Origin of the sequence: Bradyrhizobium australiense, from assembly GCF_013114825.1 — a bacterium.
Classification (GTDB): domain Bacteria; phylum Pseudomonadota; class Alphaproteobacteria; order Rhizobiales; family Xanthobacteraceae; genus Bradyrhizobium; species Bradyrhizobium australiense.
In genome coordinates this window covers 667493-782835 of record NZ_JAAVLX010000004.1, presented here as the reverse complement: position 1 = coordinate 782835, position 115343 = coordinate 667493, and the positions used below count along the sequence as shown (strand labels likewise).

100 protein-coding genes and 3 pseudogenes (2 of these 103 running past the window's edge) are annotated in these 115343 nt (G+C 60.5%); 56 read left to right on the top strand and 47 right to left on the bottom strand.

Features of this window, described 5'->3' with window-relative positions; translation table 11 throughout:
• The 8 genes from HCN58_RS15825 to HCN58_RS15790 all read left to right on the top strand — a co-directional run.
• Nucleotides 1-103 carry the 3' end of a helix-turn-helix domain-containing protein gene (locus tag HCN58_RS15825; RefSeq protein WP_171580267.1) on the top strand. It extends 128 nt beyond the left edge of the window, so only the last 103 of its 231 coding nucleotides appear in the window; the start codon falls outside the window, past its left edge; its stop codon occupies nt 101-103.
• Between the two features lie 712 nt (nt 104-815).
• A complete protein-coding gene (locus HCN58_RS15820; RefSeq protein WP_171580266.1) occupies nt 816-5075 on the top strand; it encodes an HTH domain-containing protein in 4260 nt (1419 codons plus the stop codon).
• Nucleotides 5056-7005 (top strand): hypothetical protein, encoded by a 1950-nt coding sequence (locus tag HCN58_RS15815; RefSeq protein ID WP_171580265.1) that lies wholly within the window; start codon nt 5056-5058, stop codon nt 7003-7005. The genes HCN58_RS15820 and HCN58_RS15815 overlap by 20 nt, the downstream gene beginning before the upstream one ends.
• A gap of 48 nt (nt 7006-7053) precedes the next feature.
• Nucleotides 7054-8871 (top strand): tetratricopeptide repeat protein, encoded by a 1818-nt coding sequence (locus HCN58_RS15810; protein ID WP_171580264.1) that lies wholly within the window; start codon nt 7054-7056, stop codon nt 8869-8871.
• Nucleotides 8872-8980: 109 nt separating this feature from the next.
• Entirely contained in the window at nt 8981-10054 is a 1074-nt protein-coding gene (locus tag HCN58_RS15805; protein ID WP_171580263.1) for a hypothetical protein, read from the top strand.
• A 172-nt stretch (nt 10055-10226) separates the two neighbouring features.
• A complete protein-coding gene (locus tag HCN58_RS15800) occupies nt 10227-12548 on the top strand; it encodes a hypothetical protein (protein WP_171580262.1) in 2322 nt (773 codons plus the stop codon).
• A 501-nt stretch (nt 12549-13049) separates the two neighbouring features.
• Nucleotides 13050-13685 (top strand): hypothetical protein, encoded by a 636-nt coding sequence (locus tag HCN58_RS15795; protein WP_171580261.1) that lies wholly within the window; start codon nt 13050-13052, stop codon nt 13683-13685.
• Nucleotides 13686-14481: 796 nt separating this feature from the next.
• Entirely contained in the window at nt 14482-14904 is a 423-nt protein-coding gene (locus tag HCN58_RS15790) for a cation efflux transmembrane domain-containing protein (protein WP_171580402.1), read from the top strand.
• A 665-nt stretch (nt 14905-15569) separates the two neighbouring features.
• Here the strand turns inward: HCN58_RS15790 and HCN58_RS15785 are convergent.
• The 5 genes from HCN58_RS15785 to HCN58_RS15765 all read right to left on the bottom strand — a co-directional run bounded on the left by HCN58_RS15785 (nt 15570) and on the right by HCN58_RS15765 (nt 20876).
• Nucleotides 15570-17111, bottom strand: a complete 1542-nt coding sequence (locus tag HCN58_RS15785) for a hypothetical protein (protein ID WP_171580260.1) — start codon at nt 17109-17111, stop codon at nt 15570-15572.
• A gap of 236 nt (nt 17112-17347) precedes the next feature.
• Nucleotides 17348-17857, bottom strand: coding sequence for a dienelactone hydrolase family protein (locus tag HCN58_RS37430; protein WP_171580259.1), 510 nt, complete (start codon nt 17855-17857; stop codon nt 17348-17350).
• A gap of 49 nt (nt 17858-17906) precedes the next feature.
• Nucleotides 17907-19061, bottom strand: coding sequence for a hypothetical protein (locus tag HCN58_RS15775; RefSeq protein WP_171580258.1), 1155 nt, complete (start codon nt 19059-19061; stop codon nt 17907-17909).
• A 16-nt stretch (nt 19062-19077) separates the two neighbouring features.
• Nucleotides 19078-19398, bottom strand: a complete 321-nt coding sequence (locus tag HCN58_RS15770) for a hypothetical protein (RefSeq protein WP_171580257.1) — start codon at nt 19396-19398, stop codon at nt 19078-19080.
• A gap of 350 nt (nt 19399-19748) precedes the next feature.
• The gene (locus tag HCN58_RS15765; RefSeq protein WP_171580256.1) at nt 19749-20876 is read right to left on the bottom strand and encodes a site-specific integrase; all 1128 of its coding nucleotides are present in this window, start codon (nt 20874-20876) and stop codon (nt 19749-19751) included.
• 135 nt (nt 20877-21011) lie between these two features.
• Here HCN58_RS15765 and dusA point away from each other — a divergent pair, with 135 nt between their 5' ends.
• Together dusA and HCN58_RS15755 are read left to right on the top strand one after the other, a co-directional pair.
• Nucleotides 21012-22007 (top strand): tRNA dihydrouridine(20/20a) synthase DusA, encoded by a 996-nt coding sequence (gene dusA / locus HCN58_RS15760; protein WP_283814575.1) that lies wholly within the window; start codon nt 21012-21014, stop codon nt 22005-22007.
• 394 nt (nt 22008-22401) lie between these two features.
• On the top strand, nt 22402-23016 hold the full coding sequence (locus tag HCN58_RS15755) for a hypothetical protein (RefSeq protein ID WP_171580255.1): 615 nt from the start codon (nt 22402-22404) through the stop codon (nt 23014-23016).
• A 149-nt stretch (nt 23017-23165) separates the two neighbouring features.
• Here HCN58_RS15755 and HCN58_RS15750 read toward each other — a convergent pair whose 3' ends face one another.
• From HCN58_RS15750 to HCN58_RS15725, 6 genes are all read right to left on the bottom strand, one after another.
• On the bottom strand, nt 23166-23435 hold the full coding sequence (locus HCN58_RS15750) for a hypothetical protein (protein ID WP_171580254.1): 270 nt from the start codon (nt 23433-23435) through the stop codon (nt 23166-23168).
• 15 nt (nt 23436-23450) lie between these two features.
• On the bottom strand, nt 23451-24521 hold the full coding sequence (locus HCN58_RS15745) for a maleylacetate reductase (RefSeq protein ID WP_171580253.1): 1071 nt from the start codon (nt 24519-24521) through the stop codon (nt 23451-23453).
• Nucleotides 24522-24586: 65 nt separating this feature from the next.
• Nucleotides 24587-25963, bottom strand: coding sequence for an MFS transporter (locus tag HCN58_RS15740; protein ID WP_171580252.1), 1377 nt, complete (start codon nt 25961-25963; stop codon nt 24587-24589).
• Nucleotides 25964-26009: 46 nt separating this feature from the next.
• A complete protein-coding gene (locus HCN58_RS15735; protein WP_171580251.1) occupies nt 26010-27035 on the bottom strand; it encodes an amidohydrolase family protein in 1026 nt (341 codons plus the stop codon).
• 27 nt (nt 27036-27062) lie between these two features.
• Complete coding sequence (locus HCN58_RS15730; RefSeq protein ID WP_171580250.1) at nt 27063-28295, bottom strand: acyl-CoA dehydrogenase family protein; 1233 nt, start codon at nt 28293-28295, stop codon at nt 27063-27065.
• A gap of 49 nt (nt 28296-28344) precedes the next feature.
• Entirely contained in the window at nt 28345-28863 is a 519-nt protein-coding gene (locus HCN58_RS15725) for a flavin reductase family protein (protein WP_171580249.1), read from the bottom strand.
• 176 nt (nt 28864-29039) lie between these two features.
• On the opposite strand from HCN58_RS15725, the gene HCN58_RS15720 reads away from it, so the two are divergent.
• Complete coding sequence (locus HCN58_RS15720) at nt 29040-29522, top strand: MarR family winged helix-turn-helix transcriptional regulator (RefSeq protein ID WP_171580248.1); 483 nt, start codon at nt 29040-29042, stop codon at nt 29520-29522.
• 119 nt (nt 29523-29641) lie between these two features.
• On the opposite strand, the gene HCN58_RS36740 is transcribed toward HCN58_RS15720, so the two are convergent.
• From HCN58_RS36740 to HCN58_RS15690, 7 genes are all read right to left on the bottom strand, one after another.
• Nucleotides 29642-29773, bottom strand: a complete 132-nt coding sequence (locus HCN58_RS36740) for a hypothetical protein (RefSeq protein WP_283814574.1) — start codon at nt 29771-29773, stop codon at nt 29642-29644.
• Between the two features lie 342 nt (nt 29774-30115).
• Nucleotides 30116-31570 (bottom strand): acetamidase/formamidase family protein, encoded by a 1455-nt coding sequence (locus HCN58_RS15715; protein ID WP_171580247.1) that lies wholly within the window; start codon nt 31568-31570, stop codon nt 30116-30118.
• Nucleotides 31571-32097: 527 nt separating this feature from the next.
• Nucleotides 32098-33636 carry an amidase gene (locus HCN58_RS15710; RefSeq protein WP_171580400.1) on the bottom strand — a complete coding sequence of 513 codons (1539 nt, stop codon included), beginning with the start codon at nt 33634-33636 and terminating at the stop codon, nt 32098-32100.
• Between the two features lie 619 nt (nt 33637-34255).
• Nucleotides 34256-34807 (bottom strand): TIGR02281 family clan AA aspartic protease, encoded by a 552-nt coding sequence (locus tag HCN58_RS15705; protein ID WP_171580246.1) that lies wholly within the window; start codon nt 34805-34807, stop codon nt 34256-34258.
• A gap of 28 nt (nt 34808-34835) precedes the next feature.
• Nucleotides 34836-35039, bottom strand: coding sequence for a DUF1289 domain-containing protein (locus tag HCN58_RS15700; protein WP_171580245.1), 204 nt, complete (start codon nt 35037-35039; stop codon nt 34836-34838).
• Between the two features lie 45 nt (nt 35040-35084).
• Nucleotides 35085-36689: a sensor histidine kinase gene (locus tag HCN58_RS15695; RefSeq protein WP_171580244.1), complete on the bottom strand. Its 1605-nt coding sequence runs from the start codon at nt 36687-36689 to the stop codon at nt 35085-35087.
• A 202-nt stretch (nt 36690-36891) separates the two neighbouring features.
• Nucleotides 36892-37839: an NAD(P)-dependent oxidoreductase gene (locus tag HCN58_RS15690; RefSeq protein ID WP_283814573.1), complete on the bottom strand. Its 948-nt coding sequence runs from the start codon at nt 37837-37839 to the stop codon at nt 36892-36894.
• Nucleotides 37840-37937: 98 nt separating this feature from the next.
• Between HCN58_RS15690 and HCN58_RS15685 the strand changes: the two genes are divergently transcribed.
• The 4 genes from HCN58_RS15685 to HCN58_RS15670 all read left to right on the top strand — a co-directional run bounded on the left by HCN58_RS15685 (nt 37938) and on the right by HCN58_RS15670 (nt 42211).
• Nucleotides 37938-38375: a VOC family protein gene (locus HCN58_RS15685; protein ID WP_171580242.1), complete on the top strand. Its 438-nt coding sequence runs from the start codon at nt 37938-37940 to the stop codon at nt 38373-38375.
• Between the two features lie 175 nt (nt 38376-38550).
• Complete coding sequence (locus tag HCN58_RS15680) at nt 38551-39684, top strand: Mrp/NBP35 family ATP-binding protein (protein ID WP_171580241.1); 1134 nt, start codon at nt 38551-38553, stop codon at nt 39682-39684.
• Nucleotides 39685-39864: 180 nt separating this feature from the next.
• Complete coding sequence (locus HCN58_RS15675; protein ID WP_171580240.1) at nt 39865-40953, top strand: TRAP transporter substrate-binding protein; 1089 nt, start codon at nt 39865-39867, stop codon at nt 40951-40953.
• 169 nt (nt 40954-41122) lie between these two features.
• Nucleotides 41123-42211, top strand: coding sequence for a TRAP transporter substrate-binding protein (locus tag HCN58_RS15670; RefSeq protein WP_171580239.1), 1089 nt, complete (start codon nt 41123-41125; stop codon nt 42209-42211).
• A gap of 77 nt (nt 42212-42288) precedes the next feature.
• Here the strand turns inward: HCN58_RS15670 and HCN58_RS15665 are convergent, their stop codons facing one another.
• From HCN58_RS15665 to moaA, 5 genes are all read right to left on the bottom strand, one after another.
• Entirely contained in the window at nt 42289-43944 is a 1656-nt protein-coding gene (locus tag HCN58_RS15665) for a TRAP transporter large permease (RefSeq protein WP_171580238.1), read from the bottom strand.
• A 28-nt stretch (nt 43945-43972) separates the two neighbouring features.
• Entirely contained in the window at nt 43973-44554 is a 582-nt protein-coding gene (locus tag HCN58_RS15660) for a TRAP transporter small permease subunit (RefSeq protein ID WP_171580237.1), read from the bottom strand.
• Nucleotides 44555-44795: 241 nt separating this feature from the next.
• Nucleotides 44796-46403: a TRAP transporter large permease gene (locus tag HCN58_RS15655; RefSeq protein ID WP_171580236.1), complete on the bottom strand. Its 1608-nt coding sequence runs from the start codon at nt 46401-46403 to the stop codon at nt 44796-44798.
• Nucleotides 46400-46939: a TRAP transporter small permease subunit gene (locus tag HCN58_RS15650; protein ID WP_171580235.1), complete on the bottom strand. Its 540-nt coding sequence runs from the start codon at nt 46937-46939 to the stop codon at nt 46400-46402. Before HCN58_RS15650 ends, HCN58_RS15655 begins: the two co-directional genes overlap by 4 nt.
• 246 nt (nt 46940-47185) lie before the next feature.
• Entirely contained in the window at nt 47186-48214 is a 1029-nt protein-coding gene (moaA, locus tag HCN58_RS15645) for a GTP 3',8-cyclase MoaA (protein ID WP_171580234.1), read from the bottom strand.
• Between the two features lie 127 nt (nt 48215-48341).
• Between moaA and HCN58_RS15640 the strand changes: the two genes are divergently transcribed.
• On the top strand, nt 48342-48644 hold the full coding sequence (locus HCN58_RS15640) for a hypothetical protein (RefSeq protein WP_171580233.1): 303 nt from the start codon (nt 48342-48344) through the stop codon (nt 48642-48644).
• A gap of 35 nt (nt 48645-48679) precedes the next feature.
• Here the strand turns inward: HCN58_RS15640 and HCN58_RS15635 are convergent, their stop codons facing one another.
• Nucleotides 48680-49372 carry an HAD family hydrolase gene (locus tag HCN58_RS15635; RefSeq protein WP_171580232.1) on the bottom strand — a complete coding sequence of 231 codons (693 nt, stop codon included), beginning with the start codon at nt 49370-49372 and terminating at the stop codon, nt 48680-48682.
• Nucleotides 49373-49441: 69 nt separating this feature from the next.
• On the opposite strand from HCN58_RS15635, the gene HCN58_RS15630 reads away from it, so the two are divergent.
• The 5 genes from HCN58_RS15630 to HCN58_RS15610 all read left to right on the top strand — a co-directional run bounded on the left by HCN58_RS15630 (nt 49442) and on the right by HCN58_RS15610 (nt 54135).
• Complete coding sequence (locus tag HCN58_RS15630) at nt 49442-50098, top strand: SDR family NAD(P)-dependent oxidoreductase (protein WP_235983628.1); 657 nt, start codon at nt 49442-49444, stop codon at nt 50096-50098.
• Between the two features lie 274 nt (nt 50099-50372).
• The gene (gene rpiA, locus HCN58_RS15625; protein WP_171580231.1) at nt 50373-51071 is read left to right on the top strand and encodes a ribose-5-phosphate isomerase RpiA; all 699 of its coding nucleotides are present in this window, start codon (nt 50373-50375) and stop codon (nt 51069-51071) included.
• A 24-nt stretch (nt 51072-51095) separates the two neighbouring features.
• The gene (locus HCN58_RS15620; RefSeq protein ID WP_171580230.1) at nt 51096-51635 is read left to right on the top strand and encodes a DUF2059 domain-containing protein; all 540 of its coding nucleotides are present in this window, start codon (nt 51096-51098) and stop codon (nt 51633-51635) included.
• Nucleotides 51636-51730: 95 nt separating this feature from the next.
• A complete protein-coding gene (gene gor / locus HCN58_RS15615) occupies nt 51731-53116 on the top strand; it encodes a glutathione-disulfide reductase (protein ID WP_171580229.1) in 1386 nt (461 codons plus the stop codon).
• A 167-nt stretch (nt 53117-53283) separates the two neighbouring features.
• Nucleotides 53284-54135, top strand: a complete 852-nt coding sequence (locus HCN58_RS15610) for a 3-hydroxybutyryl-CoA dehydrogenase (protein ID WP_171580228.1) — start codon at nt 53284-53286, stop codon at nt 54133-54135.
• A gap of 94 nt (nt 54136-54229) precedes the next feature.
• On the opposite strand, the gene HCN58_RS15605 is transcribed toward HCN58_RS15610, so the two are convergent.
• Complete coding sequence (locus tag HCN58_RS15605) at nt 54230-55306, bottom strand: flavodoxin family protein (protein WP_171580227.1); 1077 nt, start codon at nt 55304-55306, stop codon at nt 54230-54232.
• A gap of 75 nt (nt 55307-55381) precedes the next feature.
• Nucleotides 55382-55972, bottom strand: coding sequence for a cysteine hydrolase family protein (locus HCN58_RS15600; RefSeq protein ID WP_171580226.1), 591 nt, complete (start codon nt 55970-55972; stop codon nt 55382-55384).
• 194 nt (nt 55973-56166) lie between these two features.
• Between HCN58_RS15600 and HCN58_RS15595 the strand changes: the two genes are divergently transcribed.
• Nucleotides 56167-56379 (top strand): hypothetical protein, encoded by a 213-nt coding sequence (locus HCN58_RS15595; protein WP_171580225.1) that lies wholly within the window; start codon nt 56167-56169, stop codon nt 56377-56379.
• A 63-nt stretch (nt 56380-56442) separates the two neighbouring features.
• Here the strand turns inward: HCN58_RS15595 and HCN58_RS15590 are convergent, their stop codons facing one another.
• Complete coding sequence (locus HCN58_RS15590) at nt 56443-57249, bottom strand: helix-turn-helix domain-containing protein (protein ID WP_171580224.1); 807 nt, start codon at nt 57247-57249, stop codon at nt 56443-56445.
• A 203-nt stretch (nt 57250-57452) separates the two neighbouring features.
• Between HCN58_RS15590 and HCN58_RS15585 the strand changes: the two genes are divergently transcribed.
• Both HCN58_RS15585 and HCN58_RS15580 read left to right on the top strand, forming a co-directional pair.
• Complete coding sequence (locus HCN58_RS15585) at nt 57453-58442, top strand: Bug family tripartite tricarboxylate transporter substrate binding protein (RefSeq protein ID WP_235983626.1); 990 nt, start codon at nt 57453-57455, stop codon at nt 58440-58442.
• A complete protein-coding gene (locus HCN58_RS15580) occupies nt 58442-59353 on the top strand; it encodes an MBL fold metallo-hydrolase (protein ID WP_171580223.1) in 912 nt (303 codons plus the stop codon). Before HCN58_RS15585 ends, HCN58_RS15580 begins: the two co-directional genes overlap by 1 nt.
• Nucleotides 59354-59383: 30 nt before the next feature.
• Here HCN58_RS15580 and HCN58_RS15575 read toward each other — a convergent pair whose 3' ends face one another.
• A complete protein-coding gene (locus HCN58_RS15575; RefSeq protein ID WP_171580222.1) occupies nt 59384-60289 on the bottom strand; it encodes an alpha/beta hydrolase family protein in 906 nt (301 codons plus the stop codon).
• 170 nt (nt 60290-60459) lie between these two features.
• On the opposite strand from HCN58_RS15575, the gene HCN58_RS15570 reads away from it, so the two are divergent.
• Genes HCN58_RS15570 through HCN58_RS15560 form a run of 3 tightly spaced genes read left to right on the top strand, consistent with a single transcriptional unit; the run spans nt 60460 to nt 64000 of the window.
• Nucleotides 60460-61848 carry a class II 3-deoxy-7-phosphoheptulonate synthase gene (locus tag HCN58_RS15570; protein ID WP_171580221.1) on the top strand — a complete coding sequence of 463 codons (1389 nt, stop codon included), beginning with the start codon at nt 60460-60462 and terminating at the stop codon, nt 61846-61848.
• Between the two features lies 1 nt (nt 61849).
• A complete protein-coding gene (locus tag HCN58_RS15565; RefSeq protein ID WP_171580220.1) occupies nt 61850-62203 on the top strand; it encodes a diacylglycerol kinase in 354 nt (117 codons plus the stop codon).
• Between the two features lie 45 nt (nt 62204-62248).
• A complete protein-coding gene (locus tag HCN58_RS15560) occupies nt 62249-64000 on the top strand; it encodes an NAD+ synthase (RefSeq protein WP_171580219.1) in 1752 nt (583 codons plus the stop codon).
• A gap of 34 nt (nt 64001-64034) precedes the next feature.
• Here the strand turns inward: HCN58_RS15560 and HCN58_RS15555 are convergent.
• The 6 genes and pseudogenes from HCN58_RS15555 to HCN58_RS15530 form a co-directional block, all read right to left on the bottom strand.
• Nucleotides 64035-64314: pseudogene (locus tag HCN58_RS15555) on the bottom strand (GYD domain-containing protein).
• Nucleotides 64315-64361: 47 nt separating this feature from the next.
• Entirely contained in the window at nt 64362-64769 is a 408-nt protein-coding gene (locus tag HCN58_RS15550) for a cytochrome C oxidase subunit IV family protein (RefSeq protein ID WP_171580218.1), read from the bottom strand.
• Nucleotides 64770-64778: 9 nt separating this feature from the next.
• Nucleotides 64779-65501, bottom strand: coding sequence for a heme-copper oxidase subunit III family protein (locus tag HCN58_RS15545; protein WP_171580217.1), 723 nt, complete (start codon nt 65499-65501; stop codon nt 64779-64781).
• A 16-nt stretch (nt 65502-65517) separates the two neighbouring features.
• A complete protein-coding gene (locus HCN58_RS15540; RefSeq protein WP_171580216.1) occupies nt 65518-66222 on the bottom strand; it encodes a cytochrome c oxidase subunit 3 in 705 nt (234 codons plus the stop codon).
• The gene (locus HCN58_RS15535; RefSeq protein ID WP_171580215.1) at nt 66219-67994 is read right to left on the bottom strand and encodes a cbb3-type cytochrome c oxidase subunit I; all 1776 of its coding nucleotides are present in this window, start codon (nt 67992-67994) and stop codon (nt 66219-66221) included. The genes HCN58_RS15540 and HCN58_RS15535 overlap by 4 nt, the downstream gene beginning before the upstream one ends.
• A gap of 76 nt (nt 67995-68070) precedes the next feature.
• Nucleotides 68071-68904: a cytochrome c oxidase subunit II gene (locus HCN58_RS15530; RefSeq protein ID WP_171580214.1), complete on the bottom strand. Its 834-nt coding sequence runs from the start codon at nt 68902-68904 to the stop codon at nt 68071-68073.
• Between the two features lie 546 nt (nt 68905-69450).
• Between HCN58_RS15530 and HCN58_RS15525 the strand changes: the two genes are divergently transcribed.
• Entirely contained in the window at nt 69451-70365 is a 915-nt protein-coding gene (locus HCN58_RS15525) for a DUF2189 domain-containing protein (protein WP_171580213.1), read from the top strand.
• A 67-nt stretch (nt 70366-70432) separates the two neighbouring features.
• Here HCN58_RS15525 and HCN58_RS15520 read toward each other — a convergent pair whose 3' ends face one another.
• Together HCN58_RS15520 and HCN58_RS15515 are read right to left on the bottom strand one after the other, a co-directional pair.
• Nucleotides 70433-71605 carry a DUF2865 domain-containing protein gene (locus HCN58_RS15520; RefSeq protein ID WP_171580398.1) on the bottom strand — a complete coding sequence of 391 codons (1173 nt, stop codon included), beginning with the start codon at nt 71603-71605 and terminating at the stop codon, nt 70433-70435.
• A 168-nt stretch (nt 71606-71773) separates the two neighbouring features.
• Nucleotides 71774-72085 carry a hypothetical protein gene (locus HCN58_RS15515; RefSeq protein WP_171580212.1) on the bottom strand — a complete coding sequence of 104 codons (312 nt, stop codon included), beginning with the start codon at nt 72083-72085 and terminating at the stop codon, nt 71774-71776.
• 304 nt (nt 72086-72389) lie between these two features.
• Here HCN58_RS15515 and cysS point away from each other — a divergent pair, with 304 nt between their 5' ends.
• The 4 genes from cysS (at nt 72390) to HCN58_RS15495 (ending at nt 76481) form a co-directional block, all read left to right on the top strand.
• On the top strand, nt 72390-73805 hold the full coding sequence (cysS, locus tag HCN58_RS15510) for a cysteine--tRNA ligase (RefSeq protein WP_171580211.1): 1416 nt from the start codon (nt 72390-72392) through the stop codon (nt 73803-73805).
• A gap of 117 nt (nt 73806-73922) precedes the next feature.
• Nucleotides 73923-74435, top strand: a complete 513-nt coding sequence (locus HCN58_RS15505; protein WP_171580210.1) for a GNAT family N-acetyltransferase — start codon at nt 73923-73925, stop codon at nt 74433-74435.
• Nucleotides 74432-76030: a citramalate synthase gene (gene cimA, locus HCN58_RS15500; protein ID WP_171580209.1), complete on the top strand. Its 1599-nt coding sequence runs from the start codon at nt 74432-74434 to the stop codon at nt 76028-76030. Before HCN58_RS15505 ends, cimA begins: the two co-directional genes overlap by 4 nt.
• A 73-nt stretch (nt 76031-76103) precedes the next feature.
• Complete coding sequence (locus tag HCN58_RS15495; protein ID WP_171580208.1) at nt 76104-76481, top strand: VOC family protein; 378 nt, start codon at nt 76104-76106, stop codon at nt 76479-76481.
• A 12-nt stretch (nt 76482-76493) separates the two neighbouring features.
• Here HCN58_RS15495 and HCN58_RS15490 read toward each other — a convergent pair whose 3' ends face one another.
• Nucleotides 76494-77099 (bottom strand): LOG family protein, encoded by a 606-nt coding sequence (locus tag HCN58_RS15490; protein ID WP_171580207.1) that lies wholly within the window; start codon nt 77097-77099, stop codon nt 76494-76496.
• A 212-nt stretch (nt 77100-77311) separates the two neighbouring features.
• Between HCN58_RS15490 and HCN58_RS15485 the strand changes: the two genes are divergently transcribed.
• The 9 genes and pseudogenes from HCN58_RS15485 (at nt 77312) to HCN58_RS15445 (ending at nt 88839) form a co-directional block, all read left to right on the top strand.
• Nucleotides 77312-79300 (top strand): ABCB family ABC transporter ATP-binding protein/permease, encoded by a 1989-nt coding sequence (locus HCN58_RS15485; RefSeq protein ID WP_171580206.1) that lies wholly within the window; start codon nt 77312-77314, stop codon nt 79298-79300.
• A 56-nt stretch (nt 79301-79356) separates the two neighbouring features.
• On the top strand, nt 79357-80055 hold the full coding sequence (locus HCN58_RS15480) for a phosphatidylserine decarboxylase (protein ID WP_171580205.1): 699 nt from the start codon (nt 79357-79359) through the stop codon (nt 80053-80055).
• Nucleotides 80056-80131: 76 nt separating this feature from the next.
• Nucleotides 80132-81019 carry a CDP-alcohol phosphatidyltransferase family protein gene (locus HCN58_RS15475; protein WP_171580204.1) on the top strand — a complete coding sequence of 296 codons (888 nt, stop codon included), beginning with the start codon at nt 80132-80134 and terminating at the stop codon, nt 81017-81019.
• A 130-nt stretch (nt 81020-81149) separates the two neighbouring features.
• Nucleotides 81150-81869: an RraA family protein gene (locus HCN58_RS15470; protein WP_171580203.1), complete on the top strand. Its 720-nt coding sequence runs from the start codon at nt 81150-81152 to the stop codon at nt 81867-81869.
• Between the two features lie 39 nt (nt 81870-81908).
• Nucleotides 81909-82877: pseudogene (locus tag HCN58_RS15465) on the top strand (Bug family tripartite tricarboxylate transporter substrate binding protein).
• 191 nt (nt 82878-83068) lie between these two features.
• Complete coding sequence (locus HCN58_RS15460; protein WP_171580202.1) at nt 83069-83842, top strand: motility protein A; 774 nt, start codon at nt 83069-83071, stop codon at nt 83840-83842.
• Between the two features lie 33 nt (nt 83843-83875).
• The gene (locus HCN58_RS15455; RefSeq protein ID WP_171580201.1) at nt 83876-84703 is read left to right on the top strand and encodes an OmpA/MotB family protein; all 828 of its coding nucleotides are present in this window, start codon (nt 83876-83878) and stop codon (nt 84701-84703) included.
• 155 nt (nt 84704-84858) lie between these two features.
• Nucleotides 84859-86757 (top strand): potassium transporter Kup, encoded by a 1899-nt coding sequence (locus tag HCN58_RS15450; RefSeq protein ID WP_171580200.1) that lies wholly within the window; start codon nt 84859-84861, stop codon nt 86755-86757.
• A 156-nt stretch (nt 86758-86913) separates the two neighbouring features.
• Nucleotides 86914-88839: a potassium transporter Kup gene (locus tag HCN58_RS15445; RefSeq protein WP_171580199.1), complete on the top strand. Its 1926-nt coding sequence runs from the start codon at nt 86914-86916 to the stop codon at nt 88837-88839.
• A gap of 555 nt (nt 88840-89394) precedes the next feature.
• On the opposite strand, the gene HCN58_RS37085 is transcribed toward HCN58_RS15445, so the two are convergent.
• Entirely contained in the window at nt 89395-89820 is a 426-nt protein-coding gene (locus HCN58_RS37085; protein ID WP_311966817.1) for a protein-L-isoaspartate O-methyltransferase family protein, read from the bottom strand.
• Between the two features lie 593 nt (nt 89821-90413).
• Between HCN58_RS37085 and HCN58_RS15435 the strand changes: the two genes are divergently transcribed.
• Both HCN58_RS15435 and HCN58_RS15430 read left to right on the top strand, forming a co-directional pair.
• A complete protein-coding gene (locus tag HCN58_RS15435; protein WP_171580198.1) occupies nt 90414-91337 on the top strand; it encodes a complex I NDUFA9 subunit family protein in 924 nt (307 codons plus the stop codon).
• Nucleotides 91338-91354: 17 nt separating this feature from the next.
• Nucleotides 91355-91711, top strand: a complete 357-nt coding sequence (locus tag HCN58_RS15430) for a metallothionein (protein ID WP_235983625.1) — start codon at nt 91355-91357, stop codon at nt 91709-91711.
• A gap of 375 nt (nt 91712-92086) precedes the next feature.
• On the opposite strand, the gene HCN58_RS15425 is transcribed toward HCN58_RS15430, so the two are convergent.
• Nucleotides 92087-92512, bottom strand: a complete 426-nt coding sequence (locus HCN58_RS15425) for a YybH family protein (RefSeq protein WP_171580197.1) — start codon at nt 92510-92512, stop codon at nt 92087-92089.
• Nucleotides 92513-92771: 259 nt separating this feature from the next.
• Nucleotides 92772-92939, bottom strand: a complete 168-nt coding sequence (locus tag HCN58_RS15420) for a hypothetical protein (protein ID WP_171580196.1) — start codon at nt 92937-92939, stop codon at nt 92772-92774.
• A gap of 437 nt (nt 92940-93376) precedes the next feature.
• On the opposite strand from HCN58_RS15420, the gene HCN58_RS15415 reads away from it, so the two are divergent.
• On the top strand, nt 93377-93754 hold the full coding sequence (locus tag HCN58_RS15415; protein ID WP_171580195.1) for a PRC-barrel domain-containing protein: 378 nt from the start codon (nt 93377-93379) through the stop codon (nt 93752-93754).
• 27 nt (nt 93755-93781) lie between these two features.
• Here the strand turns inward: HCN58_RS15415 and HCN58_RS15410 are convergent.
• Nucleotides 93782-94001 (bottom strand): annotated as a pseudogene (locus HCN58_RS15410) (phytochelatin synthase family protein); the annotation flags it as partial.
• 625 nt (nt 94002-94626) lie between these two features.
• Between HCN58_RS15410 and HCN58_RS15405 the strand changes: the two are divergent.
• The 5 genes from HCN58_RS15405 to HCN58_RS15385 all read left to right on the top strand — a co-directional run bounded on the left by HCN58_RS15405 (nt 94627) and on the right by HCN58_RS15385 (nt 100115).
• Nucleotides 94627-95229, top strand: a complete 603-nt coding sequence (locus HCN58_RS15405; protein WP_235983624.1) for a hypothetical protein — start codon at nt 94627-94629, stop codon at nt 95227-95229.
• Nucleotides 95230-95929: 700 nt separating this feature from the next.
• Nucleotides 95930-96430, top strand: coding sequence for a hypothetical protein (locus tag HCN58_RS37425; RefSeq protein ID WP_210266035.1), 501 nt, complete (start codon nt 95930-95932; stop codon nt 96428-96430).
• Between the two features lie 79 nt (nt 96431-96509).
• Nucleotides 96510-97214 (top strand): hypothetical protein, encoded by a 705-nt coding sequence (locus HCN58_RS15395; RefSeq protein ID WP_171580194.1) that lies wholly within the window; start codon nt 96510-96512, stop codon nt 97212-97214.
• Nucleotides 97215-97770: 556 nt separating this feature from the next.
• The gene (locus tag HCN58_RS15390; protein WP_376701177.1) at nt 97771-98010 is read left to right on the top strand and encodes a hypothetical protein; all 240 of its coding nucleotides are present in this window, start codon (nt 97771-97773) and stop codon (nt 98008-98010) included.
• A 596-nt stretch (nt 98011-98606) separates the two neighbouring features.
• Complete coding sequence (locus HCN58_RS15385; RefSeq protein WP_171580193.1) at nt 98607-100115, top strand: amidohydrolase family protein; 1509 nt, start codon at nt 98607-98609, stop codon at nt 100113-100115.
• 102 nt (nt 100116-100217) lie between these two features.
• Here HCN58_RS15385 and HCN58_RS15380 read toward each other — a convergent pair whose 3' ends face one another.
• The 4 genes from HCN58_RS15380 to HCN58_RS15365 form a co-directional block, all read right to left on the bottom strand.
• Nucleotides 100218-101024: a substrate-binding periplasmic protein gene (locus tag HCN58_RS15380; RefSeq protein ID WP_171580192.1), complete on the bottom strand. Its 807-nt coding sequence runs from the start codon at nt 101022-101024 to the stop codon at nt 100218-100220.
• Nucleotides 101017-101457, bottom strand: a complete 441-nt coding sequence (locus HCN58_RS15375; protein ID WP_235983623.1) for a c-type cytochrome — start codon at nt 101455-101457, stop codon at nt 101017-101019. The genes HCN58_RS15380 and HCN58_RS15375 overlap by 8 nt, the downstream gene beginning before the upstream one ends.
• A gap of 7 nt (nt 101458-101464) precedes the next feature.
• Nucleotides 101465-103204, bottom strand: a complete 1740-nt coding sequence (locus HCN58_RS15370; RefSeq protein ID WP_171580191.1) for a pyrroloquinoline quinone-dependent dehydrogenase — start codon at nt 103202-103204, stop codon at nt 101465-101467.
• Between the two features lie 409 nt (nt 103205-103613).
• Nucleotides 103614-105005: an ABC transporter substrate-binding protein gene (locus HCN58_RS15365; protein ID WP_235983622.1), complete on the bottom strand. Its 1392-nt coding sequence runs from the start codon at nt 105003-105005 to the stop codon at nt 103614-103616.
• Nucleotides 105006-105234: 229 nt separating this feature from the next.
• On the opposite strand from HCN58_RS15365, the gene HCN58_RS15360 reads away from it, so the two are divergent.
• The 3 genes from HCN58_RS15360 (at nt 105235) to HCN58_RS15350 (ending at nt 110585) form a co-directional block, all read left to right on the top strand.
• Nucleotides 105235-107427: a PAS domain S-box protein gene (locus HCN58_RS15360; protein WP_171580190.1), complete on the top strand. Its 2193-nt coding sequence runs from the start codon at nt 105235-105237 to the stop codon at nt 107425-107427.
• Between the two features lie 309 nt (nt 107428-107736).
• Nucleotides 107737-109464 carry a cache domain-containing protein gene (locus tag HCN58_RS15355; RefSeq protein ID WP_171580189.1) on the top strand — a complete coding sequence of 576 codons (1728 nt, stop codon included), beginning with the start codon at nt 107737-107739 and terminating at the stop codon, nt 109462-109464.
• A gap of 98 nt (nt 109465-109562) precedes the next feature.
• On the top strand, nt 109563-110585 hold the full coding sequence (locus tag HCN58_RS15350; protein ID WP_171580188.1) for an ABC transporter substrate-binding protein: 1023 nt from the start codon (nt 109563-109565) through the stop codon (nt 110583-110585).
• A gap of 368 nt (nt 110586-110953) precedes the next feature.
• Here the strand turns inward: HCN58_RS15350 and HCN58_RS15345 are convergent, their stop codons facing one another.
• The gene (locus tag HCN58_RS15345; RefSeq protein WP_171580187.1) at nt 110954-111280 is read right to left on the bottom strand and encodes a hypothetical protein; all 327 of its coding nucleotides are present in this window, start codon (nt 111278-111280) and stop codon (nt 110954-110956) included.
• Between the two features lie 468 nt (nt 111281-111748).
• Here HCN58_RS15345 and HCN58_RS15340 point away from each other — a divergent pair, with 468 nt between their 5' ends.
• The 3 genes from HCN58_RS15340 (at nt 111749) to HCN58_RS15330 (ending at nt 114526) form a co-directional block, all read left to right on the top strand.
• On the top strand, nt 111749-112177 hold the full coding sequence (locus HCN58_RS15340; RefSeq protein WP_171580186.1) for a hypothetical protein: 429 nt from the start codon (nt 111749-111751) through the stop codon (nt 112175-112177).
• Nucleotides 112178-112425: 248 nt separating this feature from the next.
• Complete coding sequence (locus tag HCN58_RS15335) at nt 112426-113715, top strand: serine hydrolase domain-containing protein (protein WP_171580185.1); 1290 nt, start codon at nt 112426-112428, stop codon at nt 113713-113715.
• Nucleotides 113716-114046: 331 nt separating this feature from the next.
• Nucleotides 114047-114526 (top strand): Crp/Fnr family transcriptional regulator, encoded by a 480-nt coding sequence (locus tag HCN58_RS15330; protein ID WP_171580184.1) that lies wholly within the window; start codon nt 114047-114049, stop codon nt 114524-114526.
• Between the two features lie 85 nt (nt 114527-114611).
• On the opposite strand, the gene HCN58_RS15325 is transcribed toward HCN58_RS15330, so the two are convergent.
• Entirely contained in the window at nt 114612-115244 is a 633-nt protein-coding gene (locus HCN58_RS15325; RefSeq protein WP_171580183.1) for a L,D-transpeptidase, read from the bottom strand.
• A gap of 78 nt (nt 115245-115322) precedes the next feature.
• Here HCN58_RS15325 and HCN58_RS15320 point away from each other — a divergent pair, with 78 nt between their 5' ends.
• A protein-coding gene (locus HCN58_RS15320) for a GNAT family N-acetyltransferase (RefSeq protein ID WP_210265998.1) crosses the window boundary here: on the top strand, nt 115323-115343 show its 5' end (the start). The gene runs 510 nt beyond the window's last position; only the first 21 of its 531 coding nucleotides appear in the window; it begins with the start codon at nt 115323-115325; the stop codon falls past the right edge of the window.

Here is a 115343-nt window from a genome sequence, read left to right as displayed (position 1 = left end):
GGGCGAGCGGAATCCTACCGTAGTCACAGTGTGGCACCTCTCGAAGGCTCTCGGAGTTAAAATGCGGACCTTCTTTGAGGAAAAGGACAAGAAGGGACGATAAAGGACGGGGCTCCGTGGGAGAGGGCCAAGCATATACTTATCGCTCTGGTCTTCCTGGAGAGCTATCGCACGTGCTGTTTCGAACAATCTCAAAATTGTCAATGATTTTAGAAACTTAGGCCGAGGCTTTGCCCTACTATCGCGTACCAATTTTTACAAAAGTGCCCGTCGTTGTTGCATTTTTTACGATTCATTACACGCAGTTTGGTGCGTTGTTTTCGAAGGGTCCAAACATTGTCGGTGGCTCCATGCAGCATGGATGCAGCATGACTGACGTGGAGCTTCGAGGCTAAGGCGCTAAGTTGACGATCGAGGCTGGCCGGCGATTACAGAACGAAGGCTGATGGCAGGATCAGAATAACGTCGAGCTATTTTTCCGCAGAGCGCGTCACCGAGGTTCTTGATGGACTCATTTCAGTGAACTGCGTGAAAAGATGTGCCTATCGGCAGCCTGAAGCGCCGCGATATAAGTCGCACGTACGGAGCGGGCGGATTGCAAGTCGGCCCCACCCCATGTGAAGCGTTGGCCGCCGAGTTGCTTAATACGGCGGCAAGTGCAGCCCTCAGTTGCAATCGTTCTTGAAACGTTCTATCGTATATAGCTTTGGCTGATTCTGTTGTGGCGCATGACTGTTGATCTACAGAGGTCTCACTGACCCGCCTCGACGTTTAGCATTGGTCATGAACGACTATGCGGGTCGGAATCCAGGGACATGTCTGACGCTAACAACGAGCAACTCCGTCCACCTCAAAGCTGGGACAAATTCGAGGAGATTTGTGCCGACCTTTTTTCGCGCATCTGGAATGACACCCAACTCGTGCGCTACGGCAGCACGGGACAGAGACAAAACGGTGTCGACATCTACGGAAAAGAGAACGGTGCCGACTCCGGCGTGCAGTGCAAAGGGAAGCGCGATTGGCCGCCCACCAAACTCACGATTGCTGACATCGACGCCGAGATCGAGAAGGCCAAAAAATTCGATCCGCCTCTCAAGAGCTACATCATCGCGACGACGGCCGAGAACGACGTCTATGTAACAGACCATGTCAACACCGTTTCCACCAAACATGCGCAACAAGGACTGTTCCGTGTAACCGTCTTCGGATGGAAGGAGCTGGTCCGGCGCTTCTATGATTACCCTGAGCTGCTCGAGAAACATTTCGGCATCTACACGCTTCGTCAGATGCGGCGTGAAATGCCCGAGATCATTGCCCGCGCTGTCGAGGGGTTGCAAAGCGCAAACTTGGCTGCTGGTCCAGGCTCTGCGGAAATCCCAACCGGGCAGTCCAGCCTTCTCGATGACCGGCTCACCGAAGCGCTGGACCGCGATTTCGGTGCACGTTACGAGCGCGCTCTTCAGCGTTCCGTTTTTCCCGAGTTGCGCAAACGCGATGAACTCGCGCAACTCGCCACAGAGGTTCTTGATACTAAAGGCGTGTCGCCGAATTTGCGGCGAACGATCCTCTTCCGAGCAGCTCGGTCGGCTTCGATCCGTGGCAATCTCGACGAGGCTCGCCGCTTTCTGAGTGAGGGACAAAAGCTATCTGGATCGGAGTCCGATGAGTTGGCGCGCGCACGCGTGGCGGTCGCCGAGGGGCGGATCAATGAAGTCATCCAGATCTTGCGCGACAGAACCGACGCGGAATCACGCTCCGTTCTGTTCAGCATAATTGCGAACGAGCGAGATGAAGACGACGCCCTGACCTGGTTTGCGGAGAACAATCTCTCGCCGGCACATCTCACGGCGCTCGGAATTTTCAGCCTTAGCTTCATTTACCTGAAGCGCGAAGATTGGGATGGCGTGGAGCGGGTGCTCTCACAAACGACAGCCGAACAACTTGCCGCGCTTCCCTATCTATATTTTCTACGCGGCGCGATCCGCTTTGTGAAGTTGCTCCCTGTTCAGGAACGGTCGGCTGCTCTCGCTGGTCTGCCGATGGATGTGCGCAACGCAAGGCCGATTGTTGGCGACCACGAAGTATCTGCGGTGCTCGACACAGTCCTTGACGATTTGCGGAGAGCTTTGCCATCCGCGACTTCGTTGGGGTTGCGAGAGGCGCCACGAAACATTGAATCTTACATCATCTGGGGAGAATTGCTGCATCCGTCACGCAAGGAAAAGGCGCTTGGTCAATTGCGTCGCGACATGGACGACAACGCGTTGGCTGTCTCGCGTATCCAGTACGCGCTTGCTTATCTCAAGGATTATTCACCCGCCGCACTTGAAGCCTACTTGCAGCGTCGTGATGCTCTTGGGGGCCTTACGGATGACGAGCTGCGCGCAGCTTTCGTCATTAGCTTGCATAAAGACAATCCTTCCCACCTTGCAGCTCTGATTGCCGCCAAGCGGCAGCAGGCCGAGGCTACGTTTGGCAGAAGCGGTATTCTGTCGCTGGAGGTTCAAGCACTGGCCAAGAGTGGCGATGCGACTTCCGCCAGAATCATTCTCGAAGAAAACCTTGATCTGTTCGATGTGGGCCAGATAGCGGGCCTTCGTGCTGAGATTGCAAAGGCCGAAGGTGCCGACCCGGTCGCTGAACATTTGCGCCTCTATGAAAGTGAGAAAACCCCTGAAACGCTTCTTGCTCTAGTAAATGAACTTGTCCGGAAGAAGGATCATATAGGTATCGCCAAATATGCCGAGCTGTTGTTCAGCGAGACCAAAGACCCACGTGCCATCGGGCTGGCTGCTGAAGCGCTGATACGGGCTGGCGATGGCGACAACTTCGTTCGTCTTGTCGAGAGTCATCCTGCGAAGGATCGCGACGTTAGCTTCCTGCACTATTACGGCTGGCAGCTATTTCGATTGGGTCGTCTTCGCGAGGCAAAGGAGATTGCTGACCGGATCGAGAGAGACCATCCTGTCCATCGCGACCTGCAATTGGAGATCGCCATCGCGATCGAGACTGGTGAGTGGGAAATGCTGGCAGCTCCGCTTACAGCATCACTCGAACAGGCCAAGAGTCTTGACGGACTGACGCTGATCCGCGCGGCGCACCTTTCGCAGGCATCTGGTCAAGGACCCCTCATGGACCTTGTCGCCGCAGCAATCGCCAAGGGCGGTGATGATCCGCATGTCTTGCTGGGAGCTTACTTCCTGTTCGTCGAGCAAGGTCTCGAGGCAGGCCGCCCCGAGTCGCACGAGTGGTTCCAGAAGTCCCTCGCGCTTTCGGGTCCTGAGGGACCTATACAAAGGTTCGAAATCCAGGAACTCCTCGCGCAGCAGTCGGAATGGAATCAGCATACGCGTTACATTCAGGACAACGTCGTCCGCGGTGACCTTCCGCTTGCGGCGGCCGGCCCTGGCTTGCGCACCACGGTTGTTGATCTGGTATTGCGTAACCTTATTCGAAATGCGGCGCTCACGGATGGCCGTCGTCGCGTGACCGTTCCATTGTTCGCCGGCCGGCGTCTTCCGACGCCTGTTGGAACGCCAAGCTCGCTTGCGTTGGACATAACGACGCTCCTTGTTCTCGGTTGGCTCGGACTTCTGCCTGCTGTTTTTGAAGCATTCCCAAGCATCGTATTGCCCGCAGGTGTCCTGGCTGAGCTGTTTGAGGGGCGACGACGCATCCGCCGAGGTCAGCGAACACGGCTCCAAAAGGCAATCGAGGTCCGTGACGCGATAGCCAAGGGTCGACTGAAGGTACTGCGCACCCCGAGTCTTGCCCGCGACGCGCTTGGCGAAGAGGTCGGTGTCGAACTGAGCGCACTTATCCGGGAAGCGAATGCGGCCACGGGGGTTGTTATCCGGCCTGCGCCGGTCAATCGAGCCAACGTATCGGACCCAGGTGTCGTCGATATGAGCGCGCATAGCGATCATTTGTGCGACATGCACGGTCTCCTGAAGGCGATGGTCGACTTGAATGCCGTCGATGAAGAGAAAGAGACGTCGGCCAAACACTACTTCGACCTGCAAGACAAAGGCTGGGTGTCCTGTGCTGCGCCTAAGCCAGATCAGCCGATTTTCCTGGATGGATTGGCGTTGGTTTATCTACAGCACACGGGACTCCTCCAGCCTGTCCTGCGCACGTTCGCCAGCGTTTATATTCATGTATCGACTGAAGACGAAGCCAATATTCTCATCGATGACGATCAGAACGTCGCCACGATCTTTCAGATCATCGACGATATTCGATCGACGGTGCGACGCGCGAATGCGGCCGATCGTATCACGTTCGGCCTACGACGTGCCGATGCGAGTGACACTGAGTTCGACGGTGCGCAGTCAACGGTAAATCTGTTTTACAACTTCAAAGGTGCCGAAGTCGTCGTCGTCGACGACCGGGCGCTGAACAAGGAGAGTTTTGGCGTAGATGCGTCCGGCCACCGGGCGCATATGGCATCCACGCTCGATATCATCGAGGAGCTTCGTAAACGCGGCGCTCTCACCGACGATCGATATCGCACGGCTCGCTATCGTCTCCGCGAGGCGGGTGCCATGTTGGTTCCCGTCACTGCGACCGAGCTCGCCGCTGCGGCCAAGCGGAATCGCCAGAACGAGTCACCCGAATTCCGTGCCGTTCGGGATAGCTTTGATCTCGCGCGTCTGTCGGAGATCCCTCAATTTCCTGCCGAAATGCGCTGGTTCATGAGTTATGTGCAGGCTATCCGGGGCGCGATTTCGCGCATTTGGATCGAAGAACCTGACGAACAACGTGCGCGGCTGATCGCGTCCGCAATATTCGAAATGCGGATTGTGCCGGAGGATTGGCTTCCATTCTGGAAAGGACAGCCGCCACCTGGTTGGATCGGTGCCGTGTATCGCGCATTGATCGGTGGTTTCGCATTGCCAGTCGAAATTCTCGACGACAAGAAGATCGTGCCCTATCAACGATGGCTCGACGATGTCTTGATGTCAGAGCTCCGACTCCTGTCACCCGAACTCTATCAGCAGCTTGTCGCCTACGTCCGTGACTTCATGCTCATGCCGTGGGGAGGAGATGAGGACGATGACGACGGCGAAGAATAGACCAAACCTGAGTTCTGAAGAACTGGCGCGCTACAAAGTTGTTTTTGCCCTTCGGCGGGTTGGGCCCGAGATGCAAAGCGATGTGCTCGCCGATGGCACCGTCGTGGCACGGACTGGCATCAGCGTCTCAAATCCGATCAAGCTGCCCGAAGGCATCGTGCTCGATCGGGACACGCTGTTCTCGGCCTTTCAGAAGGCGGCCGCCGGCGAACCTCAATCCGAGATGCGAGACATCGATGGTGTCAAGCGCGATGTCGAAATCATTATGGATGATCGGGCCGCGTATCTCACCTATGGGACCCACAGGATCGCGTTCCCTCACGCAGCCCTGCTCTCAACGAAACCTGAGAGACGGCAACGAGCTATGTCTGCGATTCTGAAGTGTTGCACGCTGACGGCGCAAGCCCGCGCTCAACTCCAGGCCATCATCAGCAAGGTTGATTATTCTCAGGCGGATTTTTTTGAGGCACGCACAATTCTGGCCGGAGCGCCTGAAAGCTTTGCGACGTCGCTGCGCGAGGCGGCCGACAAGGGAAAGTTAGGGAAGATCGATCTGCTTCCGTCAGAAATCGAGCATTGGGAAAATCTGACGGCACGGCGGCTCACATCGGAGCTGCTCGTCGACTTCATCCAGAACGAGCTCGCTGATGAACGCGCTTCGCGTCTTGCGCACCCAATGGACGCCATCGATGTGATCTCTCTCACCTTTGGTGGGCCGGAGCTTGTACCACTGGAGGTCATGCGTCAGTTCGGTGCGGATGAACTCCTTGCGGCGTTGAGGCACCTGCTCCAGTTTAAGGACCCCTTTGCGATGGCGGGTGCATTCGATATCTGCGCCGACCGAGCGGCATCCGATGTCCGGTTTGTCAATGTCGGAGACGAAATTCTGGATCGGCTGGTTGGCGATCGACAGAGGCTCCACGGCGAGCTAACGACCTTCGCGGCAGCCTTTGTCATCGCGAGCGCCTATCTTGCGGAACATCAGGTGCTCCAGAGGCAACCGGCATTTTGGCGGCGCTTAGCGGCGGCGTCCCATGCCGCACTCGTCACGCGCGTTCTTGGCGGGAACAGCAACGAGGAAGCCTCGCTCCTGAGCTGGGCGACGCGCATTTCTGGTAAGACTTTTTATCTTTCAGTCTTGAATGATGCCGATGTTGAACCGCGATGGCGTCCCGATTGGATCAGCCCAAACTTTGTCGCGGCCGACATCTATGGCCGACTTCTCGCATCGTTGCAAAGACTCGGTGACAACGGACCCGAGAGCTGGCGCAGAAAGCTTGAGGAAGCAAAAGATTCGATCATGTCGGACGTTCCGGCCATGGCGCCAAACTTTCCGGCGCTGACGCAAGGCTGGCGAATGCCTTCGTCCGATCCGCCTCCCGCCGATACGCCTCTCGGTGAGTTGTTCTCCGAGTTTGGGGAGCAACCTGGCGTCGGCAAATTCCTCCAGTTTATGCAACTCACCTACACGTTCGGGTTTCCTGTCCAGATGCGTGAGTCGGTGCTCAAGGCTGTCCAGGCACTTCGCTCGGAGCTGGCAACCATTCTGCCTGACCACGCCCAGGCCGCTCTCGATCTGGCAGCCTTCATTGCCGCGCGAAATCGGGATACCGAATTGGCCGAGGCGGTAGCCGTTTTGGCGATCGAGCGGCTGGTCAGGAGTCGGGATGTCGATCGCCTGTTGCCGACAATTTCTGCGCTCGTGGAGTGCGCGGCTGCGTTTACCGATCGGAAGGATGCTCTCGAGACGCTTGCACGGAGGCTCGAAAACCTTGCCTTCGTTGCTCCGGCTGCATTGTTGCCGGACGTCCTCGATGCCTTCCGAATTTTGCAATCGATCAACGAAGATTTGTCACCTCTGCTCGGGCGAGCGATTGCGACGGCTCGTGTCGGGATGCCGCGTGTAGCTGTGGCCGAGAGGCAATACTAAGTTGAGTTGTTAGACCGAGGGCGCACCGTATTCGTCCGGGGAGGGGCTGTGAATTTTGGATCTTTACGTAGGACATTCCGCGCCGCCGTCTTCGCTTTGCTTGTGATCGGCTCGCCGAGTTTTGCCGAGCAGCCGGGCTCTTCTCCCGTTCTCATATCTGGAGTCCAAGAGCCGGAGGAAATGCGGGCTCCGCCCGTTGCCGTGGGGGCTAAGGAACTTTCACCCCCTGAACGAGAGTTCGCAGCCGCGACGGAGAATTTTTCGAAGATCAACGATCCGAATGTGCTGCCGGCCCTAAACCGGATTCTTGCCAAATACCCTGACTTTGGTGATGGCTACGTGGCCCGCCTTAGTTTTCTTTGCGACCGCAACGACAGGCAGGCGGCGCTAACCGACCTTGCAAGCGCGATCAAGTTCGCCGCCAGTTCACGCAGCAAGGATACGGTCGCGTTGTCGTCCATCCGGGCGAAGCTCGTATTCGCGAGTGGCGACCAGGCGGGCGCAATGAACCTCCTCGAGGAGGCCGTTCGTACCGATCCCCGACATGCCAGCGATTTTGTCAACACGGGTAGTGCGAAGCCAGAACGATCCGCGTCAGTTTGCACGTGGACGGCAAGCGATATGGAGACGCTGACGCAACGGTTCCCGTCCGATTATAGATCGCATATGTTTCACGGACTCTACTACGCAAAATTTGCCCCGATAGATGACGACTCAATCGGACCGGCGATCGAGAGTCTCGACAAAGCAATCCAGCTCAACGCCAAATCGCCACTACCGCAACTGTTCAAAGCTGATCTGCTGAGTAACTTTCTGATCTTTGGAAAGCGGCTGGCGAAGTTGGCGTGGACCGATGCTGCCCGCGATAAGTTGGACGCCGAGGTGGTTCAGGAATATTCCAAGGCCCTCGTGATCGATCCGAGTCTCGTGCCCGCGCTCAAGGGACGCTCGCTCGCATACCTCCATCTGAAGAAAAATCGACAAGCCATTTCGGATTATGATCGTATCCTGTCGGTCGACAGTCGTGAGGCTACCTCGATCCACGACCGCGGGCTCGCCAAAATGGCTCTAGGCGATATCTATGACGCAATTTCAGATTTCACTTCATACATCGAACTCAAGAGCGCACCGGAAAGTCAATCGGAGGGGCGGAGCGACTTGGCACACGGCTATGAAAGTCGCGCCGACGCCTACCTTAAGACCCGACAATGGGATCGAGCCATTGGCGACTACACGAGAGCAATTTCGTATGAGCCTGGTAATAGCCTCATCTTGATGAACATCAGCCAGTTCCGCGCCATCTATCCAGAGTACGGCGCAGTTTCTGACGACATTCTCGCGCGAAAGCTCCAGCAGACTTTCTATCCGGCCTTCAAGTACGAGGATTTCTCGAAAGGTTTCTTCCAGGGCAAGCCTATGCCTTCGACGGTAATCCCGGACGTATATATGAAGCGTGCAGATGCCTATCTTGGTGCTGGTAACTGGCGCCAGGCGTCGAAAGAGTTCAGGCGCGCAATGAACGGCTTCCCGGCCTACGCGGAGGCCTTGGACCGCTGGCGGGAAATTGGTTCGGCTACCAAGCAGCGCATTTACGTTGACCTGAAGACCTTCGATGACGCCAAGCGTCAGTCCGTCAAAGTTTGGATTAAGCAATTGCAGGGCCTTGGCAAACCCGGCGCTTCGGATTTTGTTCTGTTGCAATTTGAGCTGAACTGCCTGACGAGCCAATTGCGACAAGTGTCTTTCACGAACTACGATGCTGCGGGCGAGCTCACGCGGAGTGGGCAAGCGAGTGGTCGATGGAGCAGCCCGATCCCCGAAACGCTCGGCGAAATTGTCCATAGTGGAGCTTGTCGATCCCATTGACGGAGGATGGTTCGGCTGCTGCGCTCGCCGAGGATCGACCATACGCAAGCGGTCGTTACATCAAAAGCCTTAAACAGAATTATACCCGCAACTCTTCCACGCCAAGGCCATGATCACAAGCCCGGACCCAGTTATCGCTGATCTCAAGCGACCCAAGCTAAACGTCGATTTTCTTGAGATGACGCTCACGCAGAACAAGTCAGGTAAGAGCGCTATCGTTTACAAAGGAACGGGCTACATTCGCCAGACGCAGGATGATGTCCTCACGTTCAGGCTATATGCGAGCCAAACGCAGAACACGAATGCGATGGCCGACTTCAGGCGTCTGAATCAGACTAGATCGGGTGAACTCTACCCAGAAGAAGCGTTTTATACACTGATAGGCATCGCAAGCGACGGATCGCAATGGACCGCTGACCGGGTTCTGCCCGAACCTAGCTGGAATTTCGAGCACTCCAATCCAATCGTTTCCGGCAAACTGTCGTTGGTCACATGCGGGGAGCTTTTGCCAGATCCAAAAGCCGTCACCCTCCATTTCTTCGAAAGGGCGGATCTTCCCATGATTGCCCGTGAAGCCAACTTTGAGGCAGTCGGCTGCGAATTCCATTGTGAGAATGATGAAGATGGATTTGTTGTGCGCGCGAAGTCTAGTGAGCCGCTTCCGAAGCATCTTGTGATGCGGGTCGAGGAAGCTTTGCGATTTCTGTTGGCACAATCGGTTTCGCCGCGCGCCATTGTCCAGCCTCGTGCAGTTATTTTGAATTCCGCGACGCGTAAGACCGGTGCGATACGGCTAGGCCCGCCCATCTCCCGAGGCTCGATCGCCTTCCTCAAGGGATGGCGTCTGTTTGAGACGTATCTGGCCCACATTGTGCGCCAGACGAAGTTCGAGAAATGGAACCCCTGTTCGGGCTACGTGCACAATGCGCAGGAGGCGAGCGCAAATTCGCTTGATGCTTGGGCCATCGGACTTTGTGTGGCCGTCGAAGGCCTCGCCAGCATGATCAAACTCGACGAGGGTAAAGTCGAGAAAAAGAAGCGGGACGCCGAGAAAAACGACTCAAGAAGCTCCAGGAATTCATCGTCAAACAGGTGTCGAGCAGACAGCGTCTCAAGCAGTATGCTCCTCGGGTCGGCGGACTTGTCGGAAATCTGCATGCCTTACGTGCGGTTGACCGTATGAACTGGTTGGAAAAGCGCGGCGGCCTCGACCGGAAGCACGTCGATGCCTGGAAGAGGAACGGACTATGGTATGCGGAACTTCCCCGTGGGTGCATACCCTCCGGATGGCTCTTCGAAGACGGAAGTCTCGGAGGGGCAGACATGAAGATGGTCGATTCCCATCCCGGTCGCTGATGAAAAGGCAAAAATCACGTCAAAAAGACAAGCAGCGGAAGCCGGGTCAGAAACCGGAAGGCGGCTTCAAACTATTTCGGCATCCGTTATCGATGCTAGAACCAGCCGACGTTAGGACGGCCTTGCTGAAACTGGCAGATCGGAAGACCGAAGAATTTCCAGAACTTATCAAGACCATCCTGCAAGTCTTTTGTGAGAGGTATCCGCCGCACATACTCGCCGTAATGGCTGGCTACGGTCTGACCGCGTCCGTCTCGGATGCAGGCGTCGAGAAGCGATTCGTTTCCAAGCTGGAGCAGCATCATCTTGAATTGCTTCAAGCGTTGATGTTGACGCTTCCCCTGTCGGAATGGGGCGAGCAGCCAGCGTCGCCGGCCGATATCCAGAAGACGATCGATACCATCGTCGATCTGGCCGAGGCATTTCACGCCCGCCGCTTCAAGGCCGTCGAAAGTACATCCGACTTGCAGGCCCGTACCGTTCTGTCCTTACAGGAGCGGCTACGCATGCACACGCAGATGGTACGGAATTGGGGTTATTTTTCCGAAGTCGTGCAGATCTCTTCCGAGCTCTACACGCCCCTCGATGAACCATTTCGGAAGGCACTGGGATTCGCCGCATCCGATCTCATCGCGACCGGTCGCCATCTCGTTGCCTTGCTCGAAAGCCGCAGCACCGAACGCCTCAATCGGTTAAGGTTTGCTTTTCGTGAGAAGACCACCGCTCGTCTGGTTCGGGCCTTCTTTAAGCATCATCCGGAGATGAAGGGGGATGCCGAGAAATTCCTGAAGGCCATTCCCGAAGGTGTGACGCGCGAACAGGTTGCGTACAGACTGTTGACGCATGCTGATATAGCGCTCGTGCAAGTTATGAATTTTACTGCTTCGGAGGTGGCACAACGGACAGGACTCTCGCTTGACATAACACGTAGCGTGTTGAGTGCCGTGTCCCTGCATCCCGGTGACTTGAGTCAGCAGGCCCCGGAACACATGTTCATGGCCAATCCAGTATGGCGGTCTCCCGTCATCGAAATTGGCGGCGCGTATTTCTGCCCAGCGCCGCAGAGCCTGTTCAGCCACATTCACGACGTAATGCGGTCGCTCGCAGGCGAGATAGGATTGAGCGAGGATCTTGAGCGCCGACGTGCGACCTATCTTGAAGAAAAAGTGAAGGCCTTGCTCGCCCAAGCTCTGCCGCGCGCTGAGTTGTGTCATGGTATCAAATGGCGTGTCGATGGGGTCGAGTACGAAACGGACCACGTCGTGGCGATCGACAAAACTATTGTCATTGTTGAAGACAAATCTGCGTCTCTGACCGGTCCAGGATTGAGGGGCGCGCCAGATCGTGTCCGCCGTCATGTCAATGATCTAGTCGTCGCTCCTTCGGAACAGTCGGAACGCCTCGAGAAAATGATCTGGGAGGCAAAAGCCGGGAAAAGCGAGGCCGTGGCGAGCCTCGCACCATTCGGCCTGAATTTCGACAGTACGGAGCGGGTCGTCCGAATCTCGGTAACGCTTGATGATCTCTCTGTACTCGCATCCGCGGAAGGCGAGTTGAAGGAGGCCGGATGGATACCACGCCCACTCATGCTGGCGCCGACGCTTAATGTTGCCGACATTCAGACCGCAATTGATATCCTGGGAAAACCCTCGTTCTTTCTCCATTACTTTGCGGAACGAGGACGATTTCAGAGGGCGCTTCGCATTTTTGCGGACGAGATGGATCTTCTCGGGTGCTATCTTGAGACAGGCTTTAACGTCGGAAGCCTCGAAAAAGAGGTGGCCTTAGTCGCTCTGACCGGAATGTCAGCACCCGTCGATAAGTATTATAACAGCCGTGACGCAGGCGTGACACTTCGCAAGCCTGCGCCGAAACTCAGCCCTTATTTTTCGGATTTGATCCAAGCGATTGAGAGTCGTGCGTTTCCGCGTTGGTTGACGGTCACGACGGACCTATTGCGTTCCGCGAGTCCGAGTGAGCAGAAGCAGGTCGATAGGCTCCTGACAAAGCTCAAGGCCAAGGTTGAACGCAACTGGCGTGATCCGGAGCACGAATGTTCGCTCGTCATCAGCCCACCGGAAAGCCGCGATACGGCAGTCGTGTTTTATGCCTATCCACCGCAACTTGCTTCGCGTCGGAAAGAAATTGCGGAAGAATTGGCATCCACCGCGCTCGAGGTGAGCGGTCGCGAGAGGTGCGTGATGATTTGTCGAAACACAGCGCGATGGGACGAGCCATATGCGTCAATCGTTATCGTGAATGCGTTTCCAAGTGAGAGCGACGGCTCTTCATCCGCTTCCGGTGAGACGAAAAACCAATAGGGGGAGAGATTATGGCGTGACGTTCGGCGTAACCTATTCGGAAGGCAGTGCGCGCGCAAAGAGCTTCTTCGTCCGTTCGTTGCCATATGCGCCCACAGCCGAGCGCAGCGAGGGCTGTCGGAAGCACCCGCTTGCCCCAAGGTTCTCTTAAGAACCTCGTCCCGCGATTCGGCGAGCTAGGGCCCGTTCTGATCGCCCGAAATTTTTGCGCAGATTTGTTTTTGGGTGCGCTAGGACAAATGAGCGGCTCCACGGATTCGATTCGTCGCGGCCACAATCCAGGCAAGAACTCACTGGTAGCAGGGCGCGTCCGCTAATGCGGGCCAGACTTCACTCCACCCGCACTCGCGGGTGTCGCCGAGCCGAGGATGGTGAAAGCCCGCTCTGGTCGCGAGGTGAGCGGACGCTTCGTGGCTTCGCGCGTCAGCCAAGCCCTCTTGATACGGCGCGCAAAATCAACCAAAGATCGAGTTTTCTTTCCGATGCAAATTAGGATTATCCATGGGCCTATTTGACATTGAAGTGGCAGACGCTGACCGGGGCTGGAAGAACATCAAGGCCGCCGAAAGCGCAGCCGAAGCCTGGATGAAGGCAGAGCTTCAGAAACTTTGGACGTACCACGAGCCTGCGGCCGACGAGGCTTTCCGCAATGAATTCGCACGACAGCCCGACACGCGGTTCTGGGAAATGTATCTGGGCACCCATCTGGTGCGCCTCCGAAGGAAGTTGATGCCGCGCAAGGACATCGCGCAGTGCAAGGACGGCGACAAAGGACCCGATTTCGGCATCCGCAAGAGCAACCGCGTCATCTGGATCGAAGCCATCTCGCCAAGCAAGGGCGACAAGAAAAATCCGGACAAGGTCCCCGAGTCGCTACCCGCGGGGACAAGCGAGCGAATTCTGCGTGCTGCGCCACGGCGGCAGGTGGAGCTGCGCATAACAAGCGCGCTCTACACCAAGGCAGTGAAGTTTCGTCGCTACCGAGAGGAGGGCATTATTGGCGAAAAGGACTCCTGTATCGTTGCGATCTCTGGGGTCAGTTCTCCCTTTTGGCAGGTAACATGGGCCTGCCGTACGCCGTTTCGGCGGTCTATCCATTTGGCGATGAGCAATTCACGGTCGACCGCAAGACGCTAAAGGTGATCGCAAGGGAATACACGTTCAGCGACTCCATCATGAGAACCGCAAAGCCCGATGACCCTATCGGGCGGATGGCGTTTCACAGCCATATCTATCGGGACATCTCCGGCATCATCTGGTCGCGCAGCTCGATCGGGAGTTTCTCCCCGGTTTGACATGATCTGATCTATGTGCACAACCAGAGTGCGGATCGACCCATTCCCAGAGGCTGGGCCCGGTGGACTGAAGAATACTATCCGCTGGCAGGAGAAAACACGCTGCATCGCTGTCGGCGAGGATAGCACACGTTCCGTGGATGGAATGAGGGAGCGCTATTTCGGTAACGCCAGGCGGTACCCGTGAAGCAGCATGTGCCAATACCGGCGCGACCGCTAAAGGGGGCGGGGCTCTATGAGCTGCACTCCCCGAGTCTGCGTCTCGGCGTCGAGGTAAGGAAGCTGCCTGGATCGCGACTTTGGGCGCAAGCGTTTCGGCGACGAAGGTTATGCGAGGAAGAACTAGTCGCCCGAGCTTGATGCTGCCTTTCTCTCGACTGACCTTGCCCTAACACCGGAGGAGAGGCAGGACCATGCCATCTATATTCCGACGAGGCCGCTGATTCGGGCTGATATTCGATAGTCAGGTCCCTATCTTCTTGCCCGAACTTGCTGTGGAAGATGTTGCTGTCTTGGCGGTCGGCTGAAGGGTGGTGGCCAAGGCTGTTGCGTTCTGGAGCGCCGTGATCAGAGCATCGGGCGTCAGTGTGCCACCCTTCGCCAAGGTCAAGACGGAGTGATCTCCTTCCTTGGGGCTGATGGCGGTGGGCTGGGGACTGGCGGCCCGGGCCAACGCCGCCCTGCTGCAAGGAATCTTCCTTGGCGTTCTGGGAGCGGGAGTTCTCGGCGGGATAGCCTATCGCGTGCTGGTGCAGCATCAGCCCGAAGCTGAGTTGATGGGCATTCTCGCGCCCGTCGGACTGGTGGTGAACGTGATGGCGGCCGTGGTGCTTCTTCCACGCCGGCAGGGCGACGCCAATGTGCGCGCGGTCTGGCTCTTCAGCCGCAACGATGCCATCGGCAACGTCGCGGTCATAGTTGCCGCGGTCCTGGTCGCGTGGACCCAAACGCCATGGCCTGACTTGGTCGTCGCGGTCGTCATTGCCGCTCTCTTTCTGCAGTCATCGTTCTCCATCACTAGGGACGCACGAAGCGACCTCGAAAAGCACCTAAAGGCGTGAAATGCAGCTTATGGTTTGATAGATCTTGGCAACCCATTGATATTGCAGCAAATGCGGCCGCCCTCCGAGCGCACCACAAGAGCACTGGGAGCTCTGATCTCTAGACGTGCTGTCGGACGTCCAGTGCATTGCGACCGGGTGTTGGCCGTGCTCTCTTTCGTTGGGAGCATTTACATGAATTCTTCTAAAGCTCCTTTGTAGAGCTCTTCCGACTTCAATTTGGTGTGACGCCGCAGCGTGCGCCAATCCTTGTGGCCAGTCACAAGCGCGGCCTTCTCAATTGTGAGCCTTGCTCTGAGCGCGCTCATTCCGCATGGGAAGTCGGAGCGAAAGGCCTACTTGCCGCGTAGGCTATGGCGTCAGCCGCTGGTTGATTGCCTGACTTATGATAGATGCGGATATTGATTCAGGAGGTGTAACCATTGCCGCCCGCAGCCGGACTTCTGACGTTCAGCTTCAGGTAGGTATTTAGATGTGATGCGCGTAGCGCAAGTCATTCGTTTCACTACGATTTTTACTGTTCATTGAACATTCAGAAGAGGGCACCTATATCTCTGGACAGTCGAGAGGAGGCCACCATGAAACAGGTCGATCCCTGCGGCTAGCATAGATGCCCCAGGGCGCATGCACGATTTCAAGCCGGCGCGTGCCATCGTCGCGCCGGCTCATTTTTTTGGCGAGGCGCTTGGCCTGCATGCGCTCAGTTTGACTTCTTGTATGTCCTGCGGACCGGCCCAGCCCTTCACGTCGAAGCAATAGTAGAAGCCCGACGAACTCGGGATGTTCAATTCGGTGCAGCTGACGGACCGACCATCCGCGTCGAACTGACAGTTTTCCATGTCTTCTCGTGGCTGACGTTTGATTAGAACGCCTTTCCTGAAAGAGCCTTTTGGAGCACTGAGGGATACCTGATCCGGAAGGAAAATTTGTAGCTTGAGATTATGTATGGTTCTGTCCGCAAAGACCTCAATGCCATCCGGCGCTTCGCTGGAGTCGTTCGCAAACTCGACCGAGAAGTTCGCGCGACGATCACGGACGGGTAGCTTGAATTTTTGATACTCCCTGGAAGGGGTGTCATCACCGGTGAAGAGCTTCTCCACGCTTTCCTGCGGATTGATCCGTTCCAAGTTGTCGCCGATCAAGCTGGTCACGACAGGATTGCGATCACGTGGGGCACGGAAAACCAGTTCAGATCGATTGAAGTTGTACGTGTATTCGAATGTTACTTGATCAACGTAGCGGCGTGGAGAGCCAGGTTGTCGCGTCGAACTCCCAAAGTTATGAATCCGCACAACATCGACATAGCAGGCGCGCCACCAGCACGCATATTCAGATCGATTTAGCCAGTATCCCAGAATCGCGATTGCACTAAGCGTGACCAACAGTGCTCCGCGGTGAGCGGCACTCCAGAGTATGACTGGGATGTACCATCGGCGACGAACCGGAGCCGACTGTAGTGTGTAGGGCTTCGACGCAAGAATGTTGATCCAGTATTCTGCGCAGAACTCTGTCGTTAGGAAGCCGCTGTGACCGAAGTCATGAAATGAGTCTTCTATGCTGGGGTCGCCCGCGCCGACGACGCCCGAAGCGCCAAAGTCGCGTGATAGTAACTCTGCCAGCGCCGGAAAAGGATCACGGGCGCCACAGAAATTTACAATCTTACCCGAAATCTGCCCGGTACCGTACTTGAGCTGCCGCCATGCTGAGGACGCTCGTGGGAAGATTGAACCGCACAATATGATGTTGTGCACCCGTAGCTTGCTGTTCTCGCACAGCGCCTTAAAGAGCAGCCACGTGCCAAAGCTGTGCGCGATGACGCTCACACGGTGGCGCTCTTGGAGATCGAGGAGATCTCCTTCCACGAGACGGAGCGGCTTCGCTGCGAAAATGTTCTTGAGTACGAACATGACCGAGCTGAATCGCATATAATTTCGAGCTCCAACTTCGAAGCCCGTATCCGTCTTAATCTTTTCCGCAAGCTGACTTTGCCAGAATGCGTTAGTTCTGATCCCATGGAGAGAATAGACGAGGTCCGGCTTGTTCGCTTCATTGTGCTCGCCTTGGAGACTGTTTGACGTCATTTGAGGCCTCGTCGAGCTTGCGACTTGCAAAGGTTTTGCACGATAGAAATCCTTCACGTCACCATGAAATTCATGGAAGACGACGGGAAAAGCCGAATCGATGATCGCAGCCGCTGCGACATCCACCTACTCCTTGGCGGCTGTTCCAAGACGCTCAGAGAGGAATGCGATAGTCTCTTTGAGAGCCAGTTCAGAGTTGCCGGCCGTCAACGTCGAGTGCCCACACCCGGGGACAGTCAATTCTCTAAACTTCGGACCAAGTAGCGTTCTGATCGTGTCCATCCGTTGAGCCGGACAAATGAAATCACGTTCATGACGTAAGCCGAGCACGCATTCGGCGTCGTGCCTAGCCGCTCCTTTGACTACATCAGAACGTAGTCGTCTGCCAGGCCAAGGGACGCCCGGTGAACAAACAATGGAAGGCTCGGCTGTGCGACAACGCCCCCTCGAACGGATGCGTTTGCGATGAGCGCCAAAGCGAACCCTCCCGTAAGGCACATTCCAACGACGCCTACGCCAGGGTAAGATGGATCGTCCGCTTTTAGCTGGTCGCACAGAGCGCGGCACCAAACAACGATCGGACTCGTCTCGTTGCGGGCAAGCATATGGATTTCTTTACTGATACAGGCCCCAACACCATTCTTCAGCTGTTCGAGCGGGCTTGGCTTTGCTCGGCCAAATAGCAACGGAAGGTGCACCCTTGCAGGAATTTCTCGCGCAAGATTAAGCCCAAGCTTTAAACATGGTTCGGTAAGACCGAAAAGCTCGTGCAGCACGACTACATTGGGTCCTTCCCCGGTAGTGTAGATCTCATGGCCCGGCCCTACTTTGGGAAAGACCCGCTTTGTGTAGCCATCTACCTCGGCGGACATTCTGTAACTCCTGCTGAGATATCCGATGCTAAGCTCGCCGCGACAACTTCTATTGACCGAACTTCGCAGAAAGAGAGACCTTAACCAGATCTACGTTTGCGCCGGTGGTTTCGAGCTTTCCTTTGCGATAGCTGAGAGTGAGCCCGAGATAGCCGTTAGGATCGAGATCGTACGTGAGGGCTGTATCGAGAAGGCCGTAATTTCGAGACGAGTAGAAGTCATACAACGTGCCGTATGTCGCTCGGAAATGAGTTCGCTGAATGTACCAAGGTACATCGCTGAATATCGAGTTGCCGCTTATCGCAACCGTAACACTTGGTCCGGCCCGCAGCACCTGATTGTGCAGAAAAAAGATCGGATCTACAGCGCCGTCCTGGCTCTCCCGATACTCGACGCGCAACTTTGGAGAGATGGTCAGAAACCAGTATGGTCCGAGCGGCAGCGGCGTGCCGAGATATGCGAAGATACTGTTTTCCTGCTCTGGATTGGGATTGCCGAAGGGCTGGTATTCGAGACCGACCTTCCAGTTCTTAGCGCGCCCTGCAAAATCGCCGTCTTCCTCGGCGAGGAAGCGGAAATAGTGCGTTGCCTGAAGAAAGTTTGCTAAAGCGACCTCTGCGGCGAGACCGCCCGTCAGATCGTCGACGTTATTTGTTGCCTTCGCGGGGTTGGTGTTTGCGACCCGGTCAAACACCGCGTACGGGGCAATGAGGGCATGGGTGACATAAGGCAGAAGGCTGGGCTCTTCCCAACCGAACAAGCGCTCCGCAACCAACCCACGGGCAGTCCAAACATCGTTATGCGCTATTCCATCGCGAGCCCAAGAGAATTCCGCACCTGTCGCCTTCTTCAAGGAAGACGGGCTCTTGAATGAACCAAGGTCGTCCATCGAATTGCGGACCAGCAAGGTGTTGTCCCAGTGCCACGTATTGTAGGCCTTCTCTAGGGGCTTAGGTTTTAGCGTGACGGCAGGGGAAGGTGTGCTGTCCTTTGGAGCAGCATGCGCCCATACTGTGGTTGGCTTTGGTCCGGCAGCTGCAGATGGAGGCGTGCTGCCCATCTGCTTAGTGAGTGCGGCCAGGCAATCCGCCGCACTTACAGACCTCCCGTTGATTGTGCACGCGACGGTTTGCCCTTCACTTGCAACAGCCGTAGCAATGGACACGCAAAGGCATGCCGCAAAAACAGCGATTCGAAACAACATAATGAAATCCCACTAGTTAGAGCGGCCAGTGAATTTCATCGGGAGGTGCAAATTCTGCCCCCTTCAATGTCTTAGCCTTTTTGCCGGCTTTCTGCGCAATGAGATCCGTCAGATCACCAATTGTGGATAGGTCGTCCATATCACTCTGCGCGACCTTCACGCCGAGTTGCTGCATCCACAGCATATCATTGAAGGTATCCGCCAAGGCCTCCCACGCCTCATCATTCTCGAATGCATCGCGGACTTTCGTCTTGCGATCGAATTGAGATGGAGGGCGATCAAAACGCCAAGCGAAATATGCAATAACGTGATTCTGAATAGTCTGCTTGCCAGCCATGCGTGCCCCCACGGACTCTGGCGCGGTTACCCGCAATAATTGCGTAGCTTATTGCTGGGTTGTGTAGAGTCAATTGAGAATTTCGACTTTTTGGATAAGTCGGCAGGCTGCCGTGCCGGCTTGTGTGCTGGAATTAAATCCCATCGCTGCTTCTTTATTGCCTTGATGGATTGCTTGCCCTGATGCCTCGCGTCTAGCACCTTGCTTTACGTACAGCCGCCACTTGCTTTCGGACGCGGGTGGCCCGAGGTCCGGACTGAATTGCCTTTTCCTTGCGTCTGAGCTGCTCGCAGTGCTTCTCGTAGGCGCGGCGGCCCTCAGGGATCATATGCGCTCGCGGCCTTGAACCTCTAGACTTGCTGTCGGACTGTTGCCATCGCGGGCTCCTTTATCGTGAGCGTATGGATGAACTCTTCCAAAGATGGTTGTGGCGCCGTTTGCAGCCTGTGGAGTTCTTCCGGCTTCAACTTGGTGTAACGCCGCAGCGTGCGCCAATCCTTGTGGCCGGTCACAAGCGCGACCTTCTCAATTGTGAGCCCTGCTTCAAAAAGACGGCTAGTCCCCTCGTGTCGCAGGTCATGAAAATGCAGATCCTCGATCTTCAGCTCGTCGCAGGCTCGCGTGAAGGCCGCACTGATTGAGCGGTGGTCGTAAGGAAATACACGTCCCCAGCCGCGAGTGATGATGCGCTGCTGGAGCATGATCTCCCACGCATCGTAGCCGGTCAGATTGAGAAGCGGGACCTTCTGATCGTTGCCATCCTTGGCCCGAGGATCCTTGCGATCGCGAATGATAAGGAGCCGCTTTTGCATATCGACATCGGGCCAGTCGGGCCGGCAAATCTCTTCCTGCCGCATGGTTGTCGCCACAGCGTACCGAACGATGCGGCCCATCGGGATGAATTGCCGACGATTGGTTTCGAAGTATTCGATGAGCTCATCGAGTTCATCTTGGGTTGGCCTTCGGTCTCGCTCCTGCGAATTGCCGACAAGACCCAAATGCTTCATTGCAAAGCGCGCTAGTCGAACCTCTTCGGCCGAAACCTCGATGCCGTGGACCGCGGCAGCATGCGTGGCAACAGTTCTGATAAATGAGAAGTCGATGGCCAGCGTCGCCGGTCCGGCACCTTGCTTCGCCCGCTTTCGACCGTATTCGATCAGTCGCTCACGATTGAGCTGGGACAATTTCACCGTTCCTAAAGCTTCTTTCAGGGCCTCCAAGACAGCCGCCTTAGAACGGCGGGGAGGACGGCCGACCTCGTGCATATCTTCGACATGAAGATCGATGATGTCTCCGAACGTACGGACCTGTGCAGCAGCTTTTGGTTTCGGTGACCCGCGGCGATCGATATTGCGTTCCATGTCGAGCGCCCAGTCCTCGCCGTCCTTGCGTCGACGAAAAGTCTCTGACACGTAGCGGTTCTTGCGCCGGACCTGGACGCGCCAGTTCCCGGAAGGCAACTGAGTGAAGCTGGCCATGGCCGTGTGCACTCCCGAAATCGTGTGCGCTACGTGTGCACTGAGAGGTCAAAACGGGTACAAACGTGTGCAATTTCGGCTAGTTTGGAGTGCACACGTTCTTGTTTCATCCTATTGAGATCGTAGGGTAAATAATTGAAATCGCAAGACTATCGCTTTTCTGTGGCTCCGATGATGGACTGGACCGACCGGCATTGCCGCGTCTTCCACCGTCTGATGAGCCGGCGCGCGCGGCTTTATACGGAGATGCTGACGACCGGCGCTATTATCCATGGCGACCGTAAACGGCTGCTCGGCTTCGACCGATGTGAGCATCCGGTGGCGCTGCAGCTTGGCGGGTCGGTTCCGGATGATCTGGCTACCGCTGCGAAGATCGGCGAATGTTTTGGCTATGACGAAATCAATCTCAATGTCGGCTGTCCCTCCGACCGGGTGAAGGATGGCCGCTTCGGCGCCTGCCTGATGGCAGAGCCGGCGCTGGTCGCCGAAGGTGTGGCTGCCATGAAGCGCGCAGTCAAGATTCCGGTCACGGTCAAGTGCCGGATCGGCATCGACGACCAGGACCCGGAAGTGGCGCTCGACGTGCTGGCGCGCGGCGTGGTCGCGGCCGGCGCCGACGCGCTGGTGGTGCATGCCCGCAAGGCCTGGCTCAACGGATTGTCGCCGAAGGAAAACCGCGACATCCCGCCGCTCGATTACGACAGGGTTTACCGGCTGAAGTCCGTGCTGCCGGATGTGCCCATTATCATCAATGGCGGCATCGGCAGCATTGCGGAGGCGAAGCGTCACCTCGACCACGTCGACGGCGTGATGCTGGGGCGGGCGGCCTATCAGGAGCCGTGGCGCTTGCTCGATGTCGATCCGGAATTGTTCGGCGAGGCGGCGCCGCACGCCACCATGAAGGCCGTCTTCGAAGCGATGTTTCCCTACATCGAAGAACAGTTGGCGCAAGGCGCAAAGCTGCATGCGATGACGCGGCACTTCGTCGGCGCGTTCCACGGCGTGCCGGGGGCGCGCGCCTTTCGTCGCCATCTCGCGGAGAAGGGCACCAAGCCGGGCGCCGGCCTGAGTGTACTGCGCGATGCGATCGCGCTGGTCGAGGATCGCGCGACGGCCTCGATTGCAGCGTAAGCGCCAGGCGGCGCGGTCGCATGGTGGAGTTCGACTCCCCAGTATTTCGCCGGCGGACCATACGGGCAAACCCGACAGGCTGCCGCCCGCGGGCCGATCAAACCAAAACCCGACCGTCCCGTCGGTGCAAAATTACACGCATCGCGAGCTCTTCGACCTTATCGAGCTGCCGGCGGCTCTCGCAAATGCAGCTAACGCCAGAACAGCGCAAGCAGCAGAATAACGGGAAGAGGAATTCCCAAAAGCCACAGCAGCGCGCCTCTACCAAATGTCATGTCCATCCTCCTACGGAGTGTCTGGAGTCCAATCGACAAAGGCTGCGACTGGTTCCTTGCCAGGAACCAAAGTTTGTTTCCAGCATTGGAACCAAAACTAAACAATGGAGGGATTGGTCATGGCGTTTCGCACATTTCCAAACGCTTTCTTCGGTTGGACTTGGTCGGCCGTGCTGGCCGGCGTCTTTGCTTCGCTGGTAGTCCAGATCTTGCTGACCATGCTCGGGTTCGGCATTGGCCTGCTTGCGATTGATGTCCCGACCGCGCAATCCGCGCCCGCCGGCGCCGGCTGGGCGGCATTCGTCTGGTGGGCAGTGTCAGGGATCATCGCCGCTTTTGTAGGGGGCGCCGTCGCGGCAGCCAACTCACCCGATCAGACGGGCCTCGGGCGCGTTGGACACGCCTTGGCCGCCTGGTCGGTCGCCACCGTCGTGGTGGTTGCAGCGGCTGCGATGCTTCCGGCTTCTGCGACCAGCATCGCAAGCAATCTGGTTGGACCATCATATGCTGCGAGCGCCCGCATCGCGTATTTGTCGGGTGTTCCCGGACGCGAGACGGTCGGTGCAGCAACCAGATCTCCGTCACAAGCGCAGATCGAGGAGGCGCGCAAACACTTCGCTTATGCCATGTTCGCGAGCTTCTGCGCCCTGCTACTCGGGGCCGGGGCGGCCTATGCGGCCGGAATGGCGACCACGAGCCAGGCGGTCAAGGACGCCGCACGACCTGTCACGTAGAAGGTTGCGAGCGATACGTTTGAGTAAACCGCTGCGTACGGTGAGCGCCGATGGTTGACCTCGGTTGCGGCGTGATGCGCTAGGCGGCGCGCTCGCCGAAGCGGCGCGGCGCCGTCTGCGCCTTCAAGCCGAAATTGTAATTCAGATGATTAATAGGGCTGCGTTATTTGGCGGCCGTCGACGGCCGTTCCGGCCGGCACGGCGGCGAACTGGCGGACCAGGCTGTCCTTGACGCCGAAGACGACATCTGAGTCGAGATATGGGTGGCCTGCGGCGAACACATGCGGTTCGATCTCCCTGACGAACACATGCAAATGGCGCACGAGCGCCTCGCTGACCTGACAGACGCGGTCATCTTTCGCGGCTCTCACGCACTGCAGGACCGCGTCGGCGATGGTCGCTTCGTCAAAGTTGCGCATGTCGATCTCCTGAAATTAGCCGAACGCGCTTTCCGGAGCGTCTCCACGCCAGGCGCGCGCGATCAGCGCATGGATCGCCGCTCGCTCGATCGGGCGCGGATTCCAGTAGGGGTTTTTGACGGCAAGATCGGCGGCCTGTTCGATAGCGCTCTCGGGCATGCCGATCTCGCGCAGCGACAGCGGTGCGGCAAGCTTTCGCGCCAGATCATGGAGGCCGAGCGCCGGATCGCTTACGCCAAGTGCGGTGGCGACGCGCGTCATCGCGTCAGGTGCGGCCGGCGCATTGTAGGCAAAGGCATGCGGGAGAATGACGGTGTGAGTCTCGGCATGCGGCAGATTGAACAACCCGCCCAGCGTATGGCAGAGCTTGTGATGCAGCGCCATGCCGACCGCGCCGAGGCAAACGCCGCAGAGCCATGCGCCATAGAGTGCGTTGGTGCGCGCCGCCTTGTCGCTTGGCTCAGCGCAGATTTTCGGCAGCGCGCGCGCCAACGTGCCGATGCCTTCCTGCGCCATCAGCGATGTGATGGGGTTGCGATCCCGCGCGTACAGCGCCTCGACGGCGTGCGCGATGGCGTTGATGCCCGATGTCGCCGATAGTTTCGCCGGCATCGTCATGGTGAGGTCGACGTCATAGATCACGATCTCGGGGAGAATTTTCGGGCTCGATTGCGTAGTCTTGATCCCGTCGCTGGTCTGGCCGACTACCGGCGTCATCTCCGAGCCGGCATAACTGGTCGGCAGCACGATCTGCGGCAGGTCGGTACGCAGGGCGATCGCCTTACCAAGTCCGGTGGTCGAGCCGCCGCCGATCGCGACGATGCTATCGGCCCGCACGTCGCGCACGGTTTCCATCGCCCGTTCGGTAACCTCGACCGGCGTATGCATGACGGCTCCAGTGAAGACGCCGGCGAAACGTTCGCCGATCATCTCCTGGATACTGGCGACCAGGTCTTTTTGTCGTGGGGTGGCCAGCACGAGGGCGCGGGTGACGCCGAGGCGGGACAACTCGTCGGGCAGTTGGCGCAGCGTGCCGGTGCCGAACACCACCCGCATCGGGGCGCTCTGATAGATGAAGTCTTGCATGGTTGCTCCTTGCGGACGAAATGGCCGGCTGCGCGATCAGGTCGCCCCGGAGCCGGACTTCCGGCTCAGGAGGCGGGCTGTGCAACCTCGCGCAAGCCGGCAGTCGCTTCAAGGCTGTTGGAAGGGACGGCCGCCGGCCGGCGGGCCAGCAGGATAATCATCCCGGCGGTGATCGCGGAGACGCCGATCGACAGGAACATCGGCGTCGGGCTCTGATAATATTGCTGGAGCGCGCCGGCGACGAACGGGCCGAGAATGGCGCCGACACGTGCGACCCCGAGTTCCATTCCGACCGCGGTGGCGCGCACGCCGGTCTCATAGGAAGCCGCGGTGAAATTGTTCAGCACGAACTGCGCGCCGATGATGAAGAAGCCCGCGGCGGCGACCGATGTGATGTTGACGATGTGATCGTTCATCACCACGAGCGACAGCACCGCGAGGCCGCCAATCGCCCACCAGATCGCGATCAGCCCGCGGCTGCTGCCGGACCTGTCGACGAGATGCCCAAGCACGAGCGCGCCGACGAACGACATGATCTGCATCAGCGCGCCGAAGCCGAAGCTTGCAGCAAAGGTTTCTCCACGCTGCATCATCACGGTCGGAATCCAGCCCGACAGGCCGAAGATGCAGAACAGGCTGAGGAAGGCCGAGGCCCAGATCGCGAACGTGGTCCGGCGATATTTGGACTGCAGCAGCGCCGCCACCGAATTGACCGGCTTCTCCGCTTGCCCGACGGCAATTTCGGCCGACGCGTAAACGCTGGCGCGCTCGGGCCGGAGTTTTGTCAGCATCTCGCGGATTTCGTCGATGCGGCCCTGAAGTGCAAGAAACTTTGGCGATTCCGGCAGCATCAGGTGCATGAACGGCAAGAGCAGGAACGACAGCGAGCCGATCCAGTACAGCGAGGTCCAGCCGAATACCGGCGTTGCAAACACGCCGGCGACACCGGCGAGCGTCCCGCCGAGCGCCCAGCCAAGCGCAACACCCCACAGCGCAAACGTATTCGCCACGCGGCGTGGCGCCAGCTCGTTGATGTACGTGGTTGCGAGCGGCAGCAACACGCCGAGGCCGATGCCGGTCAGGAGCCGCAGGATACAGAAGGAGAGGAATGAATCCGCCATGGTCGCGGTGAGTACCGTAAAGATGCTGGTGATCCACAGGCCCCCGAGCAGTGTGCCACGGCGGCCGAGCCGGTCGGCGATGATGCCGTGGATCGCTGCTCCAATCAGGAATCCGACCAGGCCGCTGGAGATCAGCAGTCCCGCCTGACCGGCCTGCAGCCCCCACGGCTTTGCGACGTAGTGAATCACGTACGCCGGGTTGAACGTGTCATAGCCGTCGAACAGCGTGAGCAGTCCCATGATGGCGCCGAGACGCCAGTGAAACTTTCCTACCTTTGCTTCGGCGAGCTCCTCGTGAAGATCGATTCCCTGCGCGGCCATGGCCTTATTCCCTCTCAAGATTACCTTCGTGTCGTTGTGATGCCGCTTATTCCGCGACTTGATGGATGCCGTGCTCGGCGACGGTCGACTCGCCGAGATTGAGCTTGAACAGGTCGATGGCGTTGCGCCGGCCGATCTTCAGGCGGTCGTTCTCGCTGATGCTGGCGCTGTTGAACCAGTCGGACGCATGATCGACGTTCTCGAACGGCCAGTCGACCGAGAACAGAATACGGTCCGCTCCGATTTCAAGGATGGAGTCGATCAGCGTTTGCGTGCGGAAATTGCCCGACGTCGTGAGAAAGAAGTTGGCATTGAAGTAGTCGCAGATCTTTTTTTTCGCCTTGTGCTTCGGCGGCGCCTTGACCCAGCCGTTGCGATGATCGACGCGCCACATGCTGTAAGGCAGGCCTTCGCCCATGTGGCCGAGGATGATCTTCAGTTTCGGATAGGCATCGAACAGTCCGGAGCCCATCAGGCGCAACGCATGAACCGCGGTCTCCTGTCCGAACGCCCAGGTCGGGCCCATCAGCCACGGATGCCCTTCATAGATCGCGCAGTCCTCCGGCAGCGGATTGCGCGGGTGTAGGTAAAAGGGCAGGCCGGTCTTCTCAACCGCCGCCCAGAACGGCCAATATTGCGGAAGGTCGTAATAGACCGGCCGCTTGCCGTCGCCGATTTGCGAGAAGCCGTTGACCAGCGCGCCGCGAAAGCCGAGTGTCTTGATGCAGCGCTCGAGTTCGGCGATCGCTAGATCCGGATCCTGCATCGGTAGCGCGGCAAAGGCCTGAAAGCGCGACGGCCGTTTTGCCACCTGCTTGGCGAGGAAATCATTGGCCCGGATCGCAATTTCATTTGCGCGTTTGACGTCGGGGATTGCCTGAACCGCCGGCGCGTTCAGTGACAGGATCATCATTTCGATGCCATGCCGGTCCATCTGCGCCAGACGCTTGTCCTGGATATCCAGCAGGCGGTCCTTCAACTCCGGCCAATAGGAGTCCGGGACGAAGCCCGCCGAATCCATCAGCGTGTCCGGGATTGCGAAATGTTCCTCCAATGCGATCTTGCCCTGCATGTCGTCCTCGCTGATGTCTGATGTTGGTTAGTACTGGCCCTGTGGCGTCAGCCCGAGCGCGAGCTGGCCATACATGGTGCCGACCGCATCCCAGTTCATGCTGATGTGGCGGCCGACGGCATTGGCATCGCGCCAGGCGCGCTGCACCGGGTTGGAAAGATCGAGGCCGAGTCCGCCGGTCGAGGCGTTCAGCGCTTCACTGGCGCGGATGGCGAGCGCAACCGAAAAAGCCTGGCCGCGGCGGCTGACGATGCGGTCCTCGATCGAGACCGGCGTGTCGTCGCGGACTGTCGCTGCGCGATCGCGGAGATCGCGCAGCAGCATTTCGCGCGCCGCGTCGACGGAAGCGGCCGCTTCCGCAACGCGCAATTGGATGGTCGGGAAGTCCGCCATGCGGTTGTTGTGGCCGGCCACCGCGCCGCGGGTAATTCGCCTCGAGGTAACGGCAAGATAGTCCTCCAGCGCGCCGGCGGCGGCACCTACCGCGGCCGATGCCAGACAGGAGGGGATGTTCGACAGCATCGGGATCGCGAACGTGGGATTGGCGGGATAGAGCGCGGCGCCCGGCGTTTTTCCGGATGTGGTGTCGGCGAACGACAACAGGCGGTGCGCCGGTACGAACACGTCTGACAGCACGAGGGTCTTGCTGCCGGTGCCGCTGAGGCCGACGACGTTCCAGGTATCGTCGATGACGTAATCGGCAGCCGGGACCAGCAGGAAGGCGGGCGCAAATTGGCCGGTTTCGGTCTTCGATGGCACCAGCGCCGCACACAACGACCATTGCGCGTTGTCACAGCCGCTCGCAAACGACCAGCGTCCGGTGAGGCGATAGCCGCCCTCGACATCGATCGCCTTGGCTGCCGGCGCGTAGGAGCCGCAGGCCAGCGCGTCGGGATTGTCGTCCCAGACGTTGCGCTGCGCCGCTTCGGGAAATCCCGCAATCAGCCATTGATGGGCTGCGAGCAGGCCGCCGACCCACGCCGTCGAGGCGCAGCATTTTGCAAGTTCGATGTTCAATTCGACCAGCACGTCGAAATCGTACTCGTAGCCGCCGAACATCGCCGGCTTCACGATATCGAAATAGCCGACGTTGCGCAGTGCCGTGATGTTCTCTTCCGGAACGCGTCCGGCCTTTTCCGTGGTGTGGGCGCGCGCCTTGATCTGCGGCGCGATCTGCGCCACGCGGGCCCGCAACTCGGCAAGATCGGGGCGAGGGGCCGCCTGTGCCGGCACGTCCTTCAATTGGGCGACTGATACCATTGGTTTGCTCCGTGTCTTCGATGGGCTGAAAGGCGGCTTGGCTGTGAGGTCACGCAGCCTGGCTGTCGTGGGGCACCGAGAAGCAGTAGGTCGCGTCCTGGTAGATCAGGGGTTCGATCGGATCGCGGACGTTCACGGTCTCGGCTTCGCCGATGAAAATCGTGTGCGTGCCGTAGGGCACGGCGGCCGCCTTCTTGCAGAAGATGTTGATCTGCGCGTCGGCGAGATAGGTGACGCCCTCGGTCGAAGTCCTCCACTGGCCGAGCCCGAACCGCTCCTCGGGCGGCACGGCGCCACTGAACGCCGATGAAAGGGAGATCTGGTCGCGGCGCAGCACGTTGACGCAAAACCGGCGCGCCAGCAGCATGATGTCGTGCAGCAGCGTGGCCTGGTTGATGCAAACGATCAGGGAAGGGGGATCGAGCGACAGCGACGTCACCGCGGTCGCCGTCATGCCGTGCCGGCGATCCTGGTCGGCCGACGTGATGACCGACACCGCCGCGGGAAATCGCCGCAATGCACGCTTGAACGTTTCTCGCAATTCGTCGGATGCCGAATCCAGCGACATGGTTTCCTCCACTGACATTGCCCGCTCTTATTCGGCGGCTTAACTTTCGAAGACAATAATTGCATTTGCAAATATTAGTCAACCAAAATTTTCACATGCAACAATTGCCTTGAAAAATGATCGGCGCGCCGCTATTGAAGGCGTGCAAAAGTTGCATCAAAGCGGAGCGCAAGAACTTGTACCGGCTAACGAATTCCTTGCCCTACATGCTCAACCGCGTCGGCGTGCGAATGGGCGACCTGTTTTCCCGGCGTGTCGCCGGCTATGGTGTGACGCTACCGATGTACCGCGTGATGGCAGCGCTTTGGGAGAAAAGCGATCAGCGCCTTGGCGATCTCGCCGACATGACGACCATCGAAATATCGACGCTGTCGCGCCTGATCGGCGAGATGAAGCGGCGGGGCCTCGTGACGCGCACGCGGCTGAAGGACAACGCGCGCACGGTTGCAATCAACCTCGCGCCGAAGGGACGGACGATGGTGGAAGAATTGATTCCGATCGCCGTCCATTTCGAGGAAGTGGCGGTCCGCAATTTTCCGTCGAAGAACATTTCGGATCTGAAGACGGTGCTCGCAGAAATCTACGAGAGCCTGAATTCGATCGAGCCCGAAATTGAGGAAGTCAACAAGGCGCGCAAGGTGGCACGGCCGAAAGCGTGATGCTTGCGGATTACGCGCGGAGGCAACAGATCGGCCCGGCCGGACTCTGCCAGGCTCTAGCTGCGCATGGCGGCGCGAAAGCCGACGAAGCTCAACACGCCGGCTCCGATGACCGCGATCTAGCTCGCCCAGAACGGCACATCGACGCCATTCAAGGTGACGGACCATCCCATCACAATCCGGATCAACTGCAGAAGTGCGATCAGGACAAAGATGGCGGCGGCAAGCGTGCAAAAGGTTCTTATGGTCATTGCCCGTCTCCCGATGGCGCACGAGGACGTGCTCGTCCCCGCAGCCAAAATGGCGAGGGAGCGGCGCGGCGGCCACCCCCTTAAACAGGGAAGTGGCTTGACAGAGCCACTCTCGATGTGTCGCCAATCGCCGTTTCGCGACGCCGGGAGTCGGGATCACTTCCGCCTTTGGCGTCTTTGAGACGTCCCGATGGCGACTAAGGATTCATCGGGGCAGACCAGAAGTGATCGGTACACCGTCCAAATGACGCGAATGACCCATTTCGGGTATCAACACTGTTGCCCGATACGGCAGCGCGAGGCGGCCAAACCCTGCCGGAACTAACGCGTCGGTGTTATGGATCAGGCCTCCCCTCCGGCGAAGACATCCTTCTTGATGACCGCGTGGACGCCCCAGTTTCCATCAACCACCTGGGTGATGCCGAAGTCGACGCCAATCGTAATTAAGGAGATTGCCTCATCTTCGGTCAGCTTCTTGGTCGTCATCAGAAATTTGCGCATCTTGCGGAACGCATCGCGCAAAGCCAGATCAACTGACGATTTCGAGTAAATGTCTGACTGCGCCTTGTCCCCCAGTTCAGTGAGATAATTGGCGAAGCTAAAGCCGTGCACCAGCCACTCGTCCTTGGTTTCCAGCATCGGATAATCGAGGGCTTCGAGAGCCGTACCGACGAGGTCGGCTCTTTTGTGCAGAATGATCTGGAAGGTGCCGTTCAGCGAGCATTCGATTGCCGTACCGCACAGTTCGGAATCTCCCTGCGAAGCGTGCGAGTCGCCAACCGATAACAGGGCACCTTCGACCGCAACCGGATAATACATCGTGGCGCCCTTGCCGATCCGCCAATTATCGATGTTGCCGCCCGTATAGCTCGGCGGAATTGAGTCGACGATATCGGCTTCCTTGGGAGCCAAGCCGATTACGCCGAAATGCGGACGTATCGGAATGCGCACATTCTTCAGGATGCCGTGGTTCTCCTTGACCGTCGAGTGATCGACTGGAACGCCAGGATAGTCGATGGTTTTATGCACTACGCCGGAAGGATCGGTCTGCGGAGTCCACCTGAAATTATACACTGCTTTCGCCCAGTTACGTTCGCCGGTGGCGTCAACCTCGTAGATCGTGATCACTTCGCGCGGTTTAGGCTCGGTCAGCAAGTCCTTATAGTGAAAACCCCACCATGCGGCCGCGTTGCTGCCGAAAGCCTTTCCGGGATATTGCGGATTGGCACAAGGGCGGGGCGTGACGTCGATAATACGCAACTCGATCACGTCACCCTCCTGCGCGCCGCGTACGTAGACAGGGCCTGTGCAGATGTGCACGCCAAGGCCTTCGCCAGCACCGCGCCCGAACAGCGAGGCATCCATCGGTCCGGCGCCGCGCCGATTCACGCCCTTCTTTTCCTTGGTCCATAGGAACACGCTTTCGGCGCCGGGATCGCCCTTCACCATGCGCTCAGCGTCGTCATTGGCATGATGAGTTAACGCCTCAATGGTAATGAAGTCGCCAGAATCTATCTCGACCTGCGGTTTGAGTTTCTTGCTGAAATAGCCCCAATGCACTGTTTCGGCATTCGCGGGCAAATGATGGTAGGACCGCTTGGCCGGTTGGTTCTTTTCGGCGGCAGCCGCCATCTGCGGCGTCACCAGTGAAATGCCGCCCGCGGTCATCGCCGCCGCGCCGCCGGCCGCGGCGAAGCTGGACCTCAAGAACGACCGGCGTTCTCGATCGAGTGTTTCCTTGAATTTGCGATGATGCAATTCAAATTCCGGACAGTTCTTGTCGTCACCTGCGCACATCGGATCTCTCCTAGTTTGAACGTGCATTTGGGCGCACGCCCGATCCCAACTCAGTTTATCGTAACAGTCAAACTCGTGTGCGATGTCACGCTTGGCTGTTGGACTGCAGATGCAGCGTTGCTGCGTAATGAAGTGAATGAAAAATAGCTTTTTTGCTTATCGCTTAGGCCTTGCGTGCTCAAAGTTTGAGAAATTCGACGCCAGTGCTATTGCGCGGCGATGAGGTGGTCGAATGATGATCGATGTCTTTGAGATATTCCGACCGGCGCTGGTCAGGTCTGCTTACAAGCGTAGCCCGGAAGTGGTCGGTACGCGCTCAAATCGGCGCGATTGACCCCGCCCGGACCTCACTAGGGTTGATCCGCTTACTTTGTTCGCAACTTTTCGAGGCACTTCATGGCGAACTCGTCGCCGAGCTTTAGTTTTAAGATTGCCTCCTTGTCGCGAGCCGCACGATCAAGCTCGCCCATGCGCCTCCTGCTTCCGAACTTTGGACCCCGCACGGCCGTTAGTCGGGAATTCGCCGTCTACCCGACGATCTGGAACGCGTCGGCCGCACGCAACACCGTGCCGTCCTCCCAGTGGCGTCCGATCAGCATCATGCCTACAGGGAGCCCTGCCGACATGCCTGCCGGAACCGAGGCGGCAGGATGCCCAGTGACGTCGAACGGGCAAGTGTTGGAAATCATTTCGAGTGCCCGCGCAACATACTCCTCGCGGCTCGCGTCCGGAGCCGGGAGTAGCGTGGCCTTCAAAGGTAATGTCGGCATGAGCAGGAGATCGGCATCTTTGAGCGCCTCATCGTAGGCGGCGCGTAGCACGCGCGCGAGGTTTTGGGCCTTCGCGTAATAGCGGCCCTGGTAATTGTCCTGCATGTACTGGCCGAGCAGGACAACGAGCTTGACGGTCTCCGAAAGATCATTGGCGCGCACCCGCCGGCTCCGGCCGTAGAAGTCCAGGAGCGAAGTTGTGTAGTGCCCTTTCCAGTTGGTTCCCATGCTATTGCCCGCGACCATCAGCGCCGTGGCACCTTCGACAGCGATAGCGTTCCAGATATGGATGCCGTCGCGGTGGAGGGGGATCGATACCTCGCTCACGGTTGCTCCCGCTCGCGTCAAGCGCTGTGCCGCCTCGTGCACCATGGCATCGACATCCGGCTCGGAATTGGGCCAGCCAAACCCTTCTTTAACGATCCCGATCCGCAGGCCGCGGGCGTCTCCGGTGAGCTGTTTGGTATACGCTTCCGTACGCAGTCCTGCCGGTTGGCGCGGGTCGAGGCCATCGGCCCCGGCGAGCACCTCGAGAAGCCGGGCGGCATCGCCGGCGGTACGGGCAATGGGCCCGGTATGATCAAGTGTGAGTTCAATCGGGAAGACACCTGTGTATGGCACAAGCCCGTGGGTGGGCTTGTGGCCAACCGCTCCGCAGAAACAGCTAGGAATTCGGATTGACCCTCCCTGGTCGCCCCCAATGGCCATGTCACACTCGCCGGCGACGACGAGCGCCGCGCTGCCGCTGGAGGAGCCTCCGGCAGATCGCTTCGGATCGTGCGGATTGAGCACGGGCCCGGTGTCAGAGGTATGGCTACCGCCCGAGAAGCAAAGATGCTCGCACACCGCCTTGCCGACGATCTCCCCACCGGCATCGAGGATGCGGGTCACAATGGTCGCGTCCACGTCAGGGACGTAGCCTTCCAGCACGTTGGAGCCGTTCATCATTGGGATGCCGGCAACGCACACATTGTCTTTGATGGCGATTTTCTTGCCCGCGAGAGGTCCCGAAGTTGCCCCCTTGATCGAGCACCTCCAGTACCAAGCATTGAGCCTATTGTCCGAGGCACCTGGACGGAACCCCGCGTCCCGCGGGTATTTCACCGCCAATGTCGGCTCCGCGAACTGGTCCAAGCGACGGTACGATGCGAGCACACCGTCCATGAGGTTGCGGAACGACGTCAGATCGTCGCGGCTGAGAACCAAGTTGTAGGATTTGGCGATGCGCTCCAATTCAGGCAGCGGTGGCTTGCGCAGAATCCGCGGCGCCGTCGCCGTTGAAGGTGGCGCTTGCATGCGCGCCTCGGCGGCCGCACGAACGGGCGTTGTCGCCGCGGCGACAGCGCTTGCTGCTACGCCGGCCGCGCCGGCATGAAGGAAACGACGACGCGAATAGTTTGGCGATGCTCTCATAGCATATCCTCCCTCGATCAATGGTTGAGTTCCAAATCCACCGCTCGCCCTAAAGTGTCGGGGACCGTCTGGTGGTCGGTGACCGCGACGGTCACGAAGCGGAGGCCCTCGACGCTGCGGCCGGCGTGCCAAGCTGCAACATCACAATGAGCTTTTCCGGACAGGGCTGAGGCGCAGCAGCCGCAGGAGGTCGGGACGTGAGGCGTGGCCGAGCGGATATTGACGGCAACTAAGGCCTGTACTGGATGCCTCCGGCATCCTCGCGCGGACTGGGGAGCGACGGGCCGTCCGGCAGCAGACTATCGTGCAGCCCGGCGATCTTCAAGAGCTTGCATTGTTCACGGTCTGCGCTCGCCAACGTCGCGGAGCACTTACACCTTCACGACACACGCACAGTCAAGCCACGCGCGATGTCTCTTCCTGGCCCATCGGGTCGATATCGGCACGTCTGCCTTTGCGCCGCTCTTGGAAGGCCAAGCCGACATGACCCAATTTATGAGTCCTAGTTCGCCGCCGCGCGGCGCTTGTGGCGGCCTGCGACATCGGGATAACCGTGCAGCATCAGTTTGTCGGCCTGCACGCCCCAGCTTTCCAGCCGATCCAAAAAGCTCATACCGAGCAAGTTGGTCTTCATCTGCCCGCGCGGCACGACCAGCGCCGGGATCGATTTTTCGACGAGGCCGCCGACCGCGAGACGATCGAGCGTCAGCCGCGCCGCTTTGGTGTGACCACCGACGGTTTCGACATCGACGTTGTATTCGAGCATCTCGATCGGCAGGCCGATCGCCTTCGCCGTCTCCCAGGTCAGCACGACCGACGTCGCGCCGGTATCGATCACCATCGGCGCCTTGACGCCATTGATCTTGGCGTGCAGCGCGAATTCGCCGGCCTTGCCGCGCGCGATCTGCACGGCGGGCGCCGGCTCCAGGCTGCGTTGCCGCAGCATTTTCGATACCGAGTCGCCGGCACGCGCAATCTTGTCGGGATCGCCATAGGCGACAACGGCGCCGGCGGTGGCGGCGAGCATCGCCAGAACGAGCATGATGCGGATCAATTGGCGCCCCCGCCGTTTCCTCCGGTGATCAGCCGCGTTCGGTGCGCGGCGGCATCGGAACCAGACCCGCATCCACCATGCGCGCCGCAAGCCCTTCCATGACAGCCAATCGTTCCGCCGTTTCCATGCGGTGCCAGCGTGCGATCTCCGGCAACGTTCGTCCGCAGCCGAAGCAGAGTTTGGTTTTGGGGTCCATCACACAGACTGCGATACACGGCGTTTCTTTGCTCATTCAGGGATAGTGAAGTGGTTTCGATCGCTTGCGCAAGCGCTCCAGCTACAACCCGGTTCCTGCACTCATGATCGGTTTGTGGCGCGCCCGTCGCTTGTCGTCGGCGGCTGCCGTGACTTCGGGGTCCGGCTGCAGGGGCGGGGCCTCCTCGGCCATCGGCGCCAGCGCGCTCATCACGCGCTCCGGCGGGAAGGTGACGATGACTTCGGTGCCGATCCGCAGCTTCGATTTCAGCGTGAAGGTGCCGCCATGCATGTCGATCAGGCTTTTGGCGATCGGCAAGCCCAGGCCCGCGCCCTGTTCGGCCGATTTGATCGAGTTGGAGCCCTGGCCGAACGACGCCAGCACGACCGGGATTTCGTCCTCGGCAATACCGGAGCCGGTGTCCTTGACGCTGAGATATTGTCCGCCGGACGCGGTCCAGCCGACCTTGAGCCAGATGTCGCCGCCCGGCGGAGTGAACTTGATCGAGTTGGACAACAAATTGAGCACCACCTGGCGCGTGGCGCGCTCGTCGCCCCAGATCCTGGGCATGCCGTGCTCGAACACCTCGTGAATGGTGATGCCGCGGCTGGTCGCGCGCAGTTTCAACAGATGATGGCAGTCGGCGACGACATGCACCAGCGACACTGCTTCCTCATTGAGTTCATAGCGGCCGGCCTCGATCCGCGACAGATCGAGAATCTCGTTGATGAGGTTGAGCAGGTGGACGCCCGAATTATGGATGTCGGCGGAATATTCCTTGTAGACCGCAACCGCATGCGCACCGAAGATTTCGCTCTTCATCACTTCGGAGAAGCCGAGGATCGCGTTCAGCGGCGTGCGCAGCTCGTGGCTCATCTGCGCCAGAAAGCGCGACTTGGCGACATTGGCGGATTCGGCGCGGTGCCGCGCTTCGTCAGAGATTGCCTTGGCCTGTTCGAGCTCGCCGATCAGCGCGTCCTTTTCGGCGCGCGCTTCCAGGGTCTGCAGCGTCGTCGAATGAAGTTGATGCGCGAGAAGCGCAAAATAGCTTTCGGCGGCAACCGCCAGCAGCGCGAGCGCGTAATTGTCGAAGGTGCCGCCCATCACGAAGTTGAGCGCGATCGCCGCCGTCACCGGCGCGGTTGCCGCCACCGCCGCAATCGGCAGCGTCGCCGCCAGCATGCTCGACACCGCGATCACCAGCAGCATCAGGAACATCATCATCGTGTTCGAGACGGTGTCGAGCCCGGCCGGGTGGAGCAGGATCGCGGTCCAGGACAGACCGTAGAGCAAGTCGAACAGCACGAAGCGGGTTTGCCATCGGCGCGTAGCTGCGAGCGTGGGCTGCTCGCCGAGGAAGCGCTTGCAGTTGCGAATGATGGCGGCATGGATGCAGAGCATGCCGACTGTCCAGATCGCGGCCGGCACGGCATACTTCCAGAGGCCGAACAGCACGCCGGTCGCAACCACCAGCAGCATGACGACGAAGGAGGCCGATACCCGCGTTTGGGCGTATTGCCGGAGCAATTCGGTATCGAAGGCGGGACGGGTCCCGCTGGTCGACGTCAACCGATCCCGCGCCTCGCGCACCCGCTGCGCCGCCACGCGCCGGGTGTTGATCGCTGGTGCGACCGGCGCTTCTGCCGGAAGCTGGACAACCTCAGGCTTTTCTGCGGGGCTACTCATCGAACAACACAAATCCTGCCCGCGAACCGCGCGGGCTTTTGCATTGTCTATCTGTGCCGCTAAATCATTAAGCGATGACTTAAAGAGCTAAAAATTCTCGTTAACGGGAAGTTAAAATTAACCTGTCGGGCAGACGGAATCCCCGCTTCTGACAGGATAAGAAGCGGGGGCTTTGCGCGTTGCTTTAACCTGTTTCTTTAACTCACCGCTCCAGCCGGGCCAAAAGGCTCGACGTATCCCAGCGCTTGCCGCCCATCTTCTCGACCTCGGCGTAGAACTGATCGACGAGGGCGGTCACCGGCAGGTTGGCGCCGTTGCGACGGGCCTCGGCGATGCAGATCGAGAGGTCCTTGCGCATCCATTCGACGGCAAAGCCGAAGTCGAATTTGCCCTCGTTCATGGTGTTGTAGCGGTTCTCCATCTGCCAGGACTGCGCCGCGCCCTTGGAGATGGTCTCGATCACGGCCGCAACGTCGAGGCCCGACTTCTTGGCGAAATGAATCCCCTCGGACAGGCCCTGGACCAGACCGGCGATGCAAATCTGGTTGACCATCTTGGTGAGCTGGCCGGCGCCGGCGGGCCCGAGAAGTTTGCACATCCTTGCATAAGCGCCGGAAATGATCGGCTCGGCCGCGGCATAGGCGTCTTCCTTGCCGCCGCACATCACCGTCAGCACGCCGTTTTCCGCGCCGGCCTGGCCACCCGACACCGGCGCGTCGATGAACTTGAAGCTCGCCTTGACGGCGGCGGCGTCGAGTTCGCGGGCGATTTCGGCGGAGGCGGTGGTGTGGTCGACGAATACCGCGCCCATTTTCATGCCGGCGAAGGCGCCGTCACTACCGACCGTCACTGCGCGCAGGTCGTTGTCGTTGCCGACGCAGCACATCACGAAATCCTGACCTTCGGCCGCGGCCTTCGGCGTAGGCGCGGTGCGCCCGCCGAACTTGTCCGCCCACTCCTTCGCCTTAGCTCCTGTCCGATTGTAGACGGTGACCTCGTGGCCGCCTTTTTTCACCAAATGTCCTGCCATGGGGAAGCCCATTACGCCGAGACCGAGAAAAGCGACTTTAGCCATGTGAGTTACCTTGGAGTTCTCGCCGGCGACGTTGGGCCGGCCGGCCGGTTTTTTTGGAGGAGCCGCACCATACAAGCTGCGCAGGGCAGGGCAACGCCTTCGTTGCTGGGCGGAGCCGGATTCGTGCTACGATAGGCTCCTCAAGAACCTCACAAAAAAGGGAGTGACATCACATGGGCGTCAGCGTGGGCGTGCTCGACCATTTCAACATCCGGACCCGCAACCTTGCCGATACGGTCCGGTTCTATGAGGACATTCTGGGCCTGGAAAAGGGCGCGCGGCCCAACTTCGCGTTTCCCGGGGCGTGGATGTACAGCGAGGGCAAGGCGGTGGTGCACCTTGTCGATATTTCCAAGACCGATGAACCGCAAAAGCCCGATTCCGGCGTTGTCCACCATGTCGCGTTTGCCAGCTGCGGCTTTGACGGCATGAAGCGGCGGCTGGAGCAGAAGGGCATGGCATACGACTCCCGGCAGGTTCCGGGCGGTGACCTCTGGCAGATCTTCGTCAACGACCCCAATGGCGTCATGATCGAACTGAATTACGAGGCCGCCAAGGAAAAGACGCCCGAAGCCCCCGCCGAGCGGCGGGATGACGTGGCAGCGAGGTAGCCTTTTGCGCTGAACCGCTCTATGGGTCGCATCGGACTGGCATAGCGTCTTGGAACGAGGCCCCGCTTTCGGATTTGGTCCGGAGCGGGTCAGTTCGCGTCGAGAAAGCGAGTCAAAACAAGCGAGTAGAGCCCGGTTCTCACTCGGAACAGCAAGGGCTTCAGGAGATGCGCGAGTGAGCGTAACGCAGCAACAGGTTCTCGATGCCCTTAGCCGGGTGGCTTCGCCCCGCGGCGTACCCCTGACCAATGCCAACGTGCTGTCGGCGATCTCAGTCACCGACGGCAAGGTGTTCTTCTCCATCAATGTCGACGCCACCGAGGCTAGAGCCTGGGAAAGCGTGCGCGCGCAGGCGGAAGCCGCGGTGCGCGCGATCCCCGGCGTCAGCACCGCAATGATTGCACTGACGGCCGAGCGCAAGCCCGGTGCTCCGCAGGCCCCGCCCGCGGCGCATCGGCATTCGCATGGCGTGCAACCCGCTTCCGCCCACCGCTCGCCGCAGGGCGCGGCGTCGCCGATGTCAAAGCAGGCTGAGATCCCGGGCGTTGCCGCCGTGATCGCGGTGGCCTCGGGCAAGGGGGGCGTCGGCAAGTCGACCACTGCGCTCAACCTGGCGCTCGGCCTGCGCGATCTTGGCCTGCGCGTCGGGCTGCTCGATGCCGATATCTACGGCCCGTCGGTGCCGCGGCTGACCGGGATTCACGAGAAGCCGCAACTCAACGACGACCGCAAGATGATTCCGATCATGCGTTTCGGGCTTTCGATCATGTCGATCGGCTTCCTGGTCGAGGAAGACACCGCCATGATCTGGCGCGGGCCGATGGTGATGTCGGCGATCACCCAGATGCTGCGCGACGTGGCGTGGGGCACACTCGATATTCTCGTCGTCGACATGCCGCCCGGTACCGGGGACGCGCAACTGACGCTGGCGCAGAACGTACCGTTGAAGGGGGCGGTGATTATCTCGACCCCGCAGGACCTCTCCCTTATCGACGCGCGCAGGGGCCTTGCGATGTTCAAGAAGGTCAACGTGCCGGTGCTCGGCATCGTCGAGAACATGAGCTACTTCCAGTGCCCTGAGTGCGGCACGCGCTCGGACATTTTCGGTCATGGCGGCGCGCGGCATGAGGCGGAGCGGCTGGGTGTCCCATTCCTGGGCGAGATCCCGCTGCACATGTCGATCCGGACCACCTCGGATGAAGGTAATCCGGTGGTGGCGAGCGAGCCTGATGGCCCGCATGCCGCGATCTACCGGGCCATCGGGACCAAGGTTCGCGACCGGCTTCAAGGCGCTATCGCCGCGGCCTGAGGTCCCTTATCCGCGCCCATAAGACTTTCGTTTAATCAGTGCAGTCATGCCTTTGTCGCGTTTTCGAGCACGAACTTCCGTGTTAAAGCGCCCCCGCCAGAACGCCCCGGATGACGTGGAATTCGCCCCGCCGGAGGAACGTTCGAGGAAATTTGGGAAACGACCCGAAGGAGAGCTTGAATGAAGCGTCGTGATTTTTTGAAGGTTTCAGCGGCCGGTGCTGCCGCGACAGCCGTTGCCTCGCCGGCGATCGCGCAATCGTCGCCTGAGATCAAATGGCGCCTGACGTCGAGCTTCCCGAAGTCGCTCGACACCATCTACGGCGGTGCCGAGTACCTGGCGAAGCAGGTCGCCGAAATGACCGACAACAAATTCCAGATCCAGGTCTTCCAGGCCGGTGAGCTGGTTCCGGGTCTGCAGGCGCTCGATGCGACCTCCAAGAACACCATCGAGATGTGCCACACTGTTTCGTATTATTACGTCGGCAAAGATCCGACCTTTGCGATCTTCGCCTCGGTGCCGTTCGGCCTCAATGCGCGCCAGCAGAATTCCTGGTTATCGCAAGGCGGCGGCAACGAACTCGCCAACGAGTTCTTCAAGAAGTCCGGCGTGATCGGCTTCCCCTGCGGCAACACCGGCACCCAGATGGGCGGCTGGTTCCGCAAGGAGATCAAGACCGTTGCTGATCTGTCAGGCCTCAAGATGCGCATCGGGGGCATCGCCGGCCAGGTCCTGCAGAAGGTCGGCGTGGTGCCGCAGCAGATCGCCGGCGGCGATATCTATCCGGCGCTCGAAAAGGGCACCATCGATGCCGCGGAGTGGGTTGGCCCGTACGACGACGAGAAACTCGGCTTCCAGAAGGTCGCGAAGTTCTACTACTACCCCGGCTTCTGGGAAGGCGGCCCGACGGTTCACGCCTTCGCCAATCTGGAGAAGTGGAATGAGCTGCCGAAGAACTATCAGGCGATCCTCTCCAATGCCGCCGCGAACACCAACGCCTGGATGAACGCGCGCTACGATATGCAGAACCCGGCGGCGTTGAAGCGTCTGGTCGCCAGCGGCACGCAACTTCGTCCGTTCACCAACGAAGTGCTGGAAGCTTGCCTGAAGTCCACCAACGAATTGTGGGCCGAAATCTCTGGCAAGAATGCGGACTTCAAGAAGGCAATCGACGCGATGCAGGCCTATCGTTCCGATCAGTATCTGTGGTGGCAGGTCGCCGAGTATACCTATGACAGCTTCATGATCCGTTCGCGCACGCGCGGCTGATCGGAGCAGGATACCTATCCCAAATTGCTACGAAGCCCGGCCTTCGCAAGAAGGTCGGGCTTTTTCGCGTTTCGATCCAATTACTTATGGAAATTGGTGGCCGGATGTTCCATGCTTGGTTCCAAGCCTCGACACGAAGGCTGACCGACACAACCAAAAGGGATGGAATATGAAGCGAAGAGATTTTCTCAAAGTAACCGGCTTGGGTGCAGCAGGCGCTGCAACGATCGCAGCGCCCGCGATTGCGCAGGGCCTGCCCGAAATCAAGTGGCGCATGCCGACGAGCTGGCCGAAATCCTTGGACACGCTCTATGGCGGCGCCGAATTGATGGCCAAAATGGTCGGGGAGGCTACTGACAACAAATTCCAGATCCAGACATTTGCCGGCGGCGAAATCGTTCCCGGCCTGCAGGTTCTCGACGCCGTGCAGAACGGCACCGTCGAGATCGGCCATACCGCATCATACTATTATTTCGGCAAGGATCCGACCTTCACTTTCGGCTCTGCGGTGCCGTTCGGGCCGAACATGCGCATCAATCAGGCTTGGTACATGCTTGGCGGCGGCAGGGAGCTGCTCAACGAGTTCTACAAGAAGTACAATTGCATCTCGTTGCTCGCGGGCAATACCGGCGCCCAGATGGGCGGTTGGTACCGCAAGGAGATCAAGACGCCAGAGGACCTCAAGGGGCTGAAGCTGCGCATCGGCGGGTTTGCTGGTCGTGCGCTGCAGAAGCTTGGCGTCGTCCCGCAGCAGATCGCCGGCGGCGACATCTATCCGGCGCTCGAAAAGGGCACCATCGATGCCGCGGAGTGGGTCGGCCCTTACGACGATGAAAAGCTCGGCTTCGCGAAGGTTGCCCCCAACTACTATTATCCCGGCTGGTGGGAAGGCGGCCCGATGCTGCTGGCCTTCGTCAATCTCGACAAGTGGAATGCCTTGCCGAAATATTATCAGGCGGTTCTCGAGCAGGCCGGCCATTACGCCAACAACTGGATGATGGCGAAGTACGATCAGGCCAATCCGCCCGCGCTACGCAAGCTGCTCGCAGCCGGCGCCAAGCTGCGCCCGTTCCCGGCGCCGGTGATGGAGGCCTGCTACAAGGCGGCGAAGGAACTGCACAGCGAAGTCGCGGCGACCAACGCCGACTTCAAGAAGGTGTATGAATCGCTGACGTCGTTCTCGAACAACGGCTATTCCTGGTTCCAGGTGGCCGAAATCGGATACGACAGCTTCATGGCGCGTCACTCGCAGGGCTGACTTCGTCGAACCTGCTCGAAGCAAGCAAAAACCCCGGAGCGAAAGCTCCGGGGTTTCTTTTGGGAAGCGGATGACCGCTACTGCTTGGGCTGTCCGAAATCGAGCGGCGGCAAATCAATCTGCGGCACCTCGATCTTGATCGAATTTGGATCGATGGTCGACGCCGCGCCCTTGTAATGCATCACCATCGCTGGGAACACGATGACCAGCACCACCATAATGACCTGGATTACGACGAACGGCACCGCGCCCCAATAGATCTGGCCGGTCGTCACAGCATCCATGCGCTTGCCGGTGACGCGGTCGATATAGGATTCTTTTGGCGCTACCGAGCGCAGATAGAACAGGGCGAATCCGAACGGCGGGTGCATGAACGACGTCTGCATGTTGACGCCGAGAATGACGCCGAACCAGATCAGGTCGATGCCGAGTTTTTCCGCCGCAGGCCCAAGCAGCGGAATGATGATGAAGGCCAGCTCGAAGAAGTCGAGGAAGAAAGCCAGCACGAAAACGAAGGCGTTGACGAAGAGCAGGAAGCCGATCTGGCCGCCGGGTAGGGAGGTCAGCAGATGCTCCACCCAGACATGGCCGTTCACGCCGTAAAAGGTCAGCGAGAACACGCGCGCACCGACCAGGATGAACACCACGAAGGCCGACAGCTTGGCCGTCGACTCCGTGGCCTGCCGGATCAGGTCCCAGCTCAGCCGGCGCTTGGCGGCGCCGAGAATTAGTGCGCCGGCCGCGCCCATCGCGCCGCCCTCCGTCGGCGTCGCGATGCCGATGAAGATCGTGCCCAGCACCAGGAAGATCAGGAACAGCGGCGGCACCATCACGAACGTCGTCTGCTGCGCCATCGCCGACAGGAAGCGGAAGCCGGTAAATTTGTGAATGAGCCAGTTCACGACCGCCGCGAAGAAGGCGAACAGGATGCCGTAGAACATGGTGAGCACGACGAAATCCGCGCCATGCGCGTCGGAAGTGCGCATCATGAACCAGCCAAAGACGCAGCTGGCGAGGAACAGGATGCCGAGGGATGGCAGCCCGCGGCTGCCGTTCGGCTCGCGGAAACCGATCGCGTCGGCGGGTAGGCCGGGTGCCGCCTTGGGGAAAATCATCGTCACCAGGAAGGCGTATCCGGCATAAAGACCGGCAAGCACCAATCCGGGGATGAACGCGCCCTCATACATGTCGCCAACCGATTTGCCGAGCTGGTCGGCCATCACGATCAGAACGAGAGACGGCGGGATGATTTGCGCCAGCGTGCCGGAAGCGGCGATGATGCCGGTCGCCATCCGCCGGTCATAACCGTAGCGCAGCATGATCGGCAGCGAGATCAGGCCCATCGAAATCACGGATGCTGCGACGACGCCCGTGGTTGCCGCGAGCAGGGCACCGACGAAAACCACGGCATAGGCGAGGCCGCCCCGGATGGTGCCGAACAACTGCCCGATGGTGTCGAGCAGATCCTCGGCCATGCCGGATCGTTCAAGCACCAGTCCCATGAACGTGAAGAACGGGATCGCGAGCAGCGTGTCATTGTTCATCACGCCGTAGACGCGCTCGGGCAGCGCTTGCAGGAAGTCCGGCCGGAACTCGCCGAGCTCGATGCCGACGAAGGCGTAGATCAGACCGACCGCGCCGAGCGAGAACGCCGCGGGATATCCCAGCAACAGGATAATCACCAGCGACGCGAACATGATCGGCGCCATGTTGGCGATAAGAAAAGCAGTCATCAAATCCCCCTGAGATCGCGCCCGACGATCAGCGTTTTTCGATCGCCTCGACGAGGTGTTCGACCTCGGCCTCGAGTGCATGCACCTGCGATGCGTGTGGATCCGGAATCAGGTCGCGCATGACGGCGATTCGCTTGATCAGCTCGGATATGCCCTGAGCGAACAGAAGCGCGAAGCCGATGATGATCAGCGACTTGGCCGGCCATTGCGGCAAGCCCCCGGCATTGCCGGACTGCTCGTTGATTTCAACCGAACGCATGAAGAACGGGCCGCCGGTGATGATCATCACGATGGTCAGCGGCAGCAGGAAAAAGGCGTGACCGATCACGTCGATGATGTCGCGCCCGCGCTTGGGAAGCAGGTTGTTCACGATGTCGATACGGATGTGCTCGTTGTCGAGCAGCGTCCAGGGCGAGCACAGCAGGAACACGATGCCGAACAGCACCCACTGCAACTCCAGCCACGAATTCGACGAGACGTCGAAGGTCTTGCGCACGATCGCGTTGATGGCCGAGATGATCACGGCGACCAGAATGAGCCATGCGAGGCGCTTGCCGGTCCACCGCGTGAACGCGTCGATTCCGCGGCTCAATTTCAAGAGCGATTGCAACGATGTCCTCCCCGCAACTAGTGCCTCTGCCGTCTTAGCCGCACCCTCAGGGCGCAGCGGCTTATCCTGCCGGCAAGCATGAAGCCGATGCACCAAACCAGCGCGCGCTGCCGCCGTCAATCGGAAGTTTGTTGATATTGAAGGGGAATATTTCGTCTGCGGAATACCGTTGCGCCTTGGCCCGGGCGGCAGGCCGAGCGGCACGATTTCGTCAACGAGTCATTGTCTACCGGAGCAGCCTCTACTGCTGCTTGAGCGGACCTAAATCGAGCGGCGGCAATTCGATCTGCGGAACCTCAATTCTGATCTTGCTGAGATCCTCCGCGCTCACCGGCTTGTCGAGCAACGCGGTAACGGTCCAGGGAAAAGCGATCACCAGCACGACCATGATGACCTGCAGGCCGATCCAGGGGATCGCCCCCCAATAGATGTCGGAGCTCTTGACCTCCCTGGGCGCCACGCCACGCAGGTAAAACAGCGCAAATCCGAACGGCGGATGCAGGAACGACGTCTGCATGTTGACGCACAGCATCACGCCGAACCAGATCAGCGCGGCATCCGCGCCGACCACCGGCGCCAGCACCTTTTGCGCAATGGGCGCCACCATCGGTAGGATGATGAAGGCGATCTCGAAGAAGTCGAGGAAGAACGCCAGGAAGAAGATGAACAGGTTGATGAAGATCAGGAAGCCCCAGACCCCGCCGGGTACCGAGGTCAGCATGTGCTCCAGCCAGACGCCGCCCGAGACGCCGAGGAACACCACCGAAAAACAGGTCGAGCCGATCAGGATGAACACCACCATCGAGGTGATCCGCATCGTTGTCTGATAGCCTTGCCGGATAAGCTCGCGGAGGTCGGGAATCCGCACCGCTTCTAGACAAATCCAGATCACGGCGAGATAGGTAATTGCGAAGGCAATCTTGAACAGAAAGCTGCCCGTGTAGAGGATTCCAAGGATCGTTCCGATGCCTGCGGCGACGATGCCGATCAGCAGAACCCTGTTACCGGCCGCGCTGAATTCCTTGTGGTGGATTGCGGCAAGCGCGACGGCGCCAACGGCGCCCATCGCGCCGGCTTCGGTCGGTGTCGCCAAGCCCAGCATCATGGTGCCGAGCACGACAAAGATCAGCACCGCCGAGGGGATTATTCCCATCAGGCATTTTCGCCACAGCGGCCAGCCGGTCAGCGTCAACGCCGTTTTCGGCACCGGCGGCACGTGATCCGGCTTGATGATGCCGAGCAGAAACGTGTAGCCGGCGAACAGCGCGATCTGGAACAGCGACGGTCCCCAGGCGCCGAGATACATGTCGCCGACCGACTTGCCGAGCTGGTCGGCCAATACGATCAGCACCAGCGATGGCGGCACCAGTTGGGTGATGGTGCCCGACGCCGCCAGCACGCCGGTGATGTAGCGCATGTTGTAGCCATAGCGGATCATCACCGGCATCGAGATCAGCGCCATAGCGATGACCTGCGCCGCCACCGTGCCGGTAATCGCGCCGAGAATGAAGCCGACGATAATGACGGAGTAGCCCAATCCGCCGCGCACCGGGCCGAACAACTGGCCCATCGAATCCAGCATGTCTTCAGCCAGCCCGCATCGTTCGAGGATGGCGCCCATGAAGGTAAAGAACGGGATCGCCAGCAGCAATTCGTTGGCCAGCACGCTGCCGAAGATGCGGCCCGGAATCGCCTGCATGAAGCTGAAGTCAAAAAAGCCGAGATAGATCGCGAGAAAGCCGAACGAGAATCCGACCGCGGCCAGCGTGAATGCGACGGGAAAGCCGATCAGCATCGCCAGAATCAGTCCGCCGAACATCAGCGGCGGCATCATTTCCAGCGTGATCATTGCACCGGTCTTTCGTACCTGGCGTCGATGGTCACGAGGTTCTGTAGCGCGGCGATGCGCTTGATGACCTCGGAAACGCCCTGCAGTGCGAGCATTACGAAGCCTGCGGGCACGACGAGCTTGATCGGCCAGCGCAACAGGCCGCCGGCGTTACTGGATTCCTCGCCGACGGCGTAGGCCTGCAGGAAGAACGGCCAGGACAGCCAGGTCAGCAGCAGGCAGGCCGGGATCAGGAAGCACAGCGTTCCGATCAGGTCGAGCCAGAGCTGGCCCCGTTCCGAGAGTATCAAATAGAAGATTTCGACGCGAACGTGCTCGTTGCGCTTGAAGGTGTAGGAGGCGCCGAACATCACGAAGATGGCGAACATGTACCACTGCAGTTCGAGCCAGCCGTTGGAGCTATAGCCGAACGCATAACGGATCATCGCATTGCCGGCGCTGACCGCGCACGCTGCGAGGACCAGAAAATTGCAGAGATTGCCGATCTTTTCGTTGAGCCGATCGATGCCGGCACTCAGCGCTAGCAACGTCCGCATCTTACCTGTCCAGGCAATGGCCACGATGCCATTGCCGATATCGCGATCGATTGCATCGATCGTCCTCCCCCATTTTACGCTTCCGCCGTCTTGGCCGCTCCGTGCAAGGTGCGGCGGCCTGTCCGGCCATGCTGGCGTGAAGCAGACGCACCATTCCAGCGCGCTGCAACAGCGTCAATCGGAAAATGCGTTGGACGATCTGGGGCGTGTCGCTGGAGGGGCGGCACCGATCAGCGGCCTTACTGATCAGCCGCCGGTCACGCTCATGTGGCGCGAGACGCTCGGGCGGTTATGCCGGCGGTCGATGATGAAGTCGTGGCCCTTCGGCTTCAGCCCGATGGCGCGATCGATCGCTGCCGAGAGCAGGTCGTCGTCGGCGGAGGCTCGCAACGGCTTGCGCAAATCGGAGGCATCCTCGTGGCCGAGGCAGGTGTGCAGCGTGCCGGTACAGGTGATCCGTACCCGGTTACAGGACTCGCAGAAATTATGCGTCATCGGCGTGATGAAGCCGAGCTTGCCGCCGGTCTCAGTGACCCGGACGTAGCGGGCGGGGCCGCCGGTGTCCTCGTCGAGATCGGTCAACGTGTAGTGCTGTGCGAGGCGGGCACGCAGAAGCGACAGCGGCACATACTGGTCGATCCGCCCTTCGCCGATGTCGCCCATCGGCATGACTTCGATCAGCGTCAGCGCCATGCCCTTGCCGTGCGCCCATTCCATCAGCGAGGGGATCTCTTCCTCGTTCGTTTTCTTCAGCGCCACCGCGTTGATCTTGACCGCAAGGCCTGCGTCCCGCGCAGCCTCGATGCCGACCAAAACCTTGTCGAGCTCGCCCCAGCGCGTGATGGCGCGGAACTTTGCGGGATCGAGCGTGTCGAGCGAGACGTTGATGCGGCGGACGCCGCAGTCGCGCAACTCGGCCGCAAAGCGCGCCAGTTGCGAGCCGTTGGTGGTCAGCGTCAGCTCATCGAGCGCGCCGGTTCCAAGATGCCGCGACAGCGAGCGCACCAGCGACATCACGTTGCGTCGGACCAGCGGCTCGCCGCCGGTGAGGCGGATCTTGCGTACGCCCTTGGCGATGAAGGCCGAACACAGCCGGTCGAGTTCCTCCAGCGTCAGGAGATCCTTCTTCGGCAGGAATGTCATGTCCTCGGACATGCAGTAAAAGCAGCGCAGGTCGCAGCGATCGGTCACCGACACGCGCAGATACCGGATGGTCCGGCCGAAGGGATCGACCATTGGACTGAACCGCTGATCGGGTGACGGGGAGCCGCTCATTCAAACTGCCTTTAAAGGGGCCTCTCTGCCCGCTGGTTCGCTAGCATAATCTAGGCACCTTGTAAGGCGCCTACAATCCGCAACCTTTCGGAGGTGGCGCGGGCAGGACCGGGACGGGACCTAGCGCGTGGCGGGCTGTGCCGGGGCGGGGACCACCGTCGCAGCGGCAGCTGCGGGCTTCTTCTTCGGCCGCTGGCGCACCTTCGGCGGCGGCGCGGTCGACTTGAGCTCTGCGAATACCGGGCTGGGCTCGATGATGGTCGTCGGCGGCGAAGCAAAATCACCGGGATTACGGATCACCTGCACCGGAACGATCACCGGCTGGAATTTGGGCATCGCGAAGGTGACGGAGAAGCCGGCGTCGGGCGCGGGTAATTCGATCGAGATGGCGCTGCAACCATGCCGGGCAGAAGCGTTAAGGAATGGTTAGTGGCGAATCTGACGTTCCAATAAACCATCGTAGAATCAAGTGGTTAAGCCCACAAATCTGCCGCTGAGCCCGTCCACGGCACCCGGTAATTCGCGCATATGCCCAATCACCCGGTCGGGCTTAAGCTGGGCGATCGGAACATCGGTGTAGCCGAATTCGACCCCGATCACGGGAACGCCGGCCCGCCTGGCGACGCCGACGTCAGGTCCCGCATCGCCCACCATGATCGTCGCGCCAATATCCCCGCCGGCGCGAGCTACTGTCTGCTGCAGGATCACTGGGTCGGGCTTGGAGACGCCGAACGTGTCGGCGCCGCAGATCGCGGCGAACCGTCCGCTCAAGCCCAGTTCGTCGAGCAGCCGCTTTGACAGCCATTCCAGCTTGTTGGTGCAGACCGCAAAACGACAGCCCTGCGCCTCAAGAACGTCGAGCGCGGCCTCCAGCCCCTCGAACGGCCGCGATTCCACGGCGATATGGCCGGCGTAATACTCGATAAAATCCCTGGTGAGGCGGTCGACGTCGTCAGTGCTCGTCGCACGGCCTTCCAGCTCAAGCCCGCGTTCGATCAGCTTGCGGGCGCCCGCGCCGATCATGTTGCGCGCTGCACGCAGCGGCACCGGCGGCAATCCTTCGCGATCGAGCACGAAATTGAGGGCGGCGATCAGGTCGGGCGCGGTGTCGACCAGTGTGCCGTCGAGGTCGAAGACTACGGTGCGGGGAAGGCTCATCCGGAATTCGCTATCCGCAGGTGCGCCTTCTTGCAAGTAGGGATGCACCAAATTCCAGGGGACATGGCCATGCGCGAATTTGCCGGCAAAACAGCTTTCGTCACCGGCGGCGCCGCCGGCATAGGGTTTTCGCTCGGCCGCGCCTTTGCGGAAGCAGGCATGAACGTGATGCTCGCCGATATCGAAGCAGACGCGCTCCGAGATGCGGTGAAACGCCTCGATGAATTCGCACCCCGTATCCGCGGCATCATCTGCGACGTCGCCGATCCCGAAAGCGTCGAGCGGGCGGCGCAAGCCTCGTTCGATGCGTTCGGAAACGTACATGTGGTCTGCAACAATGCCGGCGTCGCTGCGGGCGGCGGCATCGACTACATTTCGCTCGATAATTGGCGGTGGGTGCTCGACGTCAATCTGATGGGCGTGCTGCACGGTATCGCAAGTTTCCTGCCGCATATCCGCGCGCATGGCGAGGGTGGCCACATCGTCAACACGGCATCGATGGCCGGCATGCAGTGCGGTCTGGGATTCAGCCCCTATGGGGCGAGCAAATTTGCAGTCGTCAGCATGTCCGAGGGACTTAGCCTTCAGCTCAACCGCACGGCATCGGCGTCAGCGTGCTGTGTCCGAGCTATGTGCGTACCCGCATCGGCGAGAGCGGGCGCAATCGTCCGGCGCGCTACGGTCAATCGCCGCTGCTCGATCCCGCGAGTCCGGCGGCGGCCTTAGTCGCCGAGATTGCCCCAAATATCGACGCGGGACTTGAGCCCGACGCGGCTGCCGCGCGCGTGCTCGCCGCAATCAGGAACGATGAGCTCTACATTTTCATTCATCCCGGCATGCGTGCCGAAGTCGAGCCGCGTTTCGCAGCTATTTTGGCCGCGATGGATGGAATTTCGCCCCCATAATCCTGCTTACGCAGGACTTTAGGCGCTGTTCCCAAAGCCCAAACGACGCTAGACATGCGCCCGCGGATCGGCGGATTTTGGGAGCACGTCAGCACGTGGATATGGATGGACTTAAGCGGCAAGCGGCGGCACGGGCGCTGGAGCATGTACAGGATGGCATGAAGGTCGGGCTCGGCACCGGCTCGACCGCCAGGCAATTCGTCGAACTGCTCGGCGAGAGGGTTGCCGGCGGGATGAAGGTGATCGGCGTGCCGACCTCGGAAGCGACCCGCGCCCAGGCCGAAGCCTGCAACATTCCGCTGACCACGCTCGATGAAGTCGACCGGCTCGATCTCACCGTCGATGGTGCCGACGAGGTCGATCCCGCCCTCAACCTGGTCAAGGGCGGCGGTGGCGCGCTGCTCCGTGAGAAGATCGTTGCGGCGGCCTCGGATCGCATGATCGTGATCGCCGACGACACCAAATGGGTCGATGTTCTCGGCCGTTTCCCCCTACCTGTGGAGGTTGTTCCGTTCGGGCTGGCCGCCACCCTGCGGGCCATGGCCACGGCATTTGCCCAAAGTGGCGTTTCCGGGCAAATGGGGCTCCGCAAGGGCAATGGCGGCCACGTTTTTGTCACCGATGGCGGCCACTGGATTGTCGATGCCCATCTTGGGCGCATCGCCGATGCGCCGCGTCTGGCGGGCCTGTTGAGCCTGATCCCGGGTGTCGTCGAACACGGGTTGTTCATTGGCCTGGCCAGCACCGCCGTCCTGGCTGGTGCTCAGGGAATTCGCGTAGTTGAGCGGCGGTAACGCCGGTAATCGAGGAGAATTGAAATGAAGAGCCTTTCACGGATTTTGTCGGCTGCCGGCCTTGCAGTGGGACTGGCCCTGACCGCCGTTCCGGCTGATGCGCAGCAGAAGCAGGCACCCGCCGCAGCGCCCGCGCTCAAGCCCGCTTCGCCGGCGGCGATCGCCGCCGCCAAGGAAATTCTTGCGATGAAGAATGCGAGCGCGATGTATGCTAGCGCCGTTCCCAATCTCGTCGAGCAGACCAAGAACGTGCTGCTGCAGAGCAATCTGAACTACCAGAAGGACCTCAACGAGGTTGCCGTGATCGTCGCCAAGAATCTCGCCGGCCGCGAGAAGGAGATCGGCGAGGGCATGGCGCAGGTCTACGCCAACGAGTTCACCGAACAGGAGCTGAAGGACCTCGTGACCTTCTACAAGTCGCCGCTCGGCCAGAAGCTGCTCGCGAGCGAGCCCCGCGCCATCCAGTTCAGCATGTCCTACATGAACCAATGGGCGCAGAACTTTGCCGAAATCATCAACGGCCAGTTCCGCGCCGAGATGAAGAAGCGCGGTAAGGATATCTGAACGATAGCGTTTTCGAGCGAGTGGACTTCCGGTTCGCGTGAAGAAAACGCGTCAAATAAAAGAGCTAACCAGAAGCGACTTCGGGCGGGGGTGAGATGGCTGAGTTCGACGTCGATCTGTTCGTCATCGGCGGTGGTTCGGGCGGCGTTCGCGCCGCCCGCATCGCGGCCGACCACGGCGCAAAGGTCATGGTTGCCGAAGAATACCGGATGGGCGGCACCTGCGTGATCCGCGGCTGCGTGCCTAAGAAGCTGTTCGTGCTGGGCTCCCATGTCCGCCACGAGATCGAGGACGCAGCGGGTTTCGGCTGGACTATCCCCGAAGTTTCTTTCGACTGGCCGACGCTGGTTGCCAACAAGGACAAGGAGATCGCACGGCTCGAAGGTATTTACGCCGCCAATGTCGAAAAATCAGGTGCGCGCATCGCGAAAACCCGCGCGGTGCTGGAAGACGCTCATACACTGAGGCTGATGACCGGCGAAACGGTCACCGCAAATTATATCCTGATCGCGACCGGCGGCGCGCCCAATCACGGCCGCGAGATCCCCGGCATCGAGCACGTCATTTCCTCCAACGAGGCGTTTCATCTCTCTGAATTGCCGAAGCGTATCGTGATCCAGGGCGGCGGCTATATCGCGCTGGAATTCGCCGGCATCTTTGCCGGCTTCGGCTCCGACGTCACCGTGATCTATCGCGGCGACAACATTCTGCGCGGTTTTGACGAGGACGTCCGCAAGCACGTGCGCGCCGAGATGGAGACGCAGGGGATTACGATCATTACCGGCTGCACCATCGATAAAGTGGACAGGCACGGCAACGAATACACCACGCACCTATCCAACGGTTCGAGCATCGCCTCGGAGAAGGTGATGTTCGCGATCGGCCGCCACCCCAACGTCGCCAATCTCGGGCTCGAGAAGGCCGGCGTCGCCATCAATCCTGCGAATGGCGGCATCGCCGTCGACGAATGGTCGAAGACATCGATCGACAACATCTATGCGATCGGCGACGTCACCCATCGCCTCAATCTGACGCCGGTCGCGATCCGCGAGGGCCATGCCTTCGCCGAGACCGTGTTCGGCAAGCGCCCGGTGCAGGTCGACCACGCCACCATTCCGACGGCGGTGTTCTCGCAGCCCGAAGTCGGCACCGTGGGCCTGACCGAAGCCCAGGCGCGCGCGCAGGTGAGCCATGTCGATATCTACAAGGCCGATTTCCGCCCCATCAAGGCGACGATGTCCGGCCGCGACACCCGCGTGCTGATGAAGCTCGTGGTCGACGGCACGACGGATCGCGTGCTGGGCTGTCACATCGTCGGCGACACCGCGGCCGAAATCGTCCAGGCGGTCGCGATCGCCGTGAAGATGAAAGCGACCAAAGCCGATTTCGACGCGACGATCGCGCTGCATCCGACGGCGGCCGAGGAATTGGTGACGATGCGGACGCCGACGGCACGGTATGTGAGGCAGGCGGCGGAGTAGCCAGATTCGTAGGATGGGTTCAACTTTTGCGAAAGCCATCGGCTGTCGCGCACGCAAATGATGGGTATTGCTTCGCTCCACCCGTCCTACGAGGCTCGGACTACCGATGCCCGTCGCATTCTGATAACGACGTAATCCAGTATTTTTAAGAACAGAGGTAGGCGAACATGATTGAGTCAATCGGAATCGTCGGCGCAGGCACCATGGGTAACGGCATTGCCCAGGTGTGTGCCGCAGCCGGTCTCCCCGTCGTCATGACGGACATTTCAGATGCCGCGCTCACCCGCGGCATGTCTGTCGTGTCTAATAGCCTTGAGCGCCTCGTGAACAAGCAGAAGATGACCGACGCCGATCGGCAGGCGGCGCTGGCGCGCATTACGACGACCACGGACACGGCGAAGTTTTCCACGTGCGATCTCGTGATCGAGGCCGCGACCGAGAATGAAGACCTGAAGGTCAAGATCCTGAAGGACCTTTGTCCAAAGCTGCGGCCGCAGGCGCTGCTCGCCACCAACACGTCCTCGATCTCGATCACGAAACTTGCGGCGGCGACCGACCGGCCGGACCGCTTCATCGGCATGCACTTCTTCAATCCGGTGCCGCTGATGGCGCTGTTGGAATTGATCCGGGGCTTGCAGACCTCGGACGATACCCACGCCAAGGCGGAAGGCTTTGCAAAACGGATCGGCAAGGTCTCGATCACGGCGAAGAACAGCCCGGGCTTTGCAGTCAACCGCATCCTCTGCCCGATGATCAACGAGGCGATCTTCGCGCTGCAGGAAGGACTGGCGACGGCGGAAGACCTCGACGCCGGGATGAAGCTCGGCTGCAACCATCCGATCGGCCCGCTGGCGCTCGCCGACATGATCGGCCTCGACACCATGCTGTCGGTGATGGAAGTGTTCTACCAGGGCTTCAACGACCCGAAATACCGCCCTGCGCCGCTCTTGAAGGAAATGGTCGCCGCCGGCCATCTCGGCCGCAAGACCGGGCAGGGGTTTTATAGTTACGGGAAGTAGAGATCGATAGCTTGTAGGTTGAGCGTAGCGAAACCCATCATCACGTGCACCAGCATTGATGGTATCGCTTTCTCGCTCAACCCATCCTACGAGGCTATTTCGGATTCGGATCGGCAAGGCCCTTTGCCGGATTCTCTAGCTTCCCCGCGCGCGCCAGCTTCACCGCATTGCCGAGCGCGCGTGCCGCATTGCGTACCTCGTGCTGGAATTCGCGGTCTTCGTCGAGCGCCTGATGCGAGGTGGCGTAGGGCTCCATGTAGCCCACATAGCCCTCGGCCTCGGCGGTGCGGCCGGCCGAGATCAGCGCCATATCGGTCAGCCAGTCCGACAACGAGCGCCGCAGCGTCTCCGCGCCTCCGCTGTCGCCGTGAATCACAAGGCCGAAATGCCGGCCGGCCAGATGGCGCGGATAGGGCCATCCCTTCAGTTCGAGCGCCTTGGCCTGGTCGGCGTGCTTGCCGTGCGTGGACGTCGGATCGGGATTGCCGCCATCGGCGCAGACCAGGCGATCCATCATCGCTTTCAGCGCCGCCGACGCGTGATACCAGTTCACCGGCGCCACGATCAGGATACCGTGCGCTGCCACCCAGAGCGGATAGATTTCGTTCATCCAGTCATCGGTCTGGCCGAGCGCATAGTTTGGATAGCAACTGCAGGGCCAGTGGCAGAGCGGCATTGCGGTGGCGACGCAGGATTTGCAGGGATGAATTTGCCGGCCATATTCCGACGTTAGCCGCGACAGATCTAGAATGTCGACCGCAAATCCCATTTCGACCAGCACCGGCTCGGCGAGCTTGACCAGCCGCCACGTCTTTGACGTCTCGCCGGGGCAGGTATGCTCGCTGCGCGCCGAGCCGTTGATGATGAGGATGCGCGGCTCCGCAGCAGCATCGTCGTGGCGCCGCTGTGCTTCGAGAATGGCCTCGCGCGCGGCGAGCCAGTCCACCGCGATTTCGTACTCGGGATCGGCGAAGCCCGCGCCCGCCTTGCGGGTTAGCGGTGCTTTGCGGGAATGGCTATAGGCGTCCCATGCCGCCGCGACGATGGCGTCGAGCTCGCGCTGAAACGGCTGGAACACCGGATCGACGAAGCGGCCGCGATAGCGCCTCTCGAATTCCGCGCGCGGCAATTTGACCGGCGGCATTTCCTTGCGAACGTCCCGCGCCGCCATGGATCGATCCTTTCGTGCGGTGATTGCTGCCGTCTCAACGTTGGAGCCGGAGCGGCGGTTCCGGGTCCGGGGCGTCTAGTCCGGATGCCACATGTCGAACAGTTCCGCGGCGCTGACCAACTCGATCTGCTCGTTGAACCGCGTCCGATACATGGTCATCAGCGCATCATGGCCGGTGTCCGAGGAACTGCACAGCGCATCCTGCACGATGACGACGCGGAAGCCGAGATCGACCGCGCCGAGCACTGTGGAGAGCACGCAGACATCGGTCTCCGCGCCTGACACCACCACCGTGCCGACATGCCGCTCGACGAGCAGATGACCGAGCCGCGATCCGAAGAATGCCGAATAGGCGGGCTTGTCGACGACCAGAGCCGGCGGCGAATATCGTGAGAGCGCCGGCACGATATCGAGCGCGCCGGGTGCGAGATCGCCGCGCGTTGCGCGCTTCCATTTGGTGAAATAGGTCCGCCACTGGCCGCGACGGTCTTCCGGCCGCTCGGGTGTGATGAAACGCGTGAATACCGTCCGCTCCCGATATCGTGCGGCGATCTCCGAGATCACCGGCAACACCCTTTCCATCCATGGCGTTTCCCACACGCCGCCCCTGGCGAAGATGTTCTGCATATCGATGCACAGATGCGCGGCGTCGCGAATTCCTTCCATGGGTGGCCTCTCGCCTCATTGAGAAGGCTAATTCGGAAAAAGGGAACGGGTTTCAACAGCCGGGCGAGGAATGTCCGGCCTTGTCGGGCATGAACATCGCGACCGCGGGTCGGCGATCGCCGAGGATGAACGGAACTCCCGACTTTGTGCCACGTTGCATTCGTGGTTGATGACGCGTGGATGGAGGGGAGGCCATGGCTTACTTTTCCAGAGGACAGGACGCGATCGAGCGGAGTGGCAAGATCCTGGCGGAAATCATGTGCGCCTTGCTCCTGTTGGGCTTTGCTATTGCCTTCTTCGGCTGGCTAGGCGGCGCGGTTGCGTTTCTCATCCTTGAAGGCGGGCTGCTGGCGGTCGAATACGTCTTGCCCAGCGACGATGGTGACGCGGCCGCCGTGGTGAGGTGAGCACGGATTGCCCGGCGAACCAAATACCTGGTCTCTGCGAGATGCGCGATCGGTTCCGGGTCTTCAGGTCATATTAGGGCGTTTGCGCAGTGAGTTGACAATCTCTGCGGCTGCCGCCTGAAGGCTCGGCAAGCATTGCGTGACTATTTCTTCAACCGTGCGGGCGGGCTTCGGCCAAATGATGTTGATCACGCCGTGGACGCGGCCGCGGTCGAGCAGGGGCACTGCGATGCCAGCCAAGCCGTCCGGTGACTGGGTCCCGTAAGCGCCGCCGGCAAAAGTCTGATCGCGAAGGCCATAACCTCGCTTCTTCGTTTCAGACAAAATTGCATCAAGCCGCGCCGGATCTTTCGCCAGCCAGTTCTCCGGGCGGTCTGACTTGCGCAGCAAGGCGATCACTTTCTTCCGTTCGCTTTCGGGGCAATACGCGAGGTACGCGCGCCCCACAGCGGATAGCAGCCAGTTCACGGGCGTCCCGATCCGATCCTTGTTTACGTAGATCATGAACGGGCTATGCGTCCGGCTGCTCTCGCGTATCTCCAGATGGTCGCCGGCTGGCACCATGAAATCGGACGGCCAGGAGACCTTCTGGCAGAGGCGATCGAGCACGGGTGCCGCTGTTTCAGCGACACGGTCATAGCGATCGCGCTTGCGGCCGAGGCGTGTCAGGCCCGAGCTGATGCGATAACGGCCATCGGCAAGCCTTCGCGATACCAGGCCGGACTGCTCCAGCGTGAGCAGGATGCGAAGCAGCGTCGGCTTGGGAATTCTGGTCTGCTCATAAATATCGTGAAGCGACGAAATTGGCGTCGCGTGGAGGGCTTTGAGCGCTTGGAGGCCTCGCTCCAGGCTTCTGATCGTCTTGGTCATTGCGATCATTCCACTCGACAAGGCCCCGAATTGAGGCAGCCTATTCGTTTCACACAGTGAAATCCAGCGTTCCACGTGGTGAAACGGCCGTCTTTTCCGCTTTCGGGTAGAGCGCAGGCGCGACAGTCTGCGCCGACAAGAGCAAGAATTCCCGGGAGCCGAAAATTGAAGCGAGCGTGATTTCAACCGATCAGGAGATAGCCATGGCCACGGTACCGTATTTCCATACGACAAAGCTGCTAGTGCTCTCCATGCTGACGGTGACGTTCCTCGCCCATGAAGCGGGCGCGCAGCAATATCCCTCCCGTCTCATCACCATCGTGGTGCCGAACGCGCCTTCAACTCCGCCCGATATCATCACCCGCGTGATCGCAGCCGAGCTCTCGGAGAGCGAGGGCTGGAACGTTGTGGTGGAGAACAGGGCCGGAGCCGTGCTGACGCTTGGCGGCTCGGAGGTTCTTAGGCGCCCGGCAGACGGATATGCCATCTATGCGATGTCTCTGCCAGTAAGCGCCGCCCCAGCGATTCTGCCGAGCATACCGTTCGGGCTGGAAACCGATTTCGCGCCAGTGGTCAAGGTATCCACCTCGTACAACGTGCTTGTTGTGAATCCCTCGGTGCCGGTGAAATCGGTGTCCGACCTCGTGGCTCTCATCAAGGAGAAGCCGGACAAGCTCACTTTCTCCTCCGGCGGGTTCGGCACTCCCGCTCACCTGATCGGCGAAATGTTCAAGCTGCAGACGGGAACCCGCGCCACGCATGTCCCGTACAATCAGTTTCCGCAGGCGATCGGCGATCTGCTTAACGGCACCAACCAGTTCATGTTCGTTACGACACTGCCCGTGGTCGACTTGATCAACACCGGCAAGCTTCGGGCGCTTGCGGTGACAGCACCAAAACGCCTCGCCGCGCTTGCAGACGTCCCAACCATCGCAGAGCAAGGCTTCCCTGGTCTGGCGGTGGAGGACTGGGTCGGTTTCGCGGTGAAGAGCGGGACGCCTGATGACGTCGTCAATCGCCTGAATGGTGCGATCAACAAGGCGTTGGCCAAACCCAAAATCCGCGAAGCGTTTGCCAAGCTCGGCGCCGAACCGGCGGGCGGCACGCCGGCTGCGTACGGCGAGCTCGTCAGATCGCAGACGGCGCATTGGGCCAAGGTGGTCAGGGATTCCGGAATCAAAATGGGGCAGTGATGCAGGCATCCGATTTCAAGGTAACGCTGTTGGGCACCGGGACACCGATCCCGGTGCTCGATCGTTTCGGACCGAGCACGCTGATCGAGGCCGGCGATCAGAAACTCCTGATCGATGCCGGGCGAGGGGCGTCGATCCGCCTGCATCAGCTCGGTGTGCCGATCGGGCGGCTCGACGCTCTCTTTCTTACGCATTATCACTCCGATCATACCGTCGGCATTCCCGATCTCTGGCTCACCGGCTGGTTGCAATCCTATTTCGGAACGCGAACAGAGCCGCTGCGCGTGATGGGGCCGGATGGCGCGAAGACCTTGATGACCCATCTTGAGCAGGCCTATGCCCTCGACGTCAGCATACGCATCGAGGACGAAAAGCTTCCGCCGCGAGGAGCTGCCATTGCGGTTGAAGAATTCAGCGCCGACGGCGTCGTCTACGAGAACAACGGCGTGAAGGTCATCGCCTTTGAGGTCGATCACGGCGATACGATCAAACCGGCCTATGGTTATCGTGTTGAGTATAATGGACGCGCGGTCGTCATCTCAGGCGATACCCGATTCAATCGAAACGTCATCAAGCACGGCACCGGCGCCGATCTGCTCATCCACGAAGTCGCGATTGCGCGGCCGGCGCTGCTGGCGGAGCCATTCATTCAACGCATCATGGCGCATCACACGATGCCCGATGAGGCGGGCCGCGTCTTTGCGCAAACCAGACCGAAGCTGGCGGCGTACACCCATCTGGTATTCCTCGCGAGCAAATTGATTCCGCCGGCCACGGTCGATGATCTCATCAGGGAAACCCGCCGCACCTATCACGGGCCGCTGGTCGCTGGCGAGGACCTGATGCAGTTCGATATCTGCGACGTCGTTACCGTCCGTCGATTTGCAGGAGCGGGCAAGGCGGATGAATAGCGCATTGTCGATGCGCGGCGGTGCCGACAACTACTCCCCCGCCCGGATCCATTCCGCGGCCCCGCGCCACAGCGTGTCGCGATGCTCGGGCCGGAAAAACCCCATATGGCCGATCTTGCTCACGCCGGTCTCCGCAGGCGTCACCGTGATGATCTCGGGCTCGATCGAGGTAAATCCCGAACACAACAATTCGACCGCCGGCGGCGTCGCCCAGGGATCGTCGGACATGCAGAGCGCGCGCAACGCGCCCTTGTATTTCGGGAAATTCTGCACGGCATCGAGCCTGGCATCGTCGAACAGATAGCGCGGGCTCATCACCCAGCTGACCCATTGCAGGAATGCATCCTTCGGCAGATCCATGCCGAGGCCGGCCTTGCCCGGCATGTAGCCGAGTACGCGGGTTAAGGGGGCACCTACAAAATTCAGCAGGGCGTAGACGCGGTAGCGTTCCGGCGCTGTCATCAGTTTCCAGTAACCGGCTTGTGCGGCAATCAAGAGTGCGCGCGAAATCTCCGAATTGTTCGGCAACAGGCCGAGCGCCTGGCCGCCGAACGAATGCCCGACATAGGCGAAGGGCAGCGCCTTGTAACGCTCGCGCATCCAGGCGACCGCCGCCGTGACATCCTGCGCGGCCCAGTCCGACATCGAGGCCTTGAAGCCGACCAGCGATTTGGGCTGGCTGTGGCCGGTCAGCGCCTGCGGCGTCGAGTCGCCGGTGCCGCGGTAATCATAGGTCAGCACCGCGCAGCCGCGGCGGGCGAGATAGCTGGCAAAACCCCGGTAGAGCTTGCGGGGAACGGCGGTCGCCGAGTTGACCAGGACCGCATGGCGCTTGGCCCCCCGGGGCAGAAACAGCGTCGCGGCAAGGGGATATCCATCCCTCGCGGGCACCGTAATATCATCGCCAAATACGTCGTCCAGCCTCGGCTCGGCCACCGTGTCTCCTGCCAGCTTTGCGAGCGGCTATAACAAAAGCGAAATCGGCTTTTGCCGCAAGGGCTTGTCAGGACTACCGGAAATCTAACTGGCGGTGGGCCGAAGGCCTGTGTATAACGCGGCCTTCACAATCGCTGATAAGTTGCGGTTTTTGCTCAGGAGTTAACGTCATGTCCGAGCGGTGGACGCCCGATAGCTGGCGCACCAAGCCGGTGCTGCAGGTGCCCGATTATCCCGACGCCAAGGCATTGGCCGACGTCGAGGCGCAGCTCGCCACGTTTCCGCCGCTGGTGTTCGCCGGCGAAGCCCGCAACCTGAAAAAGGCGCTGGCCCGCGTCGCGGCCGGCGAGGCCTTCCTGCTGCAGGGCGGCGATTGCGCCGAGAGCTTTGCCGAGCACGGCGCCAACAATATCCGCGACTTCTTCCGCGTGCTGCTGCAGATGGCGGTTGTCCTGACCTATGCCGGCGCGCTGCCGGTGGTGAAGGTCGGCCGCATCGCCGGACAATTTGCAAAACCGCGGTCGTCGAACACAGAAAAAATCAACGGTGTCGAACTGCCGAGCTACCGCGGCGACATCATCAACGACATCGCTTTCACGCCGGAAGCGCGCATCCCCGATCCGCAGCGCCAGTTGATGGCCTACCGGCAATCGGCCGCGACTCTCAATCTGCTCCGCGCGTTCGCGACCGGCGGCTTTGCCAATCTCGGCAGCGTGCATCAGTGGATGCTCGGCTTCCTCAAGGATTCCCCGCAGTCACGCCGCTACAAGGAACTGGCGGACCGTATCTCCGACGCGCTGAATTTCATGCGCGCCTGCGGCCTCGATCTCGAAAGCCATCCCGAACTGCGCGCCACCGATTTCTATACCAGCCATGAGGCGCTGCTGCTGGGTTACGAGCAGGCCTTGACACGGGTCGATTCGACGACCGGCGACTGGTACGCGACCTCGGGCCACATGATCTGGATCGGCGACCGCACCCGCCAGCTCGACCACGGCCATGTCGAATATTTCCGCGGCATCAAGAACCCGATCGGCCTGAAATGCGGCCCCTCGCTGAAGCCTGATGAACTGTTGAAGCTGATCGACATTCTCAATCCCGACAACGAGCCGGGAAGGCTGACGCTGATCAACCGCTTCGGCTCCGACAAGGTCAGCGATCACCTGGCGCCGCTGATCCGCGCCGTGCAGCGGGAAGGGCGGGTCGTGGTCTGGTCTTGCGATCCCATGCACGGCAACACCATCACCTCGACTTCAGGCTACAAGACCCGGCCCTTCGACCGGGTGCTGTCGGAGGTGAAGTCGTTCTTCGCTATCCACGCGGCGGAAGGCACCCATGCCGGCGGCGTGCATCTGGAAATGACCGGCCAGGATGTCACCGAATGCATCGGCGGCGCGCGCGCCATCACCGACGAGGACCTCAACGACCGCTACCACACGGTCTGCGATCCTCGCCTCAATGCCGAACAGTCGATCGATATGGCCTTCCTGATCGCCGAACTGCTGAAACAGGAGCGTGCGGGCAAGGAAAAGCCGATGCCGGCCGCAGCGGGACTTTGATTTGCTGCGACTTTGGCGGGCCACCATCAACACGCGTAACGGCCTCGCCTTTGCGATCCGTTCGGAGCAGGCCGTCCGCGAGGAACTGTTCGCGCTGGCGCTATCGGTGCCGCTGGCCTGGCTGATCGGCACGACCACCATGCGCTGCGTGGAACTGGTTGCGGCCGTCGCCTTTGTCCTGGTGGTCGAGCTGCTCAACACCGCGATCGAGAAGCTCGCCGATCGCCTGACTTTGGACCGCGACCCGAAGATCGGCCAGGTCAAGGACATGGGGTCGGCGGCGGTCGGCGTGGCGCTGTTGATGGCCGGCCTGTTCTGGCTCTTCGCCCTCGCCGAACGCATGGGCGCGATCTAAAGGCGTCGATTGCAGTTTGCTCTTGTGCAAGGCACCATCGCTTCCATGACCGAACCTATCTTCACGATCACGCTGGCGCAGTTGAACCCGACGGTCGGCGACGTCCCGGGCAACGCCGCCAAGGCGCGTGCCGCGCGCGAGAAGGCGAAAGCCGACGGCGCCGATCTCCTGCTGCTGCCCGAATTGTTTATCTGCGGCTATCCGCCGGAAGACCTGGTGCTGAAGCCGGCCTTCCAGGCCGCCTGCCGCGCAGCGGTCGAAGAACTGGCGCGCGAGACCGCGGGAGGTGGTCCGGCTGTTCTGATCGGCACGCCCTGGGTCGAGGACGGCAAGCTTTATAACGCCTGCGCGTTGCTCGATCAGGGCCGCATCGTCGCGTTGCGTTTCAAGGCCAATTTACCGAACTACGGCGTGTTCGACGAGAAGCGCCTGTTCGCGCGCGGCCCCGCCGCGGGTCCGGTGACCGTGCGCGGCATCCGGGTCGGCGTCCCCATTTGCGAGGACATCTGGCTCGAGGAGTCTGAGGAATACGAAAACGTCGTCGAATGCCTCGCCGAGACCGGCGCGGAAATGCTCGTCGTGCCGAACGGCTCGCCTTACGCGCGCGACAAGAACGATCTCCGGCTGTCGATCGCGGTCGCCCGCGTGACCGAGAGCGGTCTGCCGCTGGTCTACCTCAACCAGATCGGCGGGCAGGACGAACTGGTGTTCGACGGCGCGTCGTTTGCGCTGAACGCCGATCTTTCGGTCGCGGCGCAACTCCCTGCGTTCGAGGAGAGCATTACTACGCTGCGTTGGACCAAGGGCGCCGACGGCTGGCGCTGCAATGGGCCGGTCGTGCCGTTGCTAGAGGGCGACAGGGGCGATTACGCCGCCTGCGTGCTGGGCCTGCGCGATTACGTCCGCAAGAACGGCTTTCCCGGCGTGCTGCTCGGCATCTCCGGCGGCATCGATTCCGCGCTGTGCGCGGCCATTGCGGTTGATGCGCTCGGCGCCGATCAGGTTCGCGGCGTGATGCTGCCGTTCCGTTTCACCGCGCAGGTGTCGCTCGACGATGCCGCAAAGCTCGCGAAAGCGCTCGGTATCCGATACGAGGTGCTGCCGATTGCCGACGCCGTGAACGGGTTCGAGAAAATCCTCTCCGGTCCGTTCGCCGGACTGCCGCGCGATATTACCGAGGAGAACCTGCAGGCGCGCACCCGCGGCACGCTGCTGATGGCGATCTCCAACAAGACCGGCGCGATGGTGGTGACGACTGGCAACAAGTCGGAAATGTCGGTCGGCTATGCCACCCTCTATGGCGACATGAACGGGGGATTCAATCCGATCAAGGACATCTACAAGACCGAAGTGTTCCGCCTCTCGAGTCTGCGCAACGGATGGAAGCCGGACGGCGCGCTCGGGCCGTCGGGCGAAGTCATCCCGGTCAACATAATCACGCGGCCGCCGACGGCGGAACTGCGCGAGAACCAGACCGACCAGGACTCGCTGCCGCCCTATGAAATGCTGGACGGGATTCTGGAGCGTCTCGTCGAGCGCGAGGAGCCGCTGGCCACGATCATCGCCGCCGGTTTCCCGGCCGACGTGGTGACGCGGATCAACCGGCTACTGAATGTTGCCGAATACAAGCGCCGGCAGGCCGCGCCGGGCGTCAAGGTGACGGAAAAGAATTTTGGCCGCGACCGCCGCTATCCCATCACCAACCGCTTCCGAGACAACGGCAAGGCGCTGCCCGCGCCTGACGAAAAGCTAGTCGCCCGCGCCGGCCGCGCCTCGGCGGACGTATTTGACGGATAGTCCCATAGCGCATGGTAAGTCAGCGCGCTCTGGTCTAACCGAGCGAGTTGATGATCTCCCGATAAGACGCTTCAGGAAACGCTTTCAGCGTGCGTGTCCGGATGTTTCCCAGCATGCCTAGCTGCAGATTGAAACGCGCCGCCACAGCATCGTCAGGAGCTTCGTAAATCGCGACGATGTCATAGTCGCCCATGGTGAGGAAAAAGAGTTTGAAACTCGCCTCCCATTTCCTTGAGAGCTTTCTTTGCCGTATTCAGACGATGAGGCGACTCCTTTACCTTCTGGATGCCTTGGTCTGTCCAATTTGCAAGCATGACGTTATGTGGTCATGACCTCCTCCTTCTGATGCCGGCGGTGCTATCTAGGTCGGCGACGCGAAGAACAGGACCCGGATGAGGTGCGTGTACTCGGACTCGAACACCATTATGGCCACGAAGACCAGCACCAGCACCGGAGGCAGCAGGATGGCATAGGCGAGCGCCAGCCGTTCCCAGGCCATGTGCATGAAAACCGCGACGATCAGGCCGGCCTTCAACACCATGAACAGCAAGATCAGCGACCATCTGAGATGGCCGTGCAGGCCGAAATAGTCGACGAGATAGGAACAAGTGCTGAGCACGAACAACCATCCCCAGACCACGAGATAGAGCTTGATCGGGTGCTGCTGCCCCTCTGCGTGCGTGGCTCCAGCTGCGACCGCGACTGCGTCATGCTTGTGAGTGTGCAGCGAAGGTTGTTGGGCTCCCAAATCTACCGCCACGTTTGTCATGCGCTGACCTCACCAAAGATAGAAAAAGGCAAAGATGAACACCCACACCAGATCGACAAAATGCCAGTACAGGCCCATGATCTCGACGATCTCGTAATGGCCCTTCCGGCTCGTGAAAAAGCCGCGCCTTGCGACGTCGAAGTCTCCCCGCCAGACCTTTCGCGCGATGGCAATCAGGAAAATCACGCCGATCGTCACGTGGGTGCCGTGGAAGCCGGTGATCATGAAAAAGCTCGAGCCGAACTGCGCCGCGCCCCACGGGTTTTCCCAAGGCCGGACGCCTTCCATGATCAGCTTGGTCCATTCGAAGGCCTGCATGCCGACGAATGTTGCGCCGAATGCCGCGGTGACCAGCATCAGGACCGCGGTTTTGACGCGATCGCGGCGGTAGCCGAAATTGACGGCCATCGCCATCGTCCCGCTGCTGCTGATCAGGATGAAAGTCATGATGGCGATCAGGATGAGGGGGATATGCCTGCCTGCGATGTTAAGGGCGAAGACCTCGCTCGGATTCGGCCACGGCACGGTCGTGGACATTCGCGCAGTCATGTAGGACAGCAGGAAGCAACTGAAGATGAAAGTGTCGCTCAGGAGGAAGATCCACATCATGGCCTTCCCCCAGGAGACATTCTTGAACGCGCGCTGATCCGAGGACCAGTCGGCGGCAATGCCTCGCCAGCCTGCAATCCGCTCAGGCGATTCTACGGTGTCCGTCAGCGTCGTCTCTGCCATCCGAGCGATGTCCTCTCTATTTGAGCAACTGGCGACAAATGTCGACGAAATCGTCCGTCCAGCCGGTCAGCAGGCCAAGCAGGACCAGCCAGACCAGCAGCAAAAAATGCCAATAGATGGCGCAGAGCTCCACGCTCAGACGCACCTGGACCATCTTGGCGCCACGCCACACCTTGGCAGTCGTTCGGCCCAGAGCCAGCAGACCGCCCATCAGATGCAGCCCGTGCGCGGCGGTGATCAGGTAGAAGAAGGAATTGGCTGGATTGGACGCCACGAAATAGCCGGAGACCCGCAGTTGCTGCCATGCAAGCAACTGCCCGACCAGGAACACGACGGCGGATAGTCCGCCTGCGAGCAGGCCGATAATCACACCGTCCATGTCGTCCCGGCGCGCGGCGACGTGCGCCCATTGCAGCGCGACACTGCTCAGGACCAGGACGCCGGTGTTGAACCACAACAGACTGGGCACGGGCATCGCCCGCCAGTCCACCATATTCATGCGCATGGAGTAGGCGCTGATAAAGAGCGCGAACAGCGAGCCGGCGACAGCGAGGAACACTCCCAGCCCGATCTTCGCTGCCGGCAAGGTCATTGCGCCGGTGCCGGGGAAGTCACTGATCGGACCTTCTTCCAGCCACGGTTTGGCAGTCAGCCGCTGCTGTGACAGCCACCATCCGACGATCACCGCGATCACAGCCATGAACAGGATGATGGCGCTCACGGCGCGGCTCCCTGGAGGGCCCGTGTCGCCGGCGGCTGATTCTGCGGAATGAAATCTTCCTTGGCGCCTGGCACGCTGTAATCATACGCCCACCGATAGACCACCGGGAGCTCCTTGCCCCAGTTGCCGTGTCCGGGCGGCGTCTCCGGCGTCTGCCACTCCAGTGTTGTCGCCCGCCACGGATTGCCGCCTGAATGCCTGCCCTTGAACAGGCTCCAGACGAGATTGAACAGGAACACCATCTGGGCGAAGCCCACGGTCAAAGCCACCACGGTGATGAAGGCATTGAGCGTATGGGCAGATGGCGGGACGAACGCCACTTCGCCGATGTCGTGATAGCGGCGCGGAACACCGAGCAGCCCGAGATAATGCATGGGAAAGAAGATCAGGTAGGCGCCGAGGAACGTTACCCAGAAATGGAACTTGCCGAGCGCGTCGTTGAGCATCCGCCCCGTGACCTTGGGGTACCAATGATAGATCGCGCCCAGCACGACCATGATCGGCGCCACGCCCATCACCATATGGAAATGCGCGACGACGAACATGGTATCCGAAAGCGGGACGTCCACGACGACGTTGCCGAGGAAGAGGCCGGTGAGCCCGCCGTTGACGAAGGTGATGATGAAGCCGAGGGCGAACAGCATCGGTACCGTGAGATGGATGTCACCGCGCCACAGGGTCAGCACCCAGTTATAGACCTTGATGGCGGTCGGGATGGCGATGATGAGCGTCGTGGTTGCGAAGAAGAACCCGAAATGCGGGTGCATGCCACTGACATACATGTGGTGCGCCCATACGATGAAGCTGAGGGCGCCGATGGCCACGATGGCCCAGACCATCATGCGATAGCCGAAGATGTTCTTTCGCGCATGCGTGCTGATCAGATCGGAAACGATGCCGAAGGCGGGCAGGGCGACGATGTAGACTTCGGGATGTCCGAAGAACCAGAACAGGTGCTGGAACAGGATCGGGCTGCCGCCGCCATACTTCATCTGCTGCCCCATCTCGACGAGTGCGGGCATGAAGAAGCTGGTCCCGAGGAGACGATCGAACAGCATCATGACGGAGGCGACGAACAGCGCCGGGAAGGCCAGTAGTGCCATGATGGTGGCCGTGAAGATGCCCCATACCGTCAAGGGCAACCGCATCAGTGTCATGCCGCGGGTGCGCGCCTGCAGCACTGTCACCACATAATTCAATCCACCCATGGTGAAGCCGATGATGAACAGGATCAGCGAGGACAGCATGAGAACGATGCCCCAATCCTGCCCGGGCGTGCCGGAGAGGATCGCCTGCGGCGGGTACAGCGTCCAGCCTGCGCCGGTGGGCCCGCCGGGCACGAAAAACGTCGAGGCCAGCACCACGACGGCGAGCAGGTAGACCCAGTAGCTCAGCATGTTCACATAGGGGAACACCATGTCCCGGGCGCCGACCATCAGCGGGATCAGGTAATTGCCGAACCCTCCCAGGAACAACGCCGTGAGCAGGTAGATCACCATGATCATGCCGTGCATGGTGATGAACTGGAGATACTGGTTTGCATCGATGAAGGAGAATGTGCCGGGAAATCCCAGTTGCAGGCGCATCAGCCAGGACAGCACAAGCGCCACCAGGCCGATGGCCGATGCCGTCAGCGAGTACTGGATGGCAATGACTTTGGCGTCCTGCGAAAAGACATATCGTGTCCACCAACTCGTGGGGTGATAGAGTTCAACCTCTGCCACTTCGGCAGGCGGAATTTCTGTAGTCGCATCATATGGAACATCGACCATAGAAATACCTCCTCGGTCGTTCCCATCGGGGGTGAATGAGTTGGCTTCACACGCCCGATCTATTTTCGCGCGGCACTTACTTGCCGCCGGATCTGTACGTCGCCTTCGTAACGGCTTTTCGTCCTGACAACTCTGCAAACGTCTTCTGTTGCTCCAGCCAGGCGTGATACTCACCATCTTCCTCGACGATGACCTTGGCCCGCATCTGCGCGTGTGCTGCGCCACACAGCTCGGCGCACAGCACATCAAACGTTCCGGTGCGGATCGGAGTCATCCAGAAATAGGTGACCATGCCAGGCACCATGTCCATCTTGGCCCGGAATTCAGGCACATAGAAATCGTGCAGGACATCGACGGAGCGGAGCAAAACCTTGACCGGCTTTCCGACCGGGAGGTGCAACTCGCCACTTTCGATCACGACGTCGTCTTGCCCGTGCGGGTCGTCGCGATTCAAACCCATGGGGTTATCGGGACTGATGTGGCGGACATCGGTTGTGCCCATCCGGCCATCCTTGCCCGGCAGCCGGAAGCTCCATTGCCACTGCTGGCCCATGACCTCGACCTCGGTAGCGTCCGCCGGAACGGTGACGAACTGGTGCCACACAAACAGCCCGGGCGCCAACATGGCCGCAACGCCGATCGCCGTCCCGATGCTGAGCCACCACTCGAGCTTCTTGTTCTCCGGATTGTAGTGTGCCTGTCTTCCCTCCTTGTGATGAAAGCGGAAGACGCAATAGGCCATGAAAGCGATCACCGCGAAAAAAACGACGCCGGTAATCCAGAAAGTGATGTTGATGGTGTGGTCAATGTAGCTCCAGTTCGTGGCGATCGGCGTCCACCACCACGGGCTGTAGATGTGAAACAGCACCGAGCCGACTGCGACTAAAAGCAGTATGATGGCGACAATCATCCTCATTCCTCCTTGCCATCAAAGGCAACGGAGACGAATCAGAGGGCGGAGCTCACACCTGTCTCGATGGCAGATTCAACACTTGCGCCATCGCAGTGCGTCTTGCCTCGCCCACTTTGATCGGTCGCGACATCAAAACGTGAACGGAGCACACGTTACGACCGCTAGTCATCAGATCGGGGCGTCAGGAATTAAGATGATACGCGTCGAGGCCGGCGTCAATAGATCAGTAGGGAGCTGTGGCTCGCGCGGGAGCGCTACACGATGCTTCAGGCCAGCGAGTCTCAGCCGGCGCAATCGCTTGATGATGACGCGCCGCACCAAACGACTGTGCATGTGCACAATTCACCCAACAGTGCGTGCTTTCTGCTTCCAATCGCGCTAAACTTACCAAGCAGGTCGCGACAAGTTTCGTCCGGCTAAGCTCCATCTGAATTTGGGTTTGCCGTACCAGGCTCGACCGCGACACTCGCACATCAGGGCGGAGGCGCGCGGTTGCGGCGCGTCGTTATGACCGCCGCAACTTAAGAGCACGGGAGGGTGCGCATGGCCACTCTATATTCCGACAGCATCGCAAAAGTTGGACGACACGTATTCGGCGAGGCCGCCACATACCCCATTCGCAAAATCGAACTGTCCGACTTGAGCGAGGCGCTGCGCCTGGGCTGGGAAGATTTCAAGGCAGTGCCAAGTCACGCGATTGTCGTATGCGTGATTTATCCCGTTCTCGGTATTGCTCTCTTCAGGATGGTCCTTGGCTACTCGGTACTGCCGCTGCTGTTTCCGCTGGCCGCCGGCTTTGCCTTGATTGGACCCTTTGCCGCGATTGGTCTCTACGAGCTCAGCCGCCGCCGCGAGCGCGGCGAGGAAGTCGGCGCATGGGATGCGCTCTGCGTGCTGCATGCCCCATCTTTCGGCGCCATGATCGAGCTTGGCGTGCTCCTGCTCGTTCTATTCGGGGCCTGGATCGGCGCAGCGAACGCTATCTACGTCTCCATCTTCGGCCACGCACCGGCTGCGAGCATTCCCGATTTTGCAACGCGCGTGCTGACGACGCCGGACGGATGGTCACTCATAATCGTCGGTTGCGGCGTCGGCTTCCTGTTCGCTGTCGTCGCCCTGTGCGTCAGCGTTGTGTCGTTTCCGTTGATGCTTGACCGGCATGCAACTGCGATAGACGCTATCCGCACGTCACTGCGCGTTGTGATGAAAAATCCGGTTCCGATGGCCGGGTGGGGCCTGATTGTCGCGGCGCTGCTGGTGATCGGTTCGATACCGCTCTTCGTCGGGCTGGCCGTCGTTCTGCCGGTGCTTGGTCATGCCACTTGGCATCTGTATCGGAAAGTGGTCGAGCCCGATCCTAATCCTCCGCAGGAATTACCGCGCCGGCGGAAAGGACACCGGTACGCGGCGGATTTTCCGTCCGCTCTGTTCCCGTGGGGCCGTGAGCGCGAGCCGTAGCAGCGAAATGCGAGCCCGGGTTCGCTGCCTGTCGTTCCCCGCGGAGGCGTTCGAGGGGTAGGGCCGCCTACTGCTTGGGCGGAATGAAGGTCGGGCCGACGGTGCGGATCGGCTTGTCCTTGTCGTTGGTGGTGGCGGTCGTATCCGGCGCCGGCGTTGCAGTCGGCGCGGCAGCGGTGCCGTTGGGCGCGGCGCCCTTCTTGGCGGCAGCCGGCGGCGGAGCTCCCTTCGCTTGCCCGCGCTGCTGCATCCGCCTCGCGCTTTCCTCGGTGACGATGATGTCTCCCTGCTGTTCGACCGTAGCCTTGTCGTCGACCGACTTCAGCGCTTCCGACCAGGTCTGGCCCGCGGGCTTGCAAGAGCAGGAGGGATTGAACTCAGTGCGGAATTTGAACGCGTTGGGCAGCGACGAATAGGGCTGGCCGTTGATCGAGACCGCCTGGTTGATGTCTTCGCCGGGATTGCGGTAGGCGAACAGGCTTGCCTCCGCCGCCGGGCATAGCGCCTTGCAGGTCCTCTCATCGTCCGGGAAGCGGGCCTGCACGGTAGCGAACGAGACCGGGAAATAGGCGCCGTCGCAGGTGCGGACGCAGACGGTGCGGAAGGTGCCGGATGGCGCGGCGAGATCGGCGCTGGGCGGCGGCAGCGGGTTATTGTTGCCGAACAGATTGTCGATGAAGTTGCCCGGACCGCGCGCGGCAGCGGCATATTGCGGGCCGCAATTGTTCTGCGCGAGCGCCATCAGCACCGAGCGGCGCTGGTTTTCTCGATCGGCGCCGCCGATGCCGCCGCTGCGCAGCCGTTCCAGGCTGGTGGTGATCTGGTCGAGATTGGCGCGCATCTGCTGAATCTGGTTGTTCACCGGGCCGCACTGGGCGGAACGGCCGTTGAACAGCGAGAAGAAGCCTGAGCTTTCGCAGCCCATCCGCTTGGCCTGCAGCGTGACCCGATCGAGTTCGGCCTGCTGCTTGGCCTGCGCGTCCTGATAGCGGCGGATCTGCTCATCTTTGGCGGGGTCGCCAGTGCCGGCGCCGCGGTCGATCGTCGCCAATTGTCCTTCGAGCCGGATGCAGATCGGATTGGCCGGCGCGCCCTGTTGTGGCGGGGCGTCCTGGTTCATCTGCGCCATGGCGTCTTCGTTCGTCTGCGCCACAGCGGGTGCGCCCGGGGCAGCGATACCGAGCAGGATGGCGCAGGTCAAAATCCGAAAGGAGAGGGGAGCGTTGCGAATTTCCAGCATATCCGGCCATTGAGAGCTGATCCGCGTGGCATGAAAGCCTGATGGCGCGGCCAAGGCGGCGTTCTGCGGCCAAGGCCGCATCCAATACCCGCTTCTCGGGGCAGCGTCACGTCGTTTCCGGGGCGCGGGTGTGGCAAACCGGCCCTTGAAATTACGGAATAAATGCCTCTAGCGCTGGCAGGTGATGGCGACATATTCGCCGCACGCCGGACCTGAGCATTTGTCGCTGCCGCCGATTGGAACCGCGCTGGTGAATTCGTCGGGCTCGACGCGGCGATAGGCGGTGGCCTGTGCAAATTCCCGTGACTGACAATATGAGCGGGCGGCGTGGGCGCCGCATTTGTCGCCCCTGGCGAGGCACTCGTCCACGCCGTAACCATCGGCCTGGTTAGCCACAATGAAGACGCGGCTATCAGCGGACGCGGCCGAGGCGGAAGTAAGCAGGAAGGCACAGGCGATGAGTGCGGAGGAAAGTCGCATGGACGGCACCGGCAGGGGGAAGAGACCGCCTCAAGAAAATACGCCCAAACGGTTAATAATGATTAACCATGAGGGCCGAGGGCGGCAGCGAATGGCGGGAGTTCGCCGGCCTGATCGGCTCCAAATCGGGCACAAGCAAGGCCTTGACGGCGCGCTTCCGATACCGCAATGGTGGAACCATGAACGGTCTCCTCGCCATCTGCGCCATTTGCCGCGAGATTATTAGCTAGCGATTCGCTGGCTGAGGCCGTCTTTTCTCAAAAATGAGATCACTGGACGCCCGGCCGCAAGGGATGGGTTTTCCATGGAACTGCGCCTCTACGATACGTTGACCAAGGAGAAGCGGCCGTTCGTGCCGCTTAATGCCGACAACGTCCGCATGTATGCCTGCGGACCGACAGTCTACGACTTCGCCCATATCGGCAACGGTCGCGCGGCCATCGTGTTCGACGTGCTGTTTCGGGTGCTGCGCCATCGCTACGGCGCGGATCGCGTGACCTATGTCCGCAACATCACCGACGTCGACGACAAGATCAACGTCCGCGCCGCGCGCGACTATCCCGGCGTGCCGCTGAACGAGGCGATCCGCAAGGTCACCGAAGAGACGTATCAGCAATACCAGGACGACGTCACCGCGCTCGGCTGCTTGGCCCCGACGGTGCAGCCGCGCGCGACCGAGCACATCCCGGAGATGCGAACGATCATCGAGAAGCTGGTTGCCGGCGGCTTTGCCTATGTCGCGGAAGATCACGTGCTGTTCTCGCCGCAGGCGATGAACGAAGCCAATTCCGTGATGCCGCGCTATGGCGCGCTGTCAAAACGCTCGCTCGACGAGATGATCGCCGGCGCCCGCGTCGATGTTGCTCCCTATAAGCGCGACAATACCGATTTCGTGCTGTGGAAGCCGTCGAAGCCGGGCGAGCCGTCCTGGCCGTCGCCATCAGGCATCAAGGTAGAAGGCCGCCCCGGCTGGCACATCGAATGCTCGGCGATGGCCTGGAAACATCTCGGCGAGAAGTTCGACATTCATGGCGGCGGCATCGACCTGGTGTTTCCGCACCATGAGAACGAGCTGGCGCAGACCTGTTGCGCCTTTCATTCCGACCGCATGGCGAATGTCTGGATGCACAACGGCTTCCTGCAGCTGGAAAGCGAGAAGATGTCGAAGTCGCTCGGCAACTTCTTCACGATTCGCGAGATGCTGGCCGATTGGCCGGGCGAGGTGCTGCGTCTGAGCATGCTCAAGACGCATTATCGTTCACCTCTCGACTGGACTCTGAAGGGTGCGGAAGAGAGCGCAAAGACGCTCGATGATTGGTACGCGATCGCAGCCGACGCCGTCGCCAGCGAGCCGTCGCCGGCCATGATCGAGGCGCTCTATGACGACCTCAACACGGCGCTGGCGATGGCTGTCCTGCACGGCCTGCGCAACGCGGCTGCGTCCGGTGGGGCGCGGGAACGCGGCGAGTTTGCGGCGTCGCTCCGGCTGCTCGGCTTCCTCTCGATGAGCGCTGCGGAGTGGAAAGGGCGGAAGCAGCAGGCGAGCGGCATAGATGCCGACCAGGTCGATCGCCTGATTGCGGATCGCGCGGCGGCGCGGGCGCGCAAGGACTTCAAAGAATCTGACCGCATCCGCGACGAACTCGCCGCGATGGGCGTTACCATCAAGGACGCCAAGGATAAGGACGGGAAACCTGTCACCACCTGGGAGATCGCGTGATGGAAAAACCCGATACCCCGTTTCCCAAACACTGGCGCTACTACATCTTCATCAAATGGGCGCTAATCGTTGCCGCGGTCGTGCTGGCCCTGAGATTGTTCGGAGTGCTTTGACGCGATGGGACAGGCATTGCCCAAACCTGGCTTGCGGCCGTTTTTGCCGGCAGATGTTCCGATGCTGGCGGCGATCTTCGTTGCCGCTATCGAGGGGCTGACCGGCGACGATTATAGCGAGGCACAGCAGGAAGCCTGGGCTGCGACGGCCGAGGACGAGGAGCAATTCGGCAAGCGGTTGGCCGGGCAGTTGACGCTGATCGCAACCATTCAGAACGCGCCGGTCGGCTTCGCCTCGCTGAAGGGCGCTGACCATATCGATATGCTCTTCGTTCACCCGAGCGTCGCGGGGCAGGGGGTTGCATCGATGCTGGTCGATGCGTTGGAGAAACTGGCGGGCGCCCGCGGCGCGAAAACCCTGACCGTCGATGCCAGCGACACTGCCGAGCCGTTGTTCAGAAAGCGCGGCTATACCGCCAAGCAGCGCAACACCGTCTCGCTCAACGGCGAATGGCTCGCCAACACCACGATGCAGAAGACGCTGGCCGATAGCGCCGCGCCGGGAGCGCCGACATGAGCCGCGAACGCCTTTATCTGTTCGACACGACATTACGCGACGGTGCGCAGACCAACGGCGTGGATTTCACGCTGCATGACAAGCAGATCATCGCGCAGATGCTGGATGATCTCGGCATCGACTACGTTGAAGGCGGCTATCCCGGCGCCAATCCGACCGACACCGAATTCTTCGCCGAAAATCCGAAGCTCGAATACGCGAAATTCACCGCGTTCGGCATGACGCGGCGTCCCGGCCGCTCGGCCTCGAACGATCCGGGGCTAGCGGCGCTGATCGAGGCCAAGGCCGATGCGATCTGCTTCGTCGCAAAATCCAGCGCCTATCAGGTGCGGGTGGCGCTGGAGACCACCAACGAGGAAAACCTCGCCTCGATCCGCGACAGCGTCGCTGCTGCGAAGGCTGCGGGGCGTGAGGTGATGGTCGACTGCGAACACTTCTTCGATGGCTACAAGGAGAATGCCGATTTCGCGCTCGCCTGCGCCAGGGCGGCCTATGATTCCGGCGCGCGCTGGGTCGTGCTGTGCGACACCAATGGCGGCACCATGCCGCATGAAATCGAAACCATCGTAGGCGCCGTCGTGAAGCACATCCCGGGCAGCCATGTCGGCATCCACGCCCATAACGACACCGAGCAGGCAGTCGCCAATTCGCTGGCCGCGGTCCGCGCGGGCGCGCGGCAGATTCAGGGCACGCTGAACGGGCTCGGCGAGCGTTGCGGCAATGCCAACCTCTGTTCCCTGATCCCGACACTGCGGCTGAAGAACGAATTCTCCGACGCGTTGGAAATCGGCGTCACGGACGAAAAGATGGCGACGCTGATGAAGGTGTCGCGCACGTTGGATGACATGCTCAACCGCGCACCGAACCGCCATGCGCCTTACGTCGGCGAGAGCGCGTTTGTGACCAAAACTGGTATTCATGCTTCTGCGGTCCTGAAGGATCCGCAGACCTACGAACACGTATCGCCAGAGTCCGTGGGCAATCACCGCAAAGTGCTGGTATCGGACCAGGCCGGTCGCTCCAACGTGATGGCCGAACTCGACCGCGCCGGCATCGCTTATGAAAAGAACGATCCAAAACTGGCGCGCCTCGTCGAGGAGCTGAAGGAGCGGGAAGCGGCCGGCTTCGCCTATGAATCCGCCAATGCCTCGTTTGATCTCCTGGCGCGGCGTACGCTCGGCCGCGTGCCGGAATATTTCAAGGTCGAGCAGTTCGATGTAAATGTCGAGCAGCGCTACAACGCCAATGGCCAGCGCGTCACGGTGGCGCTTGCCGTGGTGAAGGTCGACGTCGCCGGCGAGCGGCTGATCTCGGCAGCGGAAGGCAATGGCCCGGTCAACGCGCTCGACGTCGCGCTGCGCAAGGATCTCGGCAAGTACCAGAAATACATCGAAGGCCTGAAGCTGATCGATTACCGCGTGCGTATCCTCAACGGCGGCACGGAAGCGGTGACGCGGGTCCTGATCGAGAGCGAGGACGAGAACGGCGAGAGCTGGACCACCATCGGCGTCTCACCCAATATCATCGACGCCTCGTTCCAGGCGCTGATGGATTCGGTGATTTACAAGCTGGTGAAATCGAGCGCGCCGGCGTGAGGAGGGGCGGAGCGGTGCCACAGACACCGCCATTAGAGCTCCTCGCAATGACGGGAGAGAGCGGAGGCTATTCATGATCGATCACATCTCCGTCGGCGTCAGCGACCTCGAACGTTCCGCTCGCTTCTATGAAGCCACCCTCGCGCCGCTCGGCCTCTCACGTCTCGTCACCCGTCCGGCCACCATCGGCTTCGGTAAAACCTACCCCGAATTCTGGATTAACCTGCGCGCCGGCATGGCGCCGGTCGCGCCCGAAAGCGGAACGCACATTTGCCTTCGTGCCAAAACAACGAGTGATGTCGACGCGTTTCATGCCGCCGCACTCAACGCCGGCGGCCGTTCCGACGGCGCGCCGGGCATTCGGCCGCATGATCGTGTCAAGTATTACGCGGCGTTCGTCATCGATCCCGACCGCAATCGCATCGAGGCCGTCACGTTTCCAAGCGAGTGAAGCCGTGGCGGCCTAAAGCTTCTGCGCCAATTCCGGTGCCATTTCCTTGGTACCCGTCGGCGCCCGCGCGGCAGCGGCGCGCAGGCGCGGCACGATGTCCTCGACCCGCTCGGCCTTGAGAATGTCGATGTCCAGCGACGGGCGGATGAATTCGGTTGAGCGCATATGCGCCAGCAGCGCGATCAGCGGCTCCCAGAAGCCATCGATGTTGGCGAGCAGCACCGGCTTGGAATGACGGCCGAGTTGCTGCCAGGTCATCTGCTCGACCAGTTCCTCCAGCGTGCCGATGCCGCCGGGCAGCGCCACAAACGCGTCCGAGCGTTCGAACATCAGCCGCTTGCGTTCGTGCATGTCGGGCGTGACGATCATTTCTTGAACGCGTGACAGCGCGTGCTCGCGGGACTTGAGAAAATCCGGGATGATGCCGGTGACCAGGCCGCCGTGATCCAGCGTGGATTTGGCGACCGCGCCCATCAGGCCAACGGAGCCGCCGCCATAGACGAGCCGGATATTGTTCTCGGCAAAATTCTTTCCCAAAGCGTGGGCGGCTTCGACGAAGCGGGGGCTGGAGCCGGAGCCGGAGCCGCAATAGACACAGACAGTTTTGATTTGATCCATAAAGACCATGTGGCACTGCACCCAGGAAACCTCAAGTCTGGTTGACTTCGCTGATGCAGCAGAAATAGGCCCGAAATAAAACCAAACGGGGGAAAGATTTATCTTTCAAGGCTGTACGCGAGAGTTAAACGCTCTATATGACGGACCTATGCAGATCATCAGAAACCATTTGACGGCGGCCGGTGCGCCATCCTGCGTTGGGCGCGACAGCGATGGCTGATCCTGATTCGCGCACCGATACCGCCCAACTGCCGGCCGACAACGCACCTGAAGAAGCGACCCTGATCGGCACGCTGGTTCACCTGTGGCCCTATATCTGGCCCGGCGACCGCACCGACCTGAAAATGCGCGTGGTCTGGTCGATGGTGCTGTTGCTCGCCGCGAAGCTCGCGACGCTGACGGTGCCGTTCACCTTCAAATGGGCGATCGATGCGCTCAACGGCATGGGCACGGCGCCGGTCGAGCCGTCGAACTGGATGCTGTGGCTGATTGCCTCGCCACTGCTGATGACCGCAAGTTACGGCGCGGTGCGTGTACTGATGGCGGTGCTGACGCAGTGGCGCGACGGCATCTTCGCCCGCGTCGCCATGCATGCGGTGCGAAAGCTCGCCTACATCACCTTCGTTCACATGCACGAATTGTCACTGCGCTTTCATCTGGAGCGCAAGACCGGCGGCCTGACGCGCGTTTTGGAGCGCGGCCGGACCGCCATCGAGGTGATCGTGCGGATGGTGATCCTGCAGTTGATCCCGACCATCGTCGAGGTGTCGCTGCTGATGGCGGTGCTGCTGTGGCAGTTCGACTGGCGCTACGTGCTGGTCACCGCGATCACGGTCGTGATCTATATGTACTACACCTATCTCGCGACCGAATGGCGGATCGAGATCCGCCGCAAGATGAACGATTCCGACACCGAAGCGAACACCAAGGCTATCGACTCGCTGCTCAATTACGAGACGGTGAAATATTTCAGCGCGGAGCAGCGCGAGGCCGAGCGCTACGACCGTTCGATGGAGCGTTACGAGCGCAACAGCGTGAAGACCTATACGTCGCTCGCGGTGCTCAACACCGGGCAGGCCATCATCTTCACCTTCGGCCTCACCGCGATCATGCTGATGTGCGCGCTCGGCGTCCGCAACGGCACCAACACGGTCGGCGATTTCGTGCTGGTCAACGCCATGATGATCCAGCTCTACCAACCGCTGAATTTCATGGGCATGGTGTATCGCGAGATCAAGCAGGCGATCATCGACATCGAGAAGATGTTCAACGTGCTGTCGCGCAATCCGGAGATCAAGGACATCCCCGGCGCCGCGCCGCTTGTCGTCAGCTCCGGGAATGTGCGCTTCGACGACGTGCGCTTTGCCTATGATCCGGAGCGGCCGATCCTCAAGGGCCTCAGCTTCGAGGTGCCCGCCGGCAAGACGGTCGCGATCGTCGGTCCTTCCGGCGCGGGCAAGTCGACGATTTCGCGACTCTTATTCCGCCTCTATGACGTTTCCAGCGGGAAAATCCTGATCGACGGCCAGGACATCCGCAACGTCACGCAGGCGAGCCTGCGTGCGTCGATCGGCATGGTGCCGCAGGATACCGTGCTGTTCAACGACAACATCCGCTACAATATCCGCTACGGCCGCTGGGACGCCGGCGATGCCGAGGTGGAAGAGGCGGCGCAACTGGCGCAGATCGACAGCTTTATTCGCAACTCACCCAAGGGCTACGAAACCCAGGTCGGCGAGCGCGGCCTGAAACTGTCCGGCGGCGAGAAGCAGCGCGTGGCGATCGCGCGCACGATCTTGAAAGCGCCGCCGATCCTGGTGCTGGACGAGGCGACGTCGGCGCTCGACAGTCACACTGAACACGAAATCCAGGAAGCGCTGGAGCGCGTCTCGCGCGGCCGCACCTCGCTCGTAATTGCACACCGGCTCTCGACCATCGTCGGCGCCGATGAAATTATCGTGCTGGATCAAGGGCGCATCGCCGAGCGCGGCACGCACGCCAGGCTTTTGGCTACGGGCGGGCTTTATGCCAGCATGTGGAACAGGCAGCGTGAAGCCGAGGAGGCGCGCGAGAAGCTGGCGCAGATCGACGATGACAAGGAGGCGCCGAACCGCGCTCCGCCGCCAGTCGATGATCCGCTCAATGAGCCGTCCAAGGACCAGCCACAATCCAAAGATCCCTTGGCAACAGCCGCGGAATAATCCAAATACGGCGCTACTTCCAAAGCAGGAAGCCGGCCAGATAACAGCGAGCCCTAATGTCGATTGCGAATTCCATCCGCGCGCAGATCCCGTCTGTTCATCCCGAGGGCTATCCCTTCATCGGCGGCTTTGCGCTGGTCAGTCTGATCCTGTTCTGGATCTGGACGCCGCTGGGTTGGATCGGCACTGGCTTGACCGTCTGGTGCGCGCTGTTCTTCCGCGATCCCGTTCGCGTCACGCCGGTACGCGACGGCATCGTGGTGTCGCCGGCCGATGGCCGCGTCTCCATGGTCGCGCAGGTGCTGCCGCCGGCCGAACTCGGCCTCGGCGACCGGCCGTTGCCGCGCATCTCGATCTTCATGAGCGTGTTCAACTGCCACGTGAACCGCAGCCCGGTGACGGGCCGCATCGACCGTATCGCCTACCGTCCCGGCACCTTCATCAACGCCGAGCTCGACAAGGCCAGCGAAGACAATGAGCGCAACTCGCTGGTCATCTCGACCACGAACGGACGGATCGGCGTGGTCCAGATCGCCGGGTTGGTGGCGCGGCGGATTGTCTCATTCGTGCGGGAAGGCCAGTCGATCGGCGCCGGCGAGCGGTTCGGCCTGATCCGTTTCGGCTCGCGTCTGGACGTCTATCTGCCCGAAGGCACGAGATCGCTGGTTTCGGAAGGCCAAACGGCGATTGCCGGCGAGACGATTTTGGCCGATTTCGGATCGACCGAGCAGGGGCGGACTTTTCGCGCCGATTAACTATCAGAATGGCTGGGCCTTTCGGCCGGACACGCAATGGCGGAGCGGGCCGGCGCTTGCTATATAATGGCGAGCCATGACGCCATTTGACCCCAAATACCCTGAATTGCGCCGCCGCCGGTTTCGCCCGATCCCGGTGCGGATGCTGGTACCCAATGTCATTACCTTGCTCGCGATCTGCGCCGGGCTGACGGCGATCCGCCTGTCGATCGAGGGGCGGATGGAGCTCGCGGTCGCTGCGATCGTATTCGCGGCGGTGCTCGACGGGGTCGACGGCCGCGTCGCGCGCATGATCAAGGGCCAGTCGAAATTCGGCGCCGAGCTCGACAGCCTGGCGGATTTCGTCAATTTCGGCGTCGCGCCCGGCCTGATGCTGTATTTCTGGCAGCTCCAGGAGTTGAACAATGGCGGCTGGATCGCGGCGATGGTGTTTGCGATCGCGGGTGGCCTGCGGCTAGCGCGCTTCAACGCCAGTATCGACGATCCGAACAAGCCTGCCTTTGCGGCGAATTATTTCACCGGCGTACCGGCGCCGGCCGGCGCGATCCTTGCGATGCTGCCGTTCTATCTGGCGTTTCTCGGCATCCCCAAGCCGCCGGCCATGCTGACCGCGGCCTACACGCTGCTGATTGCCTGCCTGATGGTGTCGCGCCTGCCGGTATTTTCCGGCAAGACCGTGAAGATGCGAGTGCCGCCGGAAATGGTGCTGCCGGTCTTCGTCTCGGTCGTATTCTTCGTCGCGCTTCTGATCGGCTATCCCTGGCATATCCTGTCGATCGGCTCGGTGCTGTATCTCGCGAGCCTGCCCTTGGGCTGGAAGTCCTATCGCGACCACGAGCGCAACACCGCCGCGGCGCAGTCGGCTGCAACGACTGCTGAACCCGTCGCGCCATCATCTCCAGCAGCGACGTTTTCGCCGGCCTCTGATGACACCGAGGACGAACGGCCGGCGCGGCTGAACTGATCGTCCCGCGCTACGCTCCGATATAGCTGCCATGAGCCGCTGCCGAGTTGGGTTCTCCTGCAATCTCGGCTATAGGGCTTAGCGACATACGGCCTCAAAGAGCCGGGCCGAAAAATCAGGAGAGAACGCCGTGAACAAAGCCGTTACCGCCCCGCTGCCTGCTTCCGTCCTCGAGGCGCTGGTGCGCTACGACACCCCGACGATCTGCAATGCGATGGAGATCGTGGCGCCCGAACGCCGCCTGATCGGCTACACCACCAAGCCGCTGGTCTGTCCGTTTCCCGATCTGCCGCCGATGGTCGGTTATGCCCGCACGGTGACGATCCGCTCGGTGCTCAAATCCACCCTTCCGCCCGACGAGCAGGCGAGGCGCCGCATCGCCTATTACGAATATGTCGGCACCGGCTTCGGCCCGCGCATCACCGTGATCCAGGATATCGACGGCGCCGATGTCGGCTACGGCGCGTTCTGGGGCGAGGTGCAGAGCAACGTGCACAAGGCGCTCGGCTGCCTCGGCGTCATCACCGACGGCTCGATCCGCGATATCCCGCAATGGGCGCCGGGCTTCCAGGCCTTGGCTGGTTCGATCGGACCGTCGCATGCCTGGGTCCATGCCGAACACTGGGGCGGTGAAGTGCGCGTCGCCGGCATGACGGTGCATTCCGACGATCTGATCCACGCCGACCAGCACGGCGCGATCGTGATCCCCGTCGATATCGCGGCGAAGATTCCGGAGGCCGCCGAGCTCTGCGGCCGGCGCGAGACGCCGATCCTGGAGATCGCGCGCAGCTCGGACTTCACGCTGGAAAAACTGAAAGAGGCGCTGAAGCGCTCGGCGGAGATTCACTGACAAAAAGTCGGATCTAACAATCGGGCGAGGGGGAGCGTCATGAGAGGGTTCTGGGCGACACTGTCATTATCGTTCCTTCTCGGTGTCGCAGCCGCGCAGGCGCAAACCTATCCCTCCCGCCCGATGACGCTGGTCGTGCCGTTCCCGCCGGGCGGATCGACCGACACCGCCGCCCGCATCATGGGCGAGCGGATGCGCGCATCGCTCGGGCAGTCCGTCGTAATCGAAAATGTCGGCGGCGCCGGCGGCAGCATTGGCATTGGCCGCGTCGCGCGCGCCGCGCCCGACGGCTACACCTTCGACATCGGCCAGTGGGACACCCATGTCGGCAGCATCATCTAAAAGCTAGACTACGACCTCGAAACGGATTTTGAGCCGATCGCGCTTGTCTCGAACAATCCGCAGCTCATGGTCGCCAACAAAGACCTGCCAGCGAATACGCTGACCGAGCTCGTGGCGTGGATGAAGGAAAACCCCGGCAAGATCAATTTCGTCAACCAGAATGCAGCGGCGAACGTCACCGGCGTGTTGTTCGAGAACCTGATCAAACAGAAGGTGCAGTTCATTCCCTATCGCGGCGCCGGGCCGGCGATGACCGATCTCGTCTCGGGCACGGTCGACTTGCTGGTGGTGCAGGGTGCGGTGGCGCTGCCGCAGATCCGCGCCGGCAAGATCAAGGCGCTCGCCAATCTTTCGCCGATGCGTTCGGCCTCGATGCCGGATATTCCGACCGCGGACGAGAGTGGCGTGCCCGGCCTGTATATGTCCGGCTGGTTCGGTTTCTGGGCCCCGAAGGGCACGCCGAAGGAGATCATCGCCAAGCTCAACGCGGCGACAACGGAGGCGCTGGCCGACCCCGCGATCCAGAAGCGCTTTAGCGAACTCGGCCTCGACGTCGCGCCGCACACGCAGCAGACGCCGGAAGGGCCGGCCGCCTTCCAGAAGGTTGAGATCGAAAAATGGTGGCCGATCATCAAGTCAGCCGGCATCGGCACCCAGGCGCAGTAACCGCCAGCCGCCATGGTTAGCCAATCCTTGAGATTGCGCAGGTCGCCGCCCCGCAATTTTACGATCCCTGTTCGAGTTTAACCTTTACGGCTCTTTAATTGCGCGGTCGTAGGGTTCCTCTGCGCTGGCTCCGGACGGAGCGCGCGACCGGTCAGGATGGCCGGTAGTTTGCGTACGCGTTGGAGTTCAGAATGGATATCACCACGCTCGTTGGCCTGGCAGCCGGCTCTGTCGTTCTGGCGACGCTGATCCTGATGGGCGGTGATTTCCGGATGTTCTACGACGTCCATGCCGTCATCATCATCTTCGGCGGTTCGTTCGCCGCGACAATGATACGCTTTCCGCTCAGCGCGATCCTGCACGGCATGCCGCTGGGCGCGAAATTCGCCTTCACCATGAGCCGCCTCTCGGCGCGCGATCTGGTCGACGAGTTGGCGCGCATCGCCGAAATCGCCCGCAAGCAGGGCCCGGTCGGGCTGGAAAAGGTCGAGACCGACGAGCCGTTTCTCGCCAAGGGCATTCGCTACGTCGCCGACGGCTACGATCTCGAATTCATCCGCGACAACATGGAGCGCGATCGCGACAATTTTCTGATGCACCTGAACGAGGGTTCGAAGATCTATCGTGCGATCGGCGACTGCGCGCCGGCGTTCGGCATGATCGGCACGCTGCTCGGCATGGTGCAGATGTTCTCTAACATGTCGGACCCGTCCAAACTCGGCCCGTTCATGGCCGTGGCCCTGCTGGCGACGCTTTACGGTGCTATTGTCGCCAACCTGATCTGCCTGCCGATCGCCGACAAGCTGCATGGCAAGCTGATCGACGAGGAAACCAATCGCACGCTGATCATCGACGGCATCCTGATGATCCGCGATTCCAAGAGCCCGGCGCTGGTGCGTGAGATGCTGCTGGCCTATCTGCCCGAAAAACACCGCCAGGAGGAAGGCGAACTGGTTGCGGCCTGATCGGCGGGCGGCATCCAGGCGCGGACATAAAGCATGGCCAAGAAAAAACGCGAAGAGGCGCATGGCGGTCACGGCTGGTTCGTGACGTTCGCCGACCTGATGGCGTTGTTGCTGTCGTTCTTTGTGATGCTGGTTGCTTTCTCAAGCCAGGATCAGCAGAAGCTCAAGATCGTCGCCGGCTCGATGCGCGAGGCGTTTGGCGTGCAGACCGAGTCCCGGCATTCGGGAATCGTCGAATCCGACGGCCTGCCGACGCGGCCGAAGCTGAAGAATATCGAGCATATTTCACCCGAGGATGCCTCCAATACCCCGACGCCCGAGGACAGGGACCGTCAGCGCGAAAACGGCGCCCGCCTGAAAGTCGATCGCGAGTTCGCGCTCGCCGCGGCCTCGTTGCGCCAGGCGCTGCAGGACATGCCGGAACTGACCGAAATGTCCAAGAACATCATGTTCGAGGAGACGAAAGAGGGCCTCAATCTCGAAATCGTCGACCAGGATGGCCGCTCGATGTTCGCCGACGGCTCCAAGGTCCCGTACGACCGCACCCGCCGGCTGATCCAGAAACTGGCCGTGCCGCTGAAGGCGACACCGCTACGGGTCAACATTGTCGGCCATACGTCTGCCGGCTTCGTGCCGGCGCGCGGCGAATACGGCGCGTTCGATCTGTCGGCGGACCGCGCCAACGCCGTGCGCCAGATCCTCGAACGCGAAGGGCTGCCGGCATCCCACGTCTACGCCGTTGGCGGAAAGGCCGACAGCCAGCCACTGTTTCCCGATGATCCGACGCTGCCGGCAAACCGTCGCGTTACCATCACGTTGATGCGCGAAAATCCACCGCTTCCACCAAACTTGAAGCCGTAAACGGTTCGCTACCATAATACCATCGCGGCGCTGTGGCTACTTTGCGCCAACCCATATCGCGCGTGGTGCTATGGTCGCGCGATGATTGACAGGCAACGCGGAAGCGTCGATAGCCGCCCGGATCAATTCAACGACGAGAACGTTCCTTCTCCATCATGGCTGTCAGCGTCACATCCACCGAGGCCCATGAGGGGCACGCTACCTCAGGCTTTTGGGCCCTGACGCTGGGCAGCATCGGCGTGGTGTTCGGCGATATCGGCACCTCGCCGCTGTATGCGTTCCGCGAGGCCGTGTCCCACGCGGCGAACGGACAGGAGGTCACGCGTACCATCGTCCTCGGCGTGCTCTCGCTGATCCTGTGGTCGCTGTTCATCGTGGTGACAGCCAAATATGTGCTGCTACTGTTGCGCGCCGACAACAATGGCGAGGGCGGCACGCTCTCCCTGATGGCGCTTGGGCAACGGGCAATGGGCCGCCGAAGCTGGCCGTTGCTGGCGCTCGGCGTAGTCGGCGCGTCGATGTTCATCGGCGATTCCATGATCACGCCGGCGATCTCGGTTTTGTCGGCAGTCGAAGGTCTCAAGCTGGTTACGCCCTCGCTCGAACACTACGTAGTGCCGCTGACGATCTTCATTCTGGTCGTGCTGTTCTCGGTGCAGAGTAGCGGCACCGCGCGCGTCGCCTCGCTGTTCGGACCCGTCATGGTGGTCTGGTTCGCGACGCTGGCGGTATTGGGTTTGATCCATATCAGCGACGATCCGACCGTGATGGCGGCGATCAATCCCTGGTACGCGATCCAGTTCATGCTCACCCACGGCACCATCGGTCTGGTGACAATGGGGCTGGTGTTTCTGGCGGTGACCGGCGGCGAGGCGCTTTACGCCGATCTCGGGCATTTCGGGCGCAAGCCGATCCAGACCGGCTGGTTCTATTTCGTGCTGCCGGCGCTCCTGATCAATTATTTCGGGCAGGGCGCGCTGGTGTTATCCGACCCATCGACGATCACAAGCTCGTTCTACCGGATGGTCCCGGAGATCCTGGTGTTGCCGCTCGTGGTGTTGGCGACCGCAGCGACGGTGATCGCCAGTCAGGCGGTGATCACGGGGGCGTTTTCGCTGATCCGCCAGGCGGTGCAGCTCGGGCTCCTGCCGCGTTTCGAAGTGCGCTATACCTCGGAGACGCATGCCGGCCAGATTTATCTGCCGCGCGTCAACCGGCTACTGCTGATCGGGGTCGTGCTGCTGGTGCTGTTGTTCCGCACCTCGAGCGGTCTCGCTTCCGCCTACGGCATCGCCGTGTCCACGACCATGGTCGTCGACGGCATCATGGGCTTTGTCGTGATCTGGAAATTGTGGAACTGGCGCGCGGCGACGGCGGCGGCCGTGATCGTGCCCCTCGTCGTCGTCGACATGAGCTTCTTTGCCGCCAACCTCTTGAAGCTGTTCGAAGGCGCTTGGGTGCCGCTGCTGTTCGGCGTTGCGGTGGCGGTGATGATCTGGACCTGGCGCCGCGGTGCCGCCATCCTGACTGCCAAGACGCGCCGCATCGAGGTGCCGCTGGCGGACCTGATCAAGAGCCTGGAAAAGCGTCCGCCCCACATCGTCAAGGGCACTGCGGTGTTTCTGACGTCCGACCCGAGCTTCGTGCCGACCGCGCTGATGCACAATCTCAAGCACAACAAGGTGCTGCACGAACACAATGTGATCCTGACCATCGAAACCGCCCAGACGCCGCGGGTCGACGTTTCCGAGCGCGTCAAGATGGAAACCATCAGCGAGAAGTTTTCCACGGTGCGGTTGCGGTTCGGCTTCATGGAATCGCCGAACGTGCCCAAAGCGCTGGTGATCGCGCGCAAGCTCGGCTGGCAGTTCGACATCATGGCGACCTCGTTCTTCGTGTCGCGGCGGTCGCTGAAGCCCTCGGCGCAGTCGGGCATGCCGCTCTGGCAGGATCATCTGTTCATCGCGATGAGCCGGTCGGCGAACGACGCCACCGACTATTTCCAGATACCCACCGGGCGGGTCGTCGAGGTGGGTACCCAGGTAACCGTCTGATTTCACAGAAAAACTGGCCGGTGAGCATCTTCCGTCGTCCATGCGGGAGGCGCATACCGGAGGCCTGAATTCCGGCTAACCGGTCTATTGGTCCCGGGAGTATAGGGCTGCGCTTCTGCACTTGTGCAGTGCGGCAAAGATCCGAGGCCCCGTCTCATGTCAGTCCAGTTTGCGATCCCCGCGGCGGAAACGCCCGCGGCCAATGGTCATGGCGAAGCGCATTCCACCGCCACCTTCAAGGCGCTGATGCTCGGCAGTATCGGCGTCGTCTATGGCGACATCGGCACCAGCCCCTTGTACGCGCTGCGCGAAGCGGTGGTGGCCGCGAGCGAGACTTCGGCCGGTGCCACGCCGCAGGCGGTGCTCGGCGTGCTCTCGCTGATCCTGTGGGCGCTGGTAGTCGTGGTGACGCTGAAATACGTCGTCATCCTGTTGCGCGCCGACAACAATGGCGAGGGCGGAACGCTGGCGCTGATGGCGCTGGCGCAACGCGCGGTCGGCAAGGGCAAGGCGGCGATCGTGCTGCTCGGCATCATCTCCGGCGCGTTGTTCTATGGCGACGCGGTGATCACGCCGGCGCTGTCGGTATTATCTGCGATCGAGGGCATCAAGCTCGTCACCGTCACCTTCGAACACTATGTCGTGCCGCTGACGGTCATCATTCTGGTGGCGCTGTTTGCTGTGCAATCCCGCGGCACCGCGCGCGTTGCCGCGTTCTTCGGACCGGTGATGTGCGTCTGGTTCGCCGTCATTGCGATTGCGGCCGTGCCGCAGATCATGCGCCATCCCGAAGTGCTGCTGGCGCTCAACCCGCTCCACGCCGTCTCCTTCATGCTCCATCACGGCCTGATCGGCTTCGTGACGCTGGGCGCGGTGTTTCTCGCCGTTACCGGCGCGGAAGCGCTCTATGCCGACCTCGGCCATTTCGGCAAACGGCCGATCCAGACCGCCTGGCTCTTCATCGTGCTGCCGTCGCTGGCGGTGAACTATCTGGGGCAGGGCGCGCTTCTGATTGCCGACCCCAAGGCGATCGAAAACCCGTTCTTCCTGATGTTCCCGGACTGGGCGCTGATCCCGATGGTCGCGCTCGCAACCGCGGCGACCGTGATCGCGAGCCAGGCCGTCATCACCGGTGCCTATTCGCTGACGCGTCAGGCCATCCAGCTTGGCCTGATGCCGCGGTTCGAAATCCGCCACACCTCGGAAGCGCATTCCGGCCAGATCTATATTCCGCGCATCAACATGCTGCTGTTGCTGGCGGTGATGCTGCTGGTGGTCCTGTTTCGCTCGTCGAGCGCGCTGGCGTCCGCCTACGGAATCTCCGTGACCGGAACCATGGTGGTCACGGCCATGATGGGCTTTGTCGTGATCTGGCGGGTCTGGAGATGGTCGCCGATCGCGGCCGCCGCGCTGATCGCGCCGTTCCTGTTTCTCGATGTCACCTTCCTTGCCGCCAATCTGTTGAAGGTGTTCGAGGGCGGCTGGGTGCCGCTGGCGCTCGGCGGCATCGTGATGCTCTTGATGTATACATGGCGTCGCGGCAGCCGCCTGCTGTTCGAGAAATCGCGCAAGCTGGAATTCCCGCTCGCCGATCTGGTAGCGATGCTGGAGAAGCGTCCGCCGCAGCGGGTCCCCGGCACGGCCGTGTTCCTGACCTCCGATCCCCACTGCGCGCCGACGGCGCTGATGCACAGCCTGAAGCACTACAAGGTGCTGCATGAGAAGAACGTCATTCTCACCATCGAGACCGCGCCGACGCCACGGATCGACGATGCCGAGCGGGTGCGGATGGAGCAGCTCAGCGAGACCTTCTCGCGAATCACGCTGAAATTCGGATTCATGGAATCCCCCAATGTGCCGAAGACGCTGGCGATCGCCCGCAAGCTCGGCTGGCAGTTCGACATCATGTCGACGTCGTTCTTCCTGTCCCGCCGCGCGCTGAAACCCGCCGCCCATTCCGGCATGCCGCGCTGGCAGGATTTGCTGTTCATCCGCCTCAGCCGCGCCGCCAACGACGCCACCGACTATTTCCAGATCCCCACAGGCCGCGTCGTCGAGGTGGGAACGCAGGTCACGATCTAGGGCGAGAATAGGTTAGGATTGTCGGCCGATGGCGGCGTTAAAGCCCGTTCGGACTCAAGCTGGACATGGCGCCGTCTCCGCAAAGGGCCCAAAAAGAGACATCGATCGGTGGGGGTTGTGGCGGAACGTTCCTCGGCATTTGCTAACCCTCAGGCATTCACCGTTGAAAGCCACCAACCGTCACCCGCAAACCAGCAACTGTCATCAGGTGCCCCGCCGAGGCGAAGCGAGCGCACGCTGTCCCAATTCTTCGAAAACGCCTCAGTCAAACGACCACCAGCTTCCTCGTCTTGAAGACCCACGCAGCCGATAAATCCGGCGCGCGTCACAAACTTCGCTGGCCACCCGGAGCCTTGGTGGGGACGCGCAACTAGCAGCATGCCTCCGAAGACACCCTGTGGGGCTAACGGGAACAAGAGGCGCCCTCCAGGGCGCAAAGCGTCGAGCCACATACGGCTTGGCTGCGCGGATCCGGGGCAAACGTAGATCAGGTCGGCTTGCGGCAAGTCCGACGCGACGCCCGATTGCATTCGCACCTCTATCTGATGCAGATCTTTAAGGTTCTCGCGAGCCCGCGCCGACAATGGCTCGTCGAATCTCATGCGCATACACCCGGCCGTCCGCGCCGACCAGATGCGCGAGAATCGCGGTGCAGTACCCGCTGCCTGCCCCAACCTGCACCACGGTCTCGGCACTCTTGATATTGCAGGCTCCCAGCCAATAGGCGTGAGCGCTGGGCTGGCCGATATTGATCCCTCGCTCCCGATCCAATGCGAGGAGCAGGTCTTGATAGAGAAACGCCGGATCATCGTCGGGCGTTTGCACGTATGATTGGGCGCCGAGGTTCAGCCACCAGGGGCCCGGTCCGGCGAAGGGCTCGCGTTTCACAGAGCGAAACGCCTCCTCAATGCGCGGATCATCGAGCTTGGCTGCGGTACAAATCAGTTTGGCATAAGAGCGATATTTCCCTGACCCATCCACGATTACGGCCTCTTAGAGCTAACGCTGAAAACCAAGACCAGCTCTTGTATGAGGATTTGGCCTGTCAATCACTCAAAAATAGATCCGCGGTTTTTCACTCGCTGCGGTAGTGCTTGCGTGCGTTAGGTCGGCGCAGTCCGGTTTGGGTCAAAAGAACCTTGCGGCGCCACCGCCCTTAATCGGCTCCACCGCTGAAAGTGGCCACCGTGGGCCCAAGGGTTATGTCCGCGACGGGCAACAGCCGAAATCGCGTTTACCCGCGGTAAGTGCCACGGTCGCGGTCACGCTCGGTCAAGAGAGGGGCTTCGTTACGCGGTATGCCAAGCCGCAGCCACGGCGACGTAAATGACGACGCTTTTGCATGCGGCGAGGACTCAACAGTTTCAAGACAGTCGTGTTGACGAAGCGCGCCGCCGGGGCCGATCGCGATAGCCGCGGCTGCCATCGATATCCCTTGTGTGCTCTTTGCGCGTCCGTGCTGGAAGACCGCTGGGAGATTTGGCGTCATCATTCGTAGACTTGCAGTTATTCCTCGTAGCAGCGCTCGAACCCGCTATAATGGGGAGGTTTCGACATGAATTGGCGAATGGGCCATGGTGGCAACGAACGGTCAGATCGTCACCGTGTTGGGCGGAACCGGGTTTCTGGGCCGCCGCATCGTTCAACATCTGCGCTCACGCGGATTTCCCGTTCGGATCGCGTCAAGGCATCCAGACCACGGCTACACCCTGCCTGGTGCCGATGATCCGCAACTTCAATCCGTAGAGGCCAACATTCACGACGAGCGATCGGTCGCAGATGCGCTTGCCGGCGCTTACGGCGTCGTAAATGCGGTCAGTCTTTACTTCGAGCGCGGAGCGGAGACTTTTCATTCCGTTCATGTCGAGGCCGCCCGGCGGGTAGCACTCCAAGCGCGCAGGGCTGGAGTCAAAAGGTTCGTCCACATTTCAGGAATTGGCGCCGATGCCGCCTCACAATCACGCTACATTCGAAAGCGCGGCGAGGGCGAACTGGCGGTCCGGGCCGCGTTCGCCGAAGCAACCTTCATCCGTCCGGCGGTGATGTTCGGACCGGACGACGCGTTTCTTGTCGTCATCCTCAAGCTTCTCCGCCAGCTTCCCGTCTATCCAATGTTCGGCCGCGGCGCGACCAGATTACAGCCGGCCTATGTGGATGATGTTGCGGATGCCATTGGCCGGATCATGCAGCGCGCCGAGACGCCAGGGATCTTCGAGTTCGGCGGCCCTCGCGTCTACTCTTACGAGGAGTTGCTTAGAGCCGTGGCGCATCAAGCCGGACTTGCGCCTCGACTGCTTCCGATCCCGTTTACCGCTTGGCATGCACTGGCGTGGGCCTCCGAAATGCTCCGGATTCCATTCCTGACGCGCAATCAAGTGGAGCTGATGCAGATCGACACCGTGTTATCGCCAGATATGCCTGGCTTTGCCGAGCTTGGGATATCGCCGCACTCGGTCGAGACAACACTCCAGAAGATGCTGTCGGATTCCGGAGGATGAGACTGCTCGATTAATCCGTGTCAACGGAGGCCGGGCTTATCGATGTTGCGCGTAACAATGAGGAACCAACCTTTGGAGACCCCGTTATTGAATTCACTCAACGCAAAGGGACAACCGCGTCATCAGTGAAGGCGGATATCATGGCTACATGTGAAACCTGCGGCAATGATTATGACAAGACCTTTCAGGTCACAATGAACGGCAAGGCGCATACCTTCGATAGTTTCGAGTGCGCCATTCACGCTCTCGCGCCGACCTGCGATCATTGCGGCATCCGCATCGTCGGGCACGGATTGGAAAAGTCCGGCACCTTTTTTTGTTGCGAGCATTGCGCCGAAGGGGAAGGCGTTAAAGGGCTACGTGATCGAATCTAGTCCCGGCAATTGACGAGGGCTGGGCCCTCCCGTTTGTCCGCGAAGGACGACGCTTCATTTGCAACGAGCGCCGCGTAAGGTCGACAGGCGTTTTCACGGCACTACCGGCGAGTAACATCCACGGTCGAAAGATAGCCGTCAGCCGCCGTAATCTCCGCGCTTGGTCAAAAGCGCCGTTCGAAAGGTCGGCCAGCCGTGTCTGGTCTACTCCGCCGAGCCGACAATTCAGAGGGCTTCCGGACCTCGCATTCGGGCCAGAAGCTGAGGTCCGATCCAGACTAGAGACTCTGTCCAGGATACCGCCTTTCGAATGGCCAGTTTGGTCACGACCGAACGCACAACCATTTTTGGCGCGAAGCAGACCTATGAACGATCCTACTTGCCCTCGTTCCATATGTCGGTGGTGAGCTTCCATTCATTTCCGGCCTTTTCCCAAACAACGACATACTTCCCCGTCAAGTCTTGCGGCGTCGGCCCCTTGGTCTTCAGAACGAACGTGCCGATCTCGCGTGCCGCGGAAGGGCCAAGGGGCTTAACGTCAACGGTTGTGAGTTTCGGATCGCCAACTTGTTCCGCCATGCCTTTCCACATTGCCTCGATGGCTGCCCGGCCGTGTACCATCGCAGAACCGGGCGGCAATACGGTCGCATCAGTGCTGTAGAGTGACGCAATCCCAGAGAAGTCGCCCTTGTTGAACAATTCAATCCATTTCGTGTTGACCGCTTCAATCTCGGCCTTCTGAGCCGAAGCCGGCGCGGTCAACAAGATCACGAATGCAATCACCAGTGCAATGTTGCGCATGACCATCTCCAACCCATGTACGATTCGAATGCAGGGGCGGTAGTTGTCTTTGCTCGAAGTGGATGTGTTGAATGCCGCATCCCAGACTGAGTTTGGCGCAACAGCAACTCCGGGCAATTACCGTCAGCAACCTTGACGAACCGGAGCAACGCGGGCCTTAGACTCGAGTTCGATGGAAGCGACGAGAGTGATTGCTCATTGCCGTGCTCGTCCAGCTCCTGCACAGGTGAGCTCGTTTCCCTGTGTTCTCTGCGCTTGGTTAAGGCAATAGCTCGGATGCTTTTTTCCCGGTCAGGCTGTGGAAGTTTTTGCAATGACCTATGACTGTACCGGCGGCATGACGCTCGGTCCTAAGTGAGTGCGACGACAGCACGGTTGCTGCAGTCGTGAGTAGGGCAACGGCTGCAATTGTGATCAGATGCTGCATGGGAAACCTCCGGTTTCCTTTGACTAAGGTTCGTTCGACAGCCTGATGCAAAGTTCAACTGAACAAGGCGCGGATGAAATATGCACGTTCCCGCGCATTGCGCCTTCCCGTTGACGTGAAAGGGAAAATCGCTTCGATGGAACTTGCTGTCGGAAATCGTTCGATCACGTTTGGATGATCCTAATGACCGCAAAACCGCATCTCCGGCGCGGTCACGAGAGGTCGCATTCTGGTTCAGGCGAAAACCATCGGTCATGAGAAGCTGCTCGCCTCTTTGCCGGTGCCACATGCCACTACCATCATTGCTTCGTCCGGTGGCGGTCGCTGCAACGCCGTCGCCTCGTCCCAGCGCAAAAACTAAATCGGATTTCCTGCCAGGAACGACCCTGTAGCGGTCAGAGTTAAGTCGAATAAACCCACATGTGAGGGAGGAGACCATGGCCCGCGCAACAGCCCATCCGGATCATCAATGCATCTCAAGCGAAGACATTCACGGAACCGAGGTTTATGGAGCAGATGGAAAAAATATCGGTGAGATTGATCACCTCATTATCGACAAGGTGTCAGGTCGCGTAGCTTACGCGGTCATGAGCTTTGGTGGGTTTGTTGGGTTAGGCCACAGCCATTATCCGATCCCGTGGGGCGCTCTAACATATGATACGTCGCTTGGTGGTTTTCGGACGAGTATCACCGAGCAACAGCTGAAGGATGCGCCTGAGTTCAGCGATGACTCGTGGCAGGATAGAGACTGGGAAACGCGCACCCACCGGTACTACGGGATGCCTACGTACTGGGAGGGGCGAGGCGGCCTATAACAGCCAGGTAACAGCATAGCGGCGTTGTTACTCTATCAGCAACAGCCCGCGTTTTCTTGTCGTCGTCGAGCGTATCTGGGGCGGCGAAGAGATGGGTTCGCTCAAGCGGTCATGGCTAATAGTCGGAATTCGCGTCAAGGACGAACACGAGATCCTCAGCTTCGAAATAGCCACCAATCGGCGAATGATGTTCGACGCCTGCGCAGAACAATTGCTTGCGACTGAAGTGCACGAAGTAGCGCCGGCCCGCAGCGACGACAATATACTGAGGTAGTGCCGGGGCTTTATGCGTCTGAATCTTGATTGGCAGCCATCCCAAGGACCCAACGCGGCTCCGAGGTTGCCGCCAGTGGCTTCATGCGGGCCTTATCATTCGAGTCAGGGATCCGCATTTCGCTGGAAGTAACGAATTCTAGCTCGGAGGGGTATGCGCGTCGCCTTGCTCCGTCTCTTTAGCTCGCTAATTCTGTCTATGAGCATGCTCAGCTTGACCTTCCAATACTCGATGTCCGGATAATTGGTCCGTCACTGGCTCGATGATGAGCAGAGCGGGGTACTGAATTGCTTTGTCCGCGGCTGCAGGACTGGCTCTGAATTCCGGCTCGGAATCTCGATTCTTGGGCCGAAATGAATCCACTGCGTTGCCGGATTTAAGCCGCATTGTAACCCAGGTCACGGCCAAAGGTCGTCTCCGGGGGGCGCAACACCGGGGTTTTTCCATGTCCGGTCATTTGCGATTTTGCTTCGCCGCTTTTGTCCTTCTCGCAGGTCTCCCGACTTCGCCTGCGTCTTCGAATCCTTTTGCCGACTTCTTCAATGCCGCTCCCCGGCAAGCCACTGCGCCCGCTTCCGCGGAAGCGGAAGAGGAGTGCTTGCCGCGGCCCGGCAAGTCGACGGCGGCCGGCCAGCACTGGGTCTATCGTTTGGAAGGCCACCGCAAATGCTGGTTCCAGGCCGCTGAGGGGGTCGCGGTGAAGAAGCAGGTTCGTCATCGCGCCGTGAAGCCTCGGGTCGCCGCTCCCGAGGAGAACGAGACCGCGCGACGCAAGCGGAAGGCGGTCGTGGATGCGCGTGCGGAGCTGCTGCGCTCCGCACCGGCGGAAATATCTCAGTCGATCCGGCCCGCGCCCGAGCTCAAGGTGGTTGATGCCGCTTCCGTCTTAGCTACGGGGGTCGCGACCTTCGTGCCGCCGGCACCCATCGAAAATCTTGCGACCGATCAGCTCACGCCCGTCGACCCCACGCCGCGCCAGGTCGACGTGGAGACGCTTCTGGCGGCCGCACCGGCCGCCAGGGACGCGGTTGCCGCCTCCGTACCTACGACCGCGCCGTTCGCCTTTCCCATCGCCGAGGCGGCCGATGACGGGCGAGGTTGGACGGCAACTTGGATTGGCGTGCTGCTGATAGCGCTGGGGCTCGTCTTCGTCTTAGGCTCGAGCTGGATCCTTCGGGATGCCGTGCTGTTGCGCGATTGATGCGAGGACGGAATTGGCGGCCATCGCGGACGACGGATTCCGCAGCCTGACGCTTTATATTACCGCTCGATCCTTCAGCGCCGCTGGATCGCGGAGCGGGACTGCGGTTGCTCTGACCAGCCATTACGTTCGTCCGGCCGAGCCGCGCGCGGTGCGGCTAACGGTTGCGGCACGACTTTGATGCTCAGCTTCGTAACTCCGCTGAGAGTCAAAAACGCGCCGGGTTGCGGTCGAAGCTGGAAAGACCTCGTTTTTGAATTCGTCACGTACGAGAAACCGCCCCTGCGGGGGGCGCGACGATCGAGTATTGATATGGGGGACCACCGTCGGTGATTGCCGCGTATTTGTCGTTTGGCCGAAAATTAGTCGCCGGGCATTTTGGGAGTTTAGAGGTCTTCAGCCGTGAACAGCTACACATTGCTTCTATTTGCCAGCACCGATCCGGGGTCACTGCATACGACCAGTGCAACGGGGACGATAAGGTAATTGTAGTGTTCGGCCATAGAAATCAAAACCTACCGACGTAGAAGCGGTCTTGAAGATATTCTAAGTCGGTCTCCCATTCAGTCGCTGCTCACGCTTTCTGCACGCTACCCCGACTGCCCCATTCTCCTCCGGGAGAAGCATGCGCGATCTCTTCTTGGAAAAGCCGTGCCAGCGTCCTCCACCTCGCTGCCTCCGGTTCGCCGCTCGATCTCCCTTGTCCGCGCCGCGCAGCATGATCGTAAATGCGTTGTCCAGCAGTGGATGGCACAACGGCATCGCCTCATCCCACGGCGCGCGCATCGCGCTCTTCATCGGGGTGCGGATCCATGGGCATCGCCTGCGCATGTATGTGCGCGATCACGGCGTTCAGCGCGGTCGCTCTATTTTTCAAGCACGGTCGGAGTTCCCGAGCGTGTCATATCTGCCGCACCGGAAACGTATTTTCGGAGGTTCATTCTTACGCCCTAATTCAAAGGGAAAGCTCGGTAGGCTACTGCTTTGTTCTAACCTTAAGGAGAGGACCGTGGTGAAATTTCTGATCGTAACAGGTGCAACGCTTGCGATGGTGAGTGCTGCTGCCGCTGCCGACCTCCCGCGTCGGCAGCCCGTCTATCAAACGGCTCAAGTCGGCAAGATGCCGATTGGCAAGACACCAATTGGCAAGACCCCAATCGGTAAGACCCCAGCCGGCCCGGTGGTGACCCGGAGCTACTAATACGGCCCAATGGCTCAGGTCTCGGTCACGTCGATTTGACCTTCATCGTCCGCCGATCGGACTGTAAATGGGAGAAGGCATGGCGAATGGACTGAATGGATTGGCGCTATGCCTCCTTGCCGGATTGTGCACACCCGCTCTTACGCTCGAAATTCAATCAGCTTCTGCACACGAGATTGAAACTCGCGCCGGTTCGGAACGCTTCATTTCCCACAGACGGGAGGTCCACAAACGCACCGCGGACGCGAACGCGCTTGCTTCCAGTGACGCGCCCATCGAATCGAAACCGGCCCGACAGTCGACTCGAAGGCCGGGGTCGGGATCAGCAAAGGGGCCGTACTACGTTGACTTCAGAGCCAGAACGGCGGCGAGCTGGGGACACGCTTTCGTCTGGTATGGGAAGACAAGCGAGCGAGAAGTTGAGGTCGCGGGGCTTACCCCTGCAGGGGACACCCTGCCTTATATACTTGGTCATGTGATGTGGGTGCCGTCCGAGACCGGGGCAAGCTACGGTGATCTTGATCCGCAGTACTTGACCGCAAGTTACCGAGTCTACTTGAATGAGCCGGACGCCAAAAAGGCTTTCGCCTACATCAAGAAATTACAGGCGAGTTCACCGGTCTGGAATGCCGAAACAGCCAATTGCACTGCGTTTATCGGCAGCATCGCAAGTTTCATGGGATTGAAAACTCCTGTCCGCTGGAAGCGTCCTGAGGATTACGTCAACAGCCTCAAGGAGATGAATGGCGGGCGCCAGATGGTTCAGCTGACATCAGAGCAATAGTTCGCGCTCGGTCTCCAACAAGCTATGTTAGGCCAGCGCGCTCTTAAGGCATTTGGTGAGCACCTCTTCGATTTCTTCGTACAATGTTTACCGCCATAGATGCGGACTTCTTATCGCTCACCCGGCCACCACGCACCCGGCGGTGCGATGCGCTCGGCAAGGCTGCGCACTGCCGCGCTCTTGTTCGCGTCGCGAAGGTCTGCCAGCCGGCCTGGGCAAGCGTCGTTGAGGGAGATAGCGCGCAAGTCTTTGCAACCTCCTTGGCGATCGAATCGCTGTCGATTTCAGATTAGGCGAGCTGCTGAACAGCGGCGACGTAGTTCAGCCCTGTCCAGCCAGCGACTAACAGGCAATTTGCCGCCCAATTTTTGCGCAGATGGAACTGAAACGATTGTCTCCCCTCACCGGACACACTGTTCCAACGATCCATCAGACACTAGGTACGGATGAGCGGCGTCGCCGACTCGCTTGCTACGAAGTGATGGTAATCTCCTAAGTTCGGCGCGCGCTTCGAGATCGATGTGAGATTCACCTTCACGAGAGTCAAGAGACGAGGATGCGATTGCTACCCCGACATTTTATGGTAGAAGCCCGTTTCCCAAAAATCGGAGGAATGATGCCTACTAAAACTAAGAAGACTATTCGTCGTGAATGGACGAAGAGTGATGTTAAGACCCTCAAGTCGATGGCACGCAAGACGCCGGTCACAAAGATCGCAAAGGCGCTGAAGCGCACGCCCGCAGCCACTGCGGCCAAGGCGCATTTGCTCGGTGTGTCGCTCGATACGCGTGCTTGAAGTCTGAATTGAGAAAAGCGGCTCGCCTTGCGGGCCGCTTTTATTTGAGGAATGAATGAGCCGAAATTGGTCCGGGCCATCAGTCATCTTGGAACTGCTTTACTGTTTAAGGCGATTAATGTCCGCACCGGGTCAATGGCGCCGTTCTAGCTGTGCGCCGACCACTTCCGGTCTCGCCCGGTAGGCAGACCAAGGCGTCGGCACGTCTCAAATGGGCCAGAGGGCGACCTCACGCCTTTGCGCGATCATCACGGCAGCGCTTTGCGCTCGCGCTGGCAAACCTGCCAGTCACAATGGGGGCGCTTTGGGACAGCATGACTGCCCGATAACTTTGCTTGCGCCAATGGAAGTTTGGGCATTGAATTTGGCGAAGATGCGCCACTACCGTAAGTAGTTTGCAAGTGTGTCTGTACCCTCACAGAATGAAGTGATGAAGAGACTCGCCTGGGCGTTAGGCGAGTGTGATGGCCTCATGCGTGGCTGAACGGGAGGTACGCCTATTTCGTCCACCTAACTGATCGGGAGTGGCCAAACACGCAAGCCTGATGCGCGCACCGACCAGCGCCATCGTGGCCCAACCAACAGGGAGGAGAACAATGAGCACCTGGCTTAGCGAGCGAGAGCAGCGTCTTGTCGCGGGCGCGGAGGCGGCATCGGCGGCAACGCCGATTCCCACTCAGATCGTTTCCAACGGCGAGTATCTGCCGCCCCCGCAGAGCGCCGTACAAAAGAAGGTCGAGGCACGGATCAACGAGCTCGCCGACGTGAACGGCAAGCACCTCGGCTTGAGCCGCAGGCAGTTCCTGCACACGAGCTGCGGCATGGCGGCGGCATTCCTCGCCATGAACGACGTCTACGGCAATGTTTTCCAGGTCGCGCCTGCGGAGGCTCGAGAGCCCGAATTGATGCTGGCGCGTGCGCATGGCCTCGCTGACCAGTTCATCTTCGACGTTCAGACCCATTTCGTGCGCGATGACTTCGACCACAAGGAGCTCTTGGGGCTGGCGGATTTTGCGAGCCAGCACTGGAATCCGAAGATGAAGGAGGAGGGCGTCTCTTCGCTCGCCCGCTACAAGTTCCAGAATTACGTGAAAGAGATCTATTACGACAGCGACACCAACATGGCGCTCTTGAGCGGCGCGCCGTTCGACGATCCGAGCTGGTGGCTTCTTTCCAACGAGCAGATCGTCAAGGCACGCGAACTCATCAACGACTTCGCCGGTTCGCGCCGCCTGCTGGCGCACAGCGTCATCACCCCAAAGCAGCCCGGCTGGATGGAGGAGGTCGACAAGGCGATCGAGGTCTACAAGCCGGATTCCTGGAAGTCCTACACGATCGGCGATCCGTTGGCGCCCTCCAAGTACCCATGGCGGCTCGACGACGAGCAGGTGATGTATCCGTTTTACGAGAAAGCCGTAAAGGCCGGCATCAACACGCTGTGTATCCACAAGGGGCTGCTGCCGCCCGATTACGAGAAGTCGTTCGCCGGCGTATGGGAATACGCAACCGCATGGGACATCGGGAAGGCTGCCAAGGATTGGCCGCAGATGAACTTCGTGATCTATCACTCGGCGCTACGTGCGTTCCTCGAACTACCGGACAAGGCGTGGGCGGAGTTCGAGCAGACTGGCCGCATCCAGTGGGCCTCGGACCTCGCGGAAATCCCGCAGAAGTTCGGCGTCAACAATGTCTATGCCGAGCTCGGCACGTCCTTTGCCAACTCGGCAGTCGCGCATCCCAAGTTCTGCGCCGCGCTGGTCGGTACGTTGATCAAGGGCATGGGAGTCGACCACGTGATGTGGGGCACCGACTCGGTCTGGTACGGCTCACCGCAGTGGCAGATCGAGGCGTTGCGCCGACTTGAAATCCCGGAAGACATGCAGAAGAAGTACGGCTTTGCGCCGCTTGGTGACGCCAATAGCGCCACCAAGCAGCTGATCTTCGCGGGCAACGCAACCAGGTTCTACAAGATCAGGCTGAAAGCGGCTGACAACACCAGGATGCCGACCTATTCCGAGGACCGTCTCGCTTCGCTCAAGAACGAGTATGCGCTGGCGGCCAATGCGCCCTCGAACCTGCGCTACGGCTACGTTCGCGCCGCGTAATATGCGACGGCCGCGCCGGCAGAGTGGGGAAGTGCCGCCGGCGCGGTCGACCCGCGGCTGCAGTGACAAGGATGGAGATCGACATATTCACTTTCACGAATCTCACTGCGGAGGCCGCAGCTCGATGCCGTAGCGAGCATAGATACGCGCGATGGTACCATCGGCCAGCAGGGCCTCGATCGCCGCATCGACACGTTGTCGCAGCTTGTCGTCGGGGCGGAGCAGCCCCGCCGCAACATTCCAGTTCAAATCCTGGTCGTTATCGAACGCCGGAATCAGGCGCAACGGCTTGTCGGCATGCTGCAGGTTGAACCAGCCGACCGTCATCGGTGTGATGGCGGCCGCCTCGATCTCGCGATTGGCCAACGCTGCAACGATCTCGTCCTCATACACGAATGGAGACGTGGTGGTGCCGCCCTTGGCAAGCGTCATCGAGACCAGCGAGCCGACCGGTACGCCGACCCGCTGGTCGGAATCGAGACTTGCCAGCGACGACGCCGGCGAATCGCTGCGCACCGCGAGCACGACGCCGCTGCGATGATAAGGGCGCGAAGCCCGCACACCGCCCGCGGGCGGCGCATCCTTGCGGGCGATGACGTCGAGCACGAGGTCGCAATCGGCGCGGCGATACTGGATCGCACTGACCACCCATTCCCGGGTCAGCTTGACGCCGAGTTGCTCGGCAATTTTCTCGCCGAGTTCGATCTGAAACCCCGGGACCGGTCCGGTCTTGCTTGCAAACGGCAGCGCGTTGGGGCTGGCGCAGAGCGTCAACGCGCCGCGCTCGATGACGGTTTCCAGCGAGCGGGCATCCGCCGACGCGCTCCAGAGCATCAGCAGCGCGAGGCTTGCCGCGTATCGGGGGAGGCGATATCGCGGTTTCGACGCCGCAGAAAACGCTCTAGTCATCGAGCCCTCGAATGTACGCCAGGATCGCGATGATCTGGCCGTCACTGAACACTCCACCATAGGCGGGCATGGCGCCCGGCTTGCCCTTCTTAATGCGTTCGACGATATATTCGTCGCTGCGCTCGGACTTCGACAGCTTCGGACCTCTGCCCGCATGACGGCCGCCGTCCTGGTGACAAAAGCCGCAGGTGGTTGCGAACATTTTCTCGCCATCGATGTCGTTCGGCGAGGCTTCGGCTTGCGGCAGCGGATTTTCAGCGCCTGCTCCGGTGGACTGTTGGGCAAACGCGGCGATCGACAGGCATGGCCAGATGAGGGCCAGGGAAGCAATAATCACAGACGGTATTCGCATTCCAGCATCCGTATTCGGGGAAAGGACGCCCAACGTATTTGCTGCAAGGGCGGCAAGGAGAGATCGATCCCTGCCGCCCATGCCATCGTCATTGCCTGAGCGCGAACACAACCAGGGCACCGGTGTTCTTCGGCATGCTCTTGAAGGGCTCGCCGTAGAGCGCGACAAACTCGTCGGCCACCAGGCTGCCCCAGCCCGCCGGTACGGCGATGTACTGCTTGCCGCCGGCCATGTAGCTGATAATGCCGGCGTTATGTCCCATGCCGTTGTTGCGCGACCAGAGCTCTTCGCCGGTGTCCGCATTGTAGGCGTGCACAATGCCTTCGGCATCCGGCACGAATACCAGATTGCCTGCGGTGGCGAGAACGCTGGCGAGCGGCGGCTCTTTGTAGTTGACCTCCCACTTCTTGGCACCGGTGACCGGGTCGCGGGCGCTAAGATGACCACGGGCCGGTCCGTCCGGAGGCGGGATAAACTTGAACGTGGCGCCGATATTGAGTTGCGCCATCGGCTCCAGGATCGGCGTGGTCTTCTCGACGGTCAGCTCCATGCACCATTCCTGTCCGATCCGGTAGAAGAGTCCGTTCTTGGGGCTGTAGGCGCCGGAGTTCCAGCTGATGCCGCCAGCGATGGCCGGGCACAATGGCGGGTCCACCTTGCCTTCCGAGAGGTCGCGGCGACCGATCAGTTCGCCGGTCTTCGGATCAATGCTTTTGACGAAGTTGATGTTCTTTACCAGCGGCCAGACGTTCTCGATCTTGGCGTTGGAACGGTCATAGACGAAGATGTATCCGCTCTTATTGGCGTGCACGACCAGCTTCTTGCCGCCGCGGTCGATCATGACGAATTCGCCCACGGACGAGTCGAAGTCCCAAGCATCGTGCGGCAGCTCCTGATGGTAGAATTTGAGCTTGCCGCTATCGGGATCGAGCGCGATGACCGATGTCGTGTAGAGATTTTCGCCCGGCCGCGGTCCGCTCTTCTTCCAATCCGCGCCCCCCCAGTCATAAAGCGGCGCCGGGTTGGCAGTGCCCCACCACACCGTATTGGTTTCCGGGTCATAGGTTCCGGGCATCCAGCCGCCACCGCCACCGGTCCGCCAGGAGTCACCGCCCCAGGTCTTCATGGCCTCTTCGGTGCCGGCGACCGTGAAGAACTCCCATTTCTTCGCTCCGGTCTTGCCCTCCACGCCGAAGATCGGCCCGCGATGGGGCCATTCGCCGCCTTGGGCGCCGATGATCACCTTATCCTTGACCACCAGCGGCGCGCCGGTGAAGCCGACCGTCATCTTCTTGGAATCCAGCAGCTTCGTGTCCCATACCGGCTTGCCGGTCTTCAGATCGAGCGCGATCAGGCGCCCATCGACCGTGCCGACATAGAGGTTGCCGTGTCCGATGGCGATGCCGCGGTTGTACGGCGAGTGCGTCTGCTTGGACACCAGGTCCTCGTCGAGCTCCGGCGCGTAGGCCCAGATTGTCTTGCCAGTCGCGCCGTCCAGCGCGTAGACGCGACTGTAGGAGCCCGAATAGTACAGCACGCCGTCAAGGGCCAGCGGCGTCGACTGAATGCCGCGGGTGGCGCGCTCCGGAAAATGCATCCAGGCAACTTCGAGATTCTTGACGTTGCCGGTATTGATCTGGTCGAGGCCGCTGTAATGGTAGGACTTATAGGTGCCGTGATAGGTCGGCCAGTCGTTCTGGGCCGCTTCGGCATTCAGGGCCGCTTCTTGAGGCTGCGTCGGCACTTGGGCGCGCGTCGGCGAGATAGTGACCAGGGCAGCCACCGCCACCGTGGCGCAGCCGACGACATATCGTTCATGCAAAGTCATCTGTGTCCTCCCTTTGTAATTTGTTTGTTGGGCCGAATTCTCTCGCGACCCTTGCAGGGGATACTCTGGTGTCAAAGCCTCATAGGGTCGGGAGCTGGAGATAGATGGCGCAGGCCGGCGGACCTGCCGCCGAGAGGAGGCGGCAGCACGTCTTGCCGCCTGCGTAAGAAGTTGTTTTCGAGAAGGGCGCCATTCAGTGCAGGGCGGCATAGGCCGTCACTGCCAGGATTGGCCTGCCCCGTATTGCGCCCGGCGATGTCGGTGCGGTGCACCATGACACGTCCCCTCGATGCCTGCCCATTAGTTGACCGGATTGTTGTTTTTTTGTGGAGCACCGGTCGGCAGAGGCAACGCTGAGCTGAAGTCCCAATTACACCGGTCGTCACGCTGGGGAGCGCCGGCGGCTCTGCTATCCGCGGATCGCCGCATTGGCCTTCTCGGCGGCGTTCGTCATCGCAATCTTTGCCGGTTTCGCTCCCGAGACCACTTCATTCACGCCGATCATGAAGGCGTCCAGGATGGGTCTCGACTGCGGATGGAAAAGGATCGCCTTGGCGCGATCGACATCGGCATTTTGCAAGTTGGTCAGCGCCGCCTCCGCGGCTTGGGCGCCGAACGCCTTCTTGAAGCCCTCGCTCGACCAGGCCGACACACGGGCTGTTGCCAGTCCCGCTGCGGCGGTCCGCATCGATGTCGGCTTGCTTGTCGCCCACAGCAGAAACAAAAAAGCCGCCCGCTTGTTTCGTGACCTGGAATTGATGCACGCCTGCCAGTGCGACATGAAGGGCACCGACGTGCGACCGGCGACATGTGGAAAGGCGGCAAATACGGCCTGCCTGGCAACGTGGCTCTTCGCTGGATTGGAAATGTCGGTAGCGAAGTTGCTGCTGTCGATCGCCATTGCCGTCTTGCGCTGCAGGAAATCGTCCAGCACGTGGTACCATTCATAGCCGCTCACACCGCTAGGCCCGGCTTGGCTGAGCAATCGACCGTACATCTCGACGGCCGCGATGGCCTCCGGACTCGCGAAAGCGGCCTTGTTGTCCTTGACCATGTCCCCACCGTAGGAGAACACGAAGCTCATGGCCGCCACGGATGAATTGCCGCCGGCCTGCGCCCGCATGGCGATCCCGGACATCTCATTGGTCTTGATCGCGTTGGCGGTGGCGAGCAGCTCATCGAAAGTCTGGGGAACGCGCAGATTCCTGGCTGCCAGAGCGTCGCCGTTGATGAACAAGGTCACCGCTTCGGAAGTGATCGGGCAGGCATAGCGTTCGCCGTCCCGCCACAACGGAAAGGCTCGGGCTGTCTTGAGAAGATCACTCTCATCATACCAGCCGAGATCGGTCAGCGACCTGTCCGAATAATAGGCGTTCAGCGGCTCGAGCCATCCTTTTGAGATGCCCTGGCCATAGGTCGTAAACATGAAGACGTCGGGTGTGCTGCTGCCGCGGGCGAGCTGAATCGGCAGCGCTCCCAAGTACGCGGTCTCCAATCGGAAGTCGGTAACGACGCTGATACCGGTGAGCTTGGTAAAATCCCACAAAAGCGGAGTGATCGCGTTCGACCACGGATGAATCGCGCCTGCGAGCGTGATCGTCTGCCCCGCAAATTGTTTCCAATCCATCGCAGCGTTGGCATAGACCCCGGCGACATCCTCTGCGAAACCCCACCGCGGCAGTATGGCGAGGACCGGCAAGACCACGCCCGCTGCGCCCAATCCCTTGACGAAGCTGCGCCGGCTGGCCGACCCTGGACTGCTCGGAAGCTTTTCACTCTGCACCATTTCATTTGGAGCCATGTGGTTGCTCCTGGCGGGGAGTGGCCTTCACAGCACGCGAGCGGCCCCACCCGTGACGTTCTGGCCCCTTGTGAGGGGACTGACGGGCTTCCAAGCCGGTGTAATCTGCGGGGCGTGCCGGTTCCTATCTTAACTACGCAGACCGTAGCTGTATGTTTATTATACTAGCAATACCCTGCGTCGGCACCGGAAAAGAGCCGCTCACGCGAGCATCGAAGACTTAAGGCTAATGTCAGTCCCTCTGACCCAGTCCTCTCGGTGGTTTGCTCGTCCGCTGACGCTGGTGGTCGTGGTGGTTCTGGCTGCGGTGGTCTCGACCGGGTTTCTCGGCCTTCGATATTGGCAGGAGCGACAAGCGGTGAGTCTTGCACACGAGCGCAGCCGTCAGGTGCTCGAGACGCTGGACCGGCTGCGGGCGGTCATCGCCGACGTGGAGGCCCAAAGACGCGGATATCTGCTGACGCTCGATCCCTCATATCTCAAGGCCTACGGCGTCTCCGACGAAAGCGTACGACGAGACGCGCAGGCGCTCCAGGCTCTGGTCGCGAACGATCCATTGCAGAACCATCGTGCCGGACATCTGGCGCTGACAGTTGCAGCAAAGCTGCGTGAGATCGATGACATCGTCAAGACGGCCAGCACCTCCGGGCTGGCGGCGCTGGCGATGATCCGCAGCCTGGACGAGATAAGGTCACAAATCGACCAGATGGTGGACCACGAGCGTTTCCTGCTCGTGGATCACGAGAAGCGCGCCGAGGCCCTCGAACAACGCAACGCCTGGCTGATCGCTACGGCCGTCGTCATTGTTTCAGTCCTGGCAGTGGTGGCGTTGGCGCTTGCACGGCTCGAAGCGGCAAGGCGGCGTAAGGCGATCGCGGAGAACGTGGCGCTCCACGGCGATCTCCTTGCGCGCGACAAGAAGATCCGCCGCCTGGTCGACGCCAACATCGTTGGCATCATCATTTGGGATCTCGAAGGTCACATTCTCGAGGCCAATGATGCGTTTCTCCATATGTTGGGCTACGACCGGGAGGATCTTGCCTCGGGACGGGTGAACCGGACGGACCTGACGCCGCCGGAATGGCGCTACCGCGACGCACGCACCGTGGAAGAGCTGAAGCGGATGGGGACCGTCCAACCGTTCGAGAAAGAATATTTTCGAAAGGACGGCAGCCGCGTGCCTGTGTTGCTCGGCGGGACGATGCTCGAGCAAAGCCCAAATCATGGTGTCAGCTTTGTGCTCGATCTGACCGAGCGCAAGCGGGCGGAAGAGGCGCTGCGGCAGAGCGAGGAACGCTTTCGCACGCTCGTGCAGTTCTCCTTCGACGTGTACTGGGAAACCGATGCGCAACACCGCTTCATTCACCAGGAGTTCGCGGAGAGCCTTGCCGAAGCACCGGCGCCCGGCTCCGAAATCGGCAAGACACGTTGGGAAGTGCCTTATCTGGAGCCGGATGAAGAGGGCTGGCGCAAGCACCGGGAGACGCTCGATGCCCACCTGCCATTCCGTGATTTTGAGCTCGCGCGGCCTGGACCCGACGGCAGCAAGCGTTACGTGTCCGTCTCCGGGCTGCCGATGTTTGACAAGGCGGGGCGCTTCGTCGGCTACCGCGGTGTCGGGCGGCACATCACCGAGCGCAGGCGGGCCGAAGAGGCGTTGCGCGCCATGCAGGTAGAGCTTGCGCACGCCAATCGCGTCACCACGATGGGTCAATTGACGGCCTCGATTGCCCACGAGGTCAACCAGCCGATCGCAGCGACGGTTACCAATGCCCAGGCTGCCCTGCGCTGGCTCAGCGCTCAACCGCCAGATCTCGGCGAGGTTCGCGATTCCCTTCGCCGGATCGTCGAGGACGGCAAGCGCGCCGGCAATGTCATTAGCGGGATCCGGGCCCTCATCAACAAGGTGCCGCCGCGGAAGGATCGGTTCGACCTCAATGAAGCCATCCTTGAAATGGTCGCGCTGACCCGGAGCGAAATGCTCAAGCATGGCATATTGCTGCAGACCGAGCTCGCGCCGGCCTTGCCTATGGTGAAAGGCGATCGCACTCAGCTGCAGCAGGTGATTTTGAACCTGATCCTCAATGCCATTGAAGCCTTGGGCGGCGGCGACGACGGGACGCGCGAGCTACGGATCAACAGCGAGAGGGAGGCCGCGGGCGGCGTGCTCGTCACGGTTCGCGATTCCGGCCCGGGTCTGGACGCGGAAGATGTGGAGCGCGTCTTCGAGGCGTTCTACACCACCAAGGACAAGGGCATGGGTATGGGCCTCGCTATCTGCCGGTCGATGGTCGAGGCTCACGGGGGACGGATGTGGGCGAGTGCGAACGAACCTCGAGGCGCCGTGTTTCAATTTTCCCTGCCGCTGGAGCAGGACGAGAGCGTTCAAGCCCGGCAGATCCAGTCCCATCCAGCCGCATGAGTTTGCAGATTACGAGAAGCAAAGTGAGATCCGTTCGCGGCCGCAGGTATTCCTGCGCTATGCTCGGAACGGCCGCAATGAGGCAGAGGCGGACGTCGGACGAAGCTTGGCCCCCCAGTGCTGACAGATAGCTCAGCTGTGACCACCATGGCCAAAAGCGATCACTGGACTGCTCCCGGCCGGCTCGGAAACAGCCCCAAAAGCCTAAGAGGTGGCGCCGTGCGCGTCTGGATCTAGAACGCCAGACAGTAGAGCAAAGTGATATTATCGGCCTATTCTATCTCGGTGTGATTGCACAGGTACTGGAGCATGATTGCCCAATATCGATTTCGCGGCCTTTTTCAGAAGTACTTGCTCGCGCTGTTCATGGCTGTCGCGATTCCACTCGCGATCAACGGGGTTATTGAAGCGTGGTTCGGCTATCGCGACCAGCGCGCGAGGCTCGACCAGTTACTTGGCGTTCAAGCGACGTCAGCTGCCGCCGAGATCCATGACTTCATCTACGGTATCACAAACCAACTTGGCTGGCTGGTCCAGCTTCCATGGACTGACGAGCCGGACGAGCGGCGGAGGACTGACGCGTTGCGTCTGTTTCGGCAGGCGCCTGCCATCGTTAGTCTGACACTGCTCGACAACAAGGGTTTAGAGCGTCTCCATATCTCGAGGATCGGCCTCAATCGCATTGAAAGCCGCGCGGACAGATCAACTGATCCTGCATTGGTTGGCGCCCGCACGTCCCAAGTCTGGTTTAGCGACGTAAGCTACAATCGAGGCTCGGAACCATACCTGACGGTTGCGATCGTGGGTAATCGACCTGCCGTTGGGGCTGTCGTCGCCGAGGTCAATCTGAAGCTGATTTGGGATGTGATATCGGCGATCAAGGTGGGAAAGACCGGTATCGCCTTCGTCTTGGACCGGCCGGGCCGCCTCATTGCTCATCCCGACATCAGCCTCGTCCTCCGTGGGGCGGAAGAAGCAACCTCGAAACCGTTTCGTACCATACGCGACGCGATCGGCCCGAGTGCGGGTTTCGCAACGAGCCGGGATGCACATGGACGTGACATTGCAGCCAGCGCAGCTCCCGTACAAGGTCCCGATTGGACGGTAGTGGCGGAACAGCCCCTATCTGAAGCTTACGCGCCCATCTATGCGGCCGTGTGGCGAACCGCCTTGCTTCTCGCAATCAGTACAGTGTTCGCAGGCCTTCTCGCGTATGGATTGGCGCACAGGATGACGGAGCCGATAAGGCTTCTTAAGGAGGGGACGGAACGTGTCGGTGCCGGGTTTTTCGACCATCGCATTTCCATCCAGACTGGAGATGAATTTCAGCGTCTGGCAAATAGCTTTAACAGGATGGCCGCTGAGTTGGGCCTCGCGCAGCAGCACCAGGAACGCATAGCGAGGCTCAAGCGATTCCTCGCGCCTCAGGTCGCCGATCTTGTCGATCGGGCCGGCGACGAAAGCGTGTTGGATGGCCGCCGTACGAACGTCGTCGTTGTATTCTGCGATTTGCGAGGCTTCACCGCATTTTCCGCGGGAGTTGCACCTGAAGAAGTCATGAGTGTGCTGTCGGAGTACTACGAGATCCTTGGTAGGGTTATTGCGCAATTCGAGGCAACGCTCATTAGTTTCTCTGGCGACGGTCTTATGGTTCTGGTGAACGCACCTGTTACGGTCGAAGACCCAGCGTTAAGGGCCGTCGATCTTGCGATGGAAATGCAGAAGAGCGTGCAAGCACTGATCGCCGGCTGGCAATCGCGGGGCTATCACGTTGGCTTCGGAGTCGGTCTCGCCAGCGGACCGGCAACTGTCGGTCGGATTGGCTACCAGGATCGGCTCGACTACACGGCCATCGGCAGTGTTGTAAATCTCGCAGCCCGCCTGTGCGCCTCTGCCGCAGACCGGGAAATCCTGTTGGACGCCGAAGTCGCCGCAGACGTCAGGGGCAAGCGCCCCTTGGAAGACCTTGGGGGCCGCCAAATCAAGGGCTTTGACGAAGCAATTCCGGTATTCGGAATTTCGTTCAATCCGTTTTAGCCGATGCTGACCTGCGGATGCTTGGTGCAATCGGCCGGCGACTTGTTGAGCACCGTGCGGTATGCTCTGACAAACGGCGGATGCCAGCGGGTCGGTAGATGAGGTACGCTAACTCTAGATCAGCAACGCCCCAGGGACGCGCCAGGCGGCGTGACTTTCTCTTATTGGTAGCAGGCGCCGCTTCGTGGACGACCTCCTCGTATGCGCAGAGACCGTCCCTGCCGGTCATTGGTTATCTTTGCCCGGAATCACCGGAGCGATTTGCCAGTCGACTTAAGGCTTTCCACGAAGGACTTGGCGAAGCTGGCTTTGTCGAGGGCCGCAATGTGACGATAGACTATCAGTGGGCCAACGGACAATATGCTCGATTGCCTGGCCTAGCTGCTGAACTGGTCTCTCGGAACGTAGATATCATTGTTGCTCCTGGTGGTGCTCCCGTGGCACTCGCAGCGAAAGCTGCTGGTACCGGCAAGACAATCGTGTTTGAAATGGGTGGTGACCCCGTCCAGTTAGGCGTGGTGGACAGCTTATCGCGGCCAGGTGGCAATATCACGGGAGTTTCGAGCCTGAGCGTCGACGTGTCGCCGAAACGGCTCGAGTTGATGCACGAATTTCTGCCGACAGCAAGTAAAGTTGCGGTTGTCGCCAATCCTACAAGTCCGACCGCCAATTCACAATTGAGGAAGCTTCGTTCCGCTGCCGAAACCCTTGGGATCGATCTGCAGATCCTAAGTGCGAGCAAGGAAGATGAATTTGAATCTATCTTCTCTTCCATAGCGGGGCAATCGCCGGGAGGACTTGTCTTCACCTCTGACCCCTACTTTGCGTTTCGCAGTCGACGATTGGCCGATCTCGCCATGAGATTTCGCGTGCCCGCAATCACGCAAACGCGAGACTTTCCCATGGCCGGCGGTTTGATGAGCTATGGAGGAGATTTTGTACAATCGCACCGACGCTCGGGTATCTATGCTGGACGGGTTCTGATGGGCGAGAAGCCTTCTGATCTTCCGGTCCAGCTGGTCACCAAGTTGGAGCTCATTATCAATCTGAAGGCCGCTAAATTGCTTGGTTACGAGTTCTCGCCTTCAGTTGTTAGCGGTGCGGATGAGGTGATTGAGTAAATTATCCCTTCGCGGACGGAGACACGCGCGGGCGGACCTTCGTTCGATAAAGTCGAACGTCCCGTTGAACTCCAAGCCGAATAGCCGCCACGATCGCCGGTCTAGCGGCTCACTCATTCCAACTTCCTTAACGCTGCGCTCGTCCGCTTTGGTCAATAGAGGACGTGAGGCGTCTTGCCCCCTCGCGTCCGCTCCGCCCCTGAAAGTAGGCAACAGCTACAACCCATAAGAGATCTGTTTTGGGCCCAAAATGCGACATCGCTCGGACTTATAGGCACTTCTGCTTTGCTCCCGAAGGCGGACATCATCCGGCCCGCTCGGCATGTCCGTTGAGAGCCGCAAGCGGGCACCGGCCGACCGATATTTGGTTAGCCGCACAAAGCGAGTTTTGGGAACAGCTCTTCCGGCGTGACCGGCTTGCGTTCTTCGGGGTCGAAGAGTTTGCCACCGTCTTTGACGAAATAGGCCAGCATCTGGGCGATGATCTGATGTGCCAGCTTGTGGCGCCTATCAGGAGCCGGCGCCGTGCTGGTCGGAGAAGCGACGGTACAGCCCTTCCATTGACGCCGGACAGGCCCACTCGGTGTCCGAGACTGGTAGGGCTCGCCCACTGCAATCGTGATTTTGAATTCTGGTCCCTTTCTATCGACTGCCAGCAGCGCGGGGGAGGCGATCACGGTTCGGCTAGGCGGCATCTGAAGCTCCTTGATTCCCTCGACCGCCGCATGACTCGCGACATTTCTGGTGCGCAGCTTGCTTACGGTGAAACAAAAAAGATGTTAATCCAGCGACGAAGAGAACCTGCCCCAGAACCAACAAGCATACGCTAACGGCCTCATTTATCGGCACTCCGGGCAGCCAATTCGGGTTAGCCGCGGCGCCTTCATGCACTTCAATTGCAACATCCGTCGGCAACTCCTGATCAGACGCGTGCTAACCTCCGGCCGTGCGGAGGCGATCACATCCGACCGCTCGGGTCGCGAGGAGCAATCTCAGCCTTTCGTTTCACCTGCGGCTCAGTTTCATAAGTTGCAACCGGGAACCGAGGTTGCCGTCCTGCGGTTTGCGCCCAGACAATGCCATGAACCTGAACAAGCCTGTAGCAGCTTCGCGCATCACGCAAAGCGATCCAAATCGGTTTTGCTCGAACCCAAGGGTGGGACATGAAGTATGTGACGGGATTCCTTGTGGCAATTCTGCTAATCCTAAATGGGTCAGAGGCAAGTTCTGCAGTACGCATCACGAATGATCGAGGCGGTCTGATCGCGACTTACATCGTTAGATACCAGCGCCTAGCCTCATCGGGCGAATCCGTGATCATCGATGGTCTCTGTGCCTCGGCGTGCACCATGGTTCTCAGCGCGCTCCCTCACGACAAAATCTGCGTAACTTCGCGCGCGACGCTCGGCTTCCATGCGGCCTGGAATTACGGCGCCAATGGTCGCGCCTTCACTGATCCCGAAGCAACCGTGATGCTGTACTCGACCTATCCGACGCCGGTGCGCCGCTGGATCGCTCGCAGGGGTGGACTGACTCCTCACACTATCTTTCTGAGCGGAAGGCCTCTGCAGGAAATGTATCGATCTTGCTGATCAGACACGCGGCAACAATGGCTTTCAATCCATGCCCTTGGCTTGCCCGCAAAGGTCGGGCTGACGACTGCATCGTGCCGAAACGATAAAGCTAAGAAGTTCTATCGAGCATTCCGGGGCTTGGCGTTTGGTCATTTGCGGAAGGTCGGCCAACGCCGTTGCTATTAATAGCCAACGTCCGAGACATTGCTTCCGATCTCAAGTAGCTGCAGAATGGCGCGTCAGAACAGGTCTACGGGAGGGACACCATGATCTCACGTCGTCTTGTCATCCGACTGCTTGGGGCCGCAGTAATAGCTTTCGCGCTCAGCCCCACCCCTGTGGCGCTGGCCTTTTCGCCCGAGGCGCGCAACGCAAAGCTCGATGAAACTCTTCGGGGATTGGTCGAAGGCCGCAGCACTCCGGGTATCTTGGTGCTGATCCTCCAGGACGGCCGCCCGGTCTACAGCCGCAGCGTCGGCGTTCGCGAGGTCGGGAGTTCCGCGCCGATCGGCGAAAACGATATGTTCCGAGTTGCCTCTATGACGAAGGCCGTCACCTCAGTGGCGGCGATGATGCTCGTCGAGCAGGGCAAGATTGGCCTGGATGATCCGGTTAGCCGCTTCCTCCCCGAGTTCACCAAGCTGCGGGTGCGAGGGCCCGACGGCGGCGAGGGGCCGGCGAACAGGCCCCCGACAATCCGCGAACTGCTGACCCATACCGCCGGGCTCTCCTATAACTTCATCAATAATGCTCGGCTTGTGGATGCATATCGCGACGCGCGCGTGACCGACGGGCTAGATCAGCCCGAAGTGACCACGGCTGAAGCAATGCAGCGTCTCGCCTCCGTTCCGCTTGGCTATCAGCCTGGTACGGGCTGGGAATACTCGCTTGCGACGGACGTGCTCGGGGCCGTCATCGAGAAGGTGACGGGAAACAGCCTGGAATCTTTCGTCATCGAGCGCATTGCAAAGCCTTTGCGCATCGAGAGCTTTGTGTTCAACGCACCTGAGCCCGTTCGCTCACGCTTCGTGCAGGTGACGCGACCCGCACAGGTCACCGGCGCACTCGGTACAGGCTACGTTCCCGTGCTGGGACCTGAGGCAGTGCCGTTCCCACCCACCAAGGGCATTGCCAGCCTCGACCCGAACCGCGCCTTCTCGCCGACTGCCTACAATTCCGGCGGCGCCGGCATGAGTGCCACGATCGGTGACTACGCGCGGTTCTTGCAGATGCTGCTGAACGAGGGCGAGCTTGACGGCGTGCGGGTGCTCCGCGCTGAGACGGTCCGGCAGATGACGCAGAACGCGACCGGCAACATGCCGACGCTTCGCGGGCCGGGTTGGGGCTTCACGCTGGGCTTTGGGATCGTGACTGATCCAGCCGCAGCCAAGAGCCGTCTTCCGGCCGGTAGCTATGGATGGGGCGGCATCTATGGCACGCAGTTTTGGGTCGATCCGACAAACCGCGTCATCGGCGTGGTCATGACCCAGACGGCGATTATTGGCTCCGGTCCAATTTCGAATCCCATCCGGGAGGCGTTCTATGCGGCCGATTGAAGGTTCGATACCCGACCGAGGGGATCGGCCTGGTCCCGCGAGGCTGGTGACCTCCGACTTGAATCAATATCGGAAGCTGGCCCGCTTGAACGGTGCGCCCGGTCCCCCCAACCGCAGACATCAAGCGGAACGGCCGGCATGTCTGCCAAGGGCCAGCCGAAGAGAAGTTACGGGGCAAAGAGGGGACCGCCAGCCCCACAGATTCTTCAGCGCCATGATCGGGCCGGTCTGCTTTTCGATCGACAGCCCGACACCGCCGCAAGTACTTATCGCAGATCATCCCGTCGGGTTGGCGACTTGCCGCTGCTAGGAGCGGGAGTATATTTTGTCGATGGCTGTCAGTTCCCCTGATCTGAAAGCGTTCTTGCTCGCCACACCGTTCTTCGGTGGCCTTTCAGATGCAAGCCTCGATCTCTTGATCTCGATGCTGGTCGAGCGCCGCTTCAACGTCGGTGCCGCTGTCGTAACGGAGGGAGAACCGGGCCGCTCACTGTTCATTGTTCACTCTGGCCAGTTGGTGGTGAGCAAACTGGCGGATTCCGGACGCGTCATTCGCATGGCGGGTCTCGGTCCCGGTGATTTTTTCGGCGAAATGACGCTCATCGAAATGCAGAACCGATCAGCTAGCGTCGTCGCAGAGAGCCCCACCGTGCTGTACGAGCTCACGGCGAAAAAACTCTACACATGCTATAAGACCGATATCCATGCGTATGTGATGGTAATGCAGAATATCAACCGCGAGCTGTGCCGGCGGCTCCGACGCGCCGACGATCGCATTGCCGAGCTGCAGATGCTTCCCACGAGTCAATGACGCAGGTTTCGCGCGTGGCAAGTGGTTTGACAAGAATTGCGAGCAGCGAAATGGGGCGCAATGGCGCGGCACGCTGCGTAACTCGCTACGCGGTCCGGCCCGGCGGGAGGACGACGACGATCGCGCCCAGCTTCACCCGATTCACCAGATCGATAATGTCCTCGTTGGTCATGCGGATACAGCCGGACGAGATGGCCTGACCGATATATTCCGGCTGGTTGGTGCCGTGGATGCGGTACAGGGTGTCCTTATTGCCCTCGTAAAGGTAGAGCGCCCGCGCGCCCAGCGGATTGGCCGGCCCTCCGGCAACGCGCTTCGGGTAGGGGCCGAGCCGAGCTTGGATCTCCGCCGTCGGGATCCAATCTGGCCATTCAGCCATGCGGCCAACGGTTGCGACGCCGGACCAGGCCAGCGCTTCCTCTCCGACGGTCACGCCGTAGCGGATCGCCTTGCCTCCCGGAAGGACGTAGTAGAGATAACGCGCGTTGGTGTCGACAAGGATCGTGCCCGGCTGCTCCTTGCGCGTGTAATCGACAATATGCCGGCGAAAAGTCTCGGGGATGCTCGCCGGCGCATAAGGCGTATGGGCAAGCAATTGCCGGTCCCTTGGGGTCAAACTGGCATTCGATGATGGTGCAAGCGTCGCTTGCATGCAGCCGCCGAGCAGCAAGCCGGGCAGCAGCCCCACGAGTAACAACGCGAGCCCACGCTTCGTCATCGCGTGTCCTCCAAGAGTTACATGCCTTACATGTCTCAATCTGTTGCTCAAAAAGTGCAGAAATCAAGGCATCGTGCGATGATGGCCATGTTTCGCGAC

What these genes read in the sequence shown, in the direction of transcription:
- HCN58_RS15820 (WP_171580266.1), top strand. Translation starts at nt 816, where the DNA reads ATGTCTGACGCTAACAACGAGCAACTCCGTCCACCTCAAAGCTGGGAC.
- HCN58_RS15815 (WP_171580265.1), top strand. Translation starts at nt 5,056, where the DNA reads ATGACGACGGCGAAGAATAGACCAAACCTGAGTTCTGAAGAACTGGCG.
- HCN58_RS15805 (WP_171580263.1), top strand. Translation starts at nt 8,981, where the DNA reads ATGATCACAAGCCCGGACCCAGTTATCGCTGATCTCAAGCGACCCAAG.
- HCN58_RS15800 (WP_171580262.1), top strand. Translation starts at nt 10,227, where the DNA reads ATGAAAAGGCAAAAATCACGTCAAAAAGACAAGCAGCGGAAGCCGGGT.
- HCN58_RS15795 (WP_171580261.1), top strand. Translation starts at nt 13,050, where the DNA reads ATGGGCCTATTTGACATTGAAGTGGCAGACGCTGACCGGGGCTGGAAG.
- HCN58_RS15790 (WP_171580402.1), top strand. Translation starts at nt 14,482, where the DNA reads ATGGCGGTGGGCTGGGGACTGGCGGCCCGGGCCAACGCCGCCCTGCTG.
- HCN58_RS37430 (WP_171580259.1), bottom strand. Translation starts at nt 17,857, where the DNA reads ATGTCCGCCGAGGTAGATGGCTACACAAAGCGGGTCTTTCCCAAAGTA.
- HCN58_RS15775 (WP_171580258.1), bottom strand. Translation starts at nt 19,061, where the DNA reads ATGTTGTTTCGAATCGCTGTTTTTGCGGCATGCCTTTGCGTGTCCATT.
- HCN58_RS15770 (WP_171580257.1), bottom strand. Translation starts at nt 19,398, where the DNA reads ATGGCTGGCAAGCAGACTATTCAGAATCACGTTATTGCATATTTCGCT.
- HCN58_RS15765 (WP_171580256.1), bottom strand. Translation starts at nt 20,876, where the DNA reads ATGGCCAGCTTCACTCAGTTGCCTTCCGGGAACTGGCGCGTCCAGGTC.
- HCN58_RS15755 (WP_171580255.1), top strand. Translation starts at nt 22,402, where the DNA reads ATGGCGTTTCGCACATTTCCAAACGCTTTCTTCGGTTGGACTTGGTCG.
- HCN58_RS15750 (WP_171580254.1), bottom strand. Translation starts at nt 23,435, where the DNA reads ATGCGCAACTTTGACGAAGCGACCATCGCCGACGCGGTCCTGCAGTGC.
- HCN58_RS15745 (WP_171580253.1), bottom strand. Translation starts at nt 24,521, where the DNA reads ATGCAAGACTTCATCTATCAGAGCGCCCCGATGCGGGTGGTGTTCGGC.
- HCN58_RS15740 (WP_171580252.1), bottom strand. Translation starts at nt 25,963, where the DNA reads ATGGCCGCGCAGGGAATCGATCTTCACGAGGAGCTCGCCGAAGCAAAG.
- HCN58_RS15735 (WP_171580251.1), bottom strand. Translation starts at nt 27,035, where the DNA reads ATGCAGGGCAAGATCGCATTGGAGGAACATTTCGCAATCCCGGACACG.
- HCN58_RS15730 (WP_171580250.1), bottom strand. Translation starts at nt 28,295, where the DNA reads ATGGTATCAGTCGCCCAATTGAAGGACGTGCCGGCACAGGCGGCCCCT.
- HCN58_RS15725 (WP_171580249.1), bottom strand. Translation starts at nt 28,863, where the DNA reads ATGTCGCTGGATTCGGCATCCGACGAATTGCGAGAAACGTTCAAGCGT.
- HCN58_RS36740 (WP_283814574.1), bottom strand. Translation starts at nt 29,773, where the DNA reads ATGACCATAAGAACCTTTTGCACGCTTGCCGCCGCCATCTTTGTCCTG.
- HCN58_RS15715 (WP_171580247.1), bottom strand. Translation starts at nt 31,570, where the DNA reads ATGTGCGCAGGTGACGACAAGAACTGTCCGGAATTTGAATTGCATCAT.
- HCN58_RS15710 (WP_171580400.1), bottom strand. Translation starts at nt 33,636, where the DNA reads ATGCAAGCGCCACCTTCAACGGCGACGGCGCCGCGGATTCTGCGCAAG.
- HCN58_RS15700 (WP_171580245.1), bottom strand. Translation starts at nt 35,039, where the DNA reads ATGAGCAAAGAAACGCCGTGTATCGCAGTCTGTGTGATGGACCCCAAA.
- HCN58_RS15695 (WP_171580244.1), bottom strand. Translation starts at nt 36,689, where the DNA reads ATGAGTAGCCCCGCAGAAAAGCCTGAGGTTGTCCAGCTTCCGGCAGAA.
- HCN58_RS15685 (WP_171580242.1), top strand. Translation starts at nt 37,938, where the DNA reads ATGGGCGTCAGCGTGGGCGTGCTCGACCATTTCAACATCCGGACCCGC.
- HCN58_RS15675 (WP_171580240.1), top strand. Translation starts at nt 39,865, where the DNA reads ATGAAGCGTCGTGATTTTTTGAAGGTTTCAGCGGCCGGTGCTGCCGCG.
- HCN58_RS15670 (WP_171580239.1), top strand. Translation starts at nt 41,123, where the DNA reads ATGAAGCGAAGAGATTTTCTCAAAGTAACCGGCTTGGGTGCAGCAGGC.
- HCN58_RS15665 (WP_171580238.1), bottom strand. Translation starts at nt 43,944, where the DNA reads ATGACTGCTTTTCTTATCGCCAACATGGCGCCGATCATGTTCGCGTCG.
- HCN58_RS15655 (WP_171580236.1), bottom strand. Translation starts at nt 46,403, where the DNA reads ATGATCACGCTGGAAATGATGCCGCCGCTGATGTTCGGCGGACTGATT.
- HCN58_RS15650 (WP_171580235.1), bottom strand. Translation starts at nt 46,939, where the DNA reads ATGCGGACGTTGCTAGCGCTGAGTGCCGGCATCGATCGGCTCAACGAA.
- moaA (WP_171580234.1), bottom strand. Translation starts at nt 48,214, where the DNA reads ATGAGCGGCTCCCCGTCACCCGATCAGCGGTTCAGTCCAATGGTCGAT.
- HCN58_RS15635 (WP_171580232.1), bottom strand. Translation starts at nt 49,372, where the DNA reads ATGAGCCTTCCCCGCACCGTAGTCTTCGACCTCGACGGCACACTGGTC.
- HCN58_RS15630 (WP_235983628.1), top strand. Translation starts at nt 49,442, where the DNA reads ATGCGCGAATTTGCCGGCAAAACAGCTTTCGTCACCGGCGGCGCCGCC.
- HCN58_RS15620 (WP_171580230.1), top strand. Translation starts at nt 51,096, where the DNA reads ATGAAGAGCCTTTCACGGATTTTGTCGGCTGCCGGCCTTGCAGTGGGA.
- gor (WP_171580229.1), top strand. Translation starts at nt 51,731, where the DNA reads ATGGCTGAGTTCGACGTCGATCTGTTCGTCATCGGCGGTGGTTCGGGC.
- HCN58_RS15610 (WP_171580228.1), top strand. Translation starts at nt 53,284, where the DNA reads ATGATTGAGTCAATCGGAATCGTCGGCGCAGGCACCATGGGTAACGGC.
- HCN58_RS15605 (WP_171580227.1), bottom strand. Translation starts at nt 55,306, where the DNA reads ATGGCGGCGCGGGACGTTCGCAAGGAAATGCCGCCGGTCAAATTGCCG.
- HCN58_RS15600 (WP_171580226.1), bottom strand. Translation starts at nt 55,972, where the DNA reads ATGGAAGGAATTCGCGACGCCGCGCATCTGTGCATCGATATGCAGAAC.
- HCN58_RS15595 (WP_171580225.1), top strand. Translation starts at nt 56,167, where the DNA reads ATGGCTTACTTTTCCAGAGGACAGGACGCGATCGAGCGGAGTGGCAAG.
- HCN58_RS15590 (WP_171580224.1), bottom strand. Translation starts at nt 57,249, where the DNA reads ATGACCAAGACGATCAGAAGCCTGGAGCGAGGCCTCCAAGCGCTCAAA.
- HCN58_RS15585 (WP_235983626.1), top strand. Translation starts at nt 57,453, where the DNA reads ATGGCCACGGTACCGTATTTCCATACGACAAAGCTGCTAGTGCTCTCC.
- HCN58_RS15580 (WP_171580223.1), top strand. Translation starts at nt 58,442, where the DNA reads ATGCAGGCATCCGATTTCAAGGTAACGCTGTTGGGCACCGGGACACCG.
- HCN58_RS15570 (WP_171580221.1), top strand. Translation starts at nt 60,460, where the DNA reads ATGTCCGAGCGGTGGACGCCCGATAGCTGGCGCACCAAGCCGGTGCTG.
- HCN58_RS15560 (WP_171580219.1), top strand. Translation starts at nt 62,249, where the DNA reads ATGACCGAACCTATCTTCACGATCACGCTGGCGCAGTTGAACCCGACG.
- HCN58_RS15550 (WP_171580218.1), bottom strand. Translation starts at nt 64,769, where the DNA reads ATGACAAACGTGGCGGTAGATTTGGGAGCCCAACAACCTTCGCTGCAC.
- HCN58_RS15545 (WP_171580217.1), bottom strand. Translation starts at nt 65,501, where the DNA reads ATGGCAGAGACGACGCTGACGGACACCGTAGAATCGCCTGAGCGGATT.
- HCN58_RS15535 (WP_171580215.1), bottom strand. Translation starts at nt 67,994, where the DNA reads ATGGTCGATGTTCCATATGATGCGACTACAGAAATTCCGCCTGCCGAA.
- HCN58_RS15530 (WP_171580214.1), bottom strand. Translation starts at nt 68,904, where the DNA reads ATGATTGTCGCCATCATACTGCTTTTAGTCGCAGTCGGCTCGGTGCTG.
- HCN58_RS15525 (WP_171580213.1), top strand. Translation starts at nt 69,451, where the DNA reads ATGGCCACTCTATATTCCGACAGCATCGCAAAAGTTGGACGACACGTA.
- HCN58_RS15520 (WP_171580398.1), bottom strand. Translation starts at nt 71,605, where the DNA reads ATGCTGGAAATTCGCAACGCTCCCCTCTCCTTTCGGATTTTGACCTGC.
- HCN58_RS15515 (WP_171580212.1), bottom strand. Translation starts at nt 72,085, where the DNA reads ATGCGACTTTCCTCCGCACTCATCGCCTGTGCCTTCCTGCTTACTTCC.
- cysS (WP_171580211.1), top strand. Translation starts at nt 72,390, where the DNA reads ATGGAACTGCGCCTCTACGATACGTTGACCAAGGAGAAGCGGCCGTTC.
- HCN58_RS15505 (WP_171580210.1), top strand. Translation starts at nt 73,923, where the DNA reads ATGGGACAGGCATTGCCCAAACCTGGCTTGCGGCCGTTTTTGCCGGCA.
- cimA (WP_171580209.1), top strand. Translation starts at nt 74,432, where the DNA reads ATGAGCCGCGAACGCCTTTATCTGTTCGACACGACATTACGCGACGGT.
- HCN58_RS15495 (WP_171580208.1), top strand. Translation starts at nt 76,104, where the DNA reads ATGATCGATCACATCTCCGTCGGCGTCAGCGACCTCGAACGTTCCGCT.
- HCN58_RS15490 (WP_171580207.1), bottom strand. Translation starts at nt 77,099, where the DNA reads ATGGATCAAATCAAAACTGTCTGTGTCTATTGCGGCTCCGGCTCCGGC.
- HCN58_RS15485 (WP_171580206.1), top strand. Translation starts at nt 77,312, where the DNA reads ATGGCTGATCCTGATTCGCGCACCGATACCGCCCAACTGCCGGCCGAC.
- HCN58_RS15480 (WP_171580205.1), top strand. Translation starts at nt 79,357, where the DNA reads ATGTCGATTGCGAATTCCATCCGCGCGCAGATCCCGTCTGTTCATCCC.
- HCN58_RS15475 (WP_171580204.1), top strand. Translation starts at nt 80,132, where the DNA reads ATGACGCCATTTGACCCCAAATACCCTGAATTGCGCCGCCGCCGGTTT.
- HCN58_RS15460 (WP_171580202.1), top strand. Translation starts at nt 83,069, where the DNA reads ATGGATATCACCACGCTCGTTGGCCTGGCAGCCGGCTCTGTCGTTCTG.
- HCN58_RS15455 (WP_171580201.1), top strand. Translation starts at nt 83,876, where the DNA reads ATGGCCAAGAAAAAACGCGAAGAGGCGCATGGCGGTCACGGCTGGTTC.
- HCN58_RS15450 (WP_171580200.1), top strand. Translation starts at nt 84,859, where the DNA reads ATGGCTGTCAGCGTCACATCCACCGAGGCCCATGAGGGGCACGCTACC.
- HCN58_RS15445 (WP_171580199.1), top strand. Translation starts at nt 86,914, where the DNA reads ATGTCAGTCCAGTTTGCGATCCCCGCGGCGGAAACGCCCGCGGCCAAT.
- HCN58_RS15435 (WP_171580198.1), top strand. Translation starts at nt 90,414, where the DNA reads ATGGTGGCAACGAACGGTCAGATCGTCACCGTGTTGGGCGGAACCGGG.
- HCN58_RS15425 (WP_171580197.1), bottom strand. Translation starts at nt 92,512, where the DNA reads ATGCGCAACATTGCACTGGTGATTGCATTCGTGATCTTGTTGACCGCG.
- HCN58_RS15420 (WP_171580196.1), bottom strand. Translation starts at nt 92,939, where the DNA reads ATGCAGCATCTGATCACAATTGCAGCCGTTGCCCTACTCACGACTGCA.
- HCN58_RS15415 (WP_171580195.1), top strand. Translation starts at nt 93,377, where the DNA reads ATGGCCCGCGCAACAGCCCATCCGGATCATCAATGCATCTCAAGCGAA.
- HCN58_RS15395 (WP_171580194.1), top strand. Translation starts at nt 96,510, where the DNA reads ATGGCGAATGGACTGAATGGATTGGCGCTATGCCTCCTTGCCGGATTG.
- HCN58_RS15390 (WP_376701177.1), top strand. Translation starts at nt 97,771, where the DNA reads ATGCGATTGCTACCCCGACATTTTATGGTAGAAGCCCGTTTCCCAAAA.
- HCN58_RS15385 (WP_171580193.1), top strand. Translation starts at nt 98,607, where the DNA reads ATGAGCACCTGGCTTAGCGAGCGAGAGCAGCGTCTTGTCGCGGGCGCG.
- HCN58_RS15380 (WP_171580192.1), bottom strand. Translation starts at nt 101,024, where the DNA reads ATGACTAGAGCGTTTTCTGCGGCGTCGAAACCGCGATATCGCCTCCCC.
- HCN58_RS15375 (WP_235983623.1), bottom strand. Translation starts at nt 101,457, where the DNA reads ATGGGCGGCAGGGATCGATCTCTCCTTGCCGCCCTTGCAGCAAATACG.
- HCN58_RS15370 (WP_171580191.1), bottom strand. Translation starts at nt 103,204, where the DNA reads ATGACTTTGCATGAACGATATGTCGTCGGCTGCGCCACGGTGGCGGTG.
- HCN58_RS15365 (WP_235983622.1), bottom strand. Translation starts at nt 105,005, where the DNA reads ATGGCTCCAAATGAAATGGTGCAGAGTGAAAAGCTTCCGAGCAGTCCA.
- HCN58_RS15360 (WP_171580190.1), top strand. Translation starts at nt 105,235, where the DNA reads ATGTCAGTCCCTCTGACCCAGTCCTCTCGGTGGTTTGCTCGTCCGCTG.
- HCN58_RS15355 (WP_171580189.1), top strand. Translation starts at nt 107,737, where the DNA reads ATGATTGCCCAATATCGATTTCGCGGCCTTTTTCAGAAGTACTTGCTC.
- HCN58_RS15350 (WP_171580188.1), top strand. Translation starts at nt 109,563, where the DNA reads ATGAGGTACGCTAACTCTAGATCAGCAACGCCCCAGGGACGCGCCAGG.
- HCN58_RS15345 (WP_171580187.1), bottom strand. Translation starts at nt 111,280, where the DNA reads ATGCCGCCTAGCCGAACCGTGATCGCCTCCCCCGCGCTGCTGGCAGTC.
- HCN58_RS15340 (WP_171580186.1), top strand. Translation starts at nt 111,749, where the DNA reads ATGAAGTATGTGACGGGATTCCTTGTGGCAATTCTGCTAATCCTAAAT.
- HCN58_RS15335 (WP_171580185.1), top strand. Translation starts at nt 112,426, where the DNA reads ATGATCTCACGTCGTCTTGTCATCCGACTGCTTGGGGCCGCAGTAATA.
- HCN58_RS15330 (WP_171580184.1), top strand. Translation starts at nt 114,047, where the DNA reads ATGGCTGTCAGTTCCCCTGATCTGAAAGCGTTCTTGCTCGCCACACCG.
- HCN58_RS15325 (WP_171580183.1), bottom strand. Translation starts at nt 115,244, where the DNA reads ATGACGAAGCGTGGGCTCGCGTTGTTACTCGTGGGGCTGCTGCCCGGC.